Below are 115,343 nucleotides of genomic sequence, written 5' to 3' on the forward strand. Positions count from 1 at the left end.
TCAATTGTTTGACGCACATCATAAGCAAAAGCTGTATTCAATTTAAGGTCAATCAATGCGAGGAGTGAAGCTTCCAAGCCTTGTTGGGCTTGACTAACAGAGCCATTATAAAACCAGCCTAAGCCTTCAGTCTTCTTTCCTGACTTGTTCATAAAACTGGCATCGATAGCCGCGATACGACTATTTTTAGGAAGAGCAAGAGTTAATGTGCCCCTATTGAACTGGGCAAAATCAAACTGGCGCCTATACCAGCGGCTAAAACGTTTTTCACTCATTTGGCTATAACGGCTCATGTTTCTAAAGGTCGCTTTGCCTTGAAAGACCACCAGCGTCGTCAATAAAGCAACAATAAATGTCTGTTGAGGTTTATTAACATTGGACATTGAGCGTAAAACCGTTTCTACTATGCTTTCCAAAGATAGATTCCTGTGACAATTCGATTTCGACAACCGCATTCTCACAGTTTCTATTTTTGGTTCAATCCTACCAATTTAAGACCAAAAACTGTCTACAGTATTGATTGGTTATGATAGATGTAATTTTCAATCACTCAGATTTTGTTGTTATTAACAAGCCTGCTGGAGTGAGTGTACATAAAGATGATCAAGCAATAAGTTTTATTAACAAGTTACAACAACGATTAAATGAGCCGCAATTATATTTAGTCCATCGGCTTGATAAAATCACCTCAGGTTTATTGATTCTAGCCAAAAATACCACTGCTAATCGCGAGCTATCATCAGCCTTTCAACAACGCAAAGTGGAGAAGTATTATATTGCGTTAGCTGATAAACGTCCTAGTAAAAAACAAGGATTGGTTAAAGGCGATATGACCAAGTCAAGACGTGGCTCTTGGAAACTGCTTCGTTCAACAGAAAACCCTGCTATCAGCCAGTTTTTTAGCTTTGGCTGCGACAAGGGGTTACGCTTATTTTTGATCAAACCTTATACAGGAAAAACCCACCAAATTCGTGTAGCGCTAAAAAGCCTTGGCTCTCCTATTATTGGCGACAGCCTGTATTACCCAAATCCTGAAGAAAATATTGACCGCGGCTATTTACATGCCTTCGCCTTACAGTTTCACTACCATAATCAACTTGTTCAACTGCATTGTATGCCCAACACTGGTCGCCTATTTACCCTGGAGGCTATACAGCAACAGTTAGCCAGTTTGTCTCAACCCTGGTTGTTGAATTGGCCGAAAATTTAAGAGTATTTTATGCCACTTGATAACGACCATTATAAAACTGATCTGATGCTATTAGAGAAAAAGCATCTTTGGCATCCCATAAAAAACTTTTTTTATCTTGCCACTCTACTGCTCGGTGAAACACTAAGTGACAAAGATCTGCTGTAGTGTAGCTTGCTTTGATAATATTAAGATGCTTTACTGCCGACCGCATTGCAATAAAAAACGCATTCCAGCTTTTAGCTGAAATAATTTGTTGGAATCGAGACTCATCAAATTCCATTCCTGAGATAAGCGGTCTACCTAGACAGTTAAAAAAGCTACCATGCCCTTTAGAAGGCGCCGCCCTTGCCAACAAGCATAATAATACCTGTAGTCCCATGTGTTGTTTTTCTGGCCAGCGTATTTTTTGGGCGACTTTTGTATAAATTAACCACTCTTCGTTAAATTCAGCTAAGTCATGAATATACAACAAGTTTCGCTTTTCATTAAATGCCAACTTGCGGCGCCAATTTAACACATAATATAAAGAAGGTAGATGCATGCTCTTAAAGGTTAACATCCTGTCTCCCCCTTACTTCCACAATGAATGATTGAATATATAGTGTAGTAGTCAGCAAGCAGAAGTTTTTTAATTATCCACCAACAGAAGGTTTATTATTATTATTCATAATCAGCATGAAATATGCCTACTACGACATCATTATTTAGTATAAACCAGCTCTTCATACGAACTTTTTCTTCTAATAACTAAGTCATTTATTGACTGTTATTGCTTATACTTACTAACAAGGGCAACTCTGTAAGCTGTCGAGGTGCAAAATTATGTCTGACAAGCTGCTTATTCTTGATCTTGATGAGACGCTAATTCATGCTGAGCTGATTCCTCTGGAATTACCCCATGCCTTTGTCGCATGTCCTTACTTTATATACACTCGTCCTTATCTTGATGAATTTCTAGCGTTTTGCCAGCAACACTTCAAGCTTGCAGTGTGGACTACAGGTAACCAGCTTTATGCAGATACTATAGTTGCTCACCTGTTTGGCTCAGCAGATCAGTTAGAGTTTGTCTGGGCCAGAGACCGCTGTATTAGCCACTACCATTCTGAGCTTGATTGCAATTACTACATTAAAGATCTGAAAAAAGTTAAACGGCATGGCTACGACCTAGAAGATGTATTAGTGATTGATGACTCGCCAGAAAAACTGGAAAGACAGTATAGCAACCTGATCCCTGTTGCCCCTTACTATGGTGAACCAACAGATAAAGAACTTAAACTGCTAATGAGTTACTTAGCTTCAATAGAAGAAGCCGACAATATTCGTTCAATAGATAAACGGGGCTGGCACCAACAAGTGGCCTAGTCACAGTCACGCTTGATGTGCCATACTGGATCAGCACAATCCAGTATGGCACATGCACACCAAGTGTCATGAAGAAAAAGACTATAAAGATCAATATGCTCATGTGGGAAATTGGCAGGGGGAATAAAACAGAGTTCCTCTGTATTAGTTAAACCAAACCCCAGACTACTCATCGGCCACTGACTATTTATCCCTACCCCCATCGCTTTTAGTACCGCTTCTTTATGCGCCCATAACTTGATGAAATGACTGAATTGCAGCGCTTCCGGCAGCTGAGCTAAATCCCTTTGTTCTTGATCAGTACACACCCGCTTGGCCAATTTAGGCCAAGGCCTGGGTCGGTTAAGTGACTCAATATCAATACCAACTGGATTCTGCAAGGAAACCAGCAAAGCTAAACAATCACTGCTGTGGGAAAGATTAAAAGACAGTTGAGGATCTTCCGGCAAGCCACTCGCACACCAATCAATAACTGGTTTACCATATTTTCCTACAGCAAACTGCCACTGGTTAGGCTTTAGTGGTACATAATAACTAAGCGTTTTTTTTAAAAATACCCGAGCAGCTAAAAACTGTTGCTGTTTTACAACTGAGCGATAACGGGTTAATCGTGCTGACTCTTCATTATTTAACCACTCACCAGGAACTACATGCGCTGTTTGTACTGACTGGCAAATCCAAATATCTACTCGACTTCGGTCAACTGTGTTAGCTGCTTTATTCAAAACGGCCTCATCTAAACTATACTCTTCGCGAATGATTTTTATACCCCTAGGGCTTCATCTCTCGGTGGTCTCGCCTAAATAACCCTTCGCTTTGAGCATACAACACTGTAAAAAGCTAAAATTATACGCTTTGCTAGCCACTGTTATCATTACACTTAACCTTGGCAAGTAACCGCATAAAATAAGCAGTCACTTTTGGCTATGATTGGATTAGTCGTTATCATAAAGGCTTTCACTGGCTGTTTGGGAAATAGTTGATTACCCTCCACTCGCAACAGCTCTTGAGAAATATCTTTACCCTCATGAGAAACTACTTGAAAGCAGTCTATTCCCCTCTCCCCTAACCAACCTAATTGAATATCAGTATCAACAACGCCAAAATTTAAATGCTCAATATTCAGTGGTAAGGTAATATCCACACCCTCAACAGGCGCTATGTTATAAGCAATCGTTACATCTGGCTTCAACTCTACTCGAACAGGGTTGTAGAGTATTTCTAATTCTCGATCTGTAGCAGGATATTGAAATACATCATCAAGCAACAAAAAACGATCAACAGACTCTATGGCCAATAAGTGTGCTTGTTCGTCTTGTGTTCCCCCACACTCAACCGTAATCGTCGGCACATCTTGTTCAGATAGCTCCATTAGTGAACCCAAGCGTAGATTAGTGACAATCAACCGGTCAACAAAATGAGAAACTAGTGCCTGATGAGCTAAGTCATTACAAATACTCACTGCAAAAGCAGGCCCAGAGCCTGATGTATTATGAATATCAATTAAGCACTCTGGCTGCTCTTCCTTTAAAAAGTCTAGAAATGATTTTGCCACGAGCCCAGGATAGTCCTCAAAAGGCTCCTTAAAACAACGGTTCAAATCCCTCTCACTTGGTAAATGACGATAGAAAAATCTTGGATGCTCCAGTGCTGCCGCTACAGCCCCAATAAAAAATACAGTGTTTACAGCTGGCTGTTTCCCCGACTTGAGCCAGTTAAACACTGCATGTAAACCTGAAGGCTCATTACCATGCAGTAGTGTGGATATAACTCTAGTACGGCTAGCATCCAATCCTGCTAATTGAATAATAGTTGGCTGCTTTAAACGTGAAAGAAACTCATCAATGGAATGACCAATATCGTCAGGGCCAGGCTGAATCCATACATTTATTAATGATGACATGCTTTTATTCATGGTGAAATACTCCATTCACAAACTGGCTTGCCACTCCGATAGCCTTGAATATAGCGAGTTAACATTTCCGCAAATGCTTCTTCTCTGTTGTTGGACTTTAATAAATGATTAGTCACTAATCGTTGCCATTTTGCACCACAAATGCGTTGTTCAATACGCCCTTGAATAACATTCATCAACCGCTTTATTTCAGTATGACATAGTTCAGTTGTCTCCAGTGCATGAAACGCTTTTGGTAGCAAGTGCTTGGCTATATGCAATACTGACTCTTCATGCAGATGAACCTGTGTTTTTGCAGGCCAAACCAAACGCGCATCCATGCCATATTTTGCTGCTCGATAAAAATTATGTTCAGCATAATTAAATGGTAAGACAGAAGTTAAATGTTTAATATCAGGTAAAACAGCCATAGCACAGCCTATGGCAAACAGTGCATTTGCACTCATATCTATTAACGTTGGTCCAGCTGGCAAAGAGCGCATTTCGATACGCAAATGCCCACCATCAACATCATCATATATTGCTCGATTCCACTGCCACGTTGTACCTTGATGAAGTCGTAACTCTTCTAATTTAGGTGTTTTCCCGGCAGCAAAACACGCATGAGGATTTTCATCACCTATCACTGGGATAATTGGTGGGAATAATGCTGCTGATGCAGCAAATAATTCCCAAGCACTTTCTCTTACCCAACCATTACCAAAAAACACTCGCGGCGGATGACGCCAACTTTGTTCATGGGATGAACGACTATCGATAGACTGCTTAAACAAAGCAATACGCGTTTCAGCCCACAAATGATGGCCAAATAAACTAGGTGAGTTCGAAGATAAAGCTAAAACAACAGGTGTTACTAACTGAACCGCATTAAAATAATCTGCATATTGACTTGTAGGTACCCGCCAGTGGATCTGAAAAGAAGTACTTGCTCCTTCTAACGTCACATCATTGGTCTCTAGTTCAAGAGGTTCCTTGCCATCAATTGCAATCTTAAAAGGACCACCACGCATTTTACACAAAGCATGGGAAAGTGCCCGATACCTTGGAATATCGGTCATTGTTTGATCATCAAAATCTTTTTTAGTTAATGTTGGCAGAATACCTATTGGTATAACTTGCCCCCTATGCAGTGTTGCCGCTTCGTCAATTTTCTTTATTGCAGTATTCAGCTCCTGTTCAATCGCCATAAAAGGAGCACCACAATAAGGCTGCGGGCTTAGGTTATACTCTAAATTAAAACGGTTAAGCTCTACCGTTAATTGCGGGTCTTGAAGTAAAGCATTAATTTCCATATTAATAGGCAAGAGCTTGTGTTGGTGATCAACAATATAAAACTCTACTTCTGCCCCCAATGATGCTTGACCTACCCCAAAATCAGGATCTGCTAGTAGCTTTTTAAGCACATCTAAGTCATCACGAACCTTTTGTTCAAAAAGCACAAAGTCTTGATTTGAAAAGGTGTCTGTTTCAATTGAAAGCCCCATCGTTATCCCTAACTTATAATTATGTTAAAATTATTGTAACAATTATAACACCACAATAAATTTCCCTCATAATGAGTATATACCTATTAAACTAGTACTCTTATACTCTTCACAAATGATTTTTAGATTTTGTTACCAACTGTCACTCACTATCCAAAAGCTTTTATTGCTCCAAAAGCTCCTATAATTAGCATTTGAGTACCTATTACAGACAAAATTAATCCCATTAGTCGTGTAACAATACTTAGACCACTTTCACCAATAAAATCGACTATTTTTTGACCAAAAATAAAGCTCAAAAAAGTAACCATGCAAAGTATGCCAAATGTTACAACCGTAATGATGATTTCTATTAGTTGTCCTGTTGCTGAATAATTCATAGCTGTTGCAATGGTACCAGGGCCAGCTAAGATTGGTACAGCTAAGGGGGAAACTGATATATCACTATCATGTGTTTCTTGGGGTTTATGCATACTAGAGCTTTTTCCATGCAGCATTTGGTAGCCCACGATAAAAACTAGCACCCCTCCTGCAATTCTCAGTGCTGGCAGTGAAATACCAAATAGATGAAAAATAGTTTTACCCAAAATAGCAAAGACGAGAATAATAAAAAATGAAATAATAAGCGCTCTTGTAGCAATTGTGATCTGAAATGACCTGTCTTCTTTACCAGTTAAACTTACAAAAACAGCTGTGTTTGCAATAGGGTTCATAATGGCTAAAAAAGCTAAAAATACGCTTAGAGAGTGTTGAAATAATTCAAACATTGTATTCCCTTCATGAAGTTACATATTAGGATGACTATCTTATTAGATTGCCTTTATAGGAACAATGCTGCTTTAAATAATTTGTATCAAAAAATAAATCCCGTTAACTAATATCACCCTCATTAACCAATCCACCAAACTTGGTCCACTCAGCAAAGAAACACAAGCTCAATTAAAGTGGTATAACTGAGAGGTAGTTTTTGTACCTCAAATTTGTACCTTGAAGTTCATCTCGATTTTTGTGACAGTAGAATCTTTGGCTTACCTCTATATTGGAATTTATTAATATAGGATATAACCCTATGAAACTAAAAGCACTTTGCACCCTGCTTGCTTTTTCTGCTCTTTCTATCACCTCTGTTGAAGCACGTGATACAAGGGTAATGCATTCAATTCAAGAAGCATTAAGTAAGCCTGCTGCCAAAGAAAAATTACTACCTAACGTACCATTATACTTTGGTAATCAGCCTACCCCTAGAGTACTGAAAACTCTTGGGGAGTATATGTCGAATAAAAAAACCAATGCGTTTAATAAATCAGATAAAGAAGCCTGTCAGTGGGTGATTTTGTCAGCATTAATTTCTCTGCAACAACGAGCTTTACAAGAAGGTGGTAATGCGGTTGTTAATATCAAGTCTTATTATAAGAAAAATGAAATCTCCAGCACGACTGAATTTGAGTGTGGCGCAGGCGCACTCATCGCAGGCGTTACTTTAAAAGGAACCGTGGTAAAACTTGCCAGATAAGAAAAATAAGCTGTCCACTCAGCTATGAGTGGACCTTTAATTCCTAGTAATCTATTAATACCCAGTAACCTATCCACTCATAATTGTTACACTACCAATAAAAATATACATTAACTCTCCATCTTCAACTGCTGCGTAATCGTCGTATATAAATTATTTATCCGCCGATTATAATTTCGGTGAATTTTTCCATCAGAATACAGCAAATTTTGACTATCAACATAGGTTATATTGAGGTAGCGTTGATCATAGCTAATTTTGACTGTGGCTTCATGAGTCCCTCTAACCAGTATACTGGCTAAAACACTGCCATCGTCCTGTACCCGTGGCACCCAGCCTTTTAATTGACATGCTTTCATCACAGCCGCTTTTACCTCTCTCAATTCGTAAGCCTGACCATCTAACCGAGAAGGAAGTAACTGTTGTTCAATATTATGAATGGCTGTTGTTCGACAAGCACTTAAACTAAGCACCATTAACAAGAGGAGTATTTTTTTCATAGTTTTCTTTATGTTGCCCGCTTGATTGAAAGTTGGTATTAACTATCCCTAATTACTACTCTTTTACTTACTTAAAAAGTAGATGAAATAGCCTTAGGCAACAAACTTGTCTGAATAGATATACCTATCATGGATCATTTTTAGATGTAAAAATAAAGGGGTATAAAAATTATTCGTGAAGAGTATAGTTAGGAGCAGTTACGACTCTTCACGTAAGTGCTTTGTCTTTTCTACCATAAAGTCAATAAACGCCCTAAACTTTGGCAGCATCGCATTCTTCTTATCGTAAAATAAATACCCCTCCATTTTTTTAGTAAAAACATCCTCAAATAAAGCAATCAATCGCCCGGACTTTAAATAAGGTCTACATATTAACTCCGGACAGTCAATGATTCCCAGCCCTTGTAAACCAGCAGAAATAACAGCATCCACGGAGTTAAAGGTTATTTTTGCAGGAGGAATTATCGTTTCAATATCAGCAAAAAACTTTAGTGTCTGTTGTGGCGAGCGGGTTTTATGATAGATAAACTCGTGATGCTTTAAGTCACCTAAAGACTCAGGTGTTCCAAACTTTTTCAGGTAAGTGGGGGATGCTGAAAACAAGGCAGAAACTGATAGTAATCGCCGACAATATAAGTCACCAGGCAATTCTTTATAACGGTTGCTAAACCCGACTAATATATCCACTTCTTGGCGACTGAAATCTGGAATACGATCAGATATTTCTACATCAAGCTGTATCTTAGGATAGCGCTGATAAAACTCTGATAAGTGCTCAATTAAATAACGATGCCCAGTATAAATAGACGATACAACTCGCAGCTTACCTTCAGGCTCTTGATGGACTCGATCAGCAAATGACTCCGTAACGGCCAATAAAGCTTGCAGCTCTTTGCAGTGTTCATAGAACCGAGCCCCTTGCTCAGTCAATTTTAGTGTACGAGTAGATCGTTGCAGTAGTGAAAAGCCAAGCTCTTGTTCAAGCTTCTTCATCTGGATACTGACAGCGGCTGCGGATAGATCAAGCTTCCCAGCCGCACGACTGAAGCTTTGTTTTTCAACCACTTCGATAAAAGTCATCATGTATGGGATTGCAGTAACCACCGACTTGCCTTCTCAACTATTAAAAAATATTTAACAATGACTTAAAAATAAACACATTTATTAAATTTAGTCAATCAATATACTTTAGCTTTTCCCCTTACAAAAGTTAGTTGAAGTCATGAGCACTGCCGTACAGAGCGAAAAGCTATATTCCCCTCCCATCTATTTACTTATGTTACTCATGAGCTTTGCCTCTTTGGTAGCCATTGTTATTACCCCAGCATTACCAGAGATCAGTGAAGCCTTTCAAATTAAGCCAACTCAATCCACCTGGCTGGTAACAGCATTTTTACTGGGATATGCCATAGGGCAATTACCTTATGGAGTTTTGGCTAATCGGTATGGGCGTAAAAAGGCCGCACTAACAGGCTTAGTCATTGCGTTGATAGGCAGCTTAATTCAATTTATAGCCATTATGGAAAGCAGCTTTGCAGGGCTGGTAATTGCCCGGATAATCATTGCTTTTGGTGGTGCATGTGGGCCCGTTGTATCCCTGACCGTGTTATCAGACTGTTATGATGAGCAAAATGCCAGAAAAAAACTGTCTACCCTATTTCTTATTTTTGCTCTTATGCCTTGTGTTGCTATCGCTATTGGCGGCTTTTTAACGACACATTACGGTTGGCAAAGCACTATGCAAATTGCGAGTGTTTATATTGTTTTTATTGTAGTTGCTACTTACAGCCAGTTGAATGAAACACTGCCTGAAAGCCAGTATAAGCCAATTCAAATATCAAGCAACATAAAAGGGATAGTAAACGCATTTAAAAGCCCTAACTATTTAGCTTTTACTTTATTAGCAACTGCGGGCACTGCAACTGTCTATATTTTTAATAGCCTTTCTCCCTTTTTATCTATTACTGTTATTAAAATGAGTCCGCAACATTTTGGACTACTCAGCATTATTACATCAGTAGGGCTACTCATCGGTTCTTATTTATCCGGCAAAGCCAGCCTTAAATATTGTGGTAGAAAAATTCTGATGCTTGGTATCATGATTCTACTTAGCAGCAGTATCATTTTATTTACTCTGTTTAAAGCAACTTTTATAAATACCTTCAGTTTATTTGTACCAGCATTTTTCTTATTTATAGGCGTAGCGCTAATCCTGCCTAATGCTACAACCCTTGCAATGACTTGTGTTGAGGATAAGGCCAATGGCGCAGGGTTGATGAATACAAATAATTTACTACTGACAGGCATCGGTGTTTCATTGAGCGGCCACTTTGCAAAAAGCAGCCTACTAACGCTGCCTATCGCGGTGTTAACCATTTCTGTTGTATGCATAGCTATTCTTATATTGATAACAAAAAGTAAATAACCCACCATCTTAAAGAGGCTGTCGCAAAACTTTGCAGATATGGAGTAACAAGATGTCCTGTAGCTAGGGCATGAGAGCCTTTGCTATGTAATAAATATTTGGCTTAACCTGTTTTCATAGAAAGTAGTTAGCTTTAACTACTAAGATGATATTTTTTTAGTATTTTATTCCACTCATTATTTTCTTTAATATTCTTTGTTACATCTAAAATAAATTGGTGTAACTTCTTAAGCTGTGGATTGGTAAATATACAATGCCCAAAGGTGTAGGGTGGTTTTTTAGATAAATAGATGTTAGGCACATTCATCTCTTTTAATAAGTACTTAGTTGATGCCATAGACATTATACCGATATCAGCTCTATTGGAGTTAACCATTTTAATTGCTGCCGGCCAGTTTGGCGCTTCGGCAATAACATTTATATCATAATATTTATAATCTTTATCTGAAAAAAAACGATGCCCAAGAATACCAATAATAGATACCCCCCTAAAAGACTCCATACTCTCAAACTCAAATGGCTTACTTTTATGCGATATAATAGCGTTTTCATCTGGTATAATGGGATCTGACCATAGGTATTTTATTTTTTCACCATCTCCAAACCATAATGGATACGCAAAAATGACAATTTCATAGTTTCCTGTCATTAAGTGTTTATCCAAACGTTTTCTTGGAATATACCTTACTGAAAAGTGGTATTTGCCATGAGATAGTTTGCTTAATAGCGATGCAAAATCGTAGATTAGCCCTGTTTGCTGTTTAGTATCAATAACAAATGGCTGAAAATCATAGTAAGTATAAGCCGTTACTTTTTCCTTAGCATATAGGAAATGACTAAGAAAAAGAGTAAACCAGAGCATTACTATTTTCATCTACATCTTAAGACCTGCTAACACTAACTATGAATAATATAGAAGTACTGACATCACATAGCAACAATCTAAAATAGGATATAAACTAGCCCCTTTGCAAGAATCAGCTTTAGTAACCTTAAAAAAGCATTTGGCTTTCAATCAGACAAACCTTTCTGAGGTAAGCTTCCTCCAACTACTGTTACCTCAGAGTATCCTTCGTTTTCAACAACCTGCTCTTAGTAAAAATAACTAACTAGCGCTAAAAAGGTTTAATCCCAGCGCTTAAAAATTAACGAGGTATTTACTCCACCAAAAGCAAAATTATTGCTGGTGATATATTCACAGTTCAACTCGCGGCCTTCACCCATAATATAATCAAGCTCACCACACTGGTCGTCTACTTCGGTTAGATTAATGGTAGGGGCAAACCAGTTATTATTCATCATTTCAATGGATAACCAGGCTTCAATTGCTCCACAGGCCCCGAGAGTATGCCCCAAATAGCTTTTTTGAGAACTGATTGGCATGATATTGCCGTATACTTGCTCAGTTGCTTGGGTTTCTGCAATATCGCCACGATCAGTGGCAGTACCATGAGCACTGACATAACCAATGGCTTCGGGTGCTAACTCAGCATCTTTTAGCGCCAGCTCCATTGCAATAGCCATGGTTTCAGCATTCGGCTGGGTAACATGGGCACCATCAGTATTGGAGCCAAACCCGACAATTTCAGCATAGATAGGCGCCCCTCTAGCAATTGCATGTTCTAATTCTTCAAGAATTAGCGTGCCAGCTCCTTCACCAATGACCAATCCATCACGGGCTTTGTCGAACGGACGTGGGGTTAATTCCGGGGTATCATTTTTAGTGCTGGTAGCAAATAGTGTATCAAATACCATAGCTTCCGTTGGGCAAAGCTCTTCTGCTCCACCCGCTACCATCATATCTTGCATACCGTATTTAATGGCTTCATAGGCAAAACCGATAGCCTGGCTACCTGAGGTACATGCACTACTGGTAGGAATAAGCCGTCCGGTTAATCCAAAAAATAAACCAATATTAACTGCTGCCGTATGACTCATCATTTGGATATAGCTGGTAGCCGTTACCCCTTTACAACTACCTTCCGTAATCATTGAACCAAACGCACCCAATGGTTCAGTGCTCCCAACCGAAGAGCCGTAAGCAACGCCCATGGAACCTAGGCGAATTCTAGGATCATCTAATAAACCGGCATTTTCTAACGCCAACTCTGTGGCACGAGTAGCCATTAAACTCACTCGCCCCATACTGCGAATTTTTTTGCGCGAATAATGGGAAGGGGCAGAAAAGTCAGGTACTGGCCCCGCCAGTCGGGTATGCATACCTTCAAACCGCTCCCAGTCTTCCATTCGGGTAATGCTGCTTTGCTTGGCTTTTAAATTAGCCTGCACCTGCTCCCAGCTCTGGCCAATTCCGGTAATACAGGACATGCCTGTCACTACCACACGACGCATTAGCATAACCCTCCATTAACAGAAATCACTTGTCGGGTAATATAGGCCGCATCTTCTGACATTAAATAATTCACCAATGACGCCACCTCTTCAGGTTTACCCACCCGGCGAGCAGGAATTTGCTTAACAATTTCAGTAACAGGCAAATCATCTGTCATATCAGTATCAATTAAACCAGGCGCTACACAATTAACCGTAATTTTTCGCTTAGCTAATTCAATAGCCAATGCTTTAGTGGCACCTATAATACCCGCTTTTGCTGCACTATAATTCACCTGCCCTCGATTACCAATTAATCCTGAAACTGAAGCCATGGTGACAATGCGTCCAGGCTTTCTGTTCTGAACCATCGGCATGGTTAAGGGTTTCAGTACATTATAAAAGCCATCAAGATTGGTATGGATAACCTGATCCCAATCACTGTCTGTCATGGCAGGAAAGGCATTATCTGCCGTTAAACCGGCGTTACACACCACGCCATAATAAACCCCATGCAGGCTAATATCTTCGGTTAATACCGCTTCACACTGATCCCGGTCGCTAATATCAAACTGAAGCAATGTTGCACTTAGTCCAGCTTCAGTTAATTGGCTGACGACAGATTCTGCCTGTTGCTGCCCCTGACGATAATGCACCACAACTTGATAGCCTGACTCAGCCAAACGCAGCGCAATTGCTTTACCAATACCACGGCTGGAGCCAGTAATTAAAATTCGTTTATTGCTATTATTCATAATTGTTTAAAAAATTCTGCAGAGTCATTTGGCTGAAATACATTTATACTGGCTTCAGCAACTAATTCCGGGTGATAAATAGCACAATCAAAAACGCTTAACCCTTCATCTTCATATTTTTTGCTTGCTCTCACCTGATAAGTATGACTCATTAATAATGCATCAGCCAAACACGTATAGCGTCGTGTACCTAATAGAAACCCTATTTTTACTGGCTCATTAGCTAGTTTATGCTGAATACCTGCAAATAAACCGATCGTTTGAGCCATATATTCTAAACCAAACCAAATAGGTATTAGCTGTTGCTGATGGTTTAAAAAATAAGATTGTTTATTAACAGTAAAGCTTGCTGCAACAAAATCAGCACCATAATCTTCCACCCGACCCAATAAAATCATGGGATGATCATGGGGTAATAACTCCTCTGGCTGCCAATTGGGTTGTGCATTACTCATACTATTTATCTACCACATTATCTATCACGCCATCTACCGCCTTGCCAATCACCACACTGATATTATTACCGCCAAATGCAAAAGAATTACTCATTAAATTGCAACTGTCCTTAGCAGCTGTAGAGACTGTTTGGGAAAACTGTTGCCCTAGCTTAACTAACGCTAAAGCAGGCAAATCGTTATCATAACAGTTATCCCACACTTGTGGTGGTAGCTGATGCCATTGATTGTGATCAGTTAATAATAACCAACAAAAACCTATTTCCAAAGCACCAGCTACACCTAAGCCATGACCAGTCAGTGGTTTTGTTGAGCTACAAGGGGTTTGACTGCCACATACCCGATTAACGGCTTGCGCTTCCATCGCATCATTTTGCTTAGTGGCTGTACCATGTAAATTAATATAAGCAATGGCCTCAGAAGATAACTCTGCATCCACTAGTGCCTGTTGCATTGCCTGCTCAGCACCCTGACCTGTTGGGTGTGGAGCAGACATATGATAAGCATCGGAGGACTCACCAATACCCAATAGTTGTATTCCACCGGGTTCCCGAGTAACCACAAACAAGGCAGCTCCTTCACCAATATTAATGCCATTGCGGTTAGCACTAAATGGATTACAAATGCTATCAGATACGGATTCCAGTGAGTCAAACCCATTTAAGGTTAATCGACACAAGGTATCGACCCCGCCCGCAATAACAACATCACAGATATCTGCTTGTAATAGCTGACGAGCCGATGCCAAGGCTTTGGCACTGGATGAACAAGCAGTGGAAATAGTGTAAGCCACGCCCTCCAAGCCTAAATAATTGGCTAAAAACTCCGTACTGCCACCAATTTCCTGCTGCAGGTAATGATAACTTTCCGGAAACTGCTGATGCTCCAACTTATGACGTGCAGCCAGCTCTCCCTCATCAATTCCAGAGGTGCTGGTTCCCAGTACCAAACCAATCCGCTCTTTGCCATATTGTTTGATGTATGTTTCTACTTGATCAGCAATTTGTTGGTAAGCAGCCAATAACAACTGGTTATTCCGGCATTGATAACGCTGCCACTCTTTACCCAGCTCAGGTAAAGTATCTTGAACCACACCAACAATAACAGGCTTTTCGGGAATAAAATCATTCCGAGACTGCATTCCTTGTTGTGAGCCTGTAACTAACCCCTGTAAAATGGTTTGCGGGTCACTGCCTAGCGGACAAACCATCCCAAGCGCTGAAAGTTGAACGGGTATTTTCATAACGACCTATTTAAATGACTTCCTTTCATAATAACTGCTTTTCAATAGTCTTAATCTGTAGGCTATAACCATAAATCAGGTGCTTAAGTTGTACTGTAGCGCGCCAGGGGTCTGCATGGTCATACTTAATTTCAATAATAGGTTTGGATTTATTATAAATAATTCTTGTGTGGATATCGCCTTGAATAGTTTCAGTTATTCGATAAGCAGTATCGTTAAAAGCTGACTCGATAGCCTTAACATTGGCAAATGCTAATAAAAAGTCGCTTAATAAATAGGAGGCTTTTAGCTGCTTAGGTAATAATGGGCTTAATTCTGCACTTAGCTTTTCTTGTTGGTATTCTAAGGTTATCAGCCGATGGCCTATATTGGTTAAACCTACCATAACCAATTTAGCGCCATCAGACTCCAACTGAAATAACAACTGGTTTTCCTTGCCTTGAAAATTACCAACCAATTCCTGAGTAGCAGAAAAACCTTTCCCTAGTGCTTGCACCTTGGGTAACGGTATTGCAGATGAATGAACAGACTCGCCATTCACTGTCTGATCAATGGTGCGAAAGCCACAACCAGCCAACAAACAGCTACACCCGATAATAACCAGGAATGTTTTTAACCACACTTGTTTTTTCAAAATCGCCTGGATCAACTACACAGCTCCTTTAATACATTAAGCCGTCGATTGCAATCTGCTACATAAGGGTTGGTTTCATCCCAGGCATAACCAGCTAAAATCGAACAAATCATGCGCTCCACCCCTTGCTCTTTTTGCTCAAAGAATAAAATATTCTGCAACGAACCATCGTACCAGGATTCAACAAAACAACGAAAAGTATCAATCCCCTGCATTAAGGGTTGATGATAGCTCGTTTGCCAATCAACCGCTTCACCCGCTACTTGTTTAACAATCAACCCTGCTGCTAAATGAGCCGACTTTAATGCAATGGTGACTCCAGACGAAAATACCGGATCTAAAAACTCTGCTGCATTACCCAATAAGACAAACCGATCTCCCCACAGTTTGGAGACATTTGCAGAATAACCAACAATTTTTTGAGCTGGATTTATAAACTCGGCATTGGCTGTCAGCTGGGCTAACTCTGTCGCTTCACTGATAAACTGTTGCAATTGACGGGTATTATCCTCATCGTCATTCACTAACCTTGGTGGTACTACCACACCAATAGATGAGGTACCGTCTGAAAAAGGAATTAACCAATACCACACATCCTGATGCTCAGGATGAATAGTGATGAGGATTTTATTACGATCAAAATTCTCATCGACAATATTATCCTTAATATGGGTAAACAGTGATTGCCTAACGGGGAAACAAGAAGGGGTTTCTAAATCAAGCAAACGCGGCAATACCCGACCAAACCCGCTGGCATCTGCTAAAAACTGGCTATAAAAGCGGTAAGCATTACCTTGCTCATCAACACAGCACACCTCTACTGCTTCTGCTAAAAAGTTAACTGCAGTTACCGTATAACCATATTTAATCTGCACTCCTTGTTGCTCAGCCGCATCGGCTAATACCTTATCAAAGGCTGCTCGTTTAACTTGGTAGGTGGTCCCCCATCCAGAAGAAAACTTTTCCCTAAAGTCAAAGTGAGTACACCGACTAGCACGACGAAATACAGCACCATTTTTATATTGAAAACCAGCCTCAACCACTGGTTGCAATAAATTGGCCGCTTCCAGATAAGTCATGGCTTGAGGTAACAGGCTTTCACCAATGCTAAACCGAGGAAAAAGCGCTTTCTCAACCACCAGTACTGATAACCCCTGCTGGTTTAATATTGAGCTCACGACCGCCCCTGAAGGCCCCGCCCCTATAACGATGACATCAAAAACATGTTGCTGATTTTTCATATAGCTTGTACCGCTAACTATTTAGAAACTTGTTTGGCTGCCAAAGGCGCCAAAATAAAAGCACAACCAATACCGACACTAATGGTCAAGCCAAAACTAAATACAACAGGAATATCACTTAACGCCAGCAAACCAAATGACAATAAAGTGGTACATGCCGATAAAGCAACAGCAGTAAAGGTGGCGCTTAGTGAGTGGCTATCAGATTCTTTTATAAATAAGGTGTAATCAATGCCAATACTCAACACCAAGATAAGAGCCAGACAATTAAATAAATTATAATAGCCCACCACTTGAGCAATACTGGTTATTGCCAATAAAGCTGCAATTAAAGGTGGCATTAAAATAAATAATGCATCTTTCCAGCCATAACGGAACCATAAAAATACTGCAATCAATAAATAAGCAATAGCCACGAGCTTGACTAGCTGCATACGATAACTGGCAAACGTGGTTGATACGGTTCTAGCTTGATCAATTAACGCTACCCCCGCCTGCTGCTCAGCAACCAGGTTAACTAATGTTTGATAATCTGTAATGTGATTAAAGCGAATAACCGATGCTACTTGTTTATTGCTTGATGGCTGGTCCTGACTTTCACCCAGCCAAAGGGCTTTAACCCACTGATTAGGAAATGCTGCAAACCAGTCATTAAAATTTAATGCATATCCTTTGGCTGCTAATAATTCCTGTTGATATTGTTCGACTACTGGCGTTTGATAGCCTAATTCCGTTAGCTTTCGCCAGATACTATTAGAAGCATTTTCCCCTACTTCAACCAAACGGGCTAATAACTGATAATGTTGCTGCTGGATAGCCATAGCTGGAATATAGTCAGATAACGCAATAAACTCGCCCACAACCGACTGATTGGCTTGACGTAGCTGCTTGACGAACTGTTGCTCTCTCAATAATAGCTGCTCTGTATTATTAGCAAAAATAATGACATAGGGACCAACATCAGCAAACCCAGTGATAGCTTGGATTTTTTGTTGCTCTTGAAGTAACTGTTCAGACAATGCCTGTAATTTTTTTACATCATCATCGGCGGTTAGCTGGGTTACACCGGCTAAAGCTATCAATAACAGCCCCAAAGTAATTGTTGCCTTTAATCCTGTATTTTGCTGCTGCCACTTAACTAAATAATTATTGAGCCATTGACCTAACACTCCCAAACCAGGTCGATAAAAGCCTTTTGCTGATAAAACAGGATAAGCCACTACCACGGTTATAAAAGCCACTGTTAATCCAACAATACTGAACACACCCATTTGTTGCAGACCAGGAAATGGCGCTGTCACCATTGGGATATAACCCACCACACTGGTAAACAACCCCAACCCTAAGCCTGGTAAAATAGCTCGAATACACTTAGCCGGATGCCAGTTGTCACTTGCTGTATACTGTTTGGCCAGGTAATGAAACGCATAGTCAATCGAAATACCAATTAAACTGGCTCCAAAAACCAAAGCAATAATATGCAGTTCACCAAAAATTAACAGGGTGACTGTAAAGGCAACTAAAACACCTGTAGCAATCGTAAATAAAGTGAGTAACAGCGGCTTTATGCTTCTGAATAACACCAGCACTAGCAAGATAATACCCAGCATGGAACCAATGCTGATCAGAGAAATATCTGCTTTGGCTGACTGTTCTCCGTAAGCTTTATGAAAGGCAACACCTGCTTTCAATAAGGTCAAATCAGGGGATTTGGCTTGTAACTGCTGCTCAACCTGTTGTATATCATTAACAAAACTCAACTGCTGTTTATATTCGTCGGTCAGCACCAGTGTCATTAATACATAGGTTTGGCTATCCGCTTGGGCAAGCAAATAACCCTCTTCCAGTTGCAGGTTACTATTAACCGCAGGTAGCTGAGTTAAAAAATCATAAAATAGAAACAGTGGGTCGTTTTGGATAAGCTTCGAATTTGCTGCTGATAACGGGCTATACAACTGTTGTTGAGCATTAGCCACTAGCTTATCTATATCGCGGCTTTCTAGCTGACTTACTGTCTTCTCAGCCAATAAGCCAAATCGATAGGGAAAGTAAAGCTTGGCGATTGACTGCAAGTTATCTTGATCAAGCTGGAAAAAACTATCTGTCACAGCCGCATGCTGTGTTAGTGTTTGATGCAACTGTCTCGCCTGACTCAACGCCGTTTGCTTATCTGAGTGGCCGACCAATAGGAGAACTTTATTAGCCACTGCTTTTACAGATCGGTCAATAAAAACCTGTGATGGTCTTTGTTGTTTAGAGGCCTCTGGTTGTTCAACTTGCGGTAACAGCTCAAGAATATCCATTTTTAGTGGTATACCCTGCTGAAGCTGAGTAAACAACAGAATAAGGCTACCCACAATTAACAGCAGCCAAGCAGTAAACAAGCCTTTAGGTTTGTTAATAGCAGCCATTCTGTTATTTCGTGTTGTCGTCAGCAGGGGCACCGCTGCTTAAAGGGGCAATACTTGAGAGGCCAATTTGACTAAAGTCGCCAGACTGCTCTCGAATTTGAATCATATTCACTCTGTCACTGCCAACCACTTTAATCCAGCTAATTAACTTAGCTAGCTGACTGCTCTGCTTTGGCTTTAAACCCAGCTGCCAATTATTTGGGGTATGCTGCCAATATAAGTCAAACTCTTGCTGTAATTGTTTGATATCTGCATTTAGTAATGCTTGAAAGCTTTTTGCGTAGCGGGAAAAGCCTGCTGATTGGCTCTCTGGCTTGATTTGCCATTGCCCTTGATTGAAGTCACTGCCACTGCTCTTCCATTCGTATAGCCCGATTGAATTCACTTTAATTCGATTTTTAGTAGGCTGTTGAGTATTCCAAATCAGTCCTTGTTGCTCACTCAAGTTAAACTTTCCGGACGACTTCAATGGTCGGCTTAATACTTTAATATGCTTTTCCTGGTTAAATTCTCCTTTAATATTATTTTTTAATACCAGTTTTTTATTTAAAAATTCAATAGCTGGTACTGGCTGTTGTAATTTTTCAGCCATAGAAAAGTCAGGTATTTCTGTTGCGCCATTAGCAACCCCAACCAGTAATAGGGTTGTTAACAACAAAGTCTTTAGCAATAATTTAATCATCCTCAACCTCTACGCCTAATTTTTCAAACAATACTGCTGGAGAACGAAAACAGGTTTCGTGATTACTCAATTTAACCGCCATTTGTACTGTATGGCCTTTAGTCAGGGTTTCACCCGTTTGCTTATCTTTAATCCAATAAGTAATTTTTAATCGGTTTTCATATTCAACCAACGTGGCTGTTATCTGGATTGTGGCCTGAAATTTTGCTGGACGAATGTATTTAATTCGAAAATCAACAATCGGCCACATATAACCTGACTCTTCCATTTGCCGATAGTTATAAGCAAAAGAGTCCAATAATTGACAGCGGGCAATTTCAAAATATTTAGCGTAGTGACCATGCCAGGCAATTTGCATCATATCCACATCATGAAACGGCACAGTTATTTCGACTGTCTGACTAAACTCCATTGTTATTGCATCCACCTTTGATCAAGACTTTTCACTTACTTCCCCTTTTAACTCCCTCTCCCTCCGGGAGAGGGTTGGGGTGAGGGTGTAATTACTTAAAAATTACCTCTACAGGAATAAGCCAGCACTTTTATTTCAATTAAAGTTGCTGTCACTAGTCTTGCATTAGCAGACTAGCCCCCTCATCCTAACCTTCTCCCCCATAAGGGAGAAGGGACTTGGTTCTGAGTCCTTCCGCGACAATTTTCGTTTAGAGGGACCATATCAACTATATAATTCCCACCTTTGTTGCTTAATATATTCAACTGTCTGCCGCAATACCTGCTCTAAAGGCCGATCTTCTTCCACCAGTTCAAAATAACTGAATATATCCTTATACATCGCCTGCAGTGGTTCACTTAATGACGACAGTTGCAATTCACCTTTCCGCTCTCGCAATGCTAATGCTTGGTGAATAGCTAAAACAGCGGCCGCGACGACTTGTTCTGTCAGCTCTAATACGCGTAAACAATCCCGCGCAGCGATGGTTCCCATACTGACTTTATCTTGGTTATGGCACTCCGTAGAACGGGAAAACACACTGGCTGGCATGGTGAGTTTTAACGCTTCAGCTGTCCAGGCGGAAACACCAATTTGCACAGCTTTAAAACCGTGATTCACCATCAACCGTTCTTGGGTAGCACCAGTTAAATTCGCTGGCAAACCGTTATTAAATTTGGTGTCCATAATCAGTGCCAACTGCCGATCAACTAAATCCGCTAAATTGGCCACCGTGTTTTTCATAGAGTCCATCGCAAAGGCGATGTGGCCACCATAAAAATGCCCACCATGAAGTACATGCTCACCCTCTGCATCAATAATTGGATTATCGTTAGCACTGTTAATTTCATTTTCAATAAAGGTTCTAAACGTGGGCAGTGCATCTTGTAACACTCCAATCACATGAGGCGCACACCGAATCGAATAACGATCTTGTAACCGGTCTGACTGTTTAGGCGATTCAATGTGCTGTAAATCAGTGCGTATCCATTTAGCTACTTCCATTTGCCCTGGATGAGGCTTCACTGCAAACAGTTTTTCATCAAAATGGTAAGCATTCCCCTGTAAGGCAATGCTGGCTAATGCCGTTAAACGGGATGTTAACTTCCCTAAGTAAGCTGACCGCTGGTAAGCGTTACAAGCCAATGCTGTCATCACTGCGGTGCCATTCATTATGGCCAGCCCTTCTTTTGGACGTAATTTTATTGGCTGAATATTTTCTTCCGCAAAAACCTGTTTGGCTGACAACTGTTGTCCTTGATAAATCACATCCCTTTCCCCCATTAATACCGCAGCAACATAAGAAAGTGGGGTTAAATCGCCACTGGCCCCAACGGAACCTTCCTGAGGAATAACAGGTGCTATTTTTTGGTTAATCAACGTGGTTAATAACTGCAGCAAATCCAAACTGACCCCAGAAACCCCTTTGGTTAATGAGGTTAAACGTACTGCTAATACGGCAATGGCTTGATCAACAGTTAAGTATTCACCTAAACCACAACCATGAAATCGGGTTAAGTGCACGGGTAATTGTTCGACAAGCTCAAGCGGCACGGATACAGTACAGGAGTCACCATATCCTGTGGTTACTCCATAAATAACACCTTCTTCATGGAGCAGTTTATCGAGAAACTCACACCCCTGTTTGATTTTATCAATAAAAGATTGATCAGAAGACAGTACAACCTGCTGATAGCCGGCAGCAATACTATTGATATCTTCAATGGAGACCCAGCTTTGGTCTGAAATGGCAACGGCTTTTTCAGCATTTACAGCAGATTGAACCATGGATAATACACCCCAATTACTTTACAACTTTTTTCACAGCATAGGTTTGCGACTTTACAACTTTGTCTTGCTGCCAAAAATTAAAAAAATTAAACCACTGAAGTGGTTGTTTTAAACAAAATCTTTCTAAATAACTGACATAAATTTGTGCAGTTTTGATAATTTCTTGTTCTCTGACTTTTTTACCAAAGGGTATTTTCTCAGTGATTTTTTCAAAATGTACTCGATAGCGACTCTGTGCTTGATAACACAGCAACAAATATACTGGGCATTTAAGTAAACCAGCCAAAACAAATGGGCCTTTGGGAAACGGTGCCTGATATCCTAAAAAGTCCAGGTAACAACAATTAGCAGGATCATTTACTGAAGTACGATCCCCAACAATAACAATAAACTCGCCTTGCTCAATTTTTTCACTGAGCATAATCGCCGTATCGGGGCCTATGTCCGTTACTTCTATTAAGCTCAATTGTGCTTCTGGATTAATTTCTCTGATAATTTTATTAAATGCGACTGCATGCTTGGTATGCACCAATACATTGACTTTTTGCCCATATTTGGCATAAGCAAGTGCTCGACAGATTTCACTATTACCAAAGTGCGCAGTAATAAATACTGCACCTTGTTTATTCTCTAACAAGTTATCAAATAGCTCACCATTAATAATATCGACATCTTTTACTGTGATTTTATTCGCCCATACCGCACACTTATCCAGCGCCGCTTGACCAAACTGCATAAAATGTTTAAAACTGTCTTGGCTGCTGACTAACGCATCTGGGGGAATTTGCTCAGATAAGTGCTGAACTGTTTTATTATGTTGTACTTGCTGTTCCGCTACACGAGATAAATAAGTCTTTGATGCCTGTTGCGCTGCCTTATTGGTCAAATAAAAATAACCGATGATTGGGTAAAGCAACGGGCGAACTAATTTGTCGCCGCCCAATCGAAACATCCACAATAAAAACGTTAATCCCCAAATACTGCCTCGCTCTCTGATCGATGCCCAATGGGTAGTTTGCTGGTTAAATAACTTGCGCTTAATTAAATTTGGCAACCTTAACAACATGCCACACATCAACCGGGTATGCATTTTGCTGATCAGCCAGTTGTCATGCCACAAATTAAAATGGGATATGCCATTCTCAGGGTAAATCACCCGGGTTGGATAAACTTCCACTGGAATCTCATGCCAGATCATTTTAACCAGCACTTCGATATCGAAATCCATCCGCTCACCCACCACCTGATCCAGCACAGTGACTGTACTAGCCAGCGGATAGACGCGAAAACCAATCATGGAATCAGTCAGTGATAAGGTTTCTAGCCACACCCAAAAATGAGTAAATAAACGCCCATACTGTCGTGACTTAGGGATTGAGTCGTCATACAAGGGCTGCCCTGTCACCAATGCTTCAGGGTGCTGTCTGGCTTTTGCCAAAAGCTGAGGAATATCTTGCAAATCATGCTGACCATCAGCATCTACCTGCAATGCATGGGAATATCCATGCAACCAGGCCGTAGCCAGCCCTTGTTTAACAGCAGCGCCTTTTCCCTGGTTTTTCGCCAGCGTCACAAGTGTTAAACCAGAGCTATCCTGCTGGAGCTGGTTTAATACTTGTTTGGTAGATTCATTACTCCCATCATCCACCACAATACAAGGCAGGTTAAGCGCATTTATGCCATCAATAACCCCAGCAATGGTTTCGCTGTGATTATAAATAGGGATCACCACACACGGGTTAAACACGCTCAAGGATTCCCCCACACGATCCGGCCGGAAGAAAATACATGTTCTTTATTGGTAAAACTGAATTTTGTTTTACCACTGGCCAAGCATTCCAAGCTCAACGACAAAGTGGTAGGCGGTATGACTAGCTGCTGAAATTTTATGACTTCCAACTGCTTAACCGATGGCTGGCCTAACCCCAGCTGCTGGGCAAAATGAATAGCCCAATCGACCTGCACCACACCAGGCAACACTGGTTGATTAGGAAAATGTCCTGCAAAATGTGGCAACGATTCGGTAATCGTCAATACAACTGTCGCCTGTTGATCCGTTTGCTGATCAATTGAGTAGTCTGGTAATTCCATCGTTCACATACCCTTCACAAATTGCTGTGAGCATATACCGCTTTAGCTTTACATTTTAAAAAGATCATTTTTTCTCAAATAACGCAGCTAAGGCACTCACAGACACTTTACCTTGGCTATTTTCGGGTAGTTGATTCACATAACGCCATTTTTTGGGTAGCAATGTGCGTTCAAAGTGGTTGCTTAATCGTTGAGTAAAGTGCAAATTCAGCGACCTTTTACCCAACTTGTGTAGCATTTCTTGCCCTGCTGTCGTTAATACAATCGCCACTCCCACTTTAGCTCTCGCTCCTGTCAGTAAGCCAACCGCTGCCACTTGGCTAACTTCTTTACACTGTTGCAACACTGCTTCTAGTTGGGTCAGCGAAAGTCGCTTTTCTTCAATTTTTACAATTCGGTCAGCTCGCTCTTTTAAATAAAACTGCCCATCTTTTTGTAACTCAATAATATCACCCATCACAAAGTGGGAATGATCTGAACTAATAAAAGGAGAACTGACTTGTAAACAACCTGTTTCAACATCCTTGCTCACGGTACACCGAGGTAAAGGAGTCCAAGCAGAGTTTTCCTGATATTGCTGACGCCAGGCTACTCCTCCAGTCTCAGTGCTCCCAAGCACCTCAACAGGCAGCTGTTGTAGTTTATCAGCCACTTGCCTGGCAATGTGGTACTCCAGTTTTCCGCCTGAAGATACCATCATAGCCAACGATTCTACTGGGCCATCAATTGCATCTGGCAATCGTTTTAACAAGGCAGGGCTAGCTATCCAAACCACTTTGGCAAACTGGCAGGAAATTGCTAACAGCTCTTCTGGATAGCTAACTAACGGGCTAAAAATAGGGCTGCCAGTGGTGAGAGGCCATAAGATTTTAAATAAAAAACCATATATATGCTGATGGCTGACTGTTGATATAAAAACCGCTTGCGCTGTGTTTTCTCGCCATAAACCATTAAGTACAGCAACTTCATCAATCAGCTGGCCAAATTGCTTGGCTATCAGTTTGGGCTCACCAGTCGTACCTGAGGTATAAAAAAACAACGGTTGCTGACGGCTCACCGAAAACAGTAATTCCTCATTCAGGTCAGATACATTTTGAGAGTGGGTCAACTCATCGAAAGTTATAGAAATATAGTGTTTATTGCTACCGGCTAATGAAACATCAGTTAATAATGTATAATTTTGCGCAATTAAGTCGTTAAAAGTAGCTGGCTGTTTATTGGGAATAATCACTATCGATAAACGGGTTTTAAGTGCTGCTAATAATGCAATAATAAAATGAATAGCATCTTCACAATAAATAGCCCAGCCCTCAGAACCAGCGCTATCAGCTAGCTTCTCAGCATAATCTGCAACCGCATTTAATAAGGTAGCCGTTGTCACCATTTGGCCATCAGCCAAGTAGCCCACGGGTTGTTGGTACAACTCAACTTTGTTTACTTTTTCTATTTGATTAAAACAAGCTGGCTGCCATGCGCTATCAGGAATCAGGCCTACTGTACTACGACTTAGCATTGTTGATTCCTTTTCTTTACCTGCTGTCGGATACACCATTCACCCGCAAATAGCAGCCCCATTAATAAATAAGCAATAAAGCCGTTATACCAAACCCAGGTTGTAAAAGAACAATAAATGGCGGTAATAGCAGCAATAACCCCATTCATCGCAAAAAAGAATACCCACACTATTGTTACTTTTTTGGTATAGGTAATTGCTTCGTCAGGTAAATTGGGCTCCTGCAATCTGGCTAAACGCTCAATCATGGAGGGCGGTGACTTCAGCGTAATGCCAAAAGTAACCAACATAATAATATTCATTACCACTGGGTATAGCTTTAACGGCATCTCATGATTAAATACCATTGTTCCCAGTGCTAATAAAAATATTGCTACCCCTCCCCATAATGCCGGCTTGAGCAACTGAAGATTATTACGAACAACACGGCTGAGTGTCAGCCGTGCCACGACCAGGATAAAAAGTAGCAACCCTATCCAACGAGGCTCTAAATACTTTAACCCCATCAGTACAATAACTGGATAAAGTACCCCTAATACAGCAATAAGCCCATTCAACCAGCGCATCAGCAGTCCTTGTTGATCTTTGGTTTGAATGATGCAGCGTTCATACCTGGTGATAAATTCATAGATTGGCTGTTATGTAATACACGCTATTTAATTAGTTGTTGTTATTTAACTAACTGCTCTACGGCACTGACTACATCATCAACAGTTCTTACTGCTTTAAACTCTTCAGGTTTAATTTTTTTATTGGTCAGCTCTTGCAGCATAATGACTAAGTCAACCGCGTCGATACTATCGAGATCTAGCTCTTCATAGAGGTTTGCTTCAGGAACAATATCCGCTTCATCAATTTCAAACTTTTCAACCAATATTTCAGTAAGTGCAGCTAAAATATCCTGACGAGATTGCATGGTTTACTTCCTCTCTTACTTATTTGCTTCAATAAAGGCAGCAAGGCTATTAATGGATGCAAAATGCTGCTTATTATCTTCAGCATTGGCTTCGATTTTAATGTTGTAGCGCTTTTTCAACGCCAAACCGAGTTCCAGTGCATCTATTGAATCCAGCCCTAATCCCTCTACAAATAATGGTTCGTCATCGACAATATCTGCAGGCTCCACATCTTCTAAATCCAACACGTCAACTATTAACGCTTTCAACTCTTCCTTTAAGCTAGACATAACTACTACCCTTATGTGTACTGGCTTTCTAAATACCGGGTTAATTGCCTAGTGGCCCGTGGCAGTTCATCTGCATCGGCAAGGAACGGTTTAATTTCCACTAAGTGTTTAACCTCAACTAAAAACGTCACTTTTCGATCAGCAACCTGATACCATTTTTCCTGCTTGGTTAAGGTGGTTGGCTGACAGTTAATTTCAACCAAGCGAATATCCGCTTGTGCTCTTAATGCAATATTAGCTGCCCCCCGCTGAAATCGGATAGTCTGACCAGGTGTGGTTCGAGTACCTTCCGGAAACAAAATTAAGCAGCCACCTTGGTTTAATGAAGCTCGACACTGGCTAATCAAAATTTCTGGATCTTGATTACTAATATAGCCAGCCGCCTTCACAACCCCTTTTAACAACGGGTTACGCCACAGTGCTTGTTTTACGACACAGTCCACTTGCGGCAAAGCAGCGATTAGTAGCACAACATCCAACAACGAAGGATGGTTTGCGATAATAACACGCCCCCTGTCAGTCCTCAGGGTTTCTAGCCCTTTAATCTCGTAACTCATGACGCCTAAATGGTCCAAAAGCTTGAGATAAAAGCGAAAGCTTAAACTGATTAACTGCTGAGAGCGATAGCGCCGCTGCCACCGGTCACGCCAAATCAAATTAATCAGCGGAAAAATCAATAACGCTAGTAAAAAACCACCGAGACCAAACAATAAAAAACTAAAGCCAGTGGCCAGCACTCGCCAAATTAAATAGAGCTTTTTCATCACAACTGCTCGTACTGCCACACCATTCGATCAGTAGATACTTGTATGCGCTGCTGACCTAATAACAAGAATCGCATAAACGATAACGCAGGTGACATTTGCTGGACTTGGTCAGCAGCTGCCTTTTTATAGCTCAGTCGAACAGGTTTATCGCCTTGCAGGGATAGCATGATTCCCACACTAAAACAGGGAGTAGGTTCATCCTGAAAAGCCTGATAAAAATCAGGTAATGGCATATGAGTGAATATCAACAAGACTCTATCTACCCCAACAATAGATAGTTGTGATACAGCCTCAATTAAACCACTTGGAAAAGTGTCTTTGCCTGCCGCTATAGCGGTTGTGGCAGCGTTATCCTTGAATAACACACCATACCAGCCTGCGGTGCTGTTATGAACTGATAAGCCAAACTCGGTAGGTGATAACGGCTCATCTAGCGCCAGTTGTTGCAGCATATGTTGCATCCGCTGGGCTTCACCGTGACGGCTGGCGAATATTGTACGGACTGAATCAGTTTCAGTTTTTTCCAGACACTGTTGCGCAACAGTTAAGGCCATTTTAGCCTGCAAGCTCAATCTGCGTCGTTGCCTCGCGGGTAGCCAGGCTAATGCCGGCTGTTCTTCAGTTGCAGGCATATCGGCTTTACTCTCAGCCCACTCCTGCCAAGCTGCTTGACTATTCAGGCCTGGAGCCCAAGCACACCAATTTTCAATTGAAAAAGTTAACTGCTGCATAATAATTGAGACTAGCGTTATCTCCCAATTTAAGTGAGCTTAAGTGGACAGTACAGCCACCTATAACGATCCCCGCTTATGCTTTATAGGTGTTACAGGGTGACCATACACTGCATGATAGTCAATTTTAAAGCAGACCAACAAAAAGCGGGCACTATATCATATCCCCTGTTTTTTTGTGAGTCTCGCCAAAAAATTGCTACTTAAGGCCGAATAGAGATTAGGATTCAGGATGGGCTGCAAGCGCTTGCTGGATTACTTCAAAATCAAAACCACGCTGAATTAAATAGCGCTGTTTTTTCGCCATTAATGGAAGGTCATTTGCCGCTGGTTCTGGATTAAATTTTTTTGCCAGCGCTATACTAGCTAATTGAAGCCAGTCAATATCCTGATTAGCTTGTAACACCTGCTCAACCAGTGATTGATCAATACCTTTTTGCTGCATTTCTAGCTGAATGCGCTTAGGTCCTAATTTTTTTTCGATACAGCGTCGAAAAATCATTTCCGCAGCTCGCTGGTCAGACAAATAGTCTGCCTCCCTTAGCTCTTCCAGTACAAGCTCTACTTGTTCACCAGCAAAAGTGCGTGACTTCAATTTTTGTTTTAATTCTTGAGCAGAATGCTCACGACGAGCAAGCAGCCGTAAAGCTGCTTGTCGTATTTTTTGAGGTGAGACGTTATTCATCTATAAAATTATCAAAACACTAACCCAATACTGTTAATAGCAATACCTATTAACGACAAGACTTATTGCCCTAGCAATTATACTTCTTCAGCAACAGCTTCGTTTGGCAGCATTTCAATACCAAAGTGCTGGCGAATTTTCTGCTCAATTTCCGTCGCTATCTCTGGGTTATCTTCTAAAAACTGAGCAGAATTTGCCTTACCCTGACCAATTTTATCGCCATTATAGGAGTACCAGGCACCCGCTTTATCTACAACGCCTTGTTTAACCCCTAAGTCAATCACTTCGCCCATATGGTAAATACCTTTACCATAAAGAATCTGGAATTCAGCCTGTTTGAACGGCGGTGACACTTTATTTTTGACAACTTTTACCCGAGTCTCGTTACCAACGACTTCATCACCCTGCTTAACGGAGCCAGTACGACGAATATCCAACCGGACCGATGCATAGAATTTCAATGCATTACCACCCGTTGTTGTTTCAGGACTACCAAACATAACACCAATTTTCATCCGGATTTGGTTAATAAAAACAACCAGACAGTTCGCTTGTTTGATATTACCAGTGATCTTACGTAATGCTTGAGACATTAAACGAGCTTGCAAACCAACATGGGCATCACCCATATCGCCTTCAATTTCTGCTTTAGGTGTTAATGCCGCTACCGAGTCAACAATGATCACATCCACCGCACCTGAGCGCACCAGCATGTCAGTGATTTCCAATGCCTGCTCACCTGTATCAGGTTGAGAGACATACAAATCATCAACGTTTACTCCCAGTTTTTCTGCGTAATCAGGGTCTAATGCATGCTCGGCATCAACAAACGCACAGGTGGCACCTTTGCGTTGTGCTTCTGCAATCACTTGCAGGGTTAGCGTCGTTTTACCTGAAGACTCAGGGCCAAAAATTTCGACAATACGACCTTTTGGCAGACCCCCAATGCCCAAAGCAATATCCAATGACAATGAACCAGTAGATATGGCAGGAATCGCTTCACGCTCATGATCACCCATGCGCATGATGGCACCTTTACCAAATTGTCGTTCAATTTGACTTAGCGCTGCATTAAGCGCTTTCTTTTTGTTATCATCCATTAACTCACCTCATAAGTTATAGATTCAATTTAACAGCAGATTTGATTTAACAACCTGGCGATTCAATTCAGCAATTTGGATAAGCATCCACTCAAATACTGTATATTTAAACAGTATTATTTCATACAACTTTATACTCAGCCAGTAAAATTTGCAAAAAAGTTAATCAATATTTTTAGGGACGGTATTAATTATTAAAGTGTTCCAAAATACCTTTTAAAGCTTCAACCACTGCCTGCTTTCTGACTTGCTCTCGATCACCCGAAAAATGAAAGCAACAACTGATTGCAGGTTGCTCATGAAGTTGCCAGGCAATCCATACAGTGCCAACCGGTTTTTCGGCACTCCCACCATCAGGGCCTGCAATTCCACTGATAGCAATTGCAAGATCCGCTTCACTATGAGCAAGCGCCCCATCAGTCATTTCCATGACCACAGTTTTACTGACAGCACCAAATTGAACCAGCGATTGCGGAGACACCTCCAACATTGACCGTTTGGCCTCATTTGAATAGGTAACAAAGGCTCCTTCGAACCAGCTTGAGCTACCAGCAATGGCAGTAACAGCTTGAGCCACCCAGCCACCGGTACAAGACTCTGCAGTAATTAACTTCAGTTGCTGGCTTATTAAAAATGCCCCGACTTGCTCAGCAAGTGTTTTTATTGCATCACTCATCACATTTCACTTTTGTATTAAAAGGTTAGCTGTAGACTATTCAACCAGTGAAGCGTATATATACAACAATTGTTTTCACAAACCTATCTTATCAATAATTAAGTTACGTCTAAGTCTTAATCTAGCGCCATTAATTGCGTAGAATTACCGCCCTATTTCTTGTCACCAACTGAGCAATTAGTATCCAATGGCAAAAGTAACAACCCAAGCTTCAAAACATACACCGATGATGCAGCAATATTTGCGGATCAAACAGCAACATCGTAATGAGTTAGTGTTTTATCGAATGGGTGATTTTTACGAGCTTTTTTATGATGATGCCAAAAAGGCCTCTCAACTATTGGATATTACTCTCACGGCGCGCGGTAATTCTGGTGGCGAACCAATCCCAATGGCTGGTATCCCTTTCCACTCTGCTGATAATTATTTAGCCAAGTTGGTCAAGCTGGGTGAGTCAGTCGCCATCTGCGAACAAATCGGTGATCCAGCTACCAGCAAAGGTCCAGTAGAGCGAAAAGTCGTCAGGATTATCACCCCTGGTACTGTCAGTGATGAAAGCCTGCTGGAAGAGCGCAAAGATAACCTGCTAACTGCATTCCACCAGCACAATGACAATTATGGTATTGCAACCTTAGACATCAGTAGTGGTCGATTTCAGGTAGCCGAAGTATCAGGTGAAGAAGCGTTTTTAGCAGAGCTAGAGCGACTGAACCCTGCTGAAATCCTAGTCAGTGAAGAAAGTCCTTTACTGGAAAAGCTCAAACACCGTTCTGGTGTTCGCCGCCGACCGGCTTGGGATTTTGATTTTGAAACAGCCATAAAAATGCTAACCCAGCAGTTTCAAACCAATGACCTGGCAGGCTATGGTTGCGACCAATTAACCATTGCTATTGATGCCGCAGGCTGCTTACTGCAATACGCCAAAGAAACCCAGCGGACTGCCTTACCGCATATCCGTGGGCTCAGTATTGAGCGCCACGAAGACAGCGTTATTTTAGACGCTGCTAGCCGTCGAAATTTAGAGCTAGTTACCAATTTATCAGGGGGTAAAGAAAATACACTGGCAGCGGTATTTGATAAAACCGCCACCGCAATGGGTAGCCGACTGCTGTGCCGTTGGATTAACCGCCCACTAAGAAATCAGGTGGAATTAAAGCAACGTCAGAAAGCCGTTAGTGCTTTATTGGCTGACTACAGCTATGAGCCTCTCCATCAAGCACTCAAGCAAATTGGCGACATTGAGCGGGTATTAGCTCGGATAGCACTGCGCTCAGCTAAGCCTCGTGATCTCGCAAAGCTAAGGGATGCGCTGCTGCAGCTACCTGAGCTGCAAACCCAACTGGCCAATATCCAATCACCACTCATTCAACAGCTTGGCCAGATTATCAGTGAATACCCTGCGCTTACAGAGTTACTGCAAAGAGCTCTTGTTGATAACCCACCGGTGGTGATTCGAGATGGTGGTGTCATTGCTGAAGGCTACGATGCTGAGTTGGATGACTTACGCAATATCAGCGAAAATGCCAGCGAATTCTTACTCAAACTCGAAGCACAAGAACGGGAAACCACTGGGCTTTCAACACTAAAAGTAGGGTATAACCGAGTTCATGGCTATTTCATTGAAATCAGCCGCCAACAAGCAGAGCAAGCGCCAACACACTACATTCGTCGTCAAACCCTAAAAAATGCTGAGCGCTTTATCACCCCCGAATTAAAAGAGTTTGAAGATAAGGCACTGAGCAGTAAAAGTCGCGCCTTGGCAAGAGAAAAAGCCCTCTATGAAGGCTTGTTAGAGATGCTACTAGAGCATTTAGCTCCTTTACAGGATACCGCCGCAGCCATTGCTAAGTTAGATGTTTTACAAAACCTGGCAGAACGAGCTGACAGCTTAAATTTATCCAAACCTACTCTATCAGCCAAACCCGGCATTAACATCATTGAAGGCCGCCATCCCGTGGTCGAGCAGGTATTAACTGAGCCTTTTGTTGCCAACGATTTACAGTTAAACAGCCAGCGTCGCATGCTAATTATCACTGGCCCCAATATGGGGGGTAAATCCACCTATATGCGGCAAGCAGCGTTGATTACCTTATTAGCCCATATTGGTAGTTTTGTACCTGCAACAAAAGCTACCATTGGTATTGTTGATCGGATATTCACCCGGATTGGCTCGTCAGATGATTTAGCTGGAGGTCGCTCTACTTTTATGGTGGAAATGACTGAAACGGCCAATATTCTGCATAACGCCACCGAGCACAGCTTGGTATTAATGGATGAAGTCGGCCGGGGCACCAGCACCTTTGATGGCCTTTCTTTAGCCTGGGCCTGTGCTGAATACCTAGCTACTCAAGTGAACGCCTTTACTCTATTTGCCACCCATTATTTTGAGTTAACCGCTTTACCTGAGCATGTCACAAACGTTGCCAATGTTCACTTAAATGCAACAGAACACGAAGATCGTATAGTCTTCCTTCACGCAGTTCATGATGGACCAGCCAGCCAGAGTTATGGCTTACAGGTTGCCCAGCTAGCAGGTGTTCCCCATCCAGTTATTACTCAAGCCAAACAAAAGCTGGCTCAACTGGAATCTACTAGTGCTCAAACTACGTTTGAAGCAGCTGTAGAGAGCACTCCGCCCCCACAGCAAAAACCTGCGAAGACAACTAAGCCAGCTGCTCCCTTGCAATCGGATTTATTCGCAATGGCAACCCATCCAGTTGTAGAACAATTACAACAAGCTAATATTGACGATCTCACTCCCCGGCAAGCACTTGAATTGCTATATCAACTCAGGCAGCAAATATAAAACGTAAGCGCGCAGTGTTTATAAAAAAGGCACTGCGTTTGTTTTCTCTAATCACCAATCGATCTAACCATAGGGAAAATTTTTCTAGACTGCCAACGCTTATAAGCTGGAATTATCTATTAAGCTGTTTTAATAACTGATAGACTAACCCACCTTTGAAACCCAAGTATTTTTATTATGACAGATAGCCAAAATAGAGTTATCTGCAGGACAGCTAAACAAGAGCAACTATGCTTGTTTACAGTTTCCACAATAATTTGATGAGCCTGATTTAAAAATGGAGTAACCCACCATGACATTCGTTGTTGGTGAAAACTGCATAAAGTGCAAATACACAGACTGTGTAGAAGTATGCCCTGTTGACTGCTTTTATGAAGGTCCCAACTTTTTGGTCATTCACCCTGATGAGTGCATTGACTGCGCCTTGTGTGAGCCGGAATGTCCAGCCAATGCAATTTTTTCCGAAGATGAAGTACCTGAAGACCAGCAAGAATTTATTGAGTTAAACGCACAGCTTGCAGAAGTATGGGATAATATTACCGAGAAAAAAGATGCGCCTGGTGACGCTGATGAGTGGAATGGCGTAGAAGGAAAACTGCAACATCTAGAGAAATAAACAGCTCACCTTCTACCGCTTCAGACTGAACAATAAACTATGTTTAGCCTATCTCTGAGGGCCAACAGCCTAGCTGATGCTGTTACTTCAGGCTCTCAGAATAAGCTTTTAACGGTTAACTAAATAGCGATTCACTGGAAAGACCTTGTTTTTCCAGAATTACCCGTAACCGTTTTAACGCTTCTACTTGTATTTGCCTGACTCGCTCCCGAGTTAGACCAATTTCTCGGCCCACTTCTTCCAACGTACTAGTTTCATAACCCCTTAAGCCAAAACGTCGAGCAACAACTTCACGTTGTTTTTCAGAAAGCTCAGATAGCCACTTATCAATACTACTGTTGAGGTCTGACTCTTGTAAAAGCTCAGCTGGATCAGAATCATGTTCATCAGAGATAGTATCTAAAATTGATTTATCTGAGTCTGGCCCCAACGGCGTATCGACCGATGTAACCCGCTCATTGAGTCCTAGCATCCGTTTTACATCATCCACTGGTTTATCCAGCAAATCAGCTATTTCTTCCGGTGAAGGCTCATGATCCAGTTTTTGAGTTAGCTCTCGAGCGGCGCGTAAATAAACATTCAATTCTTTCACCACATGAATCGGCAGTCGAATGGTTCGCGTTTGATTCATGATGGCGCGTTCAATTGTTTGCCTAATCCACCAGGTGGCGTAGGTTGAAAAACGAAACCCTCGCTCTGGGTCAAATTTTTCAACAGCCCTAATTAGACCTAAATTGCCTTCCTCAATTAAATCCAGTAATGACAACCCTCTGTTGACATAGCGGCGAGAGATTTTCACCACGAGTCGTAGGTTGCTTTCAATCATTCGCCTTCTACCTCCATCATCTCCCTTTAAGGCCAAGCGTGCAAAATGCACTTCCTCTTCTGGGGTAAGGAGTGGTGAATAACCAATTTCATTGAGGTAAAGCTGAGTGGCATCAAGGCTTTTATAAAAACTCTCTTCATCTTCTTTATTTTTATTTGAAGAACTATTTGAAGAGCGGCTTCGTGAGGATTTCTCAGAAAACCCTGAGTCGTTTTCTATACTCTCGTCATCTCCACGATCGTCATTATTATTATTGAAATGAGAATCTTCAATGTCCTCATGGAGATAGTTTTCAAAGTCAACTTGTTCCCTTTTCAGTGCCATAGTCAGTGATCCTGCGTTGTAGTTGAATTAATTATTGTTTTTTTAGCCATGACAGCTACTAAAGACCCACTGTTCATGATTTAACGCCAGGTTTTATTATTATCTGGGCAGAAACTTCAAGGGATTAACAGGTGTGCCATTTTGCCTAATTTCGAAATGTAATTTCGCCATTGTGGTACCTGTTGCTCCTATTTCGGCAATCTTTTGCCCAGCCTGAACCTTATCACCTTCCTTGACAAGCAGTTTTCTATTGTGGGCGTAAGCACTGAGAAATTGATAGTTATGCTTGATAATCACCAGCTTCCCATAACCCAATAGACCACTACCTGCATACACTACTTTTCCATCCGCGGCTGCATTAACAGGCTGACCTAATTTCCCACCAATATCAATACCCTTATTAACCTTACCTTTTGTAGTAAAATTTTCAATTACTCTACCTTTTACTGGCCAGATCCAAGTTATTTTGCCTGATTTTGATGTCCGCTTTTTTACACTTTTTTCTGTCGGCTTTTTGACTTTTGTTACACTACCTGAGGTTTTTGGTTGCTTTTTTGTTATTTTCTGCGATCTTTTTTTTGGATGCTTTTTGGTCGGACTAGTGTTTGATAACTTAATTCTTTGTTGCGGGTGAATTAAGTAGGGAGACCGAATATTGTTAACACTTGCTAACTTTCTATAATCCCACCCATAACGCCAAGCAATGGAGTAAAGGGTTTCTCCAGGTTTGACAATATGCTCTCCTTGAGTCACTTTAGGACGTTGCGTACGGTCTGTAACAGGTGCATATGTCTTTGTTGTGACACAGCCAGGAACAAAAACGAAACTAATAACCAGACAGGCTAGGCAAATAAAATGTGCAATATTTTGACTTTTAGACACAAACAAAATCACAATTTTTTCAAACTTTTTCCAATCAATTAAACCGCTTTGTTATGTCTTTCTAGAATAAAACTATACTGATGTACTAAAAAAAAATCTAAAAACTATCAAGTTTTATTTTTAATCAAACGGTTAATTAAACTGCTTTAAATTGCGTTATTTTTGCCACTCTCTTCATTTCTAGAGACAGCAACAATAGCTTTAAGAACGTGTTTTTAAGAGTTTTTGCCCTTTATCAATAGCAATAACCAGTACAATCGCCATCAGCATTATAGTAATTGCCACTAATAACTGATCTGATTGGCCAGTCGATGCCTGAAATTGCCAGGGAAGAACATTATGCTGAATAAGTGGTACTTGTTCTCCATGACTATTCAATCGAAATGAAATCGTTTGCTTCCACGGCCACACTTTACTGAGAGAACCCACCATTAAACCCGTTAAAAAAGCCAGCGTTATTTCTCTTTTATGCTTTAATAACCAATGCAAAAGATTTGAAAAAAGCATTAAGCCTGCCAAGCAGCCTGCTGCCAAAACAGCTAACACCACAAGATCAAAGTCTTTAATGGCTAGCATCACATGACCATATAAACCAAATAACAATAAAATAAAACTACCCGAAATACCCGGTAATATCATGGCACATATAGCAACCATGCCTCCCAAAAAAAACATGGGATAACTGGCAGTAATTTCCGCAGGTGTAGCCGTCGAGACAGCAATCGCTAAAACTCCACCTACTACACCACTAATAATGCAACCGATTCCCCAACGACTAACTTCCTTGCCAACATAAAAGGAGGAAATAACGATCAAACCAAAGAAAAATGACCATAACAAAATAGGGTAGGTTGCTAATAAATAACTAATAACTCTAGCTAAGGTTAAGATGCTGAAGACAATACCGAATAGCAGAGTAAAGAGAAAGTTGCCGTCTATATATTCCCAAGCAGCCTTAAAGCCCTTGGTAAACAAGAAGCGAATGGCACGATAATTAATGTGGCTAACAGACTGAAGTAAACGGTCATAAATACCTACAATAAATGCAATGGTTCCGCCCGAAACACCAGGCACCACATCAGCTGCTCCCATCGCAGCCCCTTTAGCAAATAGCGCAGCAAACTCCAGTTTTTGATTCATGCAATAAACCTTGTTTTGACAAATTCAAAGTGGAAAGACCACCTATCTGTTATCTCTTCAATTTGAATAAATATTTCTACTGGAGCTGCTTTGTTAGCTTAACTCTATTAAGGCAGCTCATCTCAATCTTTCAATTTAGCTGGTTGTCACATAGACCCAATCTGTAGTGTTAATTCAGTTTACCGTTCACTCTAACCAACCCAACAACTCAGCTAGTCCAAGCCCGCTAATAAAGGCACAAAACGCACCTTTTCAATTTCTCGTATTTGTTCACCAGCTGCTGTTTTGGTAACGAGATACAATATTTGTTCCTCATCATTACCGACTGGAACAATCATTCGCCCCCCCACAGCTAACTGATCAATCAATAATTGGGGTAATTGAGCTGGCGCAGCAGTCACCATAATGCCATCAAATGGTGCTTGTTGCTCCCATCCCATATGACCATCAGCCACTTTTAAGCAAATATTGTGAAGCCCTAATAAATTCAGTCGTTTAGCCGCTTTTTTTTGCAATGCTCTAATCCGCTCAACACTAAAAACCTCATCAGCCAGTTGAGCTAGCACGGCAGTTTGATAGCCTGAACCTGTACCCACCTCTAACACTCGCTGCAACGGTCCACCAGCAATCAATAGCTCGGTCATCCGCGCCACAATATAAGGCTGCGATAAAGTTTGACTAAAACCAATCGGAAGGGCGGTATCCTCATAGGCTCGATGGGAAAGGGCCTCATCTACAAAAATATGGCGGGGGGTTTGCTGAATAGTATCCAACACCTTGCTAGAGGTTATTCCCTCTTTTTGTAAGCGGCTAACCAAGCGTTCACGGGTCCGCTTTGAGGTCATGCCTATTCCATTAAGCATCAACTCATTCATAACAGAGCCTCCAACCAGGGTTCAACATGGGCAAATGCCTGATAATGGGTTTTATCGACTTGTAGCGGTGTAATAGATACATAACCTTGCTCAATGGCAAAAAAGTCAGTCCCCTCTCCAGCATCTTCCCCCGCACCAACAGTCGCAATAAAATAGCCTTCTTTACCTCTTGGGTCAGTTAGCTTTGCAGGTTTAGCAGGTCTGGTTCGATGCCCCAATCGAGTTAATAGAGCACCTTTAAGGCTAGCCAATGGTAAGTCAGGAATATTGACATTAAGAACACTGCGTTTAGGTAATTGTAATTCGCCTATGCCTTCTACCAGCTGCCGAATAACATGAGCAGCTGTCAGCAAGTGAGCTGAGGAGCGAGAACAAAGGGAAACAGCAAGTGCCGGATGACTCAGAAACCGCCCTTCAAAAGCAGCTGCCACCGTACCTGAATAAAGCACATCATCGCCTAAGTTGGCTCCTAAATTGATGCCAGAAATGACCATTTCTGGCACAGGGTCAAGCATTCCATTCACTGCCAAGTGGACACAGTCGGTAGGAGTACCATTAATACTAATAAAACCATTAGCGTGTGTTTCTGGACGTAATAACTGGTCTAACGTCAAAGAGCTACTGGCACCGCTACGATCCCGATCAGGTGCTACAACCTGGCAGTCAAAGTGACTACTGAGAGCATCATAGGATGCAGCCAGCCCTGGAGCAAACACGCCATCATCATTTGAAAGTAATAATTTCATTTTTTACCAATATTACCTGTTTACCAGTCAACCAGCTCACGAACGACAGCTGTAGCATAAGCCCCTTTCGGTAAATAAAACGAAACTTCAATACTATCTTGTTCTTGCTGCCAAGCAAGCTGTTGAGGATAAACCACCAATGACCGTCTGGCCATGGCTACACCTCCAGATACTATTCCTTCAGTTAACAGTTGTTCTTCCGCAGCCAGCTTTGTTTCAATTTCTGCCGTTTGCATCTCGCTTAACAAGCGGCCTTTTCCCCACAAAGGGCCAGTGGTAATGAGTTCAGCTTGCTGCCATTTTTTCTTTGCAGCGTCATCAATTTTATCTGGCAAAATAAGCGTATTACTATCGTTAAACTGCAGCACATCACCGGCTATTAATTCAGCCCATAAATTATTTTCGACACGAAAGTTCAATACCTTATTAAAAACATAAGCCCTGGCTGCAGACCAATAAATATCTTGTTGATTTCTTTTCGGTCGCCATTCGCCAGCAAACCATTGATTAGCTCTGGTTAAATTATTATTGTCATGACCAAACCGCTGAGTACCAAAGTAATTAGGTACCCCTTGTGTTTGAATACGGCTCATCCGTTCAACCAGTTGATTTTCATCAACCTGACATTCTCTTAAACGAATCACAAAGCGGTTACCAGCATGACAGCCCCTGGCTAGCTTTCGTTGATGACGAACAACTTGCTTTATATTAATCCCATCAAGATTCAACTGTTGCCAGTCTGGTCCTTGCTTACCAGGTAAATGCAAGCTATACCATTGGCGGGTCACTGCTTGACGATCTTTAAGGCCACAATAACTCACTTGTCGCTGAGATATCCCCGCATAAGCTGCCAGCTGTTTGGCTACCCAAGCCGTATTTTGCCCAGTTTTTTCCACCCAAAGCAGCTCATGCTCCCCTTCTTCCGTTGGGGTAATGCCTAACACTTCTTCAACCACAAAGTCTTCACAATAAGCTTTAAAAACGGCTTTAGTTAGGGCATCGCCATGGGCTTTTGCTAATTCAGTAAAATCTAACCAACTCACTGGCTTGCCTCCAGTAACACCACTGCATGGGCAGCAATTCCTTCTTTACGACCGGTATAGCCTAATTTTTCAGTAGTAGTTGCCTTAATATTGAGCTGAGTGTCACTAACAGACAACAACTGCTGTAAGCAGCCTTTCATTTGAGAAATAAAAGGTGACATTTTGGGTGCCTGAGCAATAATTGTCATATCAGCATTCACGAGTTGCCAACCTTGCTGGCTCACTAGCTGATAAACATGGCTTAGCAACTGTCGGCTATCAGCATTTTCAAATTGTGGGTCGGTATCAGGAAAGTGCTGCCCGATATCCCCTAAAGCAACTGCACCTAATAAAGCATCACACAGCGCATGAATTAATACATCACCATCCGAATGTGCCACCAGCCCCTGGCTATAAGGAATTTTTACTCCTCCAATGGTAATAGCATCACCGGGACCAAATTTATGTACATCAAAGCCATGACCAATTCTCATGCTGCTCTCTCTATTGACTGCTCTAAATTAACCTACTCAAAATTGCCTTGAACTTTTACCCATCGCCTGTCTGATTCTCTAGACAAAAAGCGGCTAATGGTAAGTCTACAGGTCGCGTCACTTTTAAATTATCATCACGCCCCTCTACCATTAATGGTGAATAGCCCAGCTGCTCGATAGCAGAAGCCTCATCAGTTACCACACTGTTTTTCATCAGTGCCTCTGCTAATGCTTGTCTCAATAATCCAAACCGAAACATTTGCGGCGTTTGTGCTTGCCAGAGGTTTTCTCGCGGAACCGTTTGCTCCACTTCCCCCTGATCACCAACAGCTTTTAAAGTATCTTTAACAGGCACCCCCAGCAAACCACCGACAGGATGTTCAGCCAACTGCTGATAGAGCTTGTTAATTTCTGCTAATCGAATGCAGGGCCTCGCGGCATCATGAACCATCACCCAGTCACTCTCCGCTGCAAAGCCAGCTAACCAGCTCAGGCCATTTGCGACGGATTGATAACGCTCTGCCCCCCCCTCTACTTTTATAACTCGAGAGTCCTGAGTAATGGGTAACTGATCAAACCATGGATCATCAGTGGCGACCGCCACGATAATTTTCTGAAAAGGAAATTGCAGCAATTGAGTTAAGGTATGGCTCAGTATAGGTCGCCCATTCAAATCAAGGTATTGTTTTGGTTTTTTCTGTTGCATCCTGCTGCCAATACCAGCGGCAGGAACAATGGCCCAGCAAGGGTTTTGATTGGCTGTCATAAAACTACTGTTTTCTGGCTCTCTCTAATCCGCAAGTAAAAAAAATTGTTCACCTTGTTTAATCATGCCTAGCTGACTTCGCGCTAACTCTTCAATGGTATCTAAACCGTTTTGCAACTCTACAACCTCTGCTTCTAAGACCCGGTTACGCTGATAAAGGCCCTGATTTTCACGCTGTTGCGAGGTAATTTGCTGTTGCGTTTGCCATAGTCGTACAACACCTGTATCACTAAACCACAATCGATACTGCAGCAGAGTCAATAACAAAATTAATAATCCAGTTAGCCATTTCATAAGGTGTTAAGCCCAAAATTTGCTGATTATATTTTCATTTTAACTCATCAGCGCCTAGTGGTGCATACGCAAAATACGGTAAGCGCTTTACATATACTACTAGCCCTAAAACAAATTAGGGGGCAATGCCCCCTAATTTGTTTTATAGTCATTCGCAAATGGTAAACTAGGCTTTAAATTCAGCTCTACCTTTATAAGGCGCCTGATCACCCAACTGCTCTTCAATACGTAATAACTGATTATATTTAGCAACACGATCAGAACGACATAATGAACCTGTTTTAATTTGCCCTGCTGCTGTAGCGACTGCTAAATCAGCAATAGTAGCATCTTCAGTTTCACCACTACGATGGGAAATAACTGCAGTATACCCTGCCTGCTTAGCCATATTAATGGCATCTAAAGTCTCTGACAAAGAACCAATTTGATTGAATTTAATCAAAATTGAATTTGCTACTTTTTCATCGATACCGCGCTTGAGAATTTTAGTATTAGTCACAAATAAATCATCACCAACCAGCTGGGTTTTGCTACCAATTTTCTTGGTTAACACAGCCCAGCCATCCCAGTCGCTTTCATCCATGCCATCTTCAATGGAGATAATGGGGTATTTTTCAGTAAGCTCTGCCAGATAATCTGCAAAACCTTCGCTAGTAAATGTTTTTCCTTCACCCGATAGCTGATACTGGCTATCGCTATAAAACTCTGAAGAAGCACAGTCCAGTGCTAAAGTAACGTCTTCACCTAATTTATAACCGGCTTTCTCAACCGCTTCAGCAATCACTTCAAGCGCTGCCTCATTAGACGGCAGGTTAGGTGCAAAACCACCTTCATCACCAACTGCTGTATTTAAGCCTTTTGTTTTTAATACTGATTTTAAGGCATGGAAAATTTCAGCTCCAACCCGTAATGCTTCACGAAATGACGGCGCACTAACTGGTTGTACCATAAATTCCTGGATATCGACATTATTATCTGCATGTTCACCACCATTGAGAATATTCATCATGGGAACAGGCATACTGTACTGACCAGCAGTACCATTTATTTCTGCAATATGCTGATACAAAGGTACTTGTTTTGCTGCCGCTGCCGCTTTAGCTGCCGCTAAAGAAACTGCCAAAATTGCATTGGCACCTAGTTTGGCTTTATTTTCAGTACCATCCAGCGCCAGCATTTTATTGTCTAATGCCCGCTGATCAGTAACATCCATTCCTACTAACGCAGATTTAATTTGCTCATTTACTGCAGCAACTGCTTTTAAAACGCCTTTGCCTAAATAACGATTTTTATCACCATCACGTAGCTCCAATGCTTCTCTAGAACCTGTCGATGCACCTGAGGGAGCACAAGCTGAACCAATAAAACCACCTGCTACAATAACATCAGCTTCAACTGTCGGATTTCCCCTTGAGTCCAACACTTCACGGGCTTTAATATCAACAATTTCAATCATTGTGAGTTAACTCCAAAACTTTTCTAAGCAAATTATTCAGTGTCAATTTCAGGAAAGCTTTTTACCAGCTCATCAAGTGCTTTTTGTTGTTCTAAGAAAGGCTGTAATTTATCAAGTTTTAGTGCACAAGGCCCATCACATTTTGCCTGATTGGGATCTGGATGGGTTTCTAAAAATAATCCTGCCAACCCTGTTGCCATCCCTGCTTTAGCCAGCTCATTCACCTGACTGCGACGCCCATCCGCCGAATCAGATCGGCCACCGGGCCGTTGTAATGCATGAGTCACATCAAAAATAACGGGGTAGTTCATCGCTTTCATCAAGCCAAATCCTAGAGTATCTACCACCAGGTTGTTATAGCCAAACATGGTGCCACGCTCACAAAGCATCAGCTGGTCATTACCTGCCTCTTCACACTTGGTGAGAATATGTTTCATTTCATGAGGCGCTAAAAACTGAGCTTTTTTGATATTTATAACAACATCAGTTTTCGCCATAGCAACCACTAAGTCAGTTTGCCTAGATAAGAAAGCCGGTAATTGAATAACATCTGCTACTTCTGCTGTAGGTGCAGCTTGATATGACTCATGGACATCAGTAATAACAGGCACCTTAAAGGTATCTTTTACTTCTTGTAATATTTTAAGCCCATCCTCTAAACCTGGCCCCCGATAGGAGTGCATAGAGGAACGATTCGCTTTATCAAATGAGCCTTTAAAGACATAGGGAATGCCTAGTTTTTCTGTTACTTTGACAAAATGTTCGGCAACTGTCATCGCTAGGTCACGAGACTCCAGCACATTGACACCACCAAATAAAACAAAAGGCAAGTGGTTAGCCACCTGAATATTGCCAATCTTAATAATCTTCTGGCTCATATATTATCTCAACTGTTTTAGAGTCTGTGCGCTTAGCTTTATTTTGATGATTTATTCGTTAAAGTCGCTTTGACAAAGTTAGTAAACAAGCCATGGCCATCTCTTGGTGTTGATGTAAATTCCGGGTGAAACTGACAAGCAACAAACCAAGGGTGGTCAGGCACCTCTACCATTTCTACCAAAGCATTGTCTTCTGAGCGACCAGAAATAATCAACCCGGCTTCTTCCAGCTGCGCTACGTAATTATCATTGACTTCATAACGGTGACGGTGGCGCTCTTCGATCAAATCTTTGCCATAGGCCTGATGTGCCTTTGTACCAGGCTTTAATTGACAAGCCTGAGCCCCCAACCGCATGGTACCCCCTAGGTCAGATGCATCATCACGTACTTCCACATCCCCTTCAGCTGTCGTCCACTCGGTAATCAGGCCAACAACTGGATGATTTGTCGACTGATCAAACTCACTACTATGTGCATCAGCTAAACCCGCCACATGACGGGCATACTCAATAACGGCCACTTGCATACCTAAACAAATACCTAAGTAAGGTATTTGTTTTTCACGGGCATACTGAACTGCTTTAATTTTGCCTTCAACACCTCGCTGACCAAAGCCACCTGGTACCAAGATACCATCTACCTTAGCCAAAGCATCCAAGCCCTCAGTTTCTAGCTGCTCAGAGTCAATATAAACCAGCTTCACCTTGGTGTGGGTTTTCAGCCCCGCATGTTTCATCGCTTCAATCAGTGACTTGTAAGCATCAAGCAGGTCCATATACTTGCCAATCATCGCTATTGTCACTTCATGCGCTGAACTGGCTTCATCCTCAACGACAGCATCCCATTCACTTAAGTCAGCAGGCTGACAGTCCATGCGAAAGCGGTCAACAATAATGTCATCTAACCCCTGCTTATGCAGCATACGAGGGATTTTATAAATAGAGTCTGCATCTTCTAAAGCAATGACCGCACGCTCTTCTACGTTGGTAAACAGCGCAATTTTACGTCGAGAGCCTGAGTCAATATGATGATCAGAACGACACACCAAAATATCAGGTTGCAAGCCTATGGAACGTAGTTCTTTTACAGAGTGTTGAGTGGGTTTGGTTTTAGTTTCACCCGCAGTCGCAATATACGGCACTAGGGTTAAATGCATTAGCAAAGCTCGGTTCTGGCCTAGCTCCACTTTCAACTGACGGATGGCTTCTAGAAATGGTTGAGATTCGATATCGCCTACAGTGCCGCCAATCTCAACTAACGCAATATCCGCATCACCTGCACCTTTGATGACTCTCCGCTTTATTTCATCAGTGATATGGGGAATCACTTGCACTGTGCCCCCCAGATAATCACCGCGCCGCTCTTTACGCAGGACGTCCTGATAAATACGACCAGTGGTAAAGTTATTGTCACGCGTCATAGTAGTTCGAATAAAGCGCTCGTAATGCCCCAGATCCAAATCAGTTTCAGCACCATCTTCCGTAACAAATACCTCACCATGCTGATAAGGGCTCATTGTTCCCGGATCGACATTAATATAGGGGTCTAGTTTGAGCATCGTGACATTTAAACCACGAGCTTCCAATATGGCCGCCAGAGATGCTGACGCGATGCCTTTTCCCAATGAAGAAACAACACCACCAGTGACGAATATGTAGCGCGTCATGAAAAACCTGCAGAAGTTAGTTAATGTTAGCGGTTTATGACCATTAGATGTGGAAGGTTGACTGGTCATCACAAGATGGGACGTCAGAATACCAGAATCTACCTACAACCTCAATTTATCGTTTTTTAGCCGAAGCTGTTCGAAGGTGCCACAAAAGCTTGAGGACAGGGAGTCGCTCATTGCTTTATAGTTTCTTTAGATTGCACTATCTAACTAATGGTGAAAAAAGCTCCCATTGAAAAGACAGACTCAACTCCCCGTCTTCACAAGCAAAGGCTTGATTAACCAGCAGGCCCGGAATCGCCACTAACTCACTACCGACAACCAATAATGGCCAGCGCTCTCGCAACCAAGGGGGAATTTGATACTCCTGAAACCAACGCTTTAACGTTTTACGCCCTTGGCGACCCGGTATAGCAAACTTATCTATATTTAACTGCTCACGATAGGCGACTTTCAGGGTTTTACCCTTCAACTTAGCTGCACTGACTTCACCCCCTGACTGATAGCAAAACAGCTGGCCATTTCCCACTAAATCAATGGTTTCATGCTTCTGCCAACCCCACTCCACCTGTTGGGTGGTGGGTAACCATCTAGCCAAGCTCTCAGGCAAGAAAAATAAGCCGTCTTGAAAACACCTCAATGCTCCAAAACCGTCACCACTACCAACGACAATTGTTGGCATTGCATCCTCTGCTGCCATTAGCAAAGAGTTTTCAACCTCCAATAGCAGCGGCCGGGTGATATTAATATCTACACGTTTTAGCCAGTAGCGGATTAAGTTATGCCGCCTGGGTGAAGATAACTGTAGTAGCTGTTGGCAGCTGAGCGGCTGAACCAATAATCCCTTACTCCAGTGTGCAGGTGGGCTAACCTGTGCAGCCTGATAATCTAGCTGGGCCATATCCTCAAGAATACTGGCTGCATCCTGACAATGCTCTTTAGTGCCGATTAACTGACGATATAAATTCGGCCAGTGACATTCCAGTTTAGGTAAAATCTCATGACGCAAAAAGTTACGACTAAAATCCAATGTCTTATTAGACTCATCTTCCACCCAGATTAATTGATGCTGCTCGGCGTAATGCAGTAAGTCAGTTTTGGTATATTCTAACAAAGGCCGGAATAGGCGGGCTTTACCAATCATACGACTGTTGGGCATCCCAGCTAAACCTGAAACACCAGAGCTACGACAAAAGCGGAATAACAATGTTTCCAGCTGATCTTGCAGATGATGACCTAACAACAATACATCAGTTGCCTCTAAAAACACTTCAAAAGCCTGATATCTCTTCGCCCTTGCAGCTTCCTCAACACCTTTACCTGTAGATTTAACCTCAACTTGTTTTGCAACAAAATCACAGCCCAATTGAATAGCTAGCCTTTGGCAATGGTTCTGCCACTGCTTGGCATTAGGGCTTAAATTATGATTAATGTGAAATGCTATCACTGGTAATTGATGCTGCGCAGCGTACTGACAGGTTAAATCCAGTAACACTGTCGAGTCCAACCCACCACTGAACGCTACTACTAGTCGTGTGGGAGTATAGTCAGCTAATAATCGTTCCAAGTTTTGGCAGTATAGCTGTGGCAGGTCCATGAAAGGTTATACGCTATCAGTTCAACAAAAGGACAATACTAAAAAGCCGACTAAATAGTCGGCTTTTTGTTAGAAAACGGGTTCAGCTTTAATATCAATTACTGGCCAAACGAACCATACGACATCAAGCGCTTGTACCGTAAATCCAACAGTTCATCAGTTGAGTGACGCTTTAGTACGTCCAGCTCTTTAATCAGTGATTCTTTAATACTGGCGGCCATCTGTACAGGATCCCGGTGGGCACCGCCTAACGGTTCTGGAATCAGCCGATCAACAAAACCAAGTTCTAGTAAACGGTCAGCGGTAATCCCCATTGCCTCTGCAGCATCAGCGGCTTTTTCAGCACTTTTCCATAAAATAGACGCACAGCCTTCTGGAGATATCACCGAATAAGTAGAGTATTGCAGCATCATGAGATGATCACATACACCAACTGCCAATGCACCACCTGAGCCCCCTTCTCCGATCACTGTGGAAATAATAGGTGCTTTCAAACGGGACATGACCGCCAGGTTATAAGCAATTGCTTCACTTTGACCACGCTCTTCCGCATCAATACCAGGGTATGCGCCTGGCGTATCGATAAACGTCAATACAGGTATTTTAAACCGCTCAGCTAACTCCATTAGCCGGCAAGCTTTTCGATAGCCTTCTGGTTTAGGCATACCAAAATTGCGGCGAACTTTTTCTTTAACATCACGGCCTTTTTGATGACCAATAATCATCACTGGCTGATTTTCCAGTTTACCAATACCACCTACTATCGACTGGTCATCTGCAAACTTACGATCGCCATGTAATTCGTCAAAGTCATTAAAAATATGCTCAACATAATCAAAAGTATATGGCCGCTGAGGGTGACGAGCGATTTGTGCTCGCTGCCAAGCGGTTAGCTTGCTGAAAACCTGCTGAGTTAGCGACTTACTTTTAGTCTTAAGCTTTTCTATTTCCTCAGCAATATCAATATCATAACTGCTGTTCTGCTCAGTTGAACTGAGACTTTCTATTTTGGCTTCCAGCTCTGCAATCGGCTGCTCAAAATCTAGGTATTGGGGGTTCATAGTCGTAATTCTTGCCTTACTATTACGGTGGCTGCTAACGGATTATGCCCAACTAAAAAGGAGCATAAGATACGTGATTGTGACTACTTAGTCGAGTGCAGTGACACAATAGACCTGTTTTATCATTTAACAAATTATCTATACTGCAACTCAACTGAATTTTTTCCATACTGTTTCTTCAACGCTTGAATAAGCTCATCAGTTGGGGCTACACGCCATTGATCAGCCAATATCAATTTAGCCTTAGCATCATGTTTTTGGTATTCAATGGTAACAGGTAGCTGCCCCTTATACTCTGCCAGTAGGGTAGCTAAGTTTTCTACAAAGTCTCGCTTAAAAGTTTGCTCCGGAATTACTAACTGAAGCTGTCGTGCATATTTACTGCGTGCTTCCGTTAAATTAGCTAATGACTTAGCGCGCACTTTCAAGTTATTAGTGTAGTCATCATGACTTACCTCACCCTCCACAATAACCAGTGCATCTTTTTCCAGCTGTTGCTGATACTGTTCAAATTGATCTGAAAATACAGAAACTTCAATTCTTGCAGTACGATCATCCAAAGTGATAAAAGCCATTTTCTGGCCACGCTTGTTACGCATGACTCGCAAAGCAACAATTAATCCTGCGATGTATTGGCTTTCTCGGGCCGGCCGTAAATCAACAATGCGGTTTCTAATAATGTGCTTAATTTCAGACTCATACTGATCTATGGGGTGGCCAGTTAAATACAGCCCAAGCGTTTCTTTTTCTCCTACCAAACGCTGGTTATCAGGCCACTCATAGGCGTTATAGTAATATTCATAACAGTCTTGCTCCGTTTCAGCCATCAGCTCCCCAAACAAGTCACCATGACCACTATCTTGGCTTTTTGCCTCTTGATCAGCTGCTTTTAACGCATCTTCCATAGCAGCAAACAAGACCGCTCGATTCTTACCAAGAAATGCCATTTTCTGATATTGAGCTGGGCCCAGCCGGTCTAAAGCCCCTGAGCGTACCAGGGCTTCCATCACCCGTTTATTAATTTTTTTACCATCTATGCGTTTACAAAAATCAAATAAATCCTTAAAAGCACCCCCCTCTTTTCGCGCTTCAACGATGGCTTCAATCGGGCCTTCTCCAACCCCTTTAATCGCACCTAAGCCGTAGACGATGTCGTCCTGATCACTCACGGTAAATTTATATTCACTGATATTCACATTGGGTGGTGTAATATTCAGCTTCATCGAGCGGCATTCTTCAATCAGAATCACTACTTTATCAGTGTTATGAATATCTGAAGACAACACCGCAGCCATAAACTCTGCTGGGAAATAGGCTTTCAGCCAGGCTGTTTGATAAGAAACTAGCGCGTAAGCAGCTGAATGAGACTTGTTAAATCCATAGCCTGCAAATTTTTCCATCAAGTCAAAAATATAAGTCGCTTGTTCTGCAGGAATGCTATTGTCTGAAGCACCTTTATTAAATATTTCCCGCTGCTTGGCCATTTCTTCAGGCTTTTTCTTACCCATGGCTCGACGGAGCATGTCAGCCTGACCTAAGGTGTAATTAGCCAGTACCTGAGCAATCTGCATAACCTGTTCCTGATACAGAATGACTCCATAAGTGTTGGATAGTACTGGCTCCAAATCAGGGTGCGGGTATTCTACGGTGGCACGACCATGCTTACGATTAATAAAGTCATCTACCATCCCTGACTGAAGTGGTCCTGGCCGGAATAATGCCACCAACGCAATAATATCTTCAAAACAACTGGGCAGTAGGCGCTTAATCAACTCCTTCATTCCACGGGATTCAAGCTGAAACACGGCAGTTGTCTCTGCTCGCTGCAATAGCTTAAAAACTAATTCATCTGCTAAGTTTATCTGGCTAATATCAATAGGCGCTTCACTTTTAATCGCTCGACGCTTATTAATGGTTTCTAATGCCCAATCAATAATCGTTAGAGTTCTTAGCCCCAAAAAGTCAAACTTAACCAACCCAGCCTGTTCAACATCATCTTTATCAAACTGGGTAACTAAGCCATGGCCTTCCTCATCACAATAAAGGGGGGCAAAGTCTGTGAGCTTAGTTGGCGCTATTACAACTCCACCCGCATGCTTCCCTACATTTCGAGTGGTCCCTTCCAGCTTAAGCGCCATCTCCCAAATTTCTTGGGCAGCTTCATCGCTAGCTAAAAACTCACGAATGGTTTCTTCTTGCTCATAGGCTTTGGATAAAGTCATCCCTACTTCAAAGGGAATCATTTTAGACAGCTTGTCAGCCAATCCATATGACTTGCCCTGCACCCTCGCAACATCTCGCACAACCGCTTTTGCAGCCATAGTACCGAAGGTAATAATTTGGGAAACGGCATCCCGACCATAGTTCTGCGCAACATAATCAATGACCCGGTCCCGGCCATCCATACAGAAGTCAACATCAAAGTCAGGCATGGACACCCGCTCTGGATTCAAAAACCGCTCAAATAGCAAATCATATTCTAACGGGTCAAGGTCAGTAATTTTTTGGGCATAGGCTACCAGCGAGCCTGCACCCGACCCCCTGCCTGGCCCTACCGGAACACCGTTATTTTTCGCCCATTGGATAAAGTCCATCACGATTAGGAAATAACCGGGAAACCCCATCTGTAGGATAATATCCAATTCAAAATTCAGTCGATCAATATACTGCTGGTGCAGGTTTTCATAGTCTGGTGTAGCTGGGTCTAAGGTAATAGCCAACCTTTCTTCAAGCCCTTGATGGGAAAACTCACGGAAAAACTGATCCATGGTTTTCCCTTCTGGCACCGGATATTCTGGCAAAAAATATTTGCCTAGCTGTACCTCAATCGTACAACGTTTGGCAATTTCTACTGTATTGGCCAGTGCTTCTGGAATATCGGCAAATAGCTCTACCATTTCCTCTGGAGAGCGCAAATACTGTTGTTCACTGTACCTTCGTGGACGACGAGGGTCGTCTAATACTCGGCCCTCACCAATACACACCCTTGCTTCATGAGCATCGAAGTCTTCTTGATGTAAAAAACGGACATCATTGGTTGCAACAACAGGACAACAACAAGCTTCAGCAAGCGCCACTGCAGCATGTAAATATTCTTCATCATTTTCACGCCCAGTCCGCTGTAACTCTAAATAAAAACGATCAGGAAAAATCGCCTGCCACTCTTTAACTAATGACTCAGCTTGCTGCTGATGACCAGCCAATAGTGCACAACCAATTTCACTTAGTTTTCCCCCAGAAATGGCTATTAGCCCTGCTGACTTTTGCTTAAGCCAATCCTTTTTGATTATGGCTTTTTCATGATGTTGATTGATTTGATAAGCCTGTGAAATAAGCTCCGTTAAATTACGATAGCCTTCTTTATTTTGTATTAATAATAACATCGGCAATGGAGAAGCACTGGCTTCATCATTTTCCAGCCAAAGATCTGCACCACAGATAGGTTTAATCCCTGAAGCCAGTGCTGCTTTGTAAAACTTAACTAAAGCATATAAATTCATTTGGTCAGTCACAGCAACAGCAGGCATTCCTTTAGCTACTGTTTCAGCAATCAAAGGCTTGATTTTTACAATACCATCAATCAGTGAATATTCTGTATGTAATCGCAGATGAACAAAATTTGGCGCGTTATTAGACATGGAGTCCTCTAAAGCCTAAATGACTAAACATAAAATCTTTTGCGGCTATAATAAGTTTGGCTATGCCAGTTTAATTAATGACCTAGGAGTCACCTGAATACCGTATTTTCACAACATCACAGTTCAGCTATTTTATAAAACCCAAATTTATTTACTAGCCCGAATATTTCTTCTGCTCTCAATGAACCTGTAAGCTCTATCAAAACAGCCCACTTATTGGTTTATTTGCAAAAGACTCGCACCTAACAAAAAAGTGTGTTTTCATTACTAGTCACGTGAAATACAACAAAATTGAAAACCATGTAGAGTCACACCAATGCTTTGCCCTAGTCCACAACAAATACTACAACACCGACTAGTTTGCCTGATTGTTGTGCTGACTTTAATAAGTATTTCCAGTCAAGCTGCTGCTAACTGTTCCCGAATTAAAATATCAGGCAACCCAGAATACCCACCATTATTATGGCGAGACAGAACTAATCCTAAGCAGCTAACAGGGGTTAGCATTGCTTTGCTAAAGCGGGCCGTAGAAAGTTTAGATATAACCGTTGATGCCATTTACGTTGGCCCTTGGTCCCGCGCCCAGGCAAAAATTAAAGCTAATGAGCTGGATATGTTGGCAGGTGCTTTTTTAACCGTCGAACGTACTACTTATATGGAGTATGTTAAGCCCGCTTATACACAGGTTGCCAATGTTGTATTTGTTGCCAATGGTAAAGGCTTTAAATTTAAACGCTGGAGCGACCTTAAAAATAAACGTGGTGCAACTCTCATAAACAACAGCTTTGGGCAAAAGTTCGACCAATATGCTCAGGATCACTTAGCCCTTTATGGTGTTCGATCCTTAGAAATTGCTTTTAAGCTCTTACTTGCAAAACGAGCAGACTATGTAGTCTATGAACTTTATCCTGGGCTTGCCTACGCAAAAGCAATGGGAGTTAACCAAGAGATACGTCACTTCACTAATTATATTAACTCCGAGCCTTTATATTATACCTTTGCCTTAAAGTCTCCCTGCCTTGAAAAAAACCTTACCAAGCACTTGAGCGACTTTATTCACAGCCAAAAAAATACTCGTTTAGAAAAAGAACTATTAGAAGAGTACTTACAGCTTTGGCAAAATCAGGCCCACTTAGCCCTGGATGCGCCACCTTGATCCGCCACAAAAATAACCTCAACTTGTAGCAGGATATAAGCCATTCAAGATGCTAAATTAGCTTTCTAGCAGCCTCTGGACAGGCTTAAATGAACGCCGATAAATAGGGGCTACCCCCTGTTTTTCAAGAGCCGCTAAGTGCGCTTTGGTAGGATAGCCTTTATGCTTGGCTAAACCATAACCAGGATACTGCTGATCCAACACATGCATTTCCCTGTCCCGAGTCACTTTAGCCAAAATAGATGCTGCAGCAATTGCCTGCACTTGAGAATCACCTTTAACCACAGCCTGACTAGGATAAGGAAGTTCTGGACAACGATTACCATCAATAAGCACAAGCTCTGGCTTAACTGATAAACCTAACACTGCTCGCTGCATTGCCAGCATGGTGGCATGCAAAATATTGAGCTGGTCAATTTCCTCAACCTCGGCCCGGCCGATATGCCATGCTAAGGCTCGTTGCTGAATAACGTCAAAGAGTTGCTCACGCTTTTTATCAGTCAGTTTTTTTGAGTCATTTAAACCTTCAATAGGCTGGTTAGGATCTAAAATCACTGCAGCAGTCACTACAGCTCCACACAGCGGACCTCTACCTACCTCATCAACACCTGCAACTAACTGATGCTGAGCAATTTCCCAGTTTATTTCAGACTGACTCATTTTATAAATTGATCCGCTACTAGTTGACTAACAACTTGAGCAGCTTTATCGCTGGCTTGACAGCGTAGCTGCTGATGTAACTCTAAAAATAATGCTTCAGTTTGCGCCCAGCTATTATTGCCTGCCAAGTTTGCCAGTGAAGCTGTTGTTAAATTATCGACAGTTGCAGCAGACTGAATAAACTCCGGCACTAACTGCCGCTCTGCAAGCAAGTTAGGCAGAGCAACATAAGGTGTTTTTACCAACCAACGCAAAATCTGATATGTGATAGGAGCAAGTCGATAAGCCATAACCATCGGCCTTTTCAGCAGCATACATTGCAAAGTGGCTGTACCAGAGGCTACTAGTACAGTATCTGCGGCGACCATTGCCTGATCCGCTTGTTCATCAATCAATTTTACTCGATTTTTAACCGCTGCATTTTCTGGCAAACTAAGCAGTGCTTCGAGCTGTTTTCTTCTGACACTATTAGCACAAGGCAACACAGCATTCGCATTTGGATACTGCTCTAAACACCGCTGAAAAGTAGCTAAAAACAGCTGTCCCAACTGTTTTATTTCAGAGCCTCGACTGCCTGGCAGCAACGCAATTACCGGCGCATTGACTGGTAATTGCAACTGCTGTCTAGCCGCAGCTTGGTCACTTTGAAGTGGAATTTCATCAGCCAGAGGGTGGCCCACAAAGGTAACAGGTACTTGGTGTTGCTGGTAAAAAACGGCTTCAAATGGTAACAAGGTCAGCATATGATCCACTGACCGAGCAATTTTCTTCACTCGACTCTGCCGCCAAGCCCACACTGAAGGGCTGACATAGTGAACAGTAGTAATACCAGCCTGCTTGAGCTTACATTCAAGCTCAAGATTAAAATCAGGCGCATCTATACCTATAAATATATGGGGTGGTGTTTCTGTAAAATAATTAAAAAGCTGCTTACGAATGCTTAACAATTCCTTTAAGCGCCCCAATACTTCTACCAAACCCATAACAGAAAGGCGCTCCATAGGCACATGACTATGAAAACCTTCCGCTTCCATAAGTGGCCCGCCAATTCCTTCAAACACAGCCGTTGGGAAGCGCTTTTTTAATGACTTAATTAAACCCGCCCCCAAAATATCACCAGAGGCTTCACCTGCCACAATACCTACTCGTAAAGGGCCTTGATAAAATGGGTAACTCAAGTTTGTCATGATCTATCGGGTAATTCCCCGAGTTGAAGCCTCGAGTGACTTTATGAATACAGAAACTTCAGCATAGCCTTTTTCCAGTACTGATAGTTTCGCTAAGGCTTCCTCTAAAGTGAGTCCTTGTCGATAAACAACTTTATAAGCTTGTCGAAGTATTTTAATCAGCTCTGGTGAATACTGTCGGCGTCGCATACCCTCAAAATTCATTCCATGGGCTTCAGCCGGATTACCACTGACCATCACAAAAGCAGGTATATCTTTAAATACGGCAGTATGGGCAGCAGACATGCTATAAGCACCTACCATACAAAACTGGTGCACTGTGGTATAACCGCCCAGGATTGCCCCACGCCCTACTTTGACATGACCAGCAATTGCCGCGTTATTTGCGAAAATGCAGTCATCTTCGATAATGCTATCATGGCCCACATGAACATAAGCCATGAATAAATTGTTGTTACCAATGATGGTGGCACTATTATCCTGAACAGTACCTCTATGAATAGTACAGCCCTCTCGAATAATATTATTATCACCAATTTCCAGGCGAGTAGGCTCGCCTTGATATTTTTTATCCTGACAGTCTTCACCAACTGAGGCAAATTGAAAGATTCGGTTATTCTTGCCAATCTGGGTGGGTCCTTTAATAACAACATGGGAGTGAATAACTGAACCAGGTCCAATTTCAACTTCCGGCCCGATGTAACTCCAGGGCCCAACCTCAACTCCCTCGGCCACTTTCGCTTTGGGGTCAATGACAGCTCGTGAATCAATCAAAACTAGAGTTCCTTTTTGGCACAAGTTATTTCAGCGGAACTCACCATTTTTCCATCAACTACAGCTTCACAATAAAATTTCCATATACCACGCTTTTCTGTTTTATAAGTAGCGTTTAATACTAACTGATCACCAGGTACAACAGGCTGCTTGAATCTAACTTTATCAGCGCCAGCAAAATAATACACATGATTATCTTCGCGCTGCTTACCACTCATTTTAAAACCTAAAATACCTGCCGCTTGAGCCATTGCCTCAACGATAAGTACACCTGGCATAATAGGATGCTGCGGAAAGTGACCATTGAAGAAATCTTCATTTACTGAAACATTTTTGTAGCACTTAATAGTTTTAGCATCCAGATCTAGATCAACCACCCGGTCAACCAACAAAAACGGATACCTTTGAGGCAAAAACTCTTTAATTTCTTCAACGCGCATCATTTTCAACGTTAACCTAACTTGATTTTCAGCTGGATGGTAATTGGGTTAAGCGCCAGCGCTTAGCTGTTGCTCTAGTGTTTTAATTCGCTTGGCCAACTTATCCAGCTGACGATAGCGAACCACAAGCTTTTTCCATTCTGCGGTAGGCATTGAACTACCCGCCCCAGAAGAGTATGAGCCTGGCTCACGAATTGATTTGGTGACTAGTGCCATTGCGGTGATATGAACATTATCTGCAATAGTCAAGTGGCCAGCTAAACCCGAGCCGCCGGCTATTGTACAGTTTTTTCCGACTTTTGTACTGCCAGAAATACCAACACAGCCTGCAACTGCAGTATTATCCCCAATGACAACATTGTGGGCAATCTGAATCAGGTTATCTAACTTAACGCCACAGCCTATCACTGTATTATCCAATGCGCCTCGATCGATAGTCGTATTAGCCCCTATTTCTGCATCACTGCCAATAACGACACCACCTAATTGAGCAATTTTATGCCATTCATTGTTATAGTGAGCAAAGCCAAAACCATCAGCACCAATAACAGCACCACTATGGATGGTCACTCGCTCACCAACCAAAACACCATGACAAACTGTCACATTGGCGGCAAGATAACTATCAGCTCCAATTTCAGAGGTGTGACCAATAACTGTGCCCGCTCCAACAACAACATTTTCACCAATAATGGCATCTGCTTCTACAACTGCATTAGCACCAATAGATGCTGTTTTTGCAATTTTTGCAGTTTTAGCAATGGCCGCGCTGGGATGAACATAACCTGCTGGCTGTGCTTGCACACTAAACCAGTGAGAAATTTTAGCATAGCCTAAATAAGGGTTATTCAGGACTAAGGCATTACCTTCAAAATCATCCGCTTCATCAGGTGCAAGCAATATTGCACCTGCCTGGCTATCTGGCAGATATTTCTTGTAAGTGGGGTTTGCTAGAAAAGACAAATCTCTTGACGTTGCCTGCTGTAAAGTAGCAATTCCTGAGATTAAATAGCTAGGATCACCTTGAAGCTCTGCCTCAAGGTGATCTGCAATAACTTGCAAGGAAAAAGTACGCTCTGATGCCATATAAAGAGAGGTATTAACGGTAGGTATTAAGTTTCTGGATTACTTTGAGAGTTATATCATGTTTTGGGTTAATATAGAATGCTGTCGCACGATTTAAAACAAGATCATAGCCATTTGCTTTTGCCACTTCTGTAATTGCTTTGTCCAACTTTGGCTTTAGCTTTTTAAACTGCTCACGATCCGCTTTATTTTTTTCAGCCTGAAACTCTTTAGTCTGAATCTGATAGTCTTCAGCTTTCCGCTTTAGCTCAAGCTGTAATTTGCCACGCTCAGTATTACTCATAGCAGCAGCATCTTTCTTCAGTTTGGTGTTAATGCGTTTAGCATCAGCCTCCAGCCTTTTCAAGTTGTTAACTTTACCACTAAACTTACTTTCCAGTTGTTTTAAGTATTTTTTAGCAGCATCTGACTGATTAAGTGCTTTTTGATAGTCAACCACAGCTACTTTAACTTCAGCCATAGTAACAGGTGCTAATGAAGCAAATACAAACCCGGCAAACACCATTCCGATTAGTTTTTTGACCAAAACTTTTTCTCCTACGTTGTAAACCAAATAGCCTAACCTGAATATTTTGTAGCTATTTACCCTCTCTGGATAATCAAGCTCACTGATGGTTTACCAGCTTCTTTGGTAGTAATTTTTTGCAACCTGCTGTCTGATGCACTTACCTAAAGTGGTTGCAAAATATTACCAAAGAGGCCAATAAAACCTCTAGTGTCTAAGTTAAGTCGCTTTCAGGTTAAAATGACTGTCCCAGCGCAAATTGAAAGACTTCGGTTTCATCACTTGAATCGGCATTCAGGCCTTTTGCCAAGCTAAATGTCAAAGGTCCCAAGCCTGTTATCCAGGTGACACCAAAGCCTACTGAATAACGTAATTCACCAAAGTCTGCATTACTGCAGTTCTTTTCGTCATCACCGCAGTCACTATCGAAGACATTACCGGCATCCAGAAATACAGCACTACGCACAGAACGTTGATCTTTTATAAATGGCATAGGGAAGATAACTTCTGCAGTTCCTTCAACCAAAATATTGCCACCTATTGGATCATCGTCATTATTATCCTTGCGCACAGCTCTGGGGCCAAGTGTATTGTTCTTGAAACCGCGCACAGAACCAAAACCACCCGCATAATAATTCTCATAAAATGGCAGCTCGGAAGTACCGCCAAAGCTATCGCCATAACCTAAATTGGTTTTTAAGTGTAGTGTCAGCTTTTCACTGATTGGCGTAAAGATTTGACCAGTATAGTTGAGCTTATAAAACTTCAAGTCACTCCCTGGTAATGCCAGCTCTAACCCTATAGATTGAGAATGACCATCTGTTGCTAAAATCCCGCGGTTTAAGGTAGATTCATTCCAACCAATATTAAACTTGTAGTTTAAAAAGCTGTCACCTTCCTTATCTATAAAATCAACAATTTGTTGCGCAGTATTTGAGCCTGTACTGACATCAGTATTATCCAAACCGAAGCCAAAGCTTAGCCGCTCAGTTTCTGAAATTGGATAGCCAAAGGTTACATCGCCACCCCACACATCTGTTGAATAATTGGAAATATCGGCTTCTTCAAAGTCAGTAGTCCGATAGAAAACATTAAAGCCACGGCTTACGCCATCAACCGTATAGTAGGGATCAATAAAACCAAAGCGGTAAAGCGTACGCACCTTACTGGTATTTAAGCCAAGGTTGACCTTATTTCCCGTTCCCAGAAAGTTACTTTGACTGATATTACCACCCAAAATTAAGCCACTACCTTGAGAAAAACCTAATGTAGCCTGAACACTACCAGAAGGCTGCTCTTCAACTGCATAATTAACATCTATTTGATCCGTGGTACCTGGCACAGCAGGGGTTTCAACATTCACTTGCTTAAAGTAACCCAACCGCTCTAAACGAGTACGAGATTGCTCGATTTTGTCAGTTGATGCCCAAGCACCCTCCATTTGCCGCATTTCTCGACGCAGCACTTCATCCTCTGTTTTAGTATTACCAACAAAGTTAATTCTACGCACATAGGTACGCTTACCAGGGTCAACAAAAAACGTAATCGATACTGTATTATTGTCATGGGGCTGTGGAATAGTATTCACATTGGCAAAGGTATAACCCTCATTACCAAGCCTTTGCAAAATTTGCTCTTCTGTTTTAGTAAGCTCTTTACGAGAAAAAGTTTGTCCTTCCTTAACACCTACCAAAGCTTTCATTTCTGTTTCAGGTACAACTAGGTCACCTGCCAGCTTGACATCTTTGATAGTAAACTTATTTCCTTCATTAACATTAACAGTAATGTAAACCTTCTCTTTATCAGGTGAAATAGAAACCTGAGTTGAGGCAATATTAAAGTTTACATACCCCCTATCAAAATAGTATGAGCGCAATCGCTCTAAGTCACCTGATAGTTTTTCACGGGAGTATTTATCATCATTACTGTAAAACGAGAACATACCTGAAGGCTGAAGTTCAAATAGTTCCAACAGATCACCAGTAGGAAAGACTTTATTCCCAACAATATTAATATGCTTAATTTTAGCAACAGCGCCTTCTTTAATATTGATCTTCAAAGCAACCCTATTACGTGGTAAAGGCTCAACGTCAGTATTAACCTTCACACCATAACGGCCTTGACCAACATACTGTCGCTCTAGCTCTAGCCTGACCGCTTCCAGGGTAGCTTTTTGAAAAATCTCACCTTGTGACAACCCAGCTTGTTTCAAGCCTTCAAGCAGCTTCTTAGTTTCAATGGCTTTGTTTCCATCAATATCAATTGAACTAATAGCCGGTCGCTCAACAACACTGATCACTAAAATATTACCATCTCGGGATAAGCGGATATCCTGAAAATAGCCTGTTTTAAATAGTGCTCGCGTCGTTTCAACAACGGTTTGATCATCAACCTCATCACCAGCACCTACTGGTATTGAGTTAAATACGGTACCTGCAGAAACCCTCTGCAGGCCGTTTATTCTTATATCAGATACAACAAAAGTATCTGCAAGGGCGACATAGGGTATTGCTGCACACCCAACTAACAAAGACAACAAATAACGTTTCATGAAATCAGTTCTTCCAGGGTCGGCAAGACATTGAAAGAAAATAGAAGCTTTTTCCAACAAGTGAAAAAAAGATTCCCCCAAACTTACAGACGGCTTAAGTCATTATAAAAAGCTAAAAACATCATAGCGATAACCAGGCTGAGTCCTATCTGTAATCCAATTACTTGTGCTTTTTCTGAGACAGGACTTCCTTTTACCCATTCGACAAAATAAAACAACAAATGTCCACCATCAAGCACAGGAACAGGCAACAAGTTAATTACACCCAAACTGATGCTAACAAGCGCTAAAAAGTTCAAAAAACTTTCCAGGCCTAATTTTGCCGAATTGCTCGCCACTTTAGCAATGGTTATTGGACCACTCAAGTTTTTAACTGAGACATCGCCCAGCACCATCTTTTTGATGGACGTCACAGTCAAGGTTATCATTGACCACGTTTTATCCAGCCCACCAAAAAAGGCTTTAACTGGTGAGTATTTAACTGTTCTAATTAAACTAGTTGCAGTATTTATAAGCTGAGGACTTATACCAGCAAAACCTATTTTTTCATCACCTTGTTGCTTAAACTCGGGACGTAAATTAATAATTTGTGTTTCGTCTTTTCTTAAAACACGTAGTGCAATATTTTTCTCTGGATTATTTTTTATTTGCTCTACCAGCTCTCGCCAATCATTAATTTGTTGATCGTTAACGGCTAGAATTTTATCGCCTGATTGCAAACCTGCTTTTTCTGCTCGCCCCCCCGGCACTAGTTGGTCTACAACTGCTGGTATAGGCTGTGCGTAGGGTGTTATTCCCAGGCTAGAAACAGGGTTTGGCTGCTCTTGACCTGACAACCAGTCTGTAATTGAAATCGTCTTAGTAATACTGGCTGACGACTGGGTGCCAGACACCTCATGCTGTTTCAACTGAATGTTAAGCTCAGTGGTATCTCCAATATAACGTAATAGCTCGATATTGAAGTCATACCAAGTTGGAGTAGGCTCATTATTAACACTAACAACCTCGTAGCCACTCTCAATACCTGCCAGCTGAGCTGGGCTGTTATCAGTAATTTTTCCAGTAACAGGAACCAGGCTTTGAAAGCCCAGCATTAACATAATCCAAAAAGCAACAACCGCTAATAAAAAGTTAGCTAATGGTCCAGCTAGAATAATTGCTATTCGCTGGCTAACAGGTTTACGGTTAAACGCATACTGGAGCTGATCAGGAGGGACTGGACCTTCCTTTTCATCCAGCATCTTGACATAGCCTCCCAAAGGAAAGGCCGCAATAGCAAACTCCGTCCCATGGCGGTCATACCATGAAATGAGCGGTTTTCCAAAACCAAACGAAAATCGATGGACCTTTACTCCACAGCGTCTTGCTACCCAGAAATGACCATACTCATGAAAAGTAACTAAAATTCCTAGAGTGACAATAAAAGCTAATACTGACTGTAAAAACTCCATTTTATAAACCCACTTGATTTATCAATGTCATGGCTAGTTCACGCGCTTTGCCATCAGCAACCAAAACATTTTCGAGTTCAAATGAAGGCTGCACTTCTAACCGAGTAAGCACTGTCTCATTAATAAGTGGAATGTCGATAAAGCGAATAGTTCCAGCCAAAAACGCAGCCACAGCCACTTCATTAGCGGCATTTAAGATAGCTGGCGCTGTTCCACCCGCCTCTGCCGCCTCACGAGCCAGCTTCAAACAAGGAAATCGCTGCTCATCTGGAGGGTAAAAATCAAGCTGGGCTATATCAGCTAAATTGAGAGGCTTAACCTCCGTTGACATTCGAGCTGGCCAGGCAAGGGCATGGGCAATGGGGGTACACATGTCAGGATTACCCATTTGAGCTAATACTGAGCCATCAATGTAGTCAACCATTGAGTGAATAATACTTTGTGGGTGGATTACCACATCAACCCACTCAGGCTTGATAGCAAATAAGTGACAGGCCTCTATTAACTCCAAGCCTTTATTCATCATCGAAGCTGAATCAACAGAGATTTTCTGTCCCATTGACCAGTTGGGGTGAGCACAAGCTTGCTCAGGGGTCACTTCTGTTAATTGAGCTTGGCTAAACTTTCGGAAAGGCCCACCTGAAGCTGTTAAAACAACTCTCCTAACACCTGCGTCTGGTAGCGACTGAAAGCAGTGGGGGAGACACTGAAAAATAGCATTATGCTCACTATCAATAGGCAACAAAGTAGCTTTATGTACTTTAACTGCATTCATAAATAGCTCACCAGCCATTACGAGGCTTTCTTTATTGGCCAGTAAGACTTTCTTCCCCGTCTTAACTGCTGCTAAGGTAGGCAATAAGCCAGCGGCACCCATAATAGCTGCCATCACCACATCAACCTGCGGGTCCTCTGCCACTGCTGCCAAAGCAGCCTTGCCAGCTAGTACTTCTGTCGAGGAACCTGCTGATCTGAGCCGCTCAGCTAATTGATCTGCAGCAGCCTCATTAACCAGTACTGCATACTTTGGTGCAAACTGCATGCATTGTTGAAACAGCTTTTCAACTTGCTGATTAGCTGCTAGTGCAAATACCTGGTATTTATCAGAATGCGCTTTAATAACAGCTAACGTGCTACAACCGATGGAACCGGTACTGCCTAAAATGGTGATTTGCTGCACTATTTTACCACCCTGTTATCAAAGCCCTGTTACCAATAGCGAAATACAAAAAACCGGGATGGCTGCAGTTAAACTATCAATACGATCCATTACCCCACCATGCCCAGGCAGCAAATTACTGCTATCTTTAACGCCTCGCTCACGCTTAAACATACTTTCCAGTAAGTCACCCAGCACTGACACAGTAACAATTAACCATGCAAATAACACCATTACCATTAATTGAGCGAAGCTTTTCTGCTGTACCACCCCAGCACCAATAGCCACCAAAGTCGTCACTGCTATCGCTCCATATACTCCTTCCCAACTTTTACCAGGACTCACTTTTGCTGCTAGCTTATGCTTGCCAAATCGCTTACCAAAGAAGTAAGCACCAATGTCAGCCCCCCAAATCAAAGCAAACAGATAAACAATTAGCCATGAACTATTTTCTGCTTCTTTCAGCCACACCAAACAGTTCCAGGCAGGCACCAGCACCATCAACCCCACAATCAGCTTAAGGCTTCTATGCCGCCAGAAAATAGCTGACCCTGGATAAGTTAACACCAGCATCAATGCTGCCAACCATATTAAAACAGCTAAGACTAATATCATTTGGAGAGGCAAATACTGCGAGCCGAACAACGCTAACACAAGACCTGCAACATAAGCCAAGCGAGCAGGTGGTTGGGTTAATCCTGCTAAATTTGCCCATTCCCAGCCAGCTAACAGCACAATACCACCAACAAATAAGCTAAAGAAAAAAGGCGAAAGGGCAAATACTCCCAGCAGTGCAAGTGGTATCAAAATAACCGCTGTTATTATTCTTTGTTTAAGCACTGAGCAGCCTCCACTTGTTCACTCGTTTGGCCAAACCGGCGCTGCCGGGAACTGTAATCTAGTAATGCTTGGTGAAAGGCCGCTTTATTAAAGTCAGGCCATAACGTATCCGTAAAATACAACTCAGCATACGCTAGCTGCCATAACAAAAAATTGCTGATTCGGTGTACACCACTGGTTCGAATGCATAAGTCAGGGACGGGTATACCAGCTGTCGACAGATTACTATCAATTTGTTCTGTGGTAATTTCATCTACTGTCAGCTCTCCCTGCTTAACCTGGCTAGCCAATCGCTTACAAGCCTCCTGCATATCCCACTGGCCACCATAATTGGCTGCAATTACTAAAGTAAACTCACTGAATTCAGCTGTTATCTGCTCTGTTTCTCTAATATGTTGCTGAATTGTGTCACTAAAAGCACTGATATCACCGATCACTTTTAAGCGAATTTTATTTTTTTTCAGCCGCTTGGTCTCCCGCTTAAGTGCATGAAGAAATAACTCCATTAATGCACTCACTTCATCTTTAGGGCGACGCCAGTTTTCACTACTAAAGGCGAATAGGGTTAATACCTCTATGTTGTAGTCGCGGCAAGCTTCCACTATATTTCGTGCAGCTTTCAGCCCAGCACGATGTCCTGCAATACTTGGCAGTTTACGTTGTTTGGCCCAACGGTTATTGCCATCCATAATAACAGCAACATGGCGTGGGGAGTTGATGGTTGAAGCCTCATTAAGCTTGGGTGACGTGTCTATCGCTGACATGAATCCTGAATCTATATGCCTCATTCATTGAATGCGAAACAATACCGCTAAATCCATAGGATGCAAGGCTTTTTATCTGATTTTTATCATAAGGAGCGGCTCAATCAACAAAGTGCTAGCGCTTTATCCTATCAAGAAAGGTACTGCACTACTTGCTGTCAGCCCAATAAGAATAAAGGTGCTATCAATTTATTGAGCTTCTGACAGCACCTGGCATTAATGCTAAATTTCCATTAGCTCAGCTTCTTTGACCTGTAGCGCTTTATCAACCTCAGCTACATACTGATCAGTTATTTTTTGGACCTCATCATGCGCTTTGCGCTCTTCATCTTCACTGATTTCCTTGTCTTTCAGCAGCGACTTCAGTTCACTGATCGCGTCCCGACGAATATTACGCACAGCAACACGAGCACCTTCTGCCTCTGATTTAGCTTGCTTAATATAGTTTTTACGCGTTTCTTCAGTTAAAGGCGGTAATGGAATCCGTATTACATCACCTGCCGTGTTAGGATTCAAACCCAGATCAGACTTCAGAATAGCTTTTTCAATATCAGGTACTAACTGCTTTTCCCAAGGGCTAACTGACAAAGTACGACCATCTTCTACTGATATATTAGCCACTTGGTTTAATGGTGTATCCGCACCATAGTATGAAACTACAACGCTATCCAGCAAACTAGGGTGTGCTCTGCCAGTACGAATTTTGGCAAATGCAACATCCAAAGACTCTACGCTTTTTTTCATCCGAGTCTTAGCATCGGATTTAATTTCATTAATCATTTTCACCCCCAGCAATTAATGTTCCGTCATTGCCACCCACAACAATATTTAACAGGGCGCCGGTTTTATTCATATTAAACACACGAACAGGCATGTGATGGTCTCGCACCAGACAAATCGCAGTTAAGTCCATAACCCCTAATTTACGAATCAACACTTCGTCATAACTTAGCACTGAAAACTTTTCTGCATCAGGGTTTTTGACTGGATCATCAGTGAACACGCCATCTACTTTTGTGGCTTTCAATACCAAATCCGCTTCAACTTCAATCCCTCGTAAGCAGGCTGCAGAGTCAGTAGTGAAAAATGGATTACCTGTACCTGCAGAAAAGATAACAACATCGCCACCATTTAGATATCGCTGAGCTTTTCGGCGATCATAGTGCTCAACCACGCCACTCATTGGAATAGCCGACATAACTCGGGTATTAATATTCGAGCGTTCTAAGCTATCTCGCATTGCCAATGCATTCATCACGGTGGCCAGCATTCCCATGTGATCACCTGTCACACGATCCATACCTGCAGCATGTAACGATGCACCACGAAACAGGTTACCACCACCTACAACTATCCCCACTTGAACCCCGATACCTACTAACTGGCCAATTTCAAGCGCTATTCGATCGAGCACCTTTGGGTCAATACCAAAGTCCTCATCCCCCATTAGGGCTTCACCGCTTAGTTTTAGCAAGATACGTTTGTATTTTGGTTGTCGGTCACTAATAGGCATCAGTTCACCTGTTCTTAATAAAGTCTGCTCTCAAAAAAATGGCCTGCTTAGCAGGCCATTGGTAAGATTACTACTTATTAAGTCCTGCCTGGGCAGCTACTTCAGCAGCAAAATCAACTTCTTCTTTTTCAATCCCTTCACCCACTTCATAGCGTTTAAAACCTAGCACTTTTGCACCGGCTTTTTTCGCTAAAGCGCCAATTTTTACATCAGGATCTTTAACAAAAGGCTGCTCTACTAGACTGTTTTCTGCCAAGAACTTATTTATGCGGCCGCTGATCATTTTCTCAATAATATCATCTGGCTTGCCTGAATCTTTAGCTTGAGCAATGAAAATTTCTTTTTCTTTCGCTACTACGTCTTCAGGCATATCTTCTTTGTTAACCACTTGCGGGTTAACTGCAGCCACATGCATAGCAACATCTTTAGCCAGCTCAACATCACCACCATCTAGAGCAACCAATACACCAATGCGCTTGTTACCGTGTACATAGCTGCCAACCACTGGCGCTTCAACTAGCTCAAGGCGACGCACACCAATGTTTTCACCAATTTTTTGCACTAACGCTAAACGAGCAGTTTCTAGCTCACCTTCCATCAACTTGGCTACATCTGTTTGCTTGTCAGCAAATGCTTTATCTAAAACAGTGTTCACGAAGTTAAGGAAATTATCATCGCGGGCAACGAAGTCAGTTTCACTGTTCACTTCAAGTAGCAAACCATAGCTAGCATCATCAGCTACTTTAACTGCTACAACACCTTCTGCCGCAGTACGACCGGCTTTTTTCGCAGCTTTTGCCTGACCTGACTTACGCAGCTCTTCTATTGCTTTTTCAATATCGCCTTCTGCTTGAACCAGTGCTTTTTTACACTCCATCATGCCCAAGCCAGTGCGCTCACGTAACTCTTTTACCAATGCGGCGGTAATTGCTGCCATGAATCTATCCTCTTAATTCAGTTAGAGTGCAATTCACCCAAAAGTATAATTAACTTAAAATTCGAAAAAGGGGGCCTTGCCCCCTTTGCTGTATACGATGAAGGCAGAACTGCCTGATCATGAATACGTTTGTAGACTAGCCTTCTGCGGCTTCTTTCGTTTCAGGCTGCTCAGGTGCTTCTTCTGCAACTTCAACAAACTCATCTGCCTGGCCTAGGTCTGCAGAAGCACGACCTTCTACTGTTGCTTCAGCAACTGACTTCACATAAAGCTGGATTGCGCGAATCGCATCATCATTACCAGGAATTACGTAGTCCACACCATCTGGATTGCTGTTGGTATCAACAATACCAATCACTGGAATACCTAGCTTGTTAGCTTCAGTGACAGCAATACGCTCGTGATCAACATCAACAACAAATATTGCATCTGGTAAACCACCCATATCTTTGATACCGCCTAAGCTGCGCTCTAATTTATCCAGCTCACGGGTACGCATTAAGGCTTCTTTTTTAGTCAGCTTTTCAAACGTACCGTCTTGCTTTTGAGCTTCTAGATCACGCAGGCGACGAATTGACTGACGGATAGTTTTGTAGTTGGTTAACATACCACCTAACCAGCGGTGGTCAACATAAGGCATACCAGAGCGCTTAGCTTCTTCGCGAATCACTTTGCTCGCAGCACGCTTGGTACCAACAAATAAAATTTTCTTTTTGTTTTCAGCCATCCTTTTAATGATACCTAAGGCACCATTGAAAGCTGGCAAGGTGTGTTCAAGGTTAATGATATGAATCTTGTTGCGCGCCCCATAAATGTACTTGGACATTTTAGGGTTCCAGTAACGAGTCTGGTGACCAAAATGTACACCAGCCTTCAGCATTTCACGCATTGAAACTTTAGCCATGTTATTTCTCCAACATCGGGTTAGGCCTCCACACACCCCACGACTCAACCTGTTTAGGCACCCAGAGTAATGGTATTGGTGTGTGTGTGTTATATCCTGCGATTTAGCAGGCGCAGCTTTATACCATAAATTATTGAAAACTAAAACCCAGCACCACATCCTAAAATGCCATGACGGTCTTGTGAGCAAGCTAAAAAGCCTTATTTATAGGGTGCAGCACAAGTTAGCTATAGACCTACTCTTATCGCCAAGCTAATTACATTTTTTGATATATTGATTACTTCCAATAGTTATTTTATACAGCCCTTATTTTTTAACTAAGCATTCAACAATAGAGGTAACAATTTATTTCATGTCAGCTTCTGATACACTAATGGGCTAGGGCCTGTTGTGGTTTACCTTCTGCATGTACAACAAAATAATTATTGTCTAATGACACTTTTAAGTAAGCCAAGGCTGCTACCGAAAACTTTACAGTAGCAAACTTCTGCCCAGCAGAGCCCTTTAGGCAAACGTCAACAGACCCTCACCCTAAGCGTTGACAAGTGACGGAGATCAATGCCTGTTATGGCTGTAAATATTAAAACCCCTGAAGAAATTGCAAAAATGCGAGTTGCTGGCCGTCTTGCAGCAGAAGTATTGGAAATGATTGGGCCTTATGTAGAGCCAGGTATTACTACAAATGAGTTAGATAGAATTTGCCATGATTACATTGTTAATCATCAACAAGCAATTCCAGCACCTTTAAACTACAATGGCTTTCCTAAATCTATTTGCACCTCAATCAATCAAGTGGTTTGCCATGGTATACCCAGTGATAAAAAAACATTAAAGAATGGCGACATCATTAATATTGATGTCACCGTTATCAAAGACGGCTACCATGGTGATACCAGCAAGATGTTTTATGTTGGTGATGTAGCAGAACATGCTAGAAAACTCTGTGTCGTTACCCAGGAATGCCTATATAAAGCTATTGAAATTCTCAAACCGGGTGCTTATTTAGGAGACATCGGTCATATCATCAGCAAACATGCTCACGCTCACCACTTTTCAGTAGTAGAAGAGTACTGCGGCCATGGTATAGGCAAAATTTTTCACGAAGAGCCGCAGGTACTTCATTACGGAAAACCTGGCACAGGGTTACAGATTCAGGAAGGGATGACTTTTACTGTTGAGCCCATGATTAATGCTGGAAAAAAATATACCAAGCTAAATAAAAAAGATGGCTGGACAGTAACCACGAAAGACGGGCGACTTTCTGCACAGTGGGAGCACACCTTAGCTATTACTACTGATGGCTGTGAAGTTCTTACCAAACGCTCTGAAGAGCCTTTTTAAACCACACCAACTGCTGGGTGGTCTTGCCGCCACCCCACAAAAAGACACATGAAGCTGGATCAATCCACACTCGACTACTGTCAGCAGTTATTTGATAAAGGTCAGTTCCGTGCCGAACTCACCTTATCCAACTCACCTATTCCTGCTTACAAAAAGTGTCTAATACAGGCACAAAGCAAGCTGGATGAAGATTTTGCAAATGGCGTTGCTATTGAAATATTGGTCCAAGCTCGCGCCTGGCTAATTGACCAAGTACTTAGTCTGGCTTGGGAGCACTGGATCGGTAATGACTGTGAGGATATCGCCTTAGTCGCCGTAGGCGGATATGGTCGAGGAGAACTACACCCTCACTCTGATATTGATTTACTGATTTTATTGGCACATGACAGTTTCGCCCCCTACCAGCAAGGCATTGAAGCCTTTATTACTCTGCTTTGGGATATACGGCTAGCTGTTGGTCATAGCGTTCGCTCCATTACTGAGTGCTGCGAACAAGCAGCTATTGATATAACCATCATGACCAACTTGCTAGAGTCACGAACACTTTGCGGCCCTAGCCAGCTTATACTGCAGCTGCTAGATAATATCCAAGCTAAACAGTACTGGCCCAGCAAAAAGTTTCTTCAAGCAAAATATGAAGAGCAACGTCAACGACACAAGAAGTTTAATGAAACTGAATACCTACTTGAGCCAAATTTAAAAAGCTCTCCTGGCGGCTTAAGAGATATTCATATGATTAGCTGGGTCAGCCGGCACCACTTTGGCATCAACAACCTGGCCCAGCTTGTTGACCAAGGATTACTTACTGACTCTGAATACCGCATTTTACGTTCAGGCAGGCAATACCTTTGGAAAGTCAGATATGGCCTTCACTTGCTGGCTAAACGGGATGAAAACCGCCTGGTATTTGACTATCAAAAACAACTTGCCCAGCAATTCGGCTATCAAGACACTCATTCCAGCCTAGCTGTTGAGCAATTTATGCAACAGTACTTTCGCACCGTCATGGCGCTTGGCGAGCTCAACGACTTACTGTTACAACACTTTGATGACTTAATTTTATCCGCAGATAAGCCTACGACCATAACAAGGCTTAATGAACGTTTTCAGATCAATAATAACTATATTGAAGTTGTTTCATACCACGTATTTAAAGAGGCGCCATCGGCACTACTTGAAGTGTTTGTGTTGATGACTCAGCACCCTGAAATACTGGGTGTAAAAGCGTCAACTATTCGCCTGATTCGAGAACATCGCTATCTTATTGATGATAGCTTTCGCTGCAACCCTCATAATACTGCTTTGTTTATCGAACTAATGAAAGCACCTTATGGGTTGACAGTTAACTTACGACGAATGATGCGCTATGGCATCTTAGGCCGATACCTACCTGCATTTGGAAAAATTACCGGCCAAATGCAACACGACTTATTTCATATCTATACGGTTGATGCACACACCCTGCTACTGATCAAGTTTCTTCGCAGCTTTCATTATCAAGAAAGTAAAACCCGCTTCCCTGTTGCCACCAAAATCATTAAAACCTTAGCTAAACCTGAACTGCTGTATATTGCTGGCCTATTTCATGACATTGCCAAAGGACGAGGTGGCGACCACTCAGAGCTGGGTGCTATTGAAGTAGAAGAGTTTTGCAAACTCCATCAACTCAACGAAGCTGACACAGCACTCGTGGTATGGCTGGTTAGATTTCATTTGCTCATGTCATCAACAGCACAGCGACAAGATTTATCCGACCCAGAAGTTATCAACCGCTTTGCCCAGCAGGTTTCGACTGCAACCAGGCTTGACTATCTATACGCGTTAACTGTTGCAGATATTAATGCCACCAACCCAAGCCTATGGAATAGCTGGCGAGCATCTTTGCTTAGACAACTCTATTCTGCTACCAAACAAGCCTTTACCCGAGGCCTGGAAAACCCTTTTGGCAAGCACGAGCAAATTCAATCAACTCAACAACAAGCGGCAGCTTTACTCACTGCTGATGGCGTCAAGCCTGACACAATTGAAAAGCTATGGGATGACCTGGGTGATGAGTACTTTTTAAGGCACACTGCAGATGAAATTACTTGGCACTGCCAGGGAATTATCAATCACAAGCAACGCAAGCCATTAATTCTGATCAAAGAAACCACCGAGCAACAAACAGAAGCCACTACTCAGATTTTTATCTACACCAAAGACCGTGAAGGCTTATTTGCCGTTTTAACTGCTGAGCTGGACAAGCTAAATCTGAATGTTCAAGATGCCCGTATCATTACGTCAAAAACAGGTTACTCTTTAGATACTTTTATAGTGCTAGAGCAAAATGGCAACCCAATCGGTCACAAGCCCTACCGCATCAAGCAAATCAAGCAACACCTGGTCAAAGCACTCATTCGTCACAATAAAAACCCTACACTCATTAACCGCCGAACACCTAGACAACTAAAGCACTTTGCCTACCCTGCCGAAGTGGTCATTAGTAACGACAATAAAAATCAGCGAACCATTATTGAGATTACCACTCCAGACCGGCCAGGCTTGATTGCCCTTATCGGCAAATTATTTGTGGACCTGAAACTCGTGATACACAATGCTAAAATTGCCACCCTGGGAGAACGAGTTGAAGATGTATTTCTTGTCACGGACTTACTGGGTAATCCAATCAAAGACGAAGAAACTTGTTTACAAATTCAGCAAACCCTTTGCCAGCACCTGGATAACCGATCACAGCAAGACTCAATCGGCAAAAATCAAAAACGCAGTTTAACCATTCAATAAGGAGTAAATAAATCAGGTCATGATTAAACTCTATGGCATTAAAAATTGTGACACAGTAAAAAAAGCTAGAAAATGGTTGGATGAACAACAAATAGCTTATGAGTTTCACGACTTTAAAACCGCAGGCATTCATCGTGATATTATTGCTCAGTGGTTAACCCAGCTAGGCCAGGATACACTGATTAATAAACGGGGAACCACTTGGCGTCGAATTCCTGAAACCCAAAAAGTTAACTTAACTGATGATAAAGCGATTACCCTGATGCTTGCCAATCCAAGTGTCATTAAGCGCCCTGTGCTAGATAAAGACGGCAACATCAATGTAGGTTTCTCTCCAGAAAGCTATAGCGAAATATTGCTATAGAGAAATGAATTACCAACCCATTTAAAAAGTTATTAAGGTGTAGTATTAACCATGGCCGACTTATTTTTCAGTATTGCACTTGGTGTAGGCAGTAAAAACCAACAAGACAACTGGCTGGAAGTTTATTATCCAGCACCACTTTACAAACCAGCTGCTGAGCTTGCCGAAGCCTTTACTTCAGCTCTTAACTACCAGCAAGGCAATCAAGCTATTGAGCTAACAAATGATGCCCTAGCTGCATTGGAATCCAACTTGGCCAAGCTCAATGCTCAAGATCAGCTAACCATTATTAAAGCCTTTCAAAGTAGCCAACGCCCGCTGGTAGCGACTTTACTTGCAACTGACGAAGCTCCACAAACAACCCCTGAAGCCTATTTAAAATTACAGCTGATTTCCCACCGTTTCGTAAAACCCCATGGTACCGATCTATCAGGAATGTTCCCGCTACTGCCTAACGTCGCTTGGACAAACCAAGGCGCCATTGATCTAGCTGAACTTCCACAACGTCAATTAGAAAGTCGATTAAAGGGCGAGTTGCTCGAAGTCAACTCCGTGGATAAATTCCCTAAAATGGCCGATTATGTAGTTCCAGCGGGAGTACGAATAGCTGACACAGCACGAGTAAGACTAGGTGCATATATTGGTGAAGGCACAACCATTATGCACGAAGGCTTTGTTAACTTTAATGCCGGTACTGAAGGCAAAAGCATGGTCGAAGGCCGGATATCAGCCGGCGTTATGGTTGCTGAGGGCAGTGACTTAGGTGGTGGCTGTAGCACGATGGGCACCTTATCTGGCGGTAATGACATCGTGATTTCCGTTGGTAAAAACTGCTTAGTTGGTGCTAATGCTGGTGTTGGTATTCCATTGGGAGATCGCTGTACGATAGAAGCAGGGCTTTATGTAACAGCAGGATCAAAAGTCAATATTTTAGACGACAATAATCAACTGGTAAAAACCATCAAGGCAAAAGACTTAGCCGGTCATTCTGACTTACTGTTCCGTCGCAATTCTCTGACTGGTGCATTAGAGTGTAAAACCAATAAGTCTGCTATTGCGTTGAATGAAGAGCTTCACTCACACAACTAATAACAGCTTCATTGGTATCAAACTAGGGTGGAGCAACTTCCACCCTATCTCCCTTAGCTGCCTCTCATCTATATCCTTCATACTAGCTATACAAGACTCATTCAGCACACTCACAACTTGTAGAGCCTACAAAACTGTATCGCGAAACAATTAAAATCTAATGTGAACTATTTTAGAAATTTTAAAATTATCTGATCAGCCTCATAAAGATAAAATCACTACCTATTTCAATTATTTAGCTTCCCACATAAGCAGTTTAATTTTAATCAGTTCACAGTCTATAAGCTTTTCATACAATTTACAGCTTAATATTGTTTAAGTAACATCCAGTTCGCGGATATGGTTTACTATTAAATTGGATTTAATCTTCTTAGCCCCTATGAAATGTACAAGTTGCAAAAAAGGAGTTCTCACTCCCACACGTTTAGATAAGCAGATCCCTTGCATGACCTGTAATAGCTGCAAAGGTAATTGGCTTTACCTGGAAGACTATCTAAGCTGGAAAGAAAAAAACCCTGAAGCTAAATTCAAAAATATAAAAACCAATATCAAGCCTAGGGCTACCACCAGTGCTTTATTGTGCCCTAAAACAAGTATTATCATGTCTAGATTTCGTATTTCCAGCAAATATGAGTATAAAATCAATCTCAGTCCAACCATAAATGGTATTTGGCTAGAGAAAGACGTCTGGGAGTTACTTAAGAAAGAAGGTCTAGCGGATAAGCTAAATCAAATTTTTACCGATCCCTGGCAGCGTAAAATTAAAAAAGAAATGTCTAAAGCCATGTTCGAGAATATGTATCAACAACAGTTTGGTGAAGACGATTACGAAGAAATCAAAAAAATAAAAGCCTGGCTAAGTAAACACCCGAAAAAAATTCATTTAATTGGTTATCTGCACTCAGACAACCCTTACTCTGCTACCAACTAGCTCAATACACACAAAATACACCTTTCAAACAGCCACTTTTAAAGGAAGTGGCTTTTTGTTATTGCATCAATAAAACATTACACAACAGCTGTCGAGCTAGCTATTAGCCGAACAAGACTTATCACTTTTTTGTAATATTTCATACGCTTCACGTATTTCAATAAAACGCTGTGGACAACCACCTTTATCAGGATGGTGTTGTGCAGCCAGCCGCCGGTATGACTGCTGAATCATAAACCAATCTGCGTCAGCTGGTAACTCCAAAACCAGCAAGGCGTCTATGCGTTTATCTGTGGATAAAAACCGCTGCCAGAAACAATTTAATAGTGCTTCTACATCTTGCTCAGTAGTGTTTGTTAAATTATTCCAATCAAGGTAGTACTGCCGTAATGACTCATCACTATTCATAATAGCTAACGTCGTTTGATCGGTTTTATGAAACGGCTCTAGTCGAATAGCTAAGCTAGAAATGTTCAGGTATAGCTGTTCACTTATTAGCTCTTGTTGAAGCTGAAACAATGCATTCATCACTAAAAAATTGAGACGAAACAAAGCTAAATTACCTTGACTTTCATCTACCAGGCTCAGCGATCTCAGATGTGTGATGATTTGATATAATGAAAGAGGTAACTGCGTATTTTTAAGTAAATCAAGAATAGCGACTTTAATCGGATTATTTAATATCATGTAGTGACTTAGTAGCCTACTTTGCTTGTTAATACCCGGCCTGACAAAAAGCCAATCAATACATATCACACAGGACAATTTATTATATTTCAACTATATTTATAATATTTTTTATGAAAATATAAATTATTATGGATTACATACTTTTATAAAAAACAAAGTCTAAAGCAACACACATTTTCCACGTTTGCATTTAAAAACACATAAAATAAACTAGTAATTTGAAAAAATCCGCCTTAGCGAACCATCTGATCTCATTCGCTTAATTTCTTGATTGAGTTTATCCATGTGCTTAGTTACCGGAGAATCTTTTGCAAAACCAATTTTATATTGACTTTTGTTGATTGCTTTACGAGTAAAACCAAACAGATTACGCCAATCGGGGTTTCTTCTAATAATCATTTGGATAACTTGCTCATCAGCAACAACCAGGTCGACTTCATCATCAATTAAACGGGTTAAATTAATAAGATGGTTTTCTCCGTAAATAATCGCTGCAAACTTATTTCCCTCCTCAGCTTGGTCCATCTCATCACCGTGACTATAGCCTTTTATTTTACCTAAGCGATATCCATACAAATCACTCAGCCTACTCCACTTTAGAGGCTCAAGTTTACTTTTTAAAAACCAGATTCGATCATGGGACACAAATACTGTTTGAGAAAAGGTCATAAACTCATCGCGCTCAGGGTTTTGGATTAAAGGAAAAATCAAATCAGCCGCATTGGTTTTAATCATGTTTATACTATGCTTCCATGGGTACAGCATAGAGCGCATATCAAAGCCTAATCGTTGCAAAAGCTCTCTTGCAAAGTCAACAGCTACGCCACCTTTCGCGGGTCGCCCCAAATCGCCAGTAATATAAGGGGGCCAAGGATCACTAACAAACAGTAGCTTTTTCCTTACTTCTTGCGCACTCACACCATTTACACAACTAAGACACCACTCCATTAGAATGGCAACTAATACTGCTACAAATTTGTTATACATGGCTGGAATTACCAATGGTACTGCTCTTCACTACCCCTAACGGGGCCTTTGTTTTTACGACTGAAACTATTGACAAGATTAGCAAAAATGGGCAGGAGAGAAAGAAAAAAGCTAGTCATTAAAGACTAGCTTTAGATATTCACTTTGGGATAAGAGTGTACTTTCAGTACACATTAAACTGTATAACCAGACTGTTAATTCTCTTCACTAATACGACTGGCAATCGCACCCGACTGCCCTTTATATTTAGCATTATCACGTTTATTGTATGGTCTTTGAGCAGGGCCTGACATTTGCTCAAAATTAATCGCACCAATGGTCATATTAGGCTTTAATGCCAGAGGTAGTTTCCCCCCATTAAAAAACTCCAGCACAATCTGACCACTCCAGCCGGGGTCAATCCGATGCGCTGTTACATGAACCATCAGCCCTAGCCTAGCGAGTGATGAGCGGCCATCCAGCCAACCAACGATATCATCTGGCAATGTGATAGACTCTTGGGTAACAGCCAATGCCAACTCTCCAGGATGAAGAAAAAATGCTTCTTCATCATTTAAAATAATTTCTTTACTCATGATAGAGTCAAGCACTGCATCAATTTGCTCTTTCGGCCCACTCAAGTCAATGTAAGGCGCGGCATGATCATTAAATACCCGGAAACTGTTGCCCAACGTCAGGTCAACACTCACTCCATTAATGCGATCAACCGAAGGCATTGGTTCAATGGAAATTTTACCGCTGGCTAATAAAGCCTCTATATCTCTATCACATAACCGCATTAAATATTGTCCCAGGCTTTGAAAACAGCTATTACTAAGAAACAACTAACACTTAAAACTAATGAATTATTAACAACCAGTTTTAATCATCAACTACTGAAATATTGGGTACTGCTGCCATCTGAAGCGTTTGTTTACTTAATAGGGCAGCCGCTCTCCTAGCAATTTCTTGATATACATAGCTTAACTGGCCTTCAGGGTCTGCAACAACTGTTGGCATCCCCCCATCTGCCTGCTCACGAATTGCCATCGATAGCGGCAAAGCTCCCAGCAATGTTGTCTGATACTGCTCTGCAATACTTTGCCCACCGCCTTCGCCAAATAAGTGTTCGATATGACCACACTGACTACAAATATGGGTGCTCATATTTTCCACCACCCCAATCACAGGCACATTGACTTTACGAAACATTTCAATGCCTTTTTTTGCATCAAGCAGTGCTAGGTCTTGAGGGGTAGTAACAATGATTGCTCCTGCCACAGGGACGCGCTGTGCCAGGGTTAATTGAATGTCACCTGTGCCTGGTGGCATATCCACAAACAAATAGTCTAAATCTTGCCACAAAGTTTGGGTAAGCAACTGCTGTAGTGCACCGCTCACCATTGGCCCACGCCATACCATTGGCGTATTGTCATCCACCAAAAATGCCATCGACATGACTTGAATGCCGTGAGCTATCACTGGCTTCATTAGAGGTTTGCCATCAACTTCTTGCACCTCTGGCCGCTCTCCAGTCTTAACCCCCAACATCAACCCTTGGCTTGGCCCATAAATATCGGCATCTAAAATTCCCACATTGGCGCCATTCGCCGCTAAAGCCAGTGCAAGATTTACCGCAGTCGTTGACTTACCAACTCCCCCTTTGCCCGAGGCAACAGCAATAATATTTTTAACGCCTGCCATCGCGGGTAAATTATTTTGACCTTTAGCTACTGGAATCGCCGTTGACATTTCCACGTTGGCTGATTTAACACCCGGCAACTGCTTTATTGCTTCACTTAATAACGTTTGAATACCACCAACCAGCTTTGAGTTTGGATAAGCAAACTGCAGCTCTACACTTACCTCGCCTTGAGGAGACACTTGAATTGTTTTAACAGCATTAACTTGAGATAACGGTCTTTGATAATAAGGGTCTTGATACTGGTCAATCACCTGCTCAACCTGAGTACGGTTGATAGTGGTCATTCGCTGTACTCCAATAAAACTATTACTTTTGCAGTTGCTGCTTTAGGTGCTCAAATGCTTGTCTGCCAGATTTAGGATTAATCCCCTGGGCCTGCATTTGTTGCTTTAAATGTTGATTTGATTGTTGTTCTGCTTGCTCAGCTGCAGATAACTGATGATGTTCTAAGCCTTTGGGCAAATCAGCAGCTAAATCTTCACCATCGATAACACGATTACAAAGAATGCCATAATTGCGCTGAAAAACAGGAAACACAATTCGTTGCTCTTCAGTTCGTAACAAGAGCCAACCCGTTGCTCTTGCTGCTAAATAAACGGCAGGATGCGTCCAACTTGCCTCAGCTGACTGATCAGTAGCAAAGCAAGCTTCTCGATAAGCCGCTTCAGCAGAGGGTAAACCACACTCTTTATAAGTCAGCTTGCAATGATTTTGAATATCTATCAGGTCTGGAAAATATTTGGCTTGGCGAATAGCCTGCTCTGTCGCTTTTACAATTCGCTCAGGTGAGTATCGGTTAAGGCTTTTTCGCCACTGTTTTTTAGATGTATTTTCTTCATCTATTGTAGGAAATACTGACTTATACCGCTGAGGAAATGCCGCCTTCAGTTTGCGGAAAAGCATATTGATTGCCTGGTTTTGCTTGATAGACTCACAATTCGTCGTCGAAGTCGACTCCATCTGCCCAGCTACAGTCGGTGAGCTCTTCAATAGTTGAGCGGTGAGGTCTTTGCTGTCTTTCACTTTGCTGCCGTTTCCACTGATAGATTACATGATTCTTGAATTTATTCTGCCAAGCTTTGCGCGCTTCACCAGTTTCCAACCAATACAGCTTAAACTCGGGCAATTGCGCTAAGGTGAACGCTGGGGGCACACCATGGTGCTTTTCAAGCCACTGAATATACCGTGGCTCAGGTATAAAGTCTTTAGGTAATGGCTGAACTCTAGCTCCGTTGTCATTATGGTTTACTTGCTCCGTGCGACCAAAAACAGGATGCTCATCAGCAGCGGATTGAGGCTCCTGCTGAGGCTCAATCTCCCAAGGTAAGTAGCCTTGGTTACGCATCCTGATAAAGCTCTTTCGATCTTGATCACTCATGGAATAGCCTACTACTTAATGATATATACTTGACGACTGGTTGTGAGTATTGTGTATGGTTTGCCTACTAGGGCTTGGGTCAATTGTATAAAAATACATCTTCTGTATATATACCACCTCTGGTCTCTAATAACCGTGATCTGTAGAAACCCTAACCTAAAGCAGCCCTAACTGTAGTGGATTAATTGAACCAGCCAATATGTTCAAAAAAACACCACCACATCCTAAACTTATAACATTATTTTAAAAGTTTAGCCCCCCTGCTGGCCAATCATTTTTTTACTGCAATTACTTGACAGTCAATCTTTCATATCAATACTGCTATATCGTCACTTAATATAAGACTCTACACTCGTTTCGTTTTATAATGATCTCCACTTAAGCTACCGGCTTCGATCCGTTTTTTAAGTATAAGGTTCATCAACAAAATCACAGCATTGGTTAATTATGAAGCAGCAATCCCGAAGAATACTTGTCACTAGCGCCCTCCCTTATGCCAACGGGCCGCTCCATATGGGGCACTTGGTGGAATATATTCAGACAGATATTTGGGTACGCTTCCAAAAAATGCGTGGTCACAAATGTACCTATGTTTGTGCAGACGATGCCCATGGCACTGCTATTAGTCTACATGCTGAAAAACTGGGTATTACGCCAGAGCAATTAGTCGCCCAAGTTAATGAAGAACGCATTAAAGATTTTGGCGAGTTTTTAATCGAATTTGATAATTATTATACGACACACTCCGAAGAAAACCGCGAGCTATCAGAAACTATTTATTTAGCACTCAGAGAAGAAGGCTATATTAGCTCCCAACAAATCAGCCAGGCTTACGACCCAGAAAAACAGATGTTCTTGGCAGATCGCTACATTAAGGGGGAATGCCCTCGTTGTGGCGCTGAAGACCAGTACGGTGACAACTGTGAAGTTTGCAGTGCCACCTATTCTCCCTCTGAGCTAAAAAATGCAGTGTCAGCTATTTCTGGCGCCAAACCGATCACTAAGCAGTCAGAGCATTTTTTCTTTAACCTCAGTAAATTCACCGAGTTTTTGAAAAAGTGGACCCGTAATGGTGCCGTCTCAGAAGAAATTGCTAACAAGCTGGCTGAATGGCTAGACACCGGATTGCAAAACTGGGATATATCCCGCGATGCCCCTTACTTTGGCTTTGAAATTCCCGACCAACCTGGGAAGTATTTTTATGTATGGCTGGATGCACCTATTGGGTATATGGCTAGCTTTAAAAATTTATGCGACCGCCGAGAAGACCTGAACTTTGATGACTACTGGGGGCCAGACAGTAAAGCTGAAATTTACCACTTTATTGGCAAGGACATTATTAACTTCCATTGTTTATTTTGGCCAGCCATGCTGTCTGGAGCAGGTTATCGTACCCCCACTGCGGTTTGTGTACATGGCTATTTGACTATTAATAACGAAAAAATGTCTAAGTCTCGCGGGACCTTCATCACTGCCCGTAACTACTTAGACCATTTAAACCCAGAGTACTTGCGTTACTTTTATGCAGCAAAGCTCACTAACCGAATTGACGACTTAGACCTAAACCTTGAAGACTTTGCCCAAAAAGTAAATAGCGACTTAGTCAATAAAGTCATTAATATTGCCAGCCGCTGTGCCAACTTTATTAAGAAGTCAGGCGGGGTATTATCCAGTAATAACATTGCTCCAGAACTGACGGAGCAGTTTATTGATAAAGGTGAGCAAATTGCTGCCTGTTATGAAAACCGTGAGTTTGCCAAAGCCATGCGAGAAATCATGACACTGGCAGATCTGGCCAATACCTATATTAATGACCAAGCCCCTTGGGCATTAGCTAAGCAAGAAGGTAATGCACAACAGGTGTTAGATATCTGCACAGTCGGCATCAACCTGTTCCGTTTATTAATGATATACCTCAAGCCCGTTACTCCAGCACTGGCAGCTCAAGCTGAAGCTTATTTAAATATTGATCCACTGAAGTGGAAAGATAGCAAACAACTACTGCTGAACCATTCCGTCAACAAGTTCAAACCACTAATGCAACGCGTAGAAATGGATAAGGTGAAAGCAATGGTTGAAGCATCAAAACAAGTTGAAACTCAGCCACTTCCAGCAGATAGCCCTCTACTAAAAGACCCTATTGCAGATGAAATAGAGTTTGATGACTTTGCCAAGCTAGACTTACGAGTAGCAAAAGTGGTGAAGGCTAGCCATGTAGATGGTGCTGAAAAGTTATTGCAGCTGACTCTGGATATAGGAGGAGAAATCCGCAATGTCTTCTCTGGAATCAAGTCAGCCTACCAACCTGAAGACCTAGAAGGCAAATTGACTGTATTAGTAGCCAATTTAAAACCTCGCAAAATGCGCTTTGGGGTATCCGAAGGTATGGTCCTGTGTGCTGGTCCAGGAGGAAAAGACTTATGGATTATTCAACCTGAGTCAGGTGCAAAACCAGGCATGCGTGTGCTTTAACCAGCCTATAATGCTTCACTTCCTACACTTAGTGGATAGTGCTCAGCCAGTTGGTTGAGCACTATAGCAACTACAATTAAGCATATAACAATTTATACTTAAAACTGACGAAATCCACACTTGTACGGCATATGAAGCTGCACAATAATATGCTCAGCAATATAAAGGCCAACCCCCTACTTTTTGTATGAGTATTAACAACACTAAGACAATATAATCATCACATGTTGTCTACATGAGCTATTGTAATTTGTTGGTGAACTTACCATGCCAGAGGTAACCACAGAACTTGTTTTTATTTTGATCAGCACCATTCTGGTCAATAACTACGTATTAGCCCAGTTTCTTGGGTTATGTCCGTTTATGGGGGTTTCAAATAAGCTGGAAACCGCTATTGGGATGTCCCTGGCAACTACCTTTGTACTTACCTTAGCGTCTATTTGCAGCTATTTAACTTTTGAATATATTTTAAAGCCCCTTGATTTAACCTTTTTAAAAACCATCTCTTTTATCCTAGTCATTGCTGTTGTTGTACAGTTTACTGAGATGGTGGTGCATAAAACCAGCCCGCTACTTTACAAGGTACTTGGCGTGTTTCTCCCCTTGATCACCTCTAACTGTGCTGTTTTAGGGGTTGCCCTGCTTAACACCAATCGCCTGAATACATCTTTTATTGCCTCAGCTACTTATGGATTTGGAGCTGCAGTGGGCTTTTCACTGGTATTAGTATTATTTGCCGCTATGCGAGAGCGAATAGCCGCCGCTGATGTACCTGTACCTTTTCGTGGTGCCGCCATTGGAATGATCACTGCTGGCTTAATGGCTTTAGCATTTATGGGGTTTATTGGCTTAGTTAAGTTGTAAAGCAAACATACACTATGGATATAATATTTCTTGCCGTTATTGCCTTACTGATTCTAGCCATTGTTTTTGGCGCTATACTCGGCTTTGCTTCAGAAAAATTTAAAGTAGAAGGCGACCCATTAGTTGATCAGGTAAATGCCTTATTACCTCAAACCCAGTGTGGGCAGTGTGGCTACCCAGGCTGTAAGCCCTATGCAGAAGCTATTGCCAATGGTGATGCTATTAATAAATGCCCACCGGGAGGGGACGCAACCATCCATGCATTAGCTGACTTACTTGATGTTGAGCCCACTCCTCTTGATGCTGAACATGGTGAAGAAAAACCACGTACTGTTGCATTTATCCGTGAAGCAGAATGTATTGGCTGCACGAAGTGTATCCAGGCTTGTCCTGTCGATGCCATTTTAGGTGCTGCCAAGCAGATGCATACAGTCATTGCTGATGAGTGCACTGGCTGTGATCTATGTGTTGAACCCTGCCCTGTAGACTGTATTGACATGATTCCTATTGAGGTGACTCCCCAAACCTGGCGCTGGGATCTTCCTGTGCCACCAAGCCAGATTATTGCAACTGATGCCGATCGAGGGCAGCTGGTATGAGAAAGGTTTGGTCATTACCTGGTGGCGTTCACCCTCCTGAAAACAAGCATCAGTCAACTCAACAAAGCATTACTGAAGCACTGCTTCCTAGCAAGGTTGTATTACCTCTTCAGCAGCACATTGGAGCACCTGCCGAGCCAGTGGTTGCTGTTGGTGATCAGGTTAAAACTGGCCAAATAATTGCCCAACCCAATGGCTTTGTCAGTGCACCAGTACATGCATCAATCTCAGGAACTGTAGTAGCTGTCACTGATCATCCGATCCCTCACCCTTCAGGCATGTCAGACCAGTGCATTGTGATTGAGTCTGATGGTAAAGATGAGTGGCAGCCCCTCAACCCAGTCACAAACTACACCTCAGTCAACCCAGCTGAATTAATTGAACATATTCGTCAAGCAGGAATAACCGGACTGGGGGGCGCTGGGTTTCCCACAGGGGCCAAATTAAAAGCCCGTGGTGAGAATAAAGTCTCCACTTTGATTATCAATGGTACCGAATGCGAACCTTATATCACTGCTGACGATATGTTGATGCGAGAGCGAGCCGAGCAAATCGTTAGTGGGGTACAAATTCTCTGTCATTTGTTACAGCCTAACGAATGCATTATTGGTATTGAGGATAACAAGCCCCAAGCGATAGCAGCAATGGAGTCTGCAACCAAAGGTAGTACCATTCAGGTTGCCAGTTTTCCAACTAAGTACCCTTCTGGTGGTGAGAAGCAGTTAATATATATTTTGACTGGTAAAGAAGTGCCCAGTGGCAGCTTGCCTGCAGATATTGGCATTATTTGCCAAAATGTGGGAACCGCTGCTGCCATTCATGATGCAGTGATTGTTGGTAAACCATTAGTTTCTAGAGTAACCACCTTAACCGGGCAAGCACTCAGTACTCCTAAAAACCTCGAAGTGCGTTTAGGGACTCTGATTGCAGAGCTACTTCCTCAAGCTGGTTTGGTTGATAGCCCATTCAATCGTTTAGTCATGGGTGGTCCAATGATGGGCTTTACTCTGGAAAACCAAGCTATTCCTGTAGTCAAAACCACTAACTGCCTGATTGCCGCTACTGCCGAGGAGTTTCCTCCTGCACCACCTGCCCAGGCCTGTATTCGCTGCGGCATGTGTGACCAAGCCTGCCCTGCTTCATTGCTACCCCAGCAGCTGTATTGGTTTTCTCAATCAAAAGACCATGAAATGCTCAAACACCACAATCTGTTTGATTGTATCGAATGTGGTGCCTGTTCATTTGTGTGCCCTAGTGCTATTCCACTGGTTCAGTATTATCGCGCCTCAAAAGGGGAAATTCGCCACCAAGAGGCGATGCAGCAAAAAGCAGAACACTCAAAAATGCGCTTTGAGGCACGCCAGACTCGCTTAGAAAGAGTCGCGCAGGAAAAAGAGGCAAAACGTAAAGCTAACGCTGCGAAAGCAGCCAAACTCAAAGCCAGCAAAGCGCAACCCAAAGATGATGCACAGGCAGCGATTGATCGAGCTAAAGCTAAAAAAGCGGCGGGAGCCAGCGCTTCTTCAAAAGCACCATTAAGCCCTGCACAAAAACAGCTGAAAATACAGTTGGCTACGGTTAATGCACAAATTAAAAAGACCCAGCGACAACTTGAGCAAGCAAAAGAACAGGAACAAGACACCAACAAGTTAGAACAAGACTTAACCTTACTGAATGATCAGCTCAAGCAATTAGAGAGCTCTCTACAGCAGGCTGAGTCAACTGTTGACGCGACTGAACAGCCAGCTAAACCAAAACCCAGTGCAGAAGAAAAAGCACTGAAAATCAAGCTAGCGATGGCTAATGCTGCTCTGAAAAAAGCCAAGCGTGCTATCGATCAAGCAGGAGAAGGCGAGGATATAATCAGCTTCGAGCAGGAATTAGCTGCACAACAAAAAATCGTTTCTGACACAGAAGCAGAGCTGGCCAAGCTTTCCAGCCAAGAGCCTACCCCTGCAGAACCGCCAAAACCAGTCAAAAAGAAGCCTGCCGTTAAAGATGAGCAGCACAAAAAGCTCTCTATTGAGCTAGCAATGGCTAAAGCAGCTTTGAAAAAATCCGAGCGAAGCTACGCTAAAGCAGCAGAAGCTGGCTCAGAACAAGAAGAAGCGTTAAAAGCAGAAGTAGCAGCAAACCAACAAATTGTTAATCAAACAGAGGATGCCCTTAACTCTTACCTGACCAGTCAAGCTGAAAAGCACCCAAGCGCCCAGCAAACTATCCCTGAAAACAAAGCAACCAAACCTGCCAAGAAAAAAACACCACTGGATGAGGCTGAGAAAAAGCTAAAAATTCAGGTTGCAATGGCAAAAGCTAACGCGAAAAAAGCAAAGCGTTCTTTAAAGCAAGCAGAGGCAGAAGGTCAAGCCAATCTAGCAGAATTGACTCAGGCAACCAGCCAAGCAGAGCAAGAGCTAGCCACAGCAGAACAAGCCTTAGCAGACTACCTGGCTAGCAAAGCCCCTGAAACAGAGGTTTAAAGTCCTATGTCATTAATTCGTATGTCTTCACCTCATACTCACAGCCAGAACCAAAGCACCAAGGTAATGCAGTGGGTTTTACTGGCTTTAATACCGGGCATCCTGGCTAACTGCTTCTTCTTTGGTTATGGAGTGTTAATTAACCTAGCCTGGGCAACTGCAATTGCACTGGGTAGTGAGGCACTGGTACTCAAACTCCGTAACCGACCCATTCAATATTATTTAAAAGACTACAGTGCAGTTGTAACTGCTTTTCTATTAGCGCTAGCAATTCCTCCAACAGCCCCTTGGTGGCTAACTTTAATTGGATGTAGTTTCGCGATTATTATTGGCAAACAGCTTTATGGTGGACTTGGCTATAACCCTTTCAACCCTGCCATGCTGGGCTATGTACTACTACTGATTTCTTTCCCAGTGGAAATGACCGCTTGGTTATCACCCAAAGGCATCGAAGGTAATTTAACCAACCCTTCATTAATCGATAGTTTGAGCTTTTGGCTCCCAGCTATCGGCAGTAGCGCTGTTGATAGCTTTACTGGGGCAACTCCTTTGGATGTTGTTAAAAACAATACCAGCTTAACTTTGCTGGAGTTATGGCAGCAAACCCCTTTATTGGAAGGTTCTGCAGGTGTTGGCTGGACCTGGGTTAACCTGGCATTTTTAGTGGGTGGAATCTTCCTGCTAGTTAAAAAGGTCTTCACCTGGCATGCACCCGTTGCCATGCTAGCGGCCTTATTTGTTATGTCACTGCTGTTTTATGGGGGCGAAGGCTCCGATAGTCATGGCGGACCACTGTTTCACTTGTTAAGTGGTGCAACGATGTTAGGTGCCTTTTTTATTGTCACCGACCCCGTCAGCTCAGCAACCAGCAAAAAGGGCCGAATAGTCTTTGGTGCCAGCATTGGTGTACTCACATACATTATCAGAGCCTGGGGTGGCTACCCCGATGGTGTAGCCTTTGCCGTATTACTGATGAATATGGCAGCTCCCACCATTGATTATTACACTCAGCCCCGAACCTATGGCCACAAAAAACCCAACCGTGGCCTGGCTAAATCAGACTAGGGATTGTTTTCGATGAGTCTACTTGCCAAAGCCATTAGTAATAACAGTTTACGCCTTGGAATATTTGCTACGCTCACCGTGGGCCTAATTGCCCTGACGTTTGTTTTCACTCAGGATCGGATAGCAGCACAAATTCGAGCCAGTGAACAACGGGCTTTAGCAGATATTCTGCCCCAACGTTATTATGATAATGATTTACTTCACACCTATGTCACTCAACCAGCAGAACCTCTGATTAGCCAACACCAGCCATTCAAGGTGTATGTGGCGTTTAAAGGACAGCAGCCAGCTGCCGTGGTTATTCCAGTGGCAGCACCCGATGGTTATAACGGTCGCATTGACTTACTAGTGGGTATTGACCGCTCTGGCCAGCTCACTGGTACCCGAGTCATTGCTCATAAAGAAACCCCTGGTTTGGGTGATGCCATTGATAGTAAAGTATCCAGCTGGATTGATAACTTTGCAGGCAAATCCTTATTAAATCCCACGGAAGATGGTTGGGCAGTAAAAAAAGATGGTGGTGAATTTGATCAATTCACAGGTGCGACTATTACCCCTAGGGCTGTGGTAACAGCAGTGAAGCGCTCACTGGATTACTTTAATGAACACCAAACCACTTTGTTTCAGGAAGGTGCGAAAAAACTAGAGGAAGTAAACCATGGCTAGTGCAGATCCAAAAGCCATTGCTGTTGAGGGGCTCTGGAAAAATAACCCAGCCTTGGTTCAACTACTAGGCTTATGTCCCTTGCTTGGTGTTTCTAATAGTGTGGTCAATGCTATTGGGCTTGGCTTTGCGACATTAATCGTGCTTACTTGCTCAAACTTGGCGGTCTCACTTATTCGAAATCATGTAACTGAAGCGATTCGCTTGCCTGCATTTGTGATGATCATTGCTGCCTTTACCAGTTGTGTAGAGCTATTAATGCAGGCTTTTACTTATGAGTTGTACCAAATTCTTGGCTTGTTTATTCCCTTAATTGTCACCAACTGTACTGTACTTGGTCGGGCTGATGCATTTGCTTCCAAGCACTCTCCACTTCCCTCTATGTTAGATGGGATAATGATGGGGACTGGCTTTGCCTTAGTATTAATATTACTAGGTGCCGTGCGTGAAGCCATTGGTCAGGGTACGTTATTTGCCAATATGCATCTGCTATTTGGTAGCATTGCAGAAAACTGGACCATTACCCTGATTGCTGACTACAAGAAATTTCTATTTGCTGTATTACCACCCGGTGCATTTGTTTTTATGGGCTTTTTTATTGCTATTAAAAACCTGATTGATGCTCACCAGGCAGCTAAAGCCTCAAAAGAAGTTGCAACAGGCAGCAAACGCGTTAGAGTAACGGGCCAGATTAGCTAAAACCTGTAAACATAGTCTGATAGTTACCTAAAGAGCGCGCTTTCACTCTCTTCAAAAGCGCCTATAAAGCTTATGGATATGGAGTAGCAAGGTATTCTGTAGCTGCGTCGCTTTAGTTTATGGAGGGCTAAGAAAGGCCCTTCATAAACGGCGAAGAATAGCTTGTTATTCTATATTGAACACCTAGATATTGGGCACCTGGCTTATTTTCACACTCTGTTAGAAAGAGTGTAAAAAAAGGTATCGAAGAATTGAAGTAACAGGGTATTTTTCCACCGCTCTACAAGGCCATCCATGGCCTTTAGCGCTTTAGCTGTTCCAGACAGCTGCTCCAAAATACCCTATCACTTCATATTTCTCTGCTTTGTGATAGCTTGTACCACATGGTATACAAACACACTGCACTTCAGATGATGTTTACAGCTCTAATAATATGAAGTGATGTATAGTTAGCCTGAATATGAACAAGCAAAAGCGCCACGAAATTTTTTCCCGTTTGCAAGCCCAAAACCCTAACCCTACCACTGAGCTGGAGTACAACAGTTCTTTTGAACTATTGATAGCCGTTATTTTATCTGCTCAAGCCACTGATGTAGGTGTTAATAAGGCAACTAAAATTTTGTTTCCAGTTGCAAATACGCCTGAAACAATCTTTGCACTAGGGGTTGAAGGACTTAAGAAATATATTAAAACCATTGGTTTATATAATGCTAAAGCTGAGAATATTATTAAAACCTGCAAAATATTAATGACACAACATGACTCTCAGGTTCCAGACACGAGAGAAGCGCTTGAAGCACTGCCTGGTGTTGGCCGTAAAACAGCTAATGTCATTCTTAATACCGCTTTTCGACAACCAGCGATGGCAGTTGATACCCATATATTTCGTGTTAGTAACCGTACTAATTTAGCACCGGGTAAAAATGTACTTGAAGTGGAAAAGAAACTACTAAAAGTAGTACCAAAAGAGTTTTTACTGGATGCCCATCACTGGTTAATTCTCCACGGTCGTTATGTGTGTAAAGCCCGTAAGCCGATGTGTAATTCATGTATTATTGAAGACCTTTGTGAGTACAAAGAAAAAACTGAGTAGCAAAAACCTGTCAGTTAACTTATTAATTATCAAATAACTCCATTTAAAAGGCGTCTGTCTTACCTTATGAGCCAACTCAGCCCAACCGTCAAACTAGCCAAAGAGCTTATCCAGCAACCATCCATTACCCCAAATGATGTTAATTGTCAGGAAATTATGATTATGCGCTTGGCGGCGCTAGGCTTCACCGTGGAGCGGCTTCGCTTTGAAGACGTTGATAATGTCTGGTTAAGGCTAGGTGAAAAAGGCCCTGTATTAGCCTTTGCTGGCCATACTGATGTGGTGCCTACTGGGCCAGAATCAACCTGGCAATATCCTCCCTTTGAGCCAACCATTGCTGATGGAATGCTATATGGCCGTGGAGCTGCAGACATGAAAGGCTCATTGGCTGCAATGATTACCGCCTGTGAGCGGTTCCTGGCTGAAACTCCTGATTTTGAGGAGCATGGCTCCATTGCTTTTTTAATAACCAGCGATGAGGAAGGCCCTGCTAAAAATGGCACCGTTAAAGTGGTAGAGCATTTACAAGCCAGGGGAGAGCATATTGACTGGTGTATTGTAGGAGAGCCATCAAGTACAGAGTTTGTGGGTGATGTTATTAAAAATGGTCGCCGAGGTTCGTTAGGTGCCGTTTTAACGGTTAAAGGTGTACAAGGGCATGTAGCCTATCCCCACCTGGTGAAAAATCCTATCCATTTAGCAGCGCCCGCTTTAGCAGCGCTTACTGCTCATGAGTGGGACCAAGGTAATGAATACTTCCCTCCTACCAGTTTTCAAATTTCAAATATCAGTGCTGGTACTGGTGCAACCAATGTCGTTCCTGGCGAGCTCTCAGTTCAATTTAATTTCCGCTTTTCTACTGAAAGTACAGCTGAATCACTCCAACAACGAGTAGAGTATATTCTCAAACAGCACCAACTGGATTTCCATATTGAATGGAGCCTATTTGGTTTACCCTTTTTGACAGATCATGGTCATTTATTACCTGCAACTGTCAGTGCAGTAGAAGACGTAACAGGCTACAAACCTACCGTTTCAACCGCTGGTGGCACTTCTGATGGTCGTTTTATTGCTCCAACAGGTACAGAAGTCATTGAGCTTGGCCCGTCTAATGCCACCATCCATAAAATAAATGAGTGCGTGAAAGTAGCCGATTTGGACTTACTGTCGTCTATGTATGAAAAGATACTGAGCAAGCTCTTTAGCAAATAGCAAGGCTTGTAGTAGCAGAGCCACCCCAACTACCCATTAACAATAGGTAATTGGGGTGGCTGTTAATACTACACAGCAATTGTTCCAGCTTTGCCCTAATTCACCATCCTTGGTAATTAGACACAATAACAACAAACCAGGTTGCGTATCGCCCCTCTTCTACTTTTCTATACTCAACAGCTTTACAGCATAGACACATTTTGAGAGCCAATGTGCCAAACTGAATAATAAGTCTAACCAAAGGGATGATTTCCACATGAAAACACCCCACTTCAAGCAACAGTTATTAGTTATTAGTCAAAATCCCAAGCGTTTTCTGAGTATTTTTTTAGTGGGGGCAGCTCTGTTTGGTGTAAATGGCTTGCTACTGGTTGCTGTACAAAAGCACTGGATTAGTCCGCACTATAGTTACAACTGTTTTATAATAGGGTTGGTTGGTTTAGCAATCAGCAGTATTATTGCACTAACAGGATATTTGGGGCTTTGTATTGGCAGGATATTACAGATGTTGTTTAGAGACTAAATTATGCAGCAACCTGATATAGAAGTGTACCTTAAAACCACCAATTTAGATGCTATCTTAAACTGGCTTGAAAAGCGCTTTGACAATTTGACCGCTACCAACAGCCATGGACGTAGTCACCACTACTTTGGGATGATAGGTTCCCACGCAGTACCCATTTTAATTGTTGAAAAAGCAGCTGGTCGCTTCTTTTCCAGCATCTGGTTTAATTCCTCAGATTCCCCATGGGAAACAGACATTGACTGCGCCCGAGATGCATACCAAACCCTAAACATAGAAGTTCGTTGTAATGGCAACTTTTGGGAAGAAGGTAAAAATAATGAAGATGAGTGGTGGCAAATTAATGAGTTTGGAGAAGGCCCTGTTCTTTGGCAGGACGTTTAACATAGTAAATATTTAGCAGGAAAAACAGCTACTCTCCTTACACTACCAGTAAAATCTTACACACAGCAGGCTTACCCTAAAGTTTTTTACGAAGACTATAATAGATTACAGTTTGAGTATATGGCTTTGTACTTATGTTGCTAAATAGTAACAGAACAGCCACTTTTAAAAGTATATTATGGAAAAATTAATTAGAAGCTCTCAATTTTTATTAGCTTTACTACGCAAGTTAATTTCGTTTTGGGTTAAAGTCGAAGTACATAATGGTTCAGCAGAACAGCTTAAGCTGCCCTCCAATACGCCTGTTTGCTATGTATTACGCAACTCATCTTTATCTGATTTTTTACTAGTTGAGCAAGAATGTATTAGAGCGCAACTGCCAAAACCATCTGAGTTACTTCCCAACTTAACCTCGGAACAGCCTGCTCACTTTTTTTTAACCCAACTTAAAGGGGTTCTATTTAAACGAGAAGATGCAAGCTTGCCAGAGCAATTAAAGCAACTGATCAGTCAAGTCCAAAACAATGCTGCACTTGATGTACTGCTTGTGCCTGTTTCTGTATTCTGGGGACGCTCACCTGATAAAGAGCAATCAGCACTCAAGCTTTTATTTGCCTACAACTTCCAAGTAGCCAGCCGCTTTAAAAAACTGTTAACCATTATTATTCACGGCAAACAAACCATAGTGCACTTTAATTCTCCTATGTCATTACGTGACATTGTTAATAACGAATTAGGAGAAAGTCGTACTCAACGAAAAGTCGCCAGAATTTTACGTGTGCATTTCAGACAGCTACGCACCTCAGTGGTTGGACCTGACTTATCACATCGCCATAGTTTGGTAAACTCACTTCTCTATGCTCCCTTAGTGATAGATGCCATTAATAATGAAGTGAAAGAAAAAAACATTGACTACCAAAAAGCAAAAGCCAAGGGTCAATATTATGGTAAAGAAATCGCTTCGGACTTTAGTTATGCAGCTATCCGTTTACTGGATATCGCACTCTCTTGGTTTTGGAATAAAGTCTACCATGGTATTGAAGTCAATCACTTAGAGCCAGTCAAAGCATTAGCAAAAGACCATGAAATAATCTACGTACCATGTCACCGTAGTCATATTGACTACTTATTATTATCCTACGTTTTGTTTAAGCAAGGTTTAACACCACCACATATTGCTGCAGGTATTAATCTTAACATGCCAGTGATTGGTGGTTTACTGCGAAGAAGTGGTGCTTTTTTTATTCGTCGACAGTTTAAAGGCAATCAACTCTATACTGCCGTATTTAACGAATATTTACATACATTATTTATTAAAGGCTTTCCAACTGAGTACTTTATCGAGGGTGGGCGTAGTCGTACTGGACGCTGTATAACACCTAAAACTGGCATGCTGGCACTCACTATTCGTAGCTATTTACGCGACAATAGAAAACCCATCGTTTTTATTCCTGTTTATATTGGCTATGAAAATGTCTTGGAAGTTAAAACCTATTTAGGTGAACTACGAGGTAAATCTAAGAAAAAAGAATCCCCACTGGATATTTTTCGCACACTGACCAGTTTAAAAAGAACACTTGGAAAAGTAACAGTAAACTTTTCTTCTCCACTATCCCTGAGTGACTTTTTAACAGAACAACAACCTAACTGGCATGATTATACTCTAGCAAAGGCAACTAAACCTGAATGGCTAAACCCAGTGACGAATATGCTAGCTACCCAGTTAATCCAGCGTATTAATGCCGCTGCTTCAGTCAATGCGGTTAATCTGACAGCAATGGCATTACTTTCAACTCCCAGACAAGCTCTTGATAAAAACACACTATACTTTTCACTCGACTTTTACTTAACCCTGTTAAAACAATTGCCCTACAGTGAAAAAGTTACTTTGCCAGACGAAACAAGCGAGTCAATGACACAATATGTGGAGTCAATGAAGCTTATTCACACACATACAGATGCATTAGGTGATGTCGTCACATTAAGTGAAAAGAATGCCGTGATCATGACCTATTATCGCAATAACATCTTACATTTATTTGCCCTACCCTCTCTGATCAGCTGTTTCTTCGTCAATAGTCCTTATCAAATTCGTGATGACCTAACTAAAGCCTGTGTTACGCTTTACCCTTATTTAAAAACTGAGCTATTTTTAATCTGGCCAGAACAACAGGTGCAAACAGAAATTGAGAACAGTATTAACTGTTTAAAACAACTAAAGTTAGTTAGCCAGGAAAATGGCAAGTTGGTACGCTCAGCACCAAACACTGTTGAATTTATACAGTTAAGCCTTTTGGCCAAAGCTATTAGCCAAATGCTAGAGCGGTTTTATTTGGTCATTAGTGTGTTATTAAAAGCTGGAAGTGCAACACTTGATGCCCACATGCTAGAGAATCAGTGCCAGAACATTGCCCAACGGCTTTCTCTAGTCCAGGGTATTAATGCCCCAGAGTTTTTTGACAAAACATTGTTTCGTAATCTCATTCAAACACTTAAGAACAAACATGTTATTACAATTAGCCACAATGGTGCTTTATGCTTCGATAAAGCACTCTATGATATTGGCCTAGCTGCTAAAAGAATACTGCCTCCCGATATTCGTTATAGCATTCTTCATTTAACTGAAAGTGAATTTAAGCCCGTTAATTAGTGGTCCATGCGTAAAGCTGGGTAACAGTATTCAAACCTTATTTTGCATATGGACTACTAGCTACCAAATGCTTTATTCACATAAACATCAAAACGACCAGACTTACCTGTTAACTGATAAGTTGGGGCTTTATCAGCCAAATAAGGTGCAAGCTTTGGTCTTTTGACGACCACGCGATACTTAGCAATTGCAATAGCTGCATCCAATAAATAGTCTGCATCTAAGTCTTGACCTAATAGCTGTTGAAAAATTCGCATTTCCTTTTTGACTTTGGCGCTTTTTTCTCGATGAGGAAACATAGGGTCTAAATAGACCACATCAAATTGATCAGCTAACCCTAACAATTCTTGCAAATAGTCTTTGGCATCAATACAAAGCAGTTGTAACTGATTAACAATACTAGCAACATCTACATCAATTGCTGCTCTATTAAGGCCATCAGCCAATAATAAGTGAACGACTTTCGAGCGTTCCAGTAATGTCACTTGGCAACCTAAACTGGCTAGAACAAAAGCATCTCGTCCTAAACCAGCAGTTGCATCAAGAACTTGTAACTTTTTAACTTTATTTAAACCGACTGCTTTGGCAATTGCTTGGTTTTTCCCTCCCCCATATTTTCTTCTATGCGCTAAAGCACCAGTAACAAAATCTACTCTTACAGGGTTAGTTGATTTTTTTCCAGTTTCCGCTAAAACAACGCCATCTCCTGTTACCTCAATCACTAGATTAGGTATAGTTAACTGCGTTGAGGTTATTACTCCTAAATAAGGACAAGACAGTTGATTTGCTATTTGCTCTGCTTGGTGGGTAAGACTTGCTTCATGACAAATAACCGCTATTTCTGTATCAGACATTTGATAGTTAAACCACAGTTTGTTAGAACTCAATAGCAAAGTACAAGCAAAATAAAACAACACCCAGCAACAACCGGTAAATGACAAATGGCAATAAGCCTATCCGGTTAATAAAGCCTAAGAACCAATGAATACACAAAAAGGCACTCACACCCGCAATGACTGCACCGTAAATCAGTACATCCCAAGCTACAGGTTCAGCAGCAGTCACCAGTTGTAGTATTTTCAAAGTACCAGCAGCTAATATTACAGGTATTGATAATAAGAAAGAAAAGCGTGCTGCGGCAGAACGATTAAATCCTAAAAACAACGCAATGGTAATGGTAATACCTGACCGAGAAGTCCCAGGAATTAAAGCCAGTGCTTGAGCAAAACCTATCAGCAATGCCAGATATATAGTCATTTCTGTTAGCTCTCGGGTCTTTTTCCCTTTCAGCTCTGACTGCCAAAGCAACAATCCAAAAACAATAGTCGTTGTTGCAATCACCAGTGTTGAACGCAGTTTTTCATCCCAACCTAGCAATGAGAGTACACCACCAAACAATAATGCAGGCAGTGTGGCCCAAATAATGCACCAGCTTAATGTTGCCTCATGGCTTGGTTGTTTTTTTATTAGGGAAGCCGTCCATCCTAGCCAAAGTGCTTTAATGTCATTCCAAAAGTAAATACAAACTGCTAGTAAAGTACCAACATGCACAGCGACATCAAACGCATTGCCTTGATCTTGCCAATCAAGTAGTTGAGCAGGCAGTACCAGATGTCCAGAGCTTGAAATAGGTAAAAACTCCGTAATACCTTGAATTAGTGCAAGGATGATAATTTGTAGAAAGTCCATGAATATAGCTGCCAGTTAAGGTAAATTATAACAAGCATCCTAAATAACCAGATGCTCTACTTCTGTTCGCTTTTTTTCTTAGCAACATTATCTCGCAAGTAAACTGGCAAAGCCTGCTCACTACTCACAGTTTTACCTTGTTCAAATAATAAAGTTGCAATTGCTGCTATATCATAGGCATGAGGATACTCATTAATGTAATAGTCTGTCAGCTTAGCATTGAGTATTTCTTGGTATTTCCAACCAGTCCCGATACCAATCCAGTTTCGCTCAGGCTGGAGGATTTCAACTTGTTCAGGCGCTTTAACAACCTCCTTTCCTAACAAGGTCAATTGGTTATTTTGTAAAATGTATTGCGCCCAATAAACCTCATCCATTCGGGCATCTATAGCACATAACACTGAATCAGCTTGATATTGTCGCATACCATAATGCGCTAGTGCTGCTAAGTTTGAGACAGGAATAACAGGCAAATCAGCAGCATAAGACAACCCTTGGGTAATCCCTGCGGCAATTCTCAGCCCTGTAAAAGCACCTGGACCACAACCAAATGCAATCCCATCAAGTTGCTTGATAGTTAAGCCAGCAGTAGCTAATAGCTCATCAATCATTGGGAGAATTTTTTGGCTGTGCTCTCTTGGAATGATTTCAAAGTGTTCAGTAATATTACCATTTAAGGCTAAAGCAACAGAGCAGGCCTCAGTTGCAGTATCTAGTGCTAGCAGTTTAGCCATTAATCTTTTTTCTCCAAACAGATGCCTCTAATAAACGTAATAATTCTACTTATCTAAAAACGTTTTGCCTAACAACTAGCGGACTTTTACTTGTACAAAGTGTGTAGTAAAACCAAAAAAGGCCCTTACGGGCCTTAAATAAAGTATGCTCAGTTATAAATGGTCTGCAATAAACGAAGAGGCTCGTTCAGCATCAAGCACTAAGATGCCTTTTTAGGTGGACGACCGCGACGCTTTGGTTGAGCAGAGGTCGCTGGTTTTGCAGCTTTAGCTTTTGCTGGACGACCACGTTTTTTCGGTGCAGCGGTAGTTGCACTTGCCGCTTTAGCCGGACGGCCACGCTTTTTCGCTGCAGTGGTAGTTGTGCTTGCCGCTTTAGCTGGACGGCCACGCTTTTTCGCTGCAGTGGTAGTTGCAGCACCTGCTTTTGGTGGACGACCACGACGTTTTGGCGCAGCTGCAGAAGCCGCTGTTGTCGCTGCTTTGGGTGGACGACCGCGACGTTTTGGCCCAGCTGCAGTAGTAGATGCTTTTGCTGGGCGGCCTCGTTTTTTCGGTGCAGCAGCAGTTGCCGTGCTTGCTTTTGGTGGACGACCACGACGTTTTGGTGCCCCTGCAGTTGCTGTGCTTGATTTAGCTGGACGACCACGGCGACCTGTAGTAGTTTTTGCTTTTTTAGCTGCTGTCTTTTCAAGCTGAGCAGCTTTTGCTGCGATCTTTTTAACCGCTTGCTTCAGTTTTGTCGCTTCGGCTTTAGCTCGCTTATCAACTTTCGCTTTATCAGATTTATTGCGAGACTTTAACCATTTTTCTTCAAACGCCTTTACTGCTTTAGCCAGATCGGCCTCTGATTTTTCAGCAAGTGCTGCACGATATTCTTCAACTCGCTGCTGCATTGCTTCTTCAGCTTCCTGCTCTTTTGCTTTTACAGTCGCTACTTTTTCTTGAAACTTAGCAGCTTTCAGCGTTTCTTTAGCTGACTTAATCTTTTCATTAATGTCAGCAACTTTTTGCACTGCTTTTTCTACTCTGGCTTTATTTGTAGCAGTTGCTTTTACTTTTACTTGAGCTCTTGCATCCGCAACTTTTTGTTTCTCATCAGCCAATTTAGCTTGTAAAGTTGCAACCTGCTGTTCAGCTTTTGCCACTTCATTTTCAACTTTAGCTAATCCTGGCTTTGCTACTGCTTTTACTTTAGCGGTAGAAGTCGCTTTTGCTGCTGCCGCTTTTGGTGGACGACCACGACGTTTTGGTTGAGCAGCCCCTGCGGACTTTGCTGAAGGTTTTCTGCCTCTCGCCATTTTAAATCTCCTGAGCAGGAATCAAATTAGAGTTATCAATAAAAACATAGCACAAAAAGTGCTTACCCAATAGTTAAAGTGCGAATAATATTTAAATCTAAGAAATTTTTCACCCTTTTTTTACTTAATTTTGTTTTTTTGAACTATCAGCAGTAGATTTCATACCAAATCTCCCTGAAAAGTTGGCAAGCTTAAACCCACTTTCTCGATAAAAGCCAATTTCATTTATCAACGATACGATTATTTTAGAGACTTCCATCAATTAAAGAACTACCAAGCTATTACAGTTTATCCACAGTATTGGCCTTGATCTCCGAACGCTAAGGCCATTACTTCAGTCGTACTATCCAGTTACCCAAGCTAATACCTCTATTAGTCACTTTATCTAATGAACCTGCAAAAAGTTAAATACTAACAATGATACTTTCCCTGTCAGGAAGTTAAAAAGTTTTGTATTCACAACCCCACTAGGACAATTTCGCTAAAAAGTAATTCTCTCAGAGACTCTTCATACTGAATACTTTTGGTAACAGATCAATAAATAGATGTATATCTGAACAGTGGTTTACTAAAACTTTTATTCTCTGCAAACCAGCAACCTAGAGGCTTTCTAGCTTAAAAGTTGAACACTCAGATTAATAACATTATCCAAGCCGTTCAATAAAACCCTGATACTTTACTTTATAAAACAACAAACACAAACCATGTATTTGCCCACCATTTTACTTTATCAAAATAGCTACCCGCTTCTTTTAGTCTACCCTCTAACACACAATTAGACTGCTAAAACAGACACCTTCAACTGCACGTTAATCATTGTGTTAGGAAAGAGCAATAGCGTAAGTTTCATGTTCAAACTGCATTCCTTCACTAAAGCAGCGCTTAAGAATCTTTCACGAAGCGTATATCTTGTGTATTGATTGATAAAGTCATACAGGCTTCAATCATACACTGCTACAAAACTGACTACCCAAATATAGCAATATGATTTTGTAGCTAACTTAACTGATAAAAGAGTACACCTATTTCCATCCTGTCTCTATGCAATCAAACTATTACCTGCTTTCTTAAAACTGAAAGATAATTATCAGTGTAGCTTCACTTTTTGTGGACAAAAATACTGTATAGATGCCAAAGGATAGATTTTTTTATCAAAAAGTCATTGCTAACAGGGTAAAACGACCGGCCTAATAGTAGTTGAAAGCAAACCGTTCTTTATGCCAATCACAAAGCATTTTTAAGGTGGGTCTGATGTCCTAAAAATCATATACTACCCACTTAGTTAATCGACTATTATGACCTACTCATCTTTCACTGAGTTCAGTTGTTGAGCCCCTTTCTATACCCAAGCTTTATATAAACAAACCAATACAAGTACCAACAAAAAACAAGTTATGAATGACTAGTAACTAGGCCTTGAAGTATTTTATTGAGGAATAATCATTTAGAGTTAACTAATTGAAGCAAAATAGGTAGGTTAAGCCTTTCTTCTATTCTGAAAACATTACTCCACTATAACAAGAAATTTACAGTTAAAGTGGGGAAGAGACATTATTATCTCTACTCATGCATGTGGCTTTTATGTACATACGACTGTCGTGTAAATTTCAACCAAGCCTCTACAGGGTTTTTACTTCAATCCAAACAGGGCTGGTCACAAAGTCACTTTATAATGTGATAGTTAGCAAGTTTCAACCAATTGAACATATTTCAATCAAACAAATATAATACAGAAGCCTAGTAATCTGAATTGACCAGTCTTGATTCCTTATTAGATGCTAACTCCTATGAAGAACATTTTAGGATGACATCCAGTAGCGCCTTTATATTAGTTTAAGTAGCTATTACAAGTCTTACAGTAGCAAGCTGCCTCTACCCTAGGTTATTTACAGTCGTTCAGCAACACGATGATAGCAAAGCTGACTGAAGGTAATTGCAGGAGGGGATTTATAAAACTCATCTGTGAAGGCTATATTTCTTCAGATATTAGATAGGCTAAACAATTGAATATATACCCTTCACAGCAAATTCTAGGTATTGGGTATACAATAGAGAGATTCAAACATTAGTGAAATAATTAACTACAATGAGATCCTTTAATAAGCCACTCTAAAGTCATATACAATTTTACTCATGTTACAGGATTAATTCTGTATGCAGTTTGGAGTCCCATATCCAAAGTAAGGTAACCACTGCACTCCTATTTTACAAAAACAAAAAAGCCAGCCACCCTAATAGGTAATAGCTGGCTTTATTGATTACATAAAAGTTTGCTATTTAGTCTAATAGACCAAATAAAGCTTCACGAATTTCATTCACTTCGCCACTGCCTTTTATTTTGCTATACTTAGCTGCATCAGGCTGGTCTGCTCTGGATTTATAAAAGTCAATCAAAGGGGCTGTTTGCTCATGATATACTTTTAAACGATGGCGAACGGTTTCTTCTGTATCGTCATCTCTTTGTACCAAAGGCTCACCTGTTACATCATCTTTATTTGGTTCTTTGGGTGGATTATAAACCAGATGATAAATACGGCCACTTGCCTCATGAATGCGTCGACCAGTTAAACGCTTAACAATCTCTTCATCATCAACAGCAATTTCTACTACATTGTCAATTTTAATTCCGGCTTGCTCCAACGCTTCTGCTTGAGGAATAGTTCTTGGAAAGCCATCAAAAAGAAATCCGTTTTTACAGTCAGATTGAGCAATTCGCTCCTTCACTAGATCTATAATAATGTCATCAGAAACTAACCCACCTGACTCCATAACAGCCTTAACTTTGAGACCTAACGGACTCTCAGCTTTGACTGCTGCACGTAGCATATCTCCAGTGGAAATTTGTGGGATATTGTAATGTTTAACAATATTTTGCGCCTGGGTACCTTTCCCTGCCCCTGGTGCTCCCAGCAAAATAACTCGCATGTTGTCATTGCTCCTGTAGTTTAAAAGAACTACTGATAGCCTCATTCAAAGACTAACTTTGTAGTGAAATCAATTTTCTGCAAAGATACACAGGTATCACAGGCGACACAAGGCTAGGGCCTATTGGCGTTTACCTGAAGCTGACTATTGTGACTAAAAAGCTCTGGCCCTTTTATCCCATCTTCAGGCAACCAAGCTATGATTAATCTGACTTAAACATTGATATTCACAAAGCGTTTCATTCGCTAGTTGTTGTACTAGCTGCTTAGGTATAGTTAACGCTTTGCAATAATGCTCGCTTGATGCACCTGTTGTTCGATATCCTATCTGGTACTCACTCAATAAGCAGTTTACCAGACTCAACAACAGCGCCATCTTATCGTCTTTAATCACGTCTACAGGTTGAAGGTGAGCACCTATGCTTTCACACAAATGAGATGGCCACCCCCATTTAAGCAACAAACAAGCACCTAGTGCCGGATAACCCATTCTTAATACACTATTTGCTTGTCCCAAACGTACTAGCTTACTCGCCAGGTTACGGACTGGCTCTCGAGGGTTTGCATTCGCCATTTTATTTAATAAGACAAACTCGGGAGGGTAAAAATGGCCTATTGCCAAGATACCCATTTGATGGATTAAACCTAACAAATGGGCAGTGTGTTGTTTATCTTGTAACTGGTCACACTCAGCAGCAATTTTTTGCGCAAGCCGCGAGCTGTATAATGCAACACGCCACCAGGCAGATTTCCCAACAACCCCTCTTAAAGGCGTTCTAAGCTGCTGTAGGATGAGTATGCCTATTGCTAAATTAGCAGCAATCCTTGGCGTTAAACTTTGTATCACTGTCTCGAGATCATGGAAATCTTCAGTTGCGCCTAATACATCACTATGTCTAGATAATGTGCTTACATATTGAATTAAGTGCTTTTTAATGCCTGGTGCATTTTTAAGCTGCGAGATAACAAATGCTGTATCATCACTTTTTTCTGTCAACAGCTCAGCGACTAGCTCATTTTGCTGGGGCCAATCTATTAAACCATTACCCCCTTGGCTCATTGATGCATCTGAGTAGCAGCAGGTGTGAGAGATGAGAGGTTTATTGGCTGCAGAGGACTGCTGTTGATCCTCCTCCTCAATAGCAGTATCTGGAAAAGAAACAAAAAGTGCATGAGGGTTTAAAAATTTAAACTCGTCAACAGCAACACCTATCAAAAAGCTAGAACATCCTGCAACAAAATAAACTTTGTTGGCACACAACAACTGACTATCAATCACACAGCGTAAGCGGTACGGCTCACTTAAGGCTGGTGTCGCTCCCGGCTCACAATCAGCAAATATTTTATTGACTACTGATACCGTCAGCGGTGTCACGGGATGTCCCAACAACTTACCCAGTTGGGTTTGAGAAACTACCTGATCAGCCCCTCTCACTACCATCAACAACTGCTGGTTCATACGATACATAGAAGGTAAAGCCAGCTGTTGGGGTTGAATGCCTATCTGTTTAATTGCAGCCAAGAAAGGCACATCTCGCCTAATTTGCAAGGTTTGAAAGGAGACCCCCTTGGCAGCAAGGTAACGTTTTACTCGCGTTGCAATATGCATGGCTTATCCCAGACCTACTTAAACTAAACCATGGCGTTAGATTGTTATATTTATCATTTAAAAAGCTTCCAGAAATAAATTATGGCTCACAATGAATAAATTGCGACTGTAATTTACAATTTTTTTACAAGAACGCCTCCTTGCGATCATCTTTACTGGCTTTCGCGTATCTCATTACTTGCTATCAATCAACACAGTAATAATGAGCTTTACACTATAACTATAATGACTGCAACTATAATAACTATAACTGTCTTAAGTTATACCTTATCTTTTTCCTAACTAATAATAGCAGCCTTGAATGGATATTTATCAACCAGTATTTCGCATCCCTGCAGCAATGCCTGTTATTGTTACCATTAACGCCTGCTCGATCAGGTCTGTTACCGACTCTGGGTTATTTCTGGCTCGATAGAGCAGCTCTACTTGTAGTACATTCAACGGATCTGTATATGGGTTTCTTAGTGCAATTGACTGTTGCACCCATGGGTCATCAGCTAATAATACATCTGATCCAGTAATTTGTTTAATGACGGATGCCGTATGTGCTAATTGCTGTTGAAGTTGCTCTCCTAGAGGTTTGAGTGCAACAGGTACTAAACGATCATCATAATGAGCAGCCAGTGTTAAGTCAGCTTTAGCCAAAACCATTTCCAGCATGTTCATCCTGGCCCGAAAAAAAGGCCATTGGGTCATCATTTCCGTTAACGTATCTTTACCAAACTCAGTGAGCACTGTCTCAAGAGCTTCTCCAGCCCCTAGCCAAGAAGGGAGCATTAAACGGTTTTGAGTCCAAGCAAAAATCCAGGGGATAGCACGTAAACTTTCAATACCCCCTGCTTGTTTTCGTTTAGCAGGACGACTGCCCAGTGGTAGCTTTGCTAATTCTTGCTCTGGCGTAGCTGCACGAAAATAATCAACGAAATCAGGTGTTTCTTTAACTGTTTTTCGATAAACACTTAATGACTTATTTGCTATTTTAGCCATTGTATCGCGCCAGTTATCAACTGGAACTGGCGGTGGCAACAGTTTAGCCTCAATTGCTGCACACCAGTAAAGCACCATACTTCTTACAGCCACATCAGGTAGACCAAACTTGAAGCGAATCATTTCTCCCTGTTCAGTCACCCGCATACCATAGTCTAATGAGCCAGGTGGTTGGGATAATATAGCAGCATGGGCAGGGCCACCCCCTCGTCCAATAGTTCCACCTCTACCATGAAAAAGTACCAGTTTTACTTGATACTTGCTGGCTACTTGTACCAGTTTTTCCTGTGCCTGATACTGCGCCCAGGCAGCAGTCAAAAAGCCAGCATCTTTAGCAGAGTCCGAATAACCAATCATGACTTGTTGGTAGCCATTAATATACTGCTGATACCATTCAACACTTAATAGCCGATCAATACTTTCGGCCGCCTGATCAAGATCAGCCAGTGTTTCAAACAGTGGTACTACAGGTATTTTAAAGCTAACATCAGTTGCTTTGAGTAAAAGCAATACCGCCAAGACATCAGATGGCTGACTGGCCATTGAAATCACATAACTCCCCATTGCAGTTGCTGGCTGCGAAGCAATTACCCGACAGGTATTCAGTAACTCTTGAGTTGCAGCAGAGGGTTGCCATTTGGTTGGAATTAATGGTCTTTTACTAGCTAATTCCTGCAACAAAAACTGCTGCTTTTGTTGTTCATCCCACTCAGCATAATTACCGAGCTCTAAATAATTCACAATTTCAGCAATGGCCTCAGTGTGACGACCTGCTTCCTGACGAATATCCAATTTAACTAAATGCAGACCAAAGCAATATGCTCGATATAATGTGTCTAGTATGGGGCCATTTGCAATGATTTCCATGCCACAATCAACCAATGACTGATAGCATAACTCTAATGGCTGAATTAACGCTTGATCATCAAGCAATACATCTTCGCTTGGGTTTACTGATGCATCTAATGATTGCTCAGCCCATAGTAATGTAGCTTTTAAACGCTGTTTTAATTGTTTTAGTAGAGCACGATAAGGCTCATTAGCATCTCCCACTTCAGCACGTAATGGTTCACTGCAAACCACCATTGATAGCTCATCAATTAACAGCTGAATATCTCTTAAGTATAAATCTGCAGCCATCCAGCGAGATAACAGCAACACCTCAGCCGTGACCTTGGCAGTTACATTGGGATTACCATCTCTATCCCCTCCCATCCAAGAAGCAAATCGAATAGGAATAACCTGCTTTGTCAGCTTTATATCGAGTACTGTTTCCAACTCTTTAGTTAACACCCGACAAAAAGCAGGTACCGCTGACCACAATGAGTTTTCAATCGTTGCAAATCCCCACTTAGCTTCATCTACAGGAGTAGGACGATGTTGTCGAATTTCATTAGTATGCCAGGCTTGGCTAATTAATTGAGCTAGTCGGTTGTGTATGCTTTCCTGCTTTGCTGAATCACCATCATTATCTTTTTCTGCTAAACAATCTGAAATTGCTTCATGCTTTTTAATTAATGTACGGCGAGTGACTTCTGTTGGATGAGCAGTTAACACCAGCTCAATTGCCATTTGCTCAATAGCTTCAGTGATAATCTGCTTATTCAGGGGCTGAGATTTAAGCTTTTGCAATAATGCATTGATGGGGTTAGCTTGAATGGTTTCATCTTGATAAAAGGGTGAAATGGTATGATATTGTTCTGCAATATTAGCTAAATTGAGAAACTGACTAAATGCACGGGCTAATGGCAAAAGCTCATCATCACTCAATTGCTGTAGTGCTTCACCTAACGCTTGATGATCAGGCGCTCCTTCAGCACGCTCAGATTTGGATAACTGTCTAATCCACTCAACTTTACCTAAAAACTCATCACCTAAGTCATTTTTTATTGTCTGGCCAAGAAACTCACCCAGCAAATGAACATCATTCCACAGTGCAGCCTGTGAATCATTCATTAAATTCTCCTATTTGTTACTCGCTTATAGGGTTACACTTTTTGACATACATTAAAAGTCACATACATTAGTTTTGATTATTTTCTTTCGCTTGGTTCCATAACCAATCCATTTCACTTAATGTCGCGTCCATTAATGTTTTATTTTGCTTAGTTAATTGCTGCTCTATCCAGCTAAACCGCTTAATAAACTTATTATTGGTTTGTTCCAAAGCTTGCTCAGGATTAACTTTAAGGTGCCGCGCCAGATTTACACAACAAAACAACAAGTCTCCTAACTCAGCTTCAATATTTTGCTGGTTATCTGCTTCAAGTTCAGTTTCTAGCTCAGCCAGCTCTTCTTTAAGCTTGGCTAATACCAGTTTAACCTCATCCCAATCAAACCCTGTTTTTGCAGCTTGCTTTTGCAATTTATAGGCTTTTATTAATGCTGGCAGCCCAACAGGCACTTCATCAATAAAAAACTGCTCTTGTTTTTTATTTGCCGACGCGGCAGCTTGTTGTTTTTCTATTGTTTTAATTTTTTCCCAGTTAACTGCTATTTGTTGCTCATTAATACCCTCATCTGGTTTACGCTGAGAGCTTAATGTCCCTTCAGGAAAAACATGCGGATGACGCCTGATAAGTTTTTCTACTAGTCGACTCACAATACTATCAAAATTAAACCGTGACTCTTCTTGGGCTAACTGAGCATAGAAAATGACTTGAAAAAGCAAATCCCCCAACTCTTCTTCTAAGTGATCATAATCTTGTTTAGCTATCGCATCTGCAACTTCATAAGCCTCTTCAATAGTATGCGGGACAATTGTCCGGTAGCTCTGCTTTATGTCCCATGGGCAACCTAGTTTTGGGTCTCGTAACCGCTGCATTAAATATAATAAATCTTCAGTTGTATACTTCATAGAGTCAACCAGGTTATATGACTAAGACTAATACGAGGCTTTTAAGGCATAATCCCTAAAAACCTCCTAGCAAGCCATATCTTTCATTTTTAGCACATTAGTGCTGCTTATCCCTAACCACTTCAATAACATTGGATACTTGATTAATTTTAGCTAACACCCTACCCAATGCCTGCAAACTACTTACTTCAATCGTTAGTTTCATCACAGCTAAATTATCATCTTTATCTGACTGAGTATTCACAGCTAACACATTGACTTTCTCATTCGCTAAAACAATCGTAATATCTCGCAACAAGCCAGACCGGTCGTAAGCTTTTATCAACACATTAACCGGGTAAATGTTTACTTGCTCACTAACCCAGCCAACTTCAATAAACCGCACAGGCTCCTTTTCTTGAAGCTGCAATGCCGTTGGACAATCTTGACGGTGAATGGTCACCCCCCTTCCAACAGTAATGTATCCCACAATATCATCGCCAGGTAGTGGGTGGCAGCAGCCAGCCATCTGAGTCAGTAAATTACCCACACCACTCACAATAACATCACTGTCTACAACTTTACTGTGCTGACTGGGGCGAGCTTTCAACTCAAATTCTTTAACGTCCTTAGGCTCTACTAGTTGCTGTGCGGCATTAATGACATGGTTTTGTTTTAAATCACCAGCACCGACTGCCGCATACATATCATCTGCCGTTTGATAGTTTACTTTACTGGCTAGCTCATCATAGTCTTCTATTTTTAACGCTAGTCGCTTAAGCTCTCGTTCAAGTTGGGCTCGACCAGCAAATATATTCTGCTCTCGATCCTGTTCTTTAAACCAATGGGTGATTTTAGCCCTAGCTCTTGATGTTGTAATATAACCCAAATTGGGATTTAACCAGTCCCTACTTGGGCTTGCTCCTGGGCCTGTTAAAATCTCAACTTGATCACCTGTTCGCAAGGTATGACTCAGTGGCACTATTCGCCCACCCACTTTAGCTCCACGACAGGTATTACCCACTTCAGTATGAATTCGGTAGGCAAAATCTATGGGTGTGGCTCCTAAAGACAAATCGACTACGTGACCATCTTTGGTAAACACATAAATACGATCAGGCTCAATATCAGCACGTAGTTGATCCGCAAGGTTCTCCATATCACCAATTTCTTCATGCCACTCGAGCACCTGCCTTAACCAGGCAATTTTTTCTTCATAGCTATCACTAGCAGAATTAATATCTGTGCCCTTATAAAGCCAGTGAGCACAAACTCCCTTTTCTGCTTCTTCATGCATATTGTAAGTACGGATTTGCACTTCAAGATTTTTGCCATCAGGGCCTATAACTGCCGTATGTAATGATCGATAGCCATTTTCTTTAGGGGTGGCGATATAGTCGTCAAATTCTTTGGGGATATGCTTCCATAGGGAATGGATAATACCTAATGTGGCATAGCAGTCTCTTACTTCAGGCACTAATACTCTGACTGCCCTGACATCATAAACTTCTCTAAACTCAATGCCTTTACGGCGCATTTTGCGCCAAATACTATAAATATGTTTTGCACGCCCAGTGATGTCGGATTCTATACCTGCTGCGGTGAGAGATGTTTTTAGTGCTTTTATTGCATTAGCAATATATTGCTCTCGATCTACCCGCCGCTCATCCAATAATCTGGCAATTTTTTTGTAATCTTGGGGCTTTAAGTAACGAAAAGAAAGGTCTTCCAGCTCCCACTTGATATAACCAATCCCCAATCGATGAGCCAAAGGAGCATAGATGTTAAATACTTCTTGAGCCACTCGTCGCCGCTTTTCTTTATCGGCATGTTTTACTGCTCTAATTGCACAGGTTCGCTCAGCCAGTTTAATCAACGCGACTCTTACATCGTCAATCACTGATACCAGCATCTTTCTTACTTTATCTAATTGGCCATGCTCCTGACCAAGCACTCTATTGCGGTTATGCATTTGTAAAGAGCTAATTGCCGCCATGCCTAACACACCTTCAATTAACTTGGCGACACGCCCTCCAAATTGCTCTTTAACCTTTTTAATCGGTAATTTATGTTCTCTAACTCCGCGATAGAGAATAGCGGCTATCAGGCTTTCCTGGTCGAGGTTTAATTCAGAAAGAATTTGTGCCATCTCCAGCCCAGTACGAAAGCTGCTGGCACCTTCAACCCAAATATTTTTTTCTGAGCTTGCTTCTAACTCCGCTTGTTTACTAATACTACAAGCCAGCTGAACCTGCCCCATATCTTTAATATTGGCATCCTGACCAAATCGAGACAGCCAGGCATCAATATTGACAGAACCATCTTCATGTATAGGGTGTTCTTCACGTACTTTAACCATGAGTGATCCACTGATCCGTTCTAGTGTTGCATTCTATAATGTAAGAATGCACCAGTAGCCTGTTTAACCATTACGAAAGCACTGTCTAAAAATCAATCAAATGAAAATCAACTGAGTAATATTAAAACTTTTGACTTAACCTCAGCGTATGTCATTCAAAACCACTTATTATAACTAGTGGAAATATATACAAAAGTCATAATGCACTTGGCTAATTTTTGTTACACCCATTGTTTTCATTTAAAAAGCGCCTGCTCATAATGCTACAGCTTATAAGACTACAGATAACTACATTAGTGCTTTGCCAAACAGCCTTCTTAGCGATAAGTTAATAGTTAAGTATTACAGGCAACCATATTAACTTATTTTTTGTCAATTATGACTAAGTAATGAGTATAAGTTTATTAAACGACTATTTAACAGGCAGGAGTTGCAGGTAGTTAATGCCATATTCTCGTAACGCTCAGTTACGAGAACACTATCAGGTATTATTTTGAACTAAATACACCAGTTGATAAATACCGATCACCTCGATCACAAATAATGGCAACAATCGTCGCATTTTCAACCTGCTGAGCTATTGTCAATGCAGCAGCTACTGCCCCACCTGAGGATACACCACAGAAGATACCCTCCTCTTGAGCCAGCCTACGCATTGTAACTTCTGCTTCCTGCTGAGTTATGTCCATTACCTGGTCAACACGCTCAGGTTCAAAAATAGTTGGTAAGTAAGCTTTTGGCCACCGGCGAATTCCTGGAATACTCGCCCCTTCAGCAGGCTGTAAACCAATAATTTGTACTGCTTGATTCTGCTCCTTTAAATAACGCGAGGTTCCCATTATAGTGCCAGTAGTTCCCATTGAGCTGATAAAGTGGGTGACTTCTCCTTGGGTTTGTTGCCATATTTCTGGGCCTGTTCCCAAATAATGTGCTAAAGGATTTGCTTTATTAGCAAATTGATTCAGCACTAAACCTTTACCTTCTCGCTCCATCTGTTCTGCCAAGTCACGTGCACCTTCCATCCCCTGCTCCTGACTGACACTAATTAGCTCTGCACCATAGGCCGACATTGCAGAGCGTCGCTCCTCACTCATATTGTCAGGCATAATTAACACCATTCGATAGCCTTTAATTGCAGCTGCCATCGCCAAAGCAATCCCTGTATTACCACTGGTTGCTTCAATAAGCGTATCACCCGGTTTAATGGCGCCCAGTCGCTCCGCTTCATTAATCATCATTAATGCAGGGCGGTCTTTGACTGAACCTGCTGGATTATTTCCCTCCAACTTAACAAGTACATTATTCGTAGTATTACCCGTCAACCGCTGTAATCGAACCAAAGGAGTATTACCAACCAATGACTCAATGGTGGGATAATTTACCGCCATGCTTTATCCTCATCTAGAATTTATAACTTCTCCGATAATAAGCTTTCAGCAGAAGAACTGTTAATATTGAAAAACTATAAAGTTACATCTGTTAAACATAAGCAACTAGTTTATTATACTAATTAGTCATACTTAGATGTATACCCAAAATGCAGGGTATGTTCAGCTCACTAAAGGTAAAATATCTATTATGCTAAAACAGCAAGGTATAAAAAGTCGTGTTTTGGCGCTTGCCTTGATTCCTACTATTAGTATTTCACTGATTTTAGGTACTTTCTTTACCTTAGCCCGTATCAACGACTTAGACGCTTTGCTGCTAGAGCGCAGTCAAACCACTATTCAACAACTGATTCCAATCACAGAACACACTTTATCATTAGATAATTTGAGTCTCATTCAAGAGATTGCCAGCTCTGCACTAGAAAAAAATGATGTCCGGTCTGTTAGCTTGTTTTCCCACACTAAAGTAGCTCTTGCCCATGCTGGTCCAAAAATTCAATTTAAGGACAGCCAGGAAAGCTACTTTCTAACCCGTCCTTTTCATACCTTAAACAAGCAGTCCTTACTGATCAGCACTCCCATTTATGCAAAACCTACTTTATCACCTGTTAACACTGAGACATCACTTAGTAGTGGGGGAGAAAAAGTCTTATTGGGATGGCTAATGGCTGAGTTTTCTCGAAGTAATACTGAAATTAAAAAATACCAAACCATCCTTGCCAGTGGCTTACTGATTCTTTCAGGGGTGCTAATTAACCTGTTTTTGGCATTAAAAATGGGTCACAACATAACAGGCCCACTGATGAAAATAATTAGTGCAGTCAATCACATGCGTGAAGGCAATTTAGATACTCGAATTAACACCAACACTGGTGGCGAGTTGCGGGCATTAGAAACCGGTATTAATGCTATGGTCGCATCACTCCAACGTGGCCAATTGGAAATGCAACAAAATATTGAACAATCAACCAAAGACCTTCAAGAAACCCTTGAAACGATTGAAATTCAGAATATTGAGCTGGATATGGCTCGTAAAGAAGCACTAGAAGCCAGCCGCATTAAATCTGAATTTCTGGCAAACATGAGTCATGAAATTAGAACGCCATTGAATGGTATTATTGGTTTTACTAACTTGCTTCTGCGTTCCAAACTGAATGAACGACAATTTGAGTACCTCAGTACAATCCAAAAGTCATCAGAAGGTTTATTATCAATCATTAATGATGTTCTCGATTTTTCAAAAATTGAAGCTGGCAAGTTAGAACTGGAAAGTATCCCTATCAATTTAAGAGAGAGTGTTGAAGAGGTATTAACTATTTTAGCCCCCAGTGCTCATGATAAGTCTCTGGAACTCATTCCTCTCATTTACTCTGACACACCTATTCACCTAATGGGAGACCCCCTACGGTTAAAACAAATTCTTACCAACCTGGTCAGCAATGCAATCAAGTTTACTAATGATGGCTCTATTGTTGTAAGAGCCATGCTTGAAGATGAAAAAGATAACCTTGTAACAATTAAAATCAGTGTTACCGATACGGGCATAGGGCTTTCTAACAAGCAGCAAAAGGAGTTATTTAAAGCTTTTTCTCAAGCCGATACCTCTACTACTCGAAATATTGGCGGTACTGGGCTTGGTCTGGTTATCTCCAAGCGACTTGCACAACAAATGTCGGGAGAGGTTGGGGTAGAAAGTGAGTTAGGTAAAGGCTCTACGTTTTGGTTTACTTTAACTGTACCCAAAGCCAATGAGCCTACCTTAAAAGAGCACTTCCCTGCTTTTTCCAATACCCATGTACTGATAATGGAACACCATGACCTCGCCAGACAAGCGATTGTTCATTTGCTTTCTGAGTATGACTTAAATGTTGATAGCTGCGCTAATGAGTCTTGTTTAGAAGAAAAACCCCAAGAGGCCAAAACCCAGGGAAAAACCTATGATGTATTAGTGGTTAGCCATCACCCTGCTTATTTAGATTTAGAAAAAATAAGATCATTAATTAAAGCAGCCAATGAAAATAAACAGTACTTGGTAATTTTGGCTCATACCAATAAAGAAGAAGCAATTAATAACATATTAGACCAACACAATAATGCGCTTTGTATTGTTAAGCCGCTTTGTCACAACCGTCTATATCGAGCACTTTCTTATTTATTACTTGAGAAAAGTAAACTCCCTCAAGGTAATCAAAGTAATATTGCCCGGCGTATTAATCAAGCTATTACTCGCCAACCCCATATCCTGGCAGTAGATGACAACCCAGCTAACTTACGCCTGGTTACTGCACTGTTAGAAGACCTTGGTGCAAAAGTAACTGCGGTAGACTCAGGTACCAAGGCCATTATTAAAACTAAACAATACCACTTTGACCTTATTTTTATGGATGTGCAAATGCCACATATGGACGGCCTGGAAACAACCCGTAGAATCCGTGAAAGAGAACTGTCAGAGCGACGCATCCCTATTATTGCGCTAACTGCCCATGCCTTAGCAGAAGAAAAAAAACAGTTATTGTTGGCTGGTATGGATGACTACATGACCAAGCCTATTAATGAAAATCAATTGCAACATATCATAAAAAAATGGACAGGCTTACATGTAGCACCTATTAAAGGTACGGATTATCTGAATGATACAAGTCATGCTGAGCCTGAAACAAAAGTAGTAGACTTAACAGAAGGAATAAAGTTAGCCGGTGGAAAAGAAGACCTTGCCAACGATATGTTATCCATGCTGTTTGAAAATTTAAAAAATGAACAAGAACAAATAAGAGCATTATATCGAAATAAACAATGGCCAAGACTACTGGAAGTTGTCCATAAGCTACATGGCGCCACTCGTTATTGTGGTGTACCGCTATTGCGTAATGCTTGTAATAATATGGAAACCATATTAAAAGCTTCTGAAAAAAATAAAGAAGAAAGACGCAAAGTGGCAGGTGCTATGGAAGAACTAATTGAACAAATTGAGCAACTACTGGACTGGCAGCGAAGACATGAAGGTACCGAATAAACAAAGTTCTATTTTTGTTTAGAAAACAGCATTCTGCTCATTAGCGGCTTACCGCCTAAATGCAACGCTAATGCCATTCTGGCAATTCGCTTAGCTGTTACCTTTAGTGGCTTAGTCCACGCCTGCGGGATATCAAGCTGGTCACTACTGGATTGTATATCACCATATCCATTTAACCATGGCAAACTAGCTAAAGTCAGTAGATCAGTGCCAGAAAACAAATAAATATCAGCCCTCTTTGAATGAAGATACTGTTCCTGAATGCAAAACCCCTGGTCAGGTAGAAAGGCATAACTTGCCGTAGAGCTAATGTCATTACCATTAACATCATGCTCAAATGAAACAGCATAGCCCAGTTCTGCTAACAAACTAAACTCAAACTGGCGAAGATATACTTCAGTTTGTTGAGGATCCTGCTGTAAAAGTGTCAGGGCCTGTTGATAACAATTAAATAGTTGGGGTGATGCTTCTTCAGCAGGCAATAATCTTATTAGTAATTCATTCAAATAAAGGCCACAGTAAAGTAACTTACCCAGCAGTGAATAGCGTAAGCCACTTAGCTCAACAGCTTTACCTGTTTTTAATTCACCATTACCTTTCCAGGTTAACCAAAGTGACTGGAATGGCTGTAAAAAATGCCGAAAACTCGGTTGTTTTTTAGAGTTTTTACTAGTTTGGAAAACTATTCGCTGCAACCCTTGCTGCTTCGTGAATACAATAGCAATTGCTTTATTATCTTGAAAGGGACGGGTATGCAGTACATACCCATCATCAGAAACCGTCATAAAAAGCAGGCTTTAATCTGTTGTATAACCCAAACTATTCAGTGCACGCTCGTCATCAGACCAACCACTTTTCACCTTGACCCACAAGTTCAACATCACCTTATTATCAAACAATTTTTCCATGTCGACTCTAGCATCACGGCCAATGATTTTAATCTGCTCTCCTTTTTTACCTATAACAATGGCTTTTTGACCGGCTTTTTCTACCAATATTAAAGCACTAATTGTTATTAGCTTTGACTCGACTTGAAACTGTTCTATTTCCACCGTGATTTGATAGGGAACCTCATCCCCTAACTGTCGCATAATTTTTTCTCTAACGATCTCAGCGGCTAAAAATCGTGAGCTGCGATCAGTAATTTGGTCTTCATCATAGAAATGATGACTTTTAGGCAAATAATCACCAACCAATTGCTCTAAACGATCAACATTGAGCCCGGTTTCTGCTGAAACTGGAATAATATCAGCAAAGGTCATTTTTTCATTTAGTAGAGAAATATGGGGTAAAAGTGCTGACTTGTCTTTCAGTTGATCAACTTTATTTACAGCTAAAATAACCGGACAATGAAGATTACATACTTTCTCCAATACCAGCTGGTCTTCGTCTGTCCAACCAGTTCGATCAACCACAAACACCACCACATCAACACCCTGCAAAGCTATGGTAGCCGTTTTATTCATATAACGATTCAATGCTTTTTTATTCGCAAGGTGCAACCCTGGAGTATCAACATAAATCGCCTGAGTAGTTGCCTCTGTTTTTATACCTAGAATTTGATGCCGAGTAGTCTGTGGCTTTTTTGAGGTAATACTAAGTTTTTGCCCCAGTATTTGGTTAAGTAAAGTAGACTTACCAACATTAGGCCGCCCGACAATTGCAACAAAACCACAGTGCAACTCTTGATCTGAGGCTGAGTTTGAATTAGTTACCACTACCATCTACTCCTAGTTGTTGCAATGCATGACGTGCTGCTTCTTGCTCTGCTCCTCGGCGACTGGAGCCAATACCCTTGGTTTTCTCTGCTAAACCTGCTACCACACACTCAATAGTAAAGGTCTGGTCATGGGCATCACCTTTAATATCCACCACCTCATATACTGGTAGCGCCAACTGCTTTGCTTGCAGGTATTCTTGCAAACGAGTTTTAGGGTCTTTTTGGGTATCGTCTAATGAAAGCTTTTCTAAACGAGGGGCAAACCAGGCCAAAACTCGTTCACGACAAGTGTCCAACCCATTATCAAGATAAATAGCACCGATTAATGCTTCTAACGCATCAGCTAAAATAGATTCGCGGCGAAAGCCACCACTTTTAAGCTCTCCAGACCCTAACCGCAAGTAATCACCTAAACCAAATTCTTTAGCAATTTTAGCTAGAGTGGCACCCCGTACTAATTTTGCACGCAGCCTACTAAGCTGTCCTTCTTTAGCCTGAGGAAACTGCTGATAAAGCGCCTCAGCAATAATAAAATTAACTATCGAGTCACCTAAAAACTCCAGGCGTTCATTATTCCCACCTGCATAGCTCCTGTGGGTAAGTGCCAACAGAAGCAGACTTTCATCCTCAAAGCTATAGCCTAGCTTTCGAAATAGTGATTGGTTTACTTTTTTCACTCGG

The 115,343-nt window shown here is 41.7% G+C and carries 104 protein-coding genes and 1 pseudogene (1 of these 105 running past the window's edge); 25 read left to right on the top strand and 80 right to left on the bottom strand.

Annotation, left to right across the window (positions count from 1 at the left end; genetic code table 11):
• Nucleotides 1–416: pseudogene (locus ORQ98_RS00005) on the bottom strand (hypothetical protein); the annotation flags it as partial.
• Between the two features lie 110 nt (nucleotides 417–526).
• Here ORQ98_RS00005 and ORQ98_RS00010 point away from each other — a divergent pair.
• On the top strand, nucleotides 527–1,210 hold the full coding sequence (locus tag ORQ98_RS00010) for a TIGR01621 family pseudouridine synthase (protein ID WP_274686710.1): 684 nt from the start codon (nucleotides 527–529) through the stop codon (nucleotides 1,208–1,210).
• A 7-nt stretch (nucleotides 1,211–1,217) separates the two neighbouring features.
• Here the strand turns inward: ORQ98_RS00010 and ORQ98_RS00015 are convergent, their stop codons facing one another.
• On the bottom strand, nucleotides 1,218–1,751 hold the full coding sequence (locus ORQ98_RS00015) for a hypothetical protein (protein WP_274686711.1): 534 nt from the start codon (nucleotides 1,749–1,751) through the stop codon (nucleotides 1,218–1,220).
• A 263-nt stretch (nucleotides 1,752–2,014) separates the two neighbouring features.
• Between ORQ98_RS00015 and ORQ98_RS00020 the strand changes: the two genes are divergently transcribed.
• A complete protein-coding gene (locus tag ORQ98_RS00020; protein ID WP_274686712.1) occupies nucleotides 2,015–2,554 on the top strand; it encodes an HAD family hydrolase in 540 nt (179 codons plus the stop codon).
• Here the strand turns inward: ORQ98_RS00020 and ORQ98_RS00025 are convergent.
• The 4 genes from ORQ98_RS00025 to ORQ98_RS00040 form a co-directional block, all read right to left on the bottom strand.
• Nucleotides 2,551–3,279 (bottom strand): 4'-phosphopantetheinyl transferase family protein, encoded by a 729-nt coding sequence (locus tag ORQ98_RS00025; protein ID WP_274686713.1) that lies wholly within the window; start codon nucleotides 3,277–3,279, stop codon nucleotides 2,551–2,553. The two genes, ORQ98_RS00020 and ORQ98_RS00025, sit on opposite strands and share 4 nt — an antisense overlap.
• A 155-nt stretch (nucleotides 3,280–3,434) precedes the next feature.
• The gene (locus ORQ98_RS00030; protein WP_274686714.1) at nucleotides 3,435–4,469 is read right to left on the bottom strand and encodes a M14 family metallopeptidase; all 1,035 of its coding nucleotides are present in this window, start codon (nucleotides 4,467–4,469) and stop codon (nucleotides 3,435–3,437) included.
• On the bottom strand, nucleotides 4,466–5,953 hold the full coding sequence (locus ORQ98_RS00035) for a glutamate-cysteine ligase family protein (RefSeq protein ID WP_274686715.1): 1,488 nt from the start codon (nucleotides 5,951–5,953) through the stop codon (nucleotides 4,466–4,468). Before ORQ98_RS00035 ends, ORQ98_RS00030 begins: the two co-directional genes overlap by 4 nt.
• A 149-nt stretch (nucleotides 5,954–6,102) precedes the next feature.
• Nucleotides 6,103–6,720 (bottom strand): MarC family protein, encoded by a 618-nt coding sequence (locus ORQ98_RS00040; RefSeq protein WP_274686716.1) that lies wholly within the window; start codon nucleotides 6,718–6,720, stop codon nucleotides 6,103–6,105.
• Nucleotides 6,721–7,022: 302 nt separating this feature from the next.
• On the opposite strand from ORQ98_RS00040, the gene ORQ98_RS00045 reads away from it, so the two are divergent.
• Nucleotides 7,023–7,466: an excinuclease ATPase subunit gene (locus ORQ98_RS00045; protein ID WP_274686717.1), complete on the top strand. Its 444-nt coding sequence runs from the start codon at nucleotides 7,023–7,025 to the stop codon at nucleotides 7,464–7,466.
• Between the two features lie 110 nt (nucleotides 7,467–7,576).
• Here the strand turns inward: ORQ98_RS00045 and ORQ98_RS00050 are convergent, their stop codons facing one another.
• The gene (locus ORQ98_RS00050; RefSeq protein ID WP_274686718.1) at nucleotides 7,577–7,966 is read right to left on the bottom strand and encodes a hypothetical protein; all 390 of its coding nucleotides are present in this window, start codon (nucleotides 7,964–7,966) and stop codon (nucleotides 7,577–7,579) included.
• A gap of 198 nt (nucleotides 7,967–8,164) precedes the next feature.
• Nucleotides 8,165–9,049 (bottom strand): LysR family transcriptional regulator, encoded by an 885-nt coding sequence (locus tag ORQ98_RS00055; RefSeq protein ID WP_274686719.1) that lies wholly within the window; start codon nucleotides 9,047–9,049, stop codon nucleotides 8,165–8,167.
• A gap of 139 nt (nucleotides 9,050–9,188) precedes the next feature.
• Between ORQ98_RS00055 and ORQ98_RS00060 the strand changes: the two genes are divergently transcribed.
• A complete protein-coding gene (locus tag ORQ98_RS00060; RefSeq protein ID WP_274686720.1) occupies nucleotides 9,189–10,391 on the top strand; it encodes an MFS transporter in 1,203 nt (400 codons plus the stop codon).
• Between the two features lie 133 nt (nucleotides 10,392–10,524).
• Here the strand turns inward: ORQ98_RS00060 and ORQ98_RS00065 are convergent, their stop codons facing one another.
• From ORQ98_RS00065 to pncC, 22 genes are all read right to left on the bottom strand, one after another.
• Complete coding sequence (locus tag ORQ98_RS00065; protein WP_274686721.1) at nucleotides 10,525–11,265, bottom strand: substrate-binding periplasmic protein; 741 nt, start codon at nucleotides 11,263–11,265, stop codon at nucleotides 10,525–10,527.
• Between the two features lie 251 nt (nucleotides 11,266–11,516).
• The gene (locus ORQ98_RS00070; RefSeq protein ID WP_274686722.1) at nucleotides 11,517–12,749 is read right to left on the bottom strand and encodes a beta-ketoacyl-ACP synthase; all 1,233 of its coding nucleotides are present in this window, start codon (nucleotides 12,747–12,749) and stop codon (nucleotides 11,517–11,519) included.
• On the bottom strand, nucleotides 12,743–13,477 hold the full coding sequence (fabG, locus tag ORQ98_RS00075; protein ID WP_274686723.1) for a 3-oxoacyl-ACP reductase FabG: 735 nt from the start codon (nucleotides 13,475–13,477) through the stop codon (nucleotides 12,743–12,745). Before fabG ends, ORQ98_RS00070 begins: the two co-directional genes overlap by 7 nt.
• Nucleotides 13,474–13,932, bottom strand: a complete 459-nt coding sequence (locus ORQ98_RS00080) for a hotdog family protein (RefSeq protein ID WP_274686724.1) — start codon at nucleotides 13,930–13,932, stop codon at nucleotides 13,474–13,476. Before ORQ98_RS00080 ends, fabG begins: the two co-directional genes overlap by 4 nt.
• 1 nt (nucleotide 13,933) lies before the next feature.
• The gene (locus ORQ98_RS00085; RefSeq protein ID WP_274686725.1) at nucleotides 13,934–15,175 is read right to left on the bottom strand and encodes a beta-ketoacyl-[acyl-carrier-protein] synthase family protein; all 1,242 of its coding nucleotides are present in this window, start codon (nucleotides 15,173–15,175) and stop codon (nucleotides 13,934–13,936) included.
• 25 nt (nucleotides 15,176–15,200) lie between these two features.
• On the bottom strand, nucleotides 15,201–15,824 hold the full coding sequence (locus ORQ98_RS00090) for a DUF3261 domain-containing protein (protein WP_274686726.1): 624 nt from the start codon (nucleotides 15,822–15,824) through the stop codon (nucleotides 15,201–15,203).
• On the bottom strand, nucleotides 15,821–17,050 hold the full coding sequence (locus ORQ98_RS00095) for an NAD(P)/FAD-dependent oxidoreductase (RefSeq protein WP_274686727.1): 1,230 nt from the start codon (nucleotides 17,048–17,050) through the stop codon (nucleotides 15,821–15,823). Before ORQ98_RS00095 ends, ORQ98_RS00090 begins: the two co-directional genes overlap by 4 nt.
• 17 nt (nucleotides 17,051–17,067) lie before the next feature.
• Nucleotides 17,068–19,461 (bottom strand): MMPL family transporter, encoded by a 2,394-nt coding sequence (locus ORQ98_RS00100; protein ID WP_274686728.1) that lies wholly within the window; start codon nucleotides 19,459–19,461, stop codon nucleotides 17,068–17,070.
• Between the two features lie 4 nt (nucleotides 19,462–19,465).
• Nucleotides 19,466–20,143: an outer membrane lipoprotein carrier protein LolA gene (locus tag ORQ98_RS00105; protein WP_274686729.1), complete on the bottom strand. Its 678-nt coding sequence runs from the start codon at nucleotides 20,141–20,143 to the stop codon at nucleotides 19,466–19,468.
• On the bottom strand, nucleotides 20,136–20,555 hold the full coding sequence (locus ORQ98_RS00110; RefSeq protein WP_274686730.1) for an acyl-CoA thioesterase: 420 nt from the start codon (nucleotides 20,553–20,555) through the stop codon (nucleotides 20,136–20,138). The genes ORQ98_RS00105 and ORQ98_RS00110 overlap by 8 nt, the downstream gene beginning before the upstream one ends.
• Nucleotides 20,556–20,819: 264 nt before the next feature.
• Nucleotides 20,820–22,382 (bottom strand): HAL/PAL/TAL family ammonia-lyase, encoded by a 1,563-nt coding sequence (locus tag ORQ98_RS00115; protein ID WP_274686731.1) that lies wholly within the window; start codon nucleotides 22,380–22,382, stop codon nucleotides 20,820–20,822.
• A gap of 16 nt (nucleotides 22,383–22,398) precedes the next feature.
• The gene (locus tag ORQ98_RS00120; protein WP_274686732.1) at nucleotides 22,399–24,132 is read right to left on the bottom strand and encodes a glycosyltransferase family 2 protein; all 1,734 of its coding nucleotides are present in this window, start codon (nucleotides 24,130–24,132) and stop codon (nucleotides 22,399–22,401) included.
• A 2-nt stretch (nucleotides 24,133–24,134) separates the two neighbouring features.
• A complete protein-coding gene (locus tag ORQ98_RS00125) occupies nucleotides 24,135–24,476 on the bottom strand; it encodes an ApeI family dehydratase (RefSeq protein ID WP_274686733.1) in 342 nt (113 codons plus the stop codon).
• A 64-nt stretch (nucleotides 24,477–24,540) separates the two neighbouring features.
• Nucleotides 24,541–25,989 (bottom strand): AMP-binding protein, encoded by a 1,449-nt coding sequence (locus ORQ98_RS00130; protein ID WP_274686734.1) that lies wholly within the window; start codon nucleotides 25,987–25,989, stop codon nucleotides 24,541–24,543.
• Nucleotides 25,983–26,555 carry a COG4648 family protein gene (locus tag ORQ98_RS00135; protein WP_274686735.1) on the bottom strand — a complete coding sequence of 191 codons (573 nt, stop codon included), beginning with the start codon at nucleotides 26,553–26,555 and terminating at the stop codon, nucleotides 25,983–25,985. The genes ORQ98_RS00130 and ORQ98_RS00135 overlap by 7 nt, the downstream gene beginning before the upstream one ends.
• Nucleotides 26,556–26,659: 104 nt before the next feature.
• A complete protein-coding gene (locus ORQ98_RS00140; protein ID WP_274686736.1) occupies nucleotides 26,660–26,905 on the bottom strand; it encodes an acyl carrier protein in 246 nt (81 codons plus the stop codon).
• 15 nt (nucleotides 26,906–26,920) lie between these two features.
• Nucleotides 26,921–27,175, bottom strand: coding sequence for a phosphopantetheine-binding protein (locus tag ORQ98_RS00145; RefSeq protein WP_274686737.1), 255 nt, complete (start codon nucleotides 27,173–27,175; stop codon nucleotides 26,921–26,923).
• Nucleotides 27,176–27,186: 11 nt separating this feature from the next.
• Nucleotides 27,187–27,939 carry a lysophospholipid acyltransferase family protein gene (locus ORQ98_RS00150; protein ID WP_274686738.1) on the bottom strand — a complete coding sequence of 251 codons (753 nt, stop codon included), beginning with the start codon at nucleotides 27,937–27,939 and terminating at the stop codon, nucleotides 27,187–27,189.
• Entirely contained in the window at nucleotides 27,939–28,673 is a 735-nt protein-coding gene (locus ORQ98_RS00155; protein ID WP_274686739.1) for a beta-ketoacyl synthase chain length factor, read from the bottom strand. Before ORQ98_RS00155 ends, ORQ98_RS00150 begins: the two co-directional genes overlap by 1 nt.
• A gap of 220 nt (nucleotides 28,674–28,893) precedes the next feature.
• Nucleotides 28,894–29,358 carry a regulatory protein RecX gene (locus ORQ98_RS00160; RefSeq protein WP_274686740.1) on the bottom strand — a complete coding sequence of 155 codons (465 nt, stop codon included), beginning with the start codon at nucleotides 29,356–29,358 and terminating at the stop codon, nucleotides 28,894–28,896.
• A gap of 77 nt (nucleotides 29,359–29,435) precedes the next feature.
• Nucleotides 29,436–30,458, bottom strand: a complete 1,023-nt coding sequence (gene recA / locus ORQ98_RS00165; RefSeq protein ID WP_274686741.1) for a recombinase RecA — start codon at nucleotides 30,456–30,458, stop codon at nucleotides 29,436–29,438.
• A gap of 187 nt (nucleotides 30,459–30,645) precedes the next feature.
• The gene (gene pncC / locus ORQ98_RS00170) at nucleotides 30,646–31,134 is read right to left on the bottom strand and encodes a nicotinamide-nucleotide amidase (protein ID WP_274686742.1); all 489 of its coding nucleotides are present in this window, start codon (nucleotides 31,132–31,134) and stop codon (nucleotides 30,646–30,648) included.
• 187 nt (nucleotides 31,135–31,321) lie between these two features.
• Here pncC and mutS point away from each other — a divergent pair, with 187 nt between their 5' ends.
• Nucleotides 31,322–33,940 (top strand): DNA mismatch repair protein MutS, encoded by a 2,619-nt coding sequence (gene mutS / locus ORQ98_RS00175; RefSeq protein WP_274686743.1) that lies wholly within the window; start codon nucleotides 31,322–31,324, stop codon nucleotides 33,938–33,940.
• A gap of 292 nt (nucleotides 33,941–34,232) precedes the next feature.
• Complete coding sequence (gene fdxA / locus ORQ98_RS00180) at nucleotides 34,233–34,556, top strand: ferredoxin FdxA (RefSeq protein ID WP_274686744.1); 324 nt, start codon at nucleotides 34,233–34,235, stop codon at nucleotides 34,554–34,556.
• Between the two features lie 115 nt (nucleotides 34,557–34,671).
• Here the strand turns inward: fdxA and rpoS are convergent, their stop codons facing one another.
• The 15 genes from rpoS to dnaE all read right to left on the bottom strand — a co-directional run bounded on the left by rpoS (nucleotide 34,672) and on the right by dnaE (nucleotide 52,225).
• The gene (rpoS, locus tag ORQ98_RS00185; protein ID WP_274686745.1) at nucleotides 34,672–35,706 is read right to left on the bottom strand and encodes an RNA polymerase sigma factor RpoS; all 1,035 of its coding nucleotides are present in this window, start codon (nucleotides 35,704–35,706) and stop codon (nucleotides 34,672–34,674) included.
• 99 nt (nucleotides 35,707–35,805) lie between these two features.
• Complete coding sequence (locus ORQ98_RS00190; protein WP_274686746.1) at nucleotides 35,806–36,588, bottom strand: peptidoglycan DD-metalloendopeptidase family protein; 783 nt, start codon at nucleotides 36,586–36,588, stop codon at nucleotides 35,806–35,808.
• Between the two features lie 201 nt (nucleotides 36,589–36,789).
• Entirely contained in the window at nucleotides 36,790–37,728 is a 939-nt protein-coding gene (locus ORQ98_RS00195) for a polyprenyl-phosphate transporter (RefSeq protein WP_274686747.1), read from the bottom strand.
• A gap of 212 nt (nucleotides 37,729–37,940) precedes the next feature.
• A complete protein-coding gene (locus ORQ98_RS00200) occupies nucleotides 37,941–38,603 on the bottom strand; it encodes a protein-L-isoaspartate(D-aspartate) O-methyltransferase (RefSeq protein ID WP_274686748.1) in 663 nt (220 codons plus the stop codon).
• The gene (gene surE / locus ORQ98_RS00205; protein ID WP_274686749.1) at nucleotides 38,600–39,349 is read right to left on the bottom strand and encodes a 5'/3'-nucleotidase SurE; all 750 of its coding nucleotides are present in this window, start codon (nucleotides 39,347–39,349) and stop codon (nucleotides 38,600–38,602) included. The genes ORQ98_RS00200 and surE overlap by 4 nt, the downstream gene beginning before the upstream one ends.
• 20 nt (nucleotides 39,350–39,369) lie before the next feature.
• Complete coding sequence (gene truD / locus ORQ98_RS00210; protein ID WP_274686750.1) at nucleotides 39,370–40,392, bottom strand: tRNA pseudouridine(13) synthase TruD; 1,023 nt, start codon at nucleotides 40,390–40,392, stop codon at nucleotides 39,370–39,372.
• On the bottom strand, nucleotides 40,389–40,865 hold the full coding sequence (ispF, locus tag ORQ98_RS00215; RefSeq protein ID WP_274686751.1) for a 2-C-methyl-D-erythritol 2,4-cyclodiphosphate synthase: 477 nt from the start codon (nucleotides 40,863–40,865) through the stop codon (nucleotides 40,389–40,391). The genes truD and ispF overlap by 4 nt, the downstream gene beginning before the upstream one ends.
• A gap of 55 nt (nucleotides 40,866–40,920) precedes the next feature.
• Nucleotides 40,921–41,631, bottom strand: coding sequence for a 2-C-methyl-D-erythritol 4-phosphate cytidylyltransferase (gene ispD / locus ORQ98_RS00220; RefSeq protein ID WP_274686752.1), 711 nt, complete (start codon nucleotides 41,629–41,631; stop codon nucleotides 40,921–40,923).
• Nucleotides 41,632–41,655: 24 nt separating this feature from the next.
• Nucleotides 41,656–41,925 (bottom strand): cell division protein FtsB, encoded by a 270-nt coding sequence (gene ftsB, locus ORQ98_RS00225; protein ID WP_274686753.1) that lies wholly within the window; start codon nucleotides 41,923–41,925, stop codon nucleotides 41,656–41,658.
• 166 nt (nucleotides 41,926–42,091) lie between these two features.
• Nucleotides 42,092–43,381, bottom strand: coding sequence for a phosphopyruvate hydratase (gene eno, locus ORQ98_RS00230; RefSeq protein WP_274686754.1), 1,290 nt, complete (start codon nucleotides 43,379–43,381; stop codon nucleotides 42,092–42,094).
• Between the two features lie 32 nt (nucleotides 43,382–43,413).
• Nucleotides 43,414–44,259 carry a 3-deoxy-8-phosphooctulonate synthase gene (kdsA, locus tag ORQ98_RS00235; RefSeq protein ID WP_274686755.1) on the bottom strand — a complete coding sequence of 282 codons (846 nt, stop codon included), beginning with the start codon at nucleotides 44,257–44,259 and terminating at the stop codon, nucleotides 43,414–43,416.
• A 38-nt stretch (nucleotides 44,260–44,297) separates the two neighbouring features.
• A complete protein-coding gene (locus ORQ98_RS00240) occupies nucleotides 44,298–45,926 on the bottom strand; it encodes a CTP synthase (RefSeq protein ID WP_274686756.1) in 1,629 nt (542 codons plus the stop codon).
• Between the two features lie 205 nt (nucleotides 45,927–46,131).
• A complete protein-coding gene (tilS, locus tag ORQ98_RS00245; RefSeq protein WP_274686757.1) occupies nucleotides 46,132–47,526 on the bottom strand; it encodes a tRNA lysidine(34) synthetase TilS in 1,395 nt (464 codons plus the stop codon).
• Between the two features lie 98 nt (nucleotides 47,527–47,624).
• Nucleotides 47,625–48,587, bottom strand: a complete 963-nt coding sequence (gene accA, locus ORQ98_RS00250) for an acetyl-CoA carboxylase carboxyl transferase subunit alpha (RefSeq protein ID WP_274686758.1) — start codon at nucleotides 48,585–48,587, stop codon at nucleotides 47,625–47,627.
• Between the two features lie 134 nt (nucleotides 48,588–48,721).
• A complete protein-coding gene (dnaE, locus tag ORQ98_RS00255) occupies nucleotides 48,722–52,225 on the bottom strand; it encodes a DNA polymerase III subunit alpha (protein WP_274686759.1) in 3,504 nt (1,167 codons plus the stop codon).
• Nucleotides 52,226–52,541: 316 nt separating this feature from the next.
• On the opposite strand from dnaE, the gene ORQ98_RS00260 reads away from it, so the two are divergent.
• The gene (locus ORQ98_RS00260; RefSeq protein WP_274686760.1) at nucleotides 52,542–53,381 is read left to right on the top strand and encodes a substrate-binding periplasmic protein; all 840 of its coding nucleotides are present in this window, start codon (nucleotides 52,542–52,544) and stop codon (nucleotides 53,379–53,381) included.
• A gap of 57 nt (nucleotides 53,382–53,438) precedes the next feature.
• Here ORQ98_RS00260 and rnhB read toward each other — a convergent pair whose 3' ends face one another.
• From rnhB to rpsB, 15 genes are all read right to left on the bottom strand, one after another.
• Nucleotides 53,439–54,041: a ribonuclease HII gene (gene rnhB, locus ORQ98_RS00265; protein WP_274686761.1), complete on the bottom strand. Its 603-nt coding sequence runs from the start codon at nucleotides 54,039–54,041 to the stop codon at nucleotides 53,439–53,441.
• Nucleotides 54,038–55,228 (bottom strand): lipid-A-disaccharide synthase, encoded by a 1,191-nt coding sequence (gene lpxB / locus ORQ98_RS00270; RefSeq protein WP_274686762.1) that lies wholly within the window; start codon nucleotides 55,226–55,228, stop codon nucleotides 54,038–54,040. The genes rnhB and lpxB overlap by 4 nt, the downstream gene beginning before the upstream one ends.
• A gap of 3 nt (nucleotides 55,229–55,231) precedes the next feature.
• Nucleotides 55,232–56,002 (bottom strand): acyl-ACP--UDP-N-acetylglucosamine O-acyltransferase, encoded by a 771-nt coding sequence (gene lpxA / locus ORQ98_RS00275; protein ID WP_274686763.1) that lies wholly within the window; start codon nucleotides 56,000–56,002, stop codon nucleotides 55,232–55,234.
• Nucleotides 56,003–56,004: 2 nt separating this feature from the next.
• A complete protein-coding gene (gene fabZ / locus ORQ98_RS00280) occupies nucleotides 56,005–56,445 on the bottom strand; it encodes a 3-hydroxyacyl-ACP dehydratase FabZ (RefSeq protein ID WP_180567358.1) in 441 nt (146 codons plus the stop codon).
• Nucleotides 56,446–56,490: 45 nt separating this feature from the next.
• Nucleotides 56,491–57,528: a UDP-3-O-(3-hydroxymyristoyl)glucosamine N-acyltransferase gene (lpxD, locus tag ORQ98_RS00285; protein ID WP_274686764.1), complete on the bottom strand. Its 1,038-nt coding sequence runs from the start codon at nucleotides 57,526–57,528 to the stop codon at nucleotides 56,491–56,493.
• 13 nt (nucleotides 57,529–57,541) lie between these two features.
• Nucleotides 57,542–58,054: an OmpH/Skp family outer membrane protein gene (locus tag ORQ98_RS00290; protein WP_274686765.1), complete on the bottom strand. Its 513-nt coding sequence runs from the start codon at nucleotides 58,052–58,054 to the stop codon at nucleotides 57,542–57,544.
• A 214-nt stretch (nucleotides 58,055–58,268) separates the two neighbouring features.
• Nucleotides 58,269–60,584, bottom strand: a complete 2,316-nt coding sequence (gene bamA, locus ORQ98_RS00295) for an outer membrane protein assembly factor BamA (protein WP_274686766.1) — start codon at nucleotides 60,582–60,584, stop codon at nucleotides 58,269–58,271.
• Nucleotides 60,585–60,667: 83 nt separating this feature from the next.
• Complete coding sequence (rseP, locus tag ORQ98_RS00300; RefSeq protein WP_274686767.1) at nucleotides 60,668–62,035, bottom strand: sigma E protease regulator RseP; 1,368 nt, start codon at nucleotides 62,033–62,035, stop codon at nucleotides 60,668–60,670.
• 1 nt (nucleotide 62,036) lies between these two features.
• Entirely contained in the window at nucleotides 62,037–63,215 is a 1,179-nt protein-coding gene (gene ispC / locus ORQ98_RS00305; RefSeq protein ID WP_274686768.1) for a 1-deoxy-D-xylulose-5-phosphate reductoisomerase, read from the bottom strand.
• Between the two features lie 18 nt (nucleotides 63,216–63,233).
• Nucleotides 63,234–64,034 carry a phosphatidate cytidylyltransferase gene (locus ORQ98_RS00310; protein ID WP_274686769.1) on the bottom strand — a complete coding sequence of 267 codons (801 nt, stop codon included), beginning with the start codon at nucleotides 64,032–64,034 and terminating at the stop codon, nucleotides 63,234–63,236.
• On the bottom strand, nucleotides 64,016–64,798 hold the full coding sequence (uppS, locus tag ORQ98_RS00315; protein WP_274686770.1) for a polyprenyl diphosphate synthase: 783 nt from the start codon (nucleotides 64,796–64,798) through the stop codon (nucleotides 64,016–64,018). The genes ORQ98_RS00310 and uppS overlap by 19 nt, the downstream gene beginning before the upstream one ends.
• 222 nt (nucleotides 64,799–65,020) lie before the next feature.
• Complete coding sequence (gene frr / locus ORQ98_RS00320; protein WP_274686771.1) at nucleotides 65,021–65,578, bottom strand: ribosome recycling factor; 558 nt, start codon at nucleotides 65,576–65,578, stop codon at nucleotides 65,021–65,023.
• The gene (gene pyrH, locus ORQ98_RS00325) at nucleotides 65,571–66,311 is read right to left on the bottom strand and encodes a UMP kinase (RefSeq protein ID WP_274686772.1); all 741 of its coding nucleotides are present in this window, start codon (nucleotides 66,309–66,311) and stop codon (nucleotides 65,571–65,573) included. Before pyrH ends, frr begins: the two co-directional genes overlap by 8 nt.
• 70 nt (nucleotides 66,312–66,381) lie before the next feature.
• A complete protein-coding gene (gene tsf / locus ORQ98_RS00330; protein WP_274686773.1) occupies nucleotides 66,382–67,248 on the bottom strand; it encodes a translation elongation factor Ts in 867 nt (288 codons plus the stop codon).
• Between the two features lie 136 nt (nucleotides 67,249–67,384).
• Nucleotides 67,385–68,152 carry a 30S ribosomal protein S2 gene (rpsB, locus tag ORQ98_RS00335; protein WP_274686774.1) on the bottom strand — a complete coding sequence of 256 codons (768 nt, stop codon included), beginning with the start codon at nucleotides 68,150–68,152 and terminating at the stop codon, nucleotides 67,385–67,387.
• Nucleotides 68,153–68,719: 567 nt separating this feature from the next.
• Here rpsB and map point away from each other — a divergent pair.
• From map to ORQ98_RS00360, 5 genes are all read left to right on the top strand, one after another.
• Nucleotides 68,720–69,493, top strand: coding sequence for a type I methionyl aminopeptidase (gene map / locus ORQ98_RS00340; RefSeq protein ID WP_274686775.1), 774 nt, complete (start codon nucleotides 68,720–68,722; stop codon nucleotides 69,491–69,493).
• A gap of 48 nt (nucleotides 69,494–69,541) precedes the next feature.
• Nucleotides 69,542–72,274 carry a [protein-PII] uridylyltransferase gene (locus ORQ98_RS00345; RefSeq protein WP_274686776.1) on the top strand — a complete coding sequence of 911 codons (2,733 nt, stop codon included), beginning with the start codon at nucleotides 69,542–69,544 and terminating at the stop codon, nucleotides 72,272–72,274.
• 19 nt (nucleotides 72,275–72,293) lie between these two features.
• Nucleotides 72,294–72,638 carry an ArsC family reductase gene (locus ORQ98_RS00350; RefSeq protein ID WP_274686777.1) on the top strand — a complete coding sequence of 115 codons (345 nt, stop codon included), beginning with the start codon at nucleotides 72,294–72,296 and terminating at the stop codon, nucleotides 72,636–72,638.
• A 51-nt stretch (nucleotides 72,639–72,689) separates the two neighbouring features.
• Nucleotides 72,690–73,727, top strand: a complete 1,038-nt coding sequence (gene dapD / locus ORQ98_RS00355) for a 2,3,4,5-tetrahydropyridine-2,6-dicarboxylate N-succinyltransferase (RefSeq protein WP_274686778.1) — start codon at nucleotides 72,690–72,692, stop codon at nucleotides 73,725–73,727.
• A gap of 379 nt (nucleotides 73,728–74,106) precedes the next feature.
• Nucleotides 74,107–74,658 carry a TFIIB-type zinc ribbon-containing protein gene (locus tag ORQ98_RS00360; protein WP_274686779.1) on the top strand — a complete coding sequence of 184 codons (552 nt, stop codon included), beginning with the start codon at nucleotides 74,107–74,109 and terminating at the stop codon, nucleotides 74,656–74,658.
• A 96-nt stretch (nucleotides 74,659–74,754) separates the two neighbouring features.
• Here the strand turns inward: ORQ98_RS00360 and ORQ98_RS00365 are convergent, their stop codons facing one another.
• From ORQ98_RS00365 to ORQ98_RS00390, 6 genes are all read right to left on the bottom strand, one after another.
• Entirely contained in the window at nucleotides 74,755–75,345 is a 591-nt protein-coding gene (locus tag ORQ98_RS00365) for a DNA-J related domain-containing protein (RefSeq protein ID WP_274686780.1), read from the bottom strand.
• A 213-nt stretch (nucleotides 75,346–75,558) separates the two neighbouring features.
• On the bottom strand, nucleotides 75,559–76,335 hold the full coding sequence (locus ORQ98_RS00370) for a substrate-binding periplasmic protein (protein ID WP_274686781.1): 777 nt from the start codon (nucleotides 76,333–76,335) through the stop codon (nucleotides 75,559–75,561).
• Between the two features lie 194 nt (nucleotides 76,336–76,529).
• Entirely contained in the window at nucleotides 76,530–77,114 is a 585-nt protein-coding gene (dcd, locus tag ORQ98_RS00375; RefSeq protein WP_274686782.1) for a dCTP deaminase, read from the bottom strand.
• An 82-nt stretch (nucleotides 77,115–77,196) separates the two neighbouring features.
• Nucleotides 77,197–78,303: an iron-sulfur cluster carrier protein ApbC gene (gene apbC, locus ORQ98_RS00380; RefSeq protein ID WP_274686783.1), complete on the bottom strand. Its 1,107-nt coding sequence runs from the start codon at nucleotides 78,301–78,303 to the stop codon at nucleotides 77,197–77,199.
• A gap of 22 nt (nucleotides 78,304–78,325) precedes the next feature.
• Nucleotides 78,326–78,979, bottom strand: coding sequence for a replication protein P (locus ORQ98_RS00385; protein ID WP_274686784.1), 654 nt, complete (start codon nucleotides 78,977–78,979; stop codon nucleotides 78,326–78,328).
• Complete coding sequence (locus ORQ98_RS00390; protein ID WP_274686785.1) at nucleotides 78,951–79,397, bottom strand: DnaT-like ssDNA-binding domain-containing protein; 447 nt, start codon at nucleotides 79,395–79,397, stop codon at nucleotides 78,951–78,953. The genes ORQ98_RS00385 and ORQ98_RS00390 overlap by 29 nt, the downstream gene beginning before the upstream one ends.
• A gap of 447 nt (nucleotides 79,398–79,844) precedes the next feature.
• On the opposite strand from ORQ98_RS00390, the gene metG reads away from it, so the two are divergent.
• The 12 genes from metG to plsB all read left to right on the top strand — a co-directional run bounded on the left by metG (nucleotide 79,845) and on the right by plsB (nucleotide 94,102).
• Nucleotides 79,845–81,869, top strand: coding sequence for a methionine--tRNA ligase (gene metG / locus ORQ98_RS00395; RefSeq protein ID WP_274686786.1), 2,025 nt, complete (start codon nucleotides 79,845–79,847; stop codon nucleotides 81,867–81,869).
• 267 nt (nucleotides 81,870–82,136) lie between these two features.
• Nucleotides 82,137–82,733, top strand: coding sequence for an electron transport complex subunit RsxA (gene rsxA, locus ORQ98_RS00400; protein ID WP_180567334.1), 597 nt, complete (start codon nucleotides 82,137–82,139; stop codon nucleotides 82,731–82,733).
• A gap of 14 nt (nucleotides 82,734–82,747) precedes the next feature.
• On the top strand, nucleotides 82,748–83,332 hold the full coding sequence (gene rsxB / locus ORQ98_RS00405; RefSeq protein WP_274686787.1) for an electron transport complex subunit RsxB: 585 nt from the start codon (nucleotides 82,748–82,750) through the stop codon (nucleotides 83,330–83,332).
• Nucleotides 83,329–85,812 carry an electron transport complex subunit RsxC gene (rsxC, locus tag ORQ98_RS00410; RefSeq protein ID WP_274686788.1) on the top strand — a complete coding sequence of 828 codons (2,484 nt, stop codon included), beginning with the start codon at nucleotides 83,329–83,331 and terminating at the stop codon, nucleotides 85,810–85,812. The genes rsxB and rsxC overlap by 4 nt, the downstream gene beginning before the upstream one ends.
• Before the next feature lie 6 nt (nucleotides 85,813–85,818).
• On the top strand, nucleotides 85,819–86,877 hold the full coding sequence (gene rsxD / locus ORQ98_RS00415; RefSeq protein WP_274686789.1) for an electron transport complex subunit RsxD: 1,059 nt from the start codon (nucleotides 85,819–85,821) through the stop codon (nucleotides 86,875–86,877).
• Nucleotides 86,878–86,889: 12 nt separating this feature from the next.
• Nucleotides 86,890–87,543 carry an electron transport complex subunit RsxG gene (gene rsxG / locus ORQ98_RS00420; protein ID WP_274686790.1) on the top strand — a complete coding sequence of 218 codons (654 nt, stop codon included), beginning with the start codon at nucleotides 86,890–86,892 and terminating at the stop codon, nucleotides 87,541–87,543.
• Nucleotides 87,536–88,240, top strand: coding sequence for an electron transport complex subunit E (locus ORQ98_RS00425; RefSeq protein WP_274686791.1), 705 nt, complete (start codon nucleotides 87,536–87,538; stop codon nucleotides 88,238–88,240). Before rsxG ends, ORQ98_RS00425 begins: the two co-directional genes overlap by 8 nt.
• A 460-nt stretch (nucleotides 88,241–88,700) precedes the next feature.
• Entirely contained in the window at nucleotides 88,701–89,333 is a 633-nt protein-coding gene (nth, locus tag ORQ98_RS00430) for an endonuclease III (protein ID WP_274686792.1), read from the top strand.
• A 66-nt stretch (nucleotides 89,334–89,399) separates the two neighbouring features.
• The gene (gene dapE, locus ORQ98_RS00435) at nucleotides 89,400–90,545 is read left to right on the top strand and encodes a succinyl-diaminopimelate desuccinylase (protein ID WP_274686793.1); all 1,146 of its coding nucleotides are present in this window, start codon (nucleotides 89,400–89,402) and stop codon (nucleotides 90,543–90,545) included.
• 256 nt (nucleotides 90,546–90,801) lie between these two features.
• A complete protein-coding gene (locus tag ORQ98_RS00440; protein WP_274686794.1) occupies nucleotides 90,802–91,068 on the top strand; it encodes a hypothetical protein in 267 nt (88 codons plus the stop codon).
• Nucleotides 91,069–91,071: 3 nt separating this feature from the next.
• Entirely contained in the window at nucleotides 91,072–91,452 is a 381-nt protein-coding gene (locus ORQ98_RS00445) for a hypothetical protein (RefSeq protein WP_274686795.1), read from the top strand.
• Between the two features lie 178 nt (nucleotides 91,453–91,630).
• Nucleotides 91,631–94,102, top strand: a complete 2,472-nt coding sequence (plsB, locus tag ORQ98_RS00450) for a glycerol-3-phosphate 1-O-acyltransferase PlsB (protein ID WP_274686796.1) — start codon at nucleotides 91,631–91,633, stop codon at nucleotides 94,100–94,102.
• A 56-nt stretch (nucleotides 94,103–94,158) separates the two neighbouring features.
• Here plsB and ORQ98_RS00455 read toward each other — a convergent pair whose 3' ends face one another.
• The 10 genes from ORQ98_RS00455 to cysM all read right to left on the bottom strand — a co-directional run bounded on the left by ORQ98_RS00455 (nucleotide 94,159) and on the right by cysM (nucleotide 109,929).
• Entirely contained in the window at nucleotides 94,159–94,956 is a 798-nt protein-coding gene (locus ORQ98_RS00455; protein WP_274686797.1) for a class I SAM-dependent methyltransferase, read from the bottom strand.
• A 22-nt stretch (nucleotides 94,957–94,978) separates the two neighbouring features.
• Nucleotides 94,979–95,791, bottom strand: coding sequence for an undecaprenyl-diphosphate phosphatase (locus tag ORQ98_RS00460; RefSeq protein ID WP_274686798.1), 813 nt, complete (start codon nucleotides 95,789–95,791; stop codon nucleotides 94,979–94,981).
• A 56-nt stretch (nucleotides 95,792–95,847) separates the two neighbouring features.
• Complete coding sequence (gene tsaB, locus ORQ98_RS00465; RefSeq protein WP_274686799.1) at nucleotides 95,848–96,525, bottom strand: tRNA (adenosine(37)-N6)-threonylcarbamoyltransferase complex dimerization subunit type 1 TsaB; 678 nt, start codon at nucleotides 96,523–96,525, stop codon at nucleotides 95,848–95,850.
• Between the two features lie 200 nt (nucleotides 96,526–96,725).
• A complete protein-coding gene (locus ORQ98_RS00470) occupies nucleotides 96,726–97,826 on the bottom strand; it encodes a hypothetical protein (protein ID WP_274686800.1) in 1,101 nt (366 codons plus the stop codon).
• Between the two features lie 2,277 nt (nucleotides 97,827–100,103).
• A complete protein-coding gene (adk, locus tag ORQ98_RS00475) occupies nucleotides 100,104–100,751 on the bottom strand; it encodes an adenylate kinase (RefSeq protein ID WP_274686801.1) in 648 nt (215 codons plus the stop codon).
• Between the two features lie 183 nt (nucleotides 100,752–100,934).
• Entirely contained in the window at nucleotides 100,935–102,359 is a 1,425-nt protein-coding gene (locus tag ORQ98_RS00480) for an HDOD domain-containing protein (protein ID WP_274686802.1), read from the bottom strand.
• 312 nt (nucleotides 102,360–102,671) lie between these two features.
• Nucleotides 102,672–105,302 (bottom strand): phosphoenolpyruvate carboxylase, encoded by a 2,631-nt coding sequence (gene ppc / locus ORQ98_RS00485; protein WP_274686803.1) that lies wholly within the window; start codon nucleotides 105,300–105,302, stop codon nucleotides 102,672–102,674.
• Nucleotides 105,303–105,369: 67 nt separating this feature from the next.
• The gene (gene mazG / locus ORQ98_RS00490; RefSeq protein ID WP_274686804.1) at nucleotides 105,370–106,203 is read right to left on the bottom strand and encodes a nucleoside triphosphate pyrophosphohydrolase; all 834 of its coding nucleotides are present in this window, start codon (nucleotides 106,201–106,203) and stop codon (nucleotides 105,370–105,372) included.
• A gap of 97 nt (nucleotides 106,204–106,300) precedes the next feature.
• Complete coding sequence (relA, locus tag ORQ98_RS00495; protein WP_274686805.1) at nucleotides 106,301–108,541, bottom strand: GTP diphosphokinase; 2,241 nt, start codon at nucleotides 108,539–108,541, stop codon at nucleotides 106,301–106,303.
• 488 nt (nucleotides 108,542–109,029) lie between these two features.
• Nucleotides 109,030–109,929, bottom strand: a complete 900-nt coding sequence (gene cysM / locus ORQ98_RS00500) for a cysteine synthase CysM (protein ID WP_274686806.1) — start codon at nucleotides 109,927–109,929, stop codon at nucleotides 109,030–109,032.
• Nucleotides 109,930–110,119: 190 nt separating this feature from the next.
• On the opposite strand from cysM, the gene ORQ98_RS00505 reads away from it, so the two are divergent.
• Nucleotides 110,120–112,942, top strand: a complete 2,823-nt coding sequence (locus tag ORQ98_RS00505) for a response regulator (protein ID WP_274686807.1) — start codon at nucleotides 110,120–110,122, stop codon at nucleotides 112,940–112,942.
• Nucleotides 112,943–112,950: 8 nt separating this feature from the next.
• Here ORQ98_RS00505 and recO read toward each other — a convergent pair whose 3' ends face one another.
• The 4 genes in view from recO to ORQ98_RS00525 are tightly spaced (at most 12 nt apart) and all read right to left on the bottom strand, a layout consistent with a single transcriptional unit that may run on beyond the window.
• Nucleotides 112,951–113,727, bottom strand: coding sequence for a DNA repair protein RecO (recO, locus tag ORQ98_RS00510; protein WP_274686808.1), 777 nt, complete (start codon nucleotides 113,725–113,727; stop codon nucleotides 112,951–112,953).
• Between the two features lie 12 nt (nucleotides 113,728–113,739).
• Nucleotides 113,740–114,660, bottom strand: coding sequence for a GTPase Era (gene era, locus ORQ98_RS00515; RefSeq protein WP_274686809.1), 921 nt, complete (start codon nucleotides 114,658–114,660; stop codon nucleotides 113,740–113,742).
• Nucleotides 114,650–115,339, bottom strand: coding sequence for a ribonuclease III (gene rnc / locus ORQ98_RS00520; RefSeq protein ID WP_274686810.1), 690 nt, complete (start codon nucleotides 115,337–115,339; stop codon nucleotides 114,650–114,652). The genes era and rnc overlap by 11 nt, the downstream gene beginning before the upstream one ends.
• On the bottom strand, nucleotides 115,336–115,343 hold the final stretch of the coding sequence (locus ORQ98_RS00525; protein ID WP_274686811.1) for a DUF4845 domain-containing protein. Its footprint extends 367 nt past the window's final position; 8 of the gene's 375 nt are visible here — the last part of the coding sequence; the start codon falls outside the window, past its right edge; the stop codon is at nucleotides 115,336–115,338. Before ORQ98_RS00525 ends, rnc begins: the two co-directional genes overlap by 4 nt.

It is taken from the genome of Spartinivicinus poritis, from assembly GCF_028858535.1.
GTDB classification, from domain to species: domain Bacteria; phylum Pseudomonadota; class Gammaproteobacteria; order Pseudomonadales; family Zooshikellaceae; genus Spartinivicinus; species Spartinivicinus poritis.

Excerpts from the sequence above, each read along its gene's own strand:
- ORQ98_RS00155 (WP_274686739.1), bottom strand. The coding sequence starts at position 28,673 with ATGCAGCAGTTAACTTTTTCAATTGAAAATTGGTGTGCTTGGGCTCCA.
- rsxG (WP_274686790.1), top strand. The coding sequence starts at position 86,890 with ATGAGTCTACTTGCCAAAGCCATTAGTAATAACAGTTTACGCCTTGGA.
- rnhB (WP_274686761.1), bottom strand. The coding sequence starts at position 54,041 with ATGAGTCAGTCTGAAATAAACTGGGAAATTGCTCAGCATCAGTTAGTT.
- fdxA (WP_274686744.1), top strand. The coding sequence starts at position 34,233 with ATGACATTCGTTGTTGGTGAAAACTGCATAAAGTGCAAATACACAGAC.
- ORQ98_RS00020 (WP_274686712.1), top strand. The coding sequence starts at position 2,015 with ATGTCTGACAAGCTGCTTATTCTTGATCTTGATGAGACGCTAATTCAT.
- frr (WP_274686771.1), bottom strand. The coding sequence starts at position 65,578 with ATGATTAATGAAATTAAATCCGATGCTAAGACTCGGATGAAAAAAAGC.
- ORQ98_RS00015 (WP_274686711.1), bottom strand. The coding sequence starts at position 1,751 with ATGTTAACCTTTAAGAGCATGCATCTACCTTCTTTATATTATGTGTTA.
- lpxB (WP_274686762.1), bottom strand. The coding sequence starts at position 55,228 with ATGACAAACTTGAGTTACCCATTTTATCAAGGCCCTTTACGAGTAGGT.
- ORQ98_RS00055 (WP_274686719.1), bottom strand. The coding sequence starts at position 9,049 with ATGATGACTTTTATCGAAGTGGTTGAAAAACAAAGCTTCAGTCGTGCG.
- ORQ98_RS00460 (WP_274686798.1), bottom strand. The coding sequence starts at position 95,791 with ATGGACTTTCTACAAATTATCATCCTTGCACTAATTCAAGGTATTACG.
- ORQ98_RS00140 (WP_274686736.1), bottom strand. The coding sequence starts at position 26,905 with ATGCAATCTCGTCAGGATATTTTAGCTGCACTTACTGAAATATTGGTT.
- ORQ98_RS00145 (WP_274686737.1), bottom strand. The coding sequence starts at position 27,175 with ATGTCTAGCTTAAAGGAAGAGTTGAAAGCGTTAATAGTTGACGTGTTG.
- mutS (WP_274686743.1), top strand. The coding sequence starts at position 31,322 with ATGGCAAAAGTAACAACCCAAGCTTCAAAACATACACCGATGATGCAG.
- rseP (WP_274686767.1), bottom strand. The coding sequence starts at position 62,035 with ATGGAGTTTTTACAGTCAGTATTAGCTTTTATTGTCACTCTAGGAATT.
- rsxA (WP_180567334.1), top strand. The coding sequence starts at position 82,137 with ATGCCAGAGGTAACCACAGAACTTGTTTTTATTTTGATCAGCACCATT.
- ORQ98_RS00035 (WP_274686715.1), bottom strand. The coding sequence starts at position 5,953 with ATGGGGCTTTCAATTGAAACAGACACCTTTTCAAATCAAGACTTTGTG.
- ORQ98_RS00050 (WP_274686718.1), bottom strand. The coding sequence starts at position 7,966 with ATGAAAAAAATACTCCTCTTGTTAATGGTGCTTAGTTTAAGTGCTTGT.
- ORQ98_RS00480 (WP_274686802.1), bottom strand. The coding sequence starts at position 102,359 with ATGCATATTGCAACGCGAGTAAAACGTTACCTTGCTGCCAAGGGGGTC.
- ispD (WP_274686752.1), bottom strand. The coding sequence starts at position 41,631 with ATGACAGCCAATCAAAACCCTTGCTGGGCCATTGTTCCTGCCGCTGGT.
- kdsA (WP_274686755.1), bottom strand. The coding sequence starts at position 44,259 with ATGAGCCAGAAGATTATTAAGATTGGCAATATTCAGGTGGCTAACCAC.
- ORQ98_RS00440 (WP_274686794.1), top strand. The coding sequence starts at position 90,802 with ATGAAAACACCCCACTTCAAGCAACAGTTATTAGTTATTAGTCAAAAT.
- ORQ98_RS00130 (WP_274686734.1), bottom strand. The coding sequence starts at position 25,989 with ATGCTAAGTCGTAGTACAGTAGGCCTGATTCCTGATAGCGCATGGCAG.
- ORQ98_RS00200 (WP_274686748.1), bottom strand. The coding sequence starts at position 38,603 with ATGAATGAGTTGATGCTTAATGGAATAGGCATGACCTCAAAGCGGACC.
- rsxC (WP_274686788.1), top strand. The coding sequence starts at position 83,329 with ATGAGAAAGGTTTGGTCATTACCTGGTGGCGTTCACCCTCCTGAAAAC.
- tsaB (WP_274686799.1), bottom strand. The coding sequence starts at position 96,525 with ATGGCTAAACTGCTAGCACTAGATACTGCAACTGAGGCCTGCTCTGTT.
- ORQ98_RS00010 (WP_274686710.1), top strand. The coding sequence starts at position 527 with ATGATAGATGTAATTTTCAATCACTCAGATTTTGTTGTTATTAACAAG.
- relA (WP_274686805.1), bottom strand. The coding sequence starts at position 108,541 with ATGGTTAAAGTACGTGAAGAACACCCTATACATGAAGATGGTTCTGTC.
- ORQ98_RS00105 (WP_274686729.1), bottom strand. The coding sequence starts at position 20,143 with ATGATTAAATTATTGCTAAAGACTTTGTTGTTAACAACCCTATTACTG.
- ORQ98_RS00150 (WP_274686738.1), bottom strand. The coding sequence starts at position 27,939 with ATGAAAAAGCTCTATTTAATTTGGCGAGTGCTGGCCACTGGCTTTAGT.
- nth (WP_274686792.1), top strand. The coding sequence starts at position 88,701 with ATGAACAAGCAAAAGCGCCACGAAATTTTTTCCCGTTTGCAAGCCCAA.
- ORQ98_RS00385 (WP_274686784.1), bottom strand. The coding sequence starts at position 78,979 with ATGGAGTCGACTTCGACGACGAATTGTGAGTCTATCAAGCAAAACCAG.
- lpxD (WP_274686764.1), bottom strand. The coding sequence starts at position 57,528 with ATGGCATCAGAGCGTACTTTTTCCTTGCAAGTTATTGCAGATCACCTT.
- ORQ98_RS00470 (WP_274686800.1), bottom strand. The coding sequence starts at position 97,826 with ATGGCGAGAGGCAGAAAACCTTCAGCAAAGTCCGCAGGGGCTGCTCAA.
- ORQ98_RS00360 (WP_274686779.1), top strand. The coding sequence starts at position 74,107 with ATGAAATGTACAAGTTGCAAAAAAGGAGTTCTCACTCCCACACGTTTA.
- recO (WP_274686808.1), bottom strand. The coding sequence starts at position 113,727 with ATGACGGTTTCTGATGATGGGTATGTACTGCATACCCGTCCCTTTCAA.
- eno (WP_274686754.1), bottom strand. The coding sequence starts at position 43,381 with ATGATTGAAATTGTTGATATTAAAGCCCGTGAAGTGTTGGACTCAAGG.
- dnaE (WP_274686759.1), bottom strand. The coding sequence starts at position 52,225 with ATGTCTAATAACGCGCCAAATTTTGTTCATCTGCGATTACATACAGAA.
- ORQ98_RS00260 (WP_274686760.1), top strand. The coding sequence starts at position 52,542 with ATGCTTTGCCCTAGTCCACAACAAATACTACAACACCGACTAGTTTGC.
- ORQ98_RS00370 (WP_274686781.1), bottom strand. The coding sequence starts at position 76,335 with ATGTATAACAAATTTGTAGCAGTATTAGTTGCCATTCTAATGGAGTGG.
- dapD (WP_274686778.1), top strand. The coding sequence starts at position 72,690 with ATGGCCGACTTATTTTTCAGTATTGCACTTGGTGTAGGCAGTAAAAAC.
- ORQ98_RS00390 (WP_274686785.1), bottom strand. The coding sequence starts at position 79,397 with ATGAGTGATCAAGATCGAAAGAGCTTTATCAGGATGCGTAACCAAGGC.
- metG (WP_274686786.1), top strand. The coding sequence starts at position 79,845 with ATGAAGCAGCAATCCCGAAGAATACTTGTCACTAGCGCCCTCCCTTAT.
- ORQ98_RS00195 (WP_274686747.1), bottom strand. The coding sequence starts at position 37,728 with ATGAATCAAAAACTGGAGTTTGCTGCGCTATTTGCTAAAGGGGCTGCG.
- rpsB (WP_274686774.1), bottom strand. The coding sequence starts at position 68,152 with ATGGCTAAAGTTTCAATGCGTGAAATGCTGAAGGCTGGTGTACATTTT.
- dapE (WP_274686793.1), top strand. The coding sequence starts at position 89,400 with ATGAGCCAACTCAGCCCAACCGTCAAACTAGCCAAAGAGCTTATCCAG.
- apbC (WP_274686783.1), bottom strand. The coding sequence starts at position 78,303 with ATGACCACTATCAACCGTACTCAGGTTGAGCAGGTGATTGACCAGTAT.
- cysM (WP_274686806.1), bottom strand. The coding sequence starts at position 109,929 with ATGGCGGTAAATTATCCCACCATTGAGTCATTGGTTGGTAATACTCCT.
- ORQ98_RS00160 (WP_274686740.1), bottom strand. The coding sequence starts at position 29,358 with ATGAATAACGTCTCACCTCAAAAAATACGACAAGCAGCTTTACGGCTG.
- ORQ98_RS00455 (WP_274686797.1), bottom strand. The coding sequence starts at position 94,956 with ATGTCTGATACAGAAATAGCGGTTATTTGTCATGAAGCAAGTCTTACC.
- ORQ98_RS00445 (WP_274686795.1), top strand. The coding sequence starts at position 91,072 with ATGCAGCAACCTGATATAGAAGTGTACCTTAAAACCACCAATTTAGAT.
- pncC (WP_274686742.1), bottom strand. The coding sequence starts at position 31,134 with ATGAGTGATGCAATAAAAACACTTGCTGAGCAAGTCGGGGCATTTTTA.
- rsxD (WP_274686789.1), top strand. The coding sequence starts at position 85,819 with ATGTCATTAATTCGTATGTCTTCACCTCATACTCACAGCCAGAACCAA.
- dcd (WP_274686782.1), bottom strand. The coding sequence starts at position 77,114 with ATGCGGTTATGTGATAGAGATATAGAGGCTTTATTAGCCAGCGGTAAA.
- ORQ98_RS00060 (WP_274686720.1), top strand. The coding sequence starts at position 9,189 with ATGAGCACTGCCGTACAGAGCGAAAAGCTATATTCCCCTCCCATCTAT.
- ORQ98_RS00100 (WP_274686728.1), bottom strand. The coding sequence starts at position 19,461 with ATGGCTGCTATTAACAAACCTAAAGGCTTGTTTACTGCTTGGCTGCTG.
- ORQ98_RS00240 (WP_274686756.1), bottom strand. The coding sequence starts at position 45,926 with ATGACGCGCTACATATTCGTCACTGGTGGTGTTGTTTCTTCATTGGGA.
- mazG (WP_274686804.1), bottom strand. The coding sequence starts at position 106,203 with ATGAAGTATACAACTGAAGATTTATTATATTTAATGCAGCGGTTACGA.
- ORQ98_RS00110 (WP_274686730.1), bottom strand. The coding sequence starts at position 20,555 with ATGGAGTTTAGTCAGACAGTCGAAATAACTGTGCCGTTTCATGATGTG.
- surE (WP_274686749.1), bottom strand. The coding sequence starts at position 39,349 with ATGAAATTATTACTTTCAAATGATGATGGCGTGTTTGCTCCAGGGCTG.
- plsB (WP_274686796.1), top strand. The coding sequence starts at position 91,631 with ATGGAAAAATTAATTAGAAGCTCTCAATTTTTATTAGCTTTACTACGC.
- ORQ98_RS00125 (WP_274686733.1), bottom strand. The coding sequence starts at position 24,476 with ATGGAATTACCAGACTACTCAATTGATCAGCAAACGGATCAACAGGCG.
- ORQ98_RS00115 (WP_274686731.1), bottom strand. The coding sequence starts at position 22,382 with ATGGTTCAATCTGCTGTAAATGCTGAAAAAGCCGTTGCCATTTCAGAC.
- ispF (WP_274686751.1), bottom strand. The coding sequence starts at position 40,865 with ATGAGAATTGGTCATGGCTTTGATGTACATAAATTTGGTCCCGGTGAT.
- ORQ98_RS00350 (WP_274686777.1), top strand. The coding sequence starts at position 72,294 with ATGATTAAACTCTATGGCATTAAAAATTGTGACACAGTAAAAAAAGCT.
- fabZ (WP_180567358.1), bottom strand. The coding sequence starts at position 56,445 with ATGATGCGCGTTGAAGAAATTAAAGAGTTTTTGCCTCAAAGGTATCCG.
- pyrH (WP_274686772.1), bottom strand. The coding sequence starts at position 66,311 with ATGCCTATTAGTGACCGACAACCAAAATACAAACGTATCTTGCTAAAA.
- accA (WP_274686758.1), bottom strand. The coding sequence starts at position 48,587 with ATGAACCCCCAATACCTAGATTTTGAGCAGCCGATTGCAGAGCTGGAA.
- recA (WP_274686741.1), bottom strand. The coding sequence starts at position 30,458 with ATGGATGATAACAAAAAGAAAGCGCTTAATGCAGCGCTAAGTCAAATT.
- ORQ98_RS00030 (WP_274686714.1), bottom strand. The coding sequence starts at position 4,469 with ATGAATAAAAGCATGTCATCATTAATAAATGTATGGATTCAGCCTGGC.
- ORQ98_RS00070 (WP_274686722.1), bottom strand. The coding sequence starts at position 12,749 with ATGCTAATGCGTCGTGTGGTAGTGACAGGCATGTCCTGTATTACCGGA.
- rsxB (WP_274686787.1), top strand. The coding sequence starts at position 82,748 with ATGGATATAATATTTCTTGCCGTTATTGCCTTACTGATTCTAGCCATT.
- uppS (WP_274686770.1), bottom strand. The coding sequence starts at position 64,798 with ATGTCAGCGATAGACACGTCACCCAAGCTTAATGAGGCTTCAACCATC.
- map (WP_274686775.1), top strand. The coding sequence starts at position 68,720 with ATGGCTGTAAATATTAAAACCCCTGAAGAAATTGCAAAAATGCGAGTT.
- tilS (WP_274686757.1), bottom strand. The coding sequence starts at position 47,526 with ATGGACCTGCCACAGCTATACTGCCAAAACTTGGAACGATTATTAGCT.
- ORQ98_RS00365 (WP_274686780.1), bottom strand. The coding sequence starts at position 75,345 with ATGATATTAAATAATCCGATTAAAGTCGCTATTCTTGATTTACTTAAA.
- ORQ98_RS00080 (WP_274686724.1), bottom strand. The coding sequence starts at position 13,932 with ATGAGTAATGCACAACCCAATTGGCAGCCAGAGGAGTTATTACCCCAT.
- ORQ98_RS00045 (WP_274686717.1), top strand. The coding sequence starts at position 7,023 with ATGAAACTAAAAGCACTTTGCACCCTGCTTGCTTTTTCTGCTCTTTCT.
- ORQ98_RS00425 (WP_274686791.1), top strand. The coding sequence starts at position 87,536 with ATGGCTAGTGCAGATCCAAAAGCCATTGCTGTTGAGGGGCTCTGGAAA.
- ORQ98_RS00065 (WP_274686721.1), bottom strand. The coding sequence starts at position 11,265 with ATGAAAATAGTAATGCTCTGGTTTACTCTTTTTCTTAGTCATTTCCTA.
- ORQ98_RS00135 (WP_274686735.1), bottom strand. The coding sequence starts at position 26,555 with ATGCGCTGGTTGAATGGGCTTATTGCTGTATTAGGGGTACTTTATCCA.
- ORQ98_RS00095 (WP_274686727.1), bottom strand. The coding sequence starts at position 17,050 with ATGAAAAATCAGCAACATGTTTTTGATGTCATCGTTATAGGGGCGGGG.
- rpoS (WP_274686745.1), bottom strand. The coding sequence starts at position 35,706 with ATGGCACTGAAAAGGGAACAAGTTGACTTTGAAAACTATCTCCATGAG.
- tsf (WP_274686773.1), bottom strand. The coding sequence starts at position 67,248 with ATGGCAGCAATTACCGCCGCATTGGTAAAAGAGTTACGTGAGCGCACT.
- fabG (WP_274686723.1), bottom strand. The coding sequence starts at position 13,477 with ATGAATAATAGCAATAAACGAATTTTAATTACTGGCTCCAGCCGTGGT.
- ftsB (WP_274686753.1), bottom strand. The coding sequence starts at position 41,925 with ATGAAATGGCTAACTGGATTATTAATTTTGTTATTGACTCTGCTGCAG.
- ORQ98_RS00040 (WP_274686716.1), bottom strand. The coding sequence starts at position 6,720 with ATGTTTGAATTATTTCAACACTCTCTAAGCGTATTTTTAGCTTTTTTA.
- ORQ98_RS00345 (WP_274686776.1), top strand. The coding sequence starts at position 69,542 with ATGAAGCTGGATCAATCCACACTCGACTACTGTCAGCAGTTATTTGAT.
- bamA (WP_274686766.1), bottom strand. The coding sequence starts at position 60,584 with ATGAAACGTTATTTGTTGTCTTTGTTAGTTGGGTGTGCAGCAATACCC.
- ppc (WP_274686803.1), bottom strand. The coding sequence starts at position 105,302 with ATGAATGATTCACAGGCTGCACTGTGGAATGATGTTCATTTGCTGGGT.
- ORQ98_RS00085 (WP_274686725.1), bottom strand. The coding sequence starts at position 15,175 with ATGAAAATACCCGTTCAACTTTCAGCGCTTGGGATGGTTTGTCCGCTA.
- adk (WP_274686801.1), bottom strand. The coding sequence starts at position 100,751 with ATGCGAGTTATTTTGCTGGGAGCACCAGGGGCAGGGAAAGGTACCCAG.
- ORQ98_RS00505 (WP_274686807.1), top strand. The coding sequence starts at position 110,120 with ATGCTAAAACAGCAAGGTATAAAAAGTCGTGTTTTGGCGCTTGCCTTG.